Annotated in this window: 115 protein-coding genes and 7 pseudogenes (2 of these 122 only partly in view); 46 read left to right on the top strand and 76 right to left on the bottom strand. The window is 42.4% G+C overall.

Translation table 11 applies throughout. The features are described 5' to 3' along the window. The 20 genes and pseudogenes from rpsE to AC4CUZ_RS05640 all read right to left on the bottom strand — a co-directional run. On the bottom strand, positions 1–174 hold the 5' portion of the coding sequence (gene rpsE / locus AC4CUZ_RS05735; protein WP_004691304.1) for a 30S ribosomal protein S5. The gene continues 324 nt to the left of window position 1, outside the view; the window shows 174 of its 498 coding nt (coding positions 1–174); the start codon lies at positions 172–174; its stop codon lies beyond the left edge, outside the window. 2 nt (positions 175–176) lie between these two features. Further along, complete coding sequence (rplR, locus tag AC4CUZ_RS05730) at positions 177–527, bottom strand: 50S ribosomal protein L18 (RefSeq protein ID WP_004650473.1); 351 nt, start codon at positions 525–527, stop codon at positions 177–179. 14 nt (positions 528–541) lie between these two features. After that, on the bottom strand, positions 542–1,075 hold the full coding sequence (gene rplF / locus AC4CUZ_RS05725) for a 50S ribosomal protein L6 (protein WP_004691306.1): 534 nt from the start codon (positions 1,073–1,075) through the stop codon (positions 542–544). 13 nt (positions 1,076–1,088) lie between these two features. Next, the gene (gene rpsH / locus AC4CUZ_RS05720) at positions 1,089–1,484 is read right to left on the bottom strand and encodes a 30S ribosomal protein S8 (RefSeq protein WP_004691308.1); all 396 of its coding nucleotides are present in this window, start codon (positions 1,482–1,484) and stop codon (positions 1,089–1,091) included. A gap of 12 nt (positions 1,485–1,496) precedes the next feature. Further along, complete coding sequence (gene rpsN / locus AC4CUZ_RS05715; protein ID WP_004691309.1) at positions 1,497–1,802, bottom strand: 30S ribosomal protein S14; 306 nt, start codon at positions 1,800–1,802, stop codon at positions 1,497–1,499. A gap of 9 nt (positions 1,803–1,811) precedes the next feature. Beyond that, entirely contained in the window at positions 1,812–2,348 is a 537-nt protein-coding gene (gene rplE, locus AC4CUZ_RS05710; protein ID WP_004691311.1) for a 50S ribosomal protein L5, read from the bottom strand. Between the two features lie 15 nt (positions 2,349–2,363). Further along, a complete protein-coding gene (gene rplX, locus AC4CUZ_RS05705; RefSeq protein WP_004691313.1) occupies positions 2,364–2,681 on the bottom strand; it encodes a 50S ribosomal protein L24 in 318 nt (105 codons plus the stop codon). A 9-nt stretch (positions 2,682–2,690) separates the two neighbouring features. Beyond that, a complete protein-coding gene (gene rplN / locus AC4CUZ_RS05700) occupies positions 2,691–3,059 on the bottom strand; it encodes a 50S ribosomal protein L14 (RefSeq protein ID WP_004657680.1) in 369 nt (122 codons plus the stop codon). Between the two features lie 92 nt (positions 3,060–3,151). Next, entirely contained in the window at positions 3,152–3,409 is a 258-nt protein-coding gene (rpsQ, locus tag AC4CUZ_RS05695; RefSeq protein ID WP_004691314.1) for a 30S ribosomal protein S17, read from the bottom strand. Beyond that, a complete protein-coding gene (gene rpmC / locus AC4CUZ_RS05690; protein ID WP_004650482.1) occupies positions 3,406–3,603 on the bottom strand; it encodes a 50S ribosomal protein L29 in 198 nt (65 codons plus the stop codon). The genes rpsQ and rpmC overlap by 4 nt, the downstream gene beginning before the upstream one ends. Further along, a complete protein-coding gene (rplP, locus tag AC4CUZ_RS05685) occupies positions 3,603–4,016 on the bottom strand; it encodes a 50S ribosomal protein L16 (RefSeq protein WP_004691317.1) in 414 nt (137 codons plus the stop codon). The genes rpmC and rplP overlap by 1 nt, the downstream gene beginning before the upstream one ends. Further along, a pseudogene (gene rpsC / locus AC4CUZ_RS05680) lies at positions 3,956–4,772 on the bottom strand (30S ribosomal protein S3). Before rpsC ends, rplP begins: the two are co-directional and overlap by 61 nt. A gap of 1 nt (position 4,773) precedes the next feature. After that, positions 4,774–5,103, bottom strand: coding sequence for a 50S ribosomal protein L22 (gene rplV / locus AC4CUZ_RS05675; RefSeq protein WP_004691320.1), 330 nt, complete (start codon positions 5,101–5,103; stop codon positions 4,774–4,776). 9 nt (positions 5,104–5,112) lie between these two features. Further along, the gene (gene rpsS, locus AC4CUZ_RS05670) at positions 5,113–5,388 is read right to left on the bottom strand and encodes a 30S ribosomal protein S19 (protein ID WP_004281508.1); all 276 of its coding nucleotides are present in this window, start codon (positions 5,386–5,388) and stop codon (positions 5,113–5,115) included. A 19-nt stretch (positions 5,389–5,407) separates the two neighbouring features. Next, positions 5,408–6,232 carry a 50S ribosomal protein L2 gene (rplB, locus tag AC4CUZ_RS05665; RefSeq protein ID WP_004691322.1) on the bottom strand — a complete coding sequence of 275 codons (825 nt, stop codon included), beginning with the start codon at positions 6,230–6,232 and terminating at the stop codon, positions 5,408–5,410. Between the two features lie 11 nt (positions 6,233–6,243). Then, positions 6,244–6,564 carry a 50S ribosomal protein L23 gene (rplW, locus tag AC4CUZ_RS05660; RefSeq protein WP_004691323.1) on the bottom strand — a complete coding sequence of 107 codons (321 nt, stop codon included), beginning with the start codon at positions 6,562–6,564 and terminating at the stop codon, positions 6,244–6,246. Then, a complete protein-coding gene (gene rplD / locus AC4CUZ_RS05655) occupies positions 6,561–7,163 on the bottom strand; it encodes a 50S ribosomal protein L4 (RefSeq protein WP_004691326.1) in 603 nt (200 codons plus the stop codon). The genes rplW and rplD overlap by 4 nt, the downstream gene beginning before the upstream one ends. An 11-nt stretch (positions 7,164–7,174) precedes the next feature. After that, entirely contained in the window at positions 7,175–7,813 is a 639-nt protein-coding gene (gene rplC / locus AC4CUZ_RS05650; RefSeq protein ID WP_004691328.1) for a 50S ribosomal protein L3, read from the bottom strand. 60 nt (positions 7,814–7,873) lie between these two features. Then, complete coding sequence (gene rpsJ / locus AC4CUZ_RS05645; protein WP_000070912.1) at positions 7,874–8,185, bottom strand: 30S ribosomal protein S10; 312 nt, start codon at positions 8,183–8,185, stop codon at positions 7,874–7,876. Positions 8,186–8,449: 264 nt separating this feature from the next. Further along, a complete protein-coding gene (locus AC4CUZ_RS05640; RefSeq protein WP_078390007.1) occupies positions 8,450–9,187 on the bottom strand; it encodes a type 1 glutamine amidotransferase in 738 nt (245 codons plus the stop codon). A gap of 161 nt (positions 9,188–9,348) precedes the next feature. On the opposite strand from AC4CUZ_RS05640, the gene AC4CUZ_RS05635 reads away from it, so the two are divergent. The 6 genes from AC4CUZ_RS05635 (at position 9,349) to AC4CUZ_RS05610 (ending at position 16,097) form a co-directional block, all read left to right on the top strand. Continuing rightward, positions 9,349–10,557, top strand: a complete 1,209-nt coding sequence (locus AC4CUZ_RS05635) for a PLP-dependent transferase (RefSeq protein ID WP_490747363.1) — start codon at positions 9,349–9,351, stop codon at positions 10,555–10,557. Between the two features lie 8 nt (positions 10,558–10,565). Then, positions 10,566–12,149, top strand: coding sequence for a helicase HerA-like domain-containing protein (locus AC4CUZ_RS05630; protein WP_201706816.1), 1,584 nt, complete (start codon positions 10,566–10,568; stop codon positions 12,147–12,149). A gap of 150 nt (positions 12,150–12,299) precedes the next feature. Then, positions 12,300–13,508: an NO-inducible flavohemoprotein gene (hmpA, locus tag AC4CUZ_RS05625; protein ID WP_178895970.1), complete on the top strand. Its 1,209-nt coding sequence runs from the start codon at positions 12,300–12,302 to the stop codon at positions 13,506–13,508. Positions 13,509–13,598: 90 nt separating this feature from the next. Then, complete coding sequence (locus AC4CUZ_RS05620) at positions 13,599–14,048, top strand: RrF2 family transcriptional regulator (protein ID WP_078390010.1); 450 nt, start codon at positions 13,599–13,601, stop codon at positions 14,046–14,048. Positions 14,049–14,151: 103 nt separating this feature from the next. Beyond that, the gene (gene yihA / locus AC4CUZ_RS05615) at positions 14,152–15,012 is read left to right on the top strand and encodes a ribosome biogenesis GTP-binding protein YihA/YsxC (RefSeq protein WP_238893544.1); all 861 of its coding nucleotides are present in this window, start codon (positions 14,152–14,154) and stop codon (positions 15,010–15,012) included. Between the two features lie 140 nt (positions 15,013–15,152). After that, positions 15,153–16,097, top strand: a complete 945-nt coding sequence (locus tag AC4CUZ_RS05610) for a metal-dependent hydrolase (protein ID WP_490747362.1) — start codon at positions 15,153–15,155, stop codon at positions 16,095–16,097. A gap of 54 nt (positions 16,098–16,151) precedes the next feature. On the opposite strand, the gene AC4CUZ_RS05605 is transcribed toward AC4CUZ_RS05610, so the two are convergent. Together AC4CUZ_RS05605 and AC4CUZ_RS05600 are read right to left on the bottom strand one after the other, a co-directional pair. Continuing rightward, entirely contained in the window at positions 16,152–17,411 is a 1,260-nt protein-coding gene (locus tag AC4CUZ_RS05605) for a dicarboxylate/amino acid:cation symporter (protein ID WP_279043855.1), read from the bottom strand. 230 nt (positions 17,412–17,641) lie between these two features. Then, positions 17,642–18,514 carry an acyl-CoA thioesterase gene (locus tag AC4CUZ_RS05600; RefSeq protein ID WP_395442551.1) on the bottom strand — a complete coding sequence of 291 codons (873 nt, stop codon included), beginning with the start codon at positions 18,512–18,514 and terminating at the stop codon, positions 17,642–17,644. 291 nt (positions 18,515–18,805) lie between these two features. Between AC4CUZ_RS05600 and plsB the strand changes: the two genes are divergently transcribed. Both plsB and AC4CUZ_RS05590 read left to right on the top strand, forming a co-directional pair. Then, a complete protein-coding gene (plsB, locus tag AC4CUZ_RS05595; RefSeq protein WP_490747361.1) occupies positions 18,806–21,379 on the top strand; it encodes a glycerol-3-phosphate 1-O-acyltransferase PlsB in 2,574 nt (857 codons plus the stop codon). A gap of 320 nt (positions 21,380–21,699) precedes the next feature. Continuing rightward, positions 21,700–22,068 carry a hypothetical protein gene (locus tag AC4CUZ_RS05590; RefSeq protein WP_490747360.1) on the top strand — a complete coding sequence of 123 codons (369 nt, stop codon included), beginning with the start codon at positions 21,700–21,702 and terminating at the stop codon, positions 22,066–22,068. Positions 22,069–22,079: 11 nt separating this feature from the next. Here AC4CUZ_RS05590 and AC4CUZ_RS05585 read toward each other — a convergent pair whose 3' ends face one another. From AC4CUZ_RS05585 to AC4CUZ_RS05575, 3 genes are all read right to left on the bottom strand, one after another. Further along, positions 22,080–23,012 (bottom strand): IS5 family transposase, encoded by a 933-nt coding sequence (locus AC4CUZ_RS05585; protein ID WP_081405714.1) that lies wholly within the window; start codon positions 23,010–23,012, stop codon positions 22,080–22,082. Positions 23,013–23,019: 7 nt separating this feature from the next. Continuing rightward, entirely contained in the window at positions 23,020–23,502 is a 483-nt protein-coding gene (locus tag AC4CUZ_RS05580) for a hypothetical protein (protein WP_490747359.1), read from the bottom strand. 240 nt (positions 23,503–23,742) lie between these two features. Then, positions 23,743–24,558, bottom strand: coding sequence for an NAD-dependent epimerase/dehydratase family protein (locus AC4CUZ_RS05575; protein WP_490747358.1), 816 nt, complete (start codon positions 24,556–24,558; stop codon positions 23,743–23,745). A 33-nt stretch (positions 24,559–24,591) separates the two neighbouring features. Here AC4CUZ_RS05575 and recG point away from each other — a divergent pair, with 33 nt between their 5' ends. Both recG and AC4CUZ_RS05565 read left to right on the top strand, forming a co-directional pair. Next, positions 24,592–26,637: an ATP-dependent DNA helicase RecG gene (recG, locus tag AC4CUZ_RS05570; protein ID WP_201706821.1), complete on the top strand. Its 2,046-nt coding sequence runs from the start codon at positions 24,592–24,594 to the stop codon at positions 26,635–26,637. Further along, positions 26,624–27,271, top strand: coding sequence for a ComF family protein (locus AC4CUZ_RS05565; protein ID WP_490747357.1), 648 nt, complete (start codon positions 26,624–26,626; stop codon positions 27,269–27,271). Before recG ends, AC4CUZ_RS05565 begins: the two co-directional genes overlap by 14 nt. Here AC4CUZ_RS05565 and AC4CUZ_RS05560 read toward each other — a convergent pair whose 3' ends face one another. Both AC4CUZ_RS05560 and AC4CUZ_RS05555 read right to left on the bottom strand, forming a co-directional pair. Beyond that, positions 27,272–27,676, bottom strand: a complete 405-nt coding sequence (locus tag AC4CUZ_RS05560; protein ID WP_490747356.1) for an NUDIX hydrolase — start codon at positions 27,674–27,676, stop codon at positions 27,272–27,274. It lies immediately after the preceding gene. Then, complete coding sequence (locus AC4CUZ_RS05555; protein ID WP_004691359.1) at positions 27,673–28,272, bottom strand: LOG family protein; 600 nt, start codon at positions 28,270–28,272, stop codon at positions 27,673–27,675. Before AC4CUZ_RS05555 ends, AC4CUZ_RS05560 begins: the two co-directional genes overlap by 4 nt. A gap of 152 nt (positions 28,273–28,424) precedes the next feature. On the opposite strand from AC4CUZ_RS05555, the gene AC4CUZ_RS05550 reads away from it, so the two are divergent. Then, on the top strand, positions 28,425–29,438 hold the full coding sequence (locus tag AC4CUZ_RS05550; protein WP_004691361.1) for a CorA family divalent cation transporter: 1,014 nt from the start codon (positions 28,425–28,427) through the stop codon (positions 29,436–29,438). Positions 29,439–29,520: 82 nt separating this feature from the next. Here AC4CUZ_RS05550 and AC4CUZ_RS05545 read toward each other — a convergent pair whose 3' ends face one another. The 8 genes from AC4CUZ_RS05545 to dxs form a co-directional block, all read right to left on the bottom strand. Beyond that, positions 29,521–29,808, bottom strand: a complete 288-nt coding sequence (locus AC4CUZ_RS05545; RefSeq protein WP_490747355.1) for an STAS domain-containing protein — start codon at positions 29,806–29,808, stop codon at positions 29,521–29,523. Positions 29,809–29,819: 11 nt separating this feature from the next. Next, a complete protein-coding gene (locus AC4CUZ_RS05540) occupies positions 29,820–30,455 on the bottom strand; it encodes an MlaC/ttg2D family ABC transporter substrate-binding protein (RefSeq protein ID WP_087527364.1) in 636 nt (211 codons plus the stop codon). Positions 30,456–30,475: 20 nt separating this feature from the next. Further along, positions 30,476–31,150: an outer membrane lipid asymmetry maintenance protein MlaD gene (gene mlaD, locus AC4CUZ_RS05535; protein ID WP_004691366.1), complete on the bottom strand. Its 675-nt coding sequence runs from the start codon at positions 31,148–31,150 to the stop codon at positions 30,476–30,478. Then, entirely contained in the window at positions 31,150–31,929 is a 780-nt protein-coding gene (mlaE, locus tag AC4CUZ_RS05530; RefSeq protein WP_004691368.1) for a lipid asymmetry maintenance ABC transporter permease subunit MlaE, read from the bottom strand. The genes mlaD and mlaE overlap by 1 nt, the downstream gene beginning before the upstream one ends. Then, complete coding sequence (locus AC4CUZ_RS05525; protein WP_114836553.1) at positions 31,926–32,744, bottom strand: ABC transporter ATP-binding protein; 819 nt, start codon at positions 32,742–32,744, stop codon at positions 31,926–31,928. Before AC4CUZ_RS05525 ends, mlaE begins: the two co-directional genes overlap by 4 nt. Positions 32,745–33,146: 402 nt before the next feature. Continuing rightward, positions 33,147–35,075: a DEAD/DEAH box helicase gene (locus tag AC4CUZ_RS05520; protein WP_335998430.1), complete on the bottom strand. Its 1,929-nt coding sequence runs from the start codon at positions 35,073–35,075 to the stop codon at positions 33,147–33,149. 750 nt (positions 35,076–35,825) lie between these two features. Continuing rightward, complete coding sequence (locus tag AC4CUZ_RS05515; RefSeq protein ID WP_004691373.1) at positions 35,826–36,656, bottom strand: inositol monophosphatase family protein; 831 nt, start codon at positions 36,654–36,656, stop codon at positions 35,826–35,828. Between the two features lie 116 nt (positions 36,657–36,772). Further along, positions 36,773–38,674: a 1-deoxy-D-xylulose-5-phosphate synthase gene (dxs, locus tag AC4CUZ_RS05510; protein WP_005401300.1), complete on the bottom strand. Its 1,902-nt coding sequence runs from the start codon at positions 38,672–38,674 to the stop codon at positions 36,773–36,775. A 305-nt stretch (positions 38,675–38,979) separates the two neighbouring features. Between dxs and ribA the strand changes: the two genes are divergently transcribed. Next, positions 38,980–39,582, top strand: coding sequence for a GTP cyclohydrolase II (ribA, locus tag AC4CUZ_RS05505; RefSeq protein WP_004691377.1), 603 nt, complete (start codon positions 38,980–38,982; stop codon positions 39,580–39,582). 59 nt (positions 39,583–39,641) lie between these two features. On the opposite strand, the gene hemN is transcribed toward ribA, so the two are convergent. Beyond that, entirely contained in the window at positions 39,642–41,006 is a 1,365-nt protein-coding gene (hemN, locus tag AC4CUZ_RS05500) for an oxygen-independent coproporphyrinogen III oxidase (RefSeq protein WP_005401301.1), read from the bottom strand. A gap of 267 nt (positions 41,007–41,273) precedes the next feature. On the opposite strand from hemN, the gene hemF reads away from it, so the two are divergent. From hemF to aroE, 3 genes are all read left to right on the top strand, one after another. Continuing rightward, positions 41,274–42,215, top strand: coding sequence for an oxygen-dependent coproporphyrinogen oxidase (gene hemF / locus AC4CUZ_RS05495; RefSeq protein WP_039890544.1), 942 nt, complete (start codon positions 41,274–41,276; stop codon positions 42,213–42,215). 285 nt (positions 42,216–42,500) lie between these two features. After that, positions 42,501–42,707, top strand: a complete 207-nt coding sequence (locus AC4CUZ_RS05490; RefSeq protein WP_010327619.1) for a hypothetical protein — start codon at positions 42,501–42,503, stop codon at positions 42,705–42,707. Positions 42,708–42,807: 100 nt separating this feature from the next. Next, entirely contained in the window at positions 42,808–43,596 is a 789-nt protein-coding gene (aroE, locus tag AC4CUZ_RS05485) for a shikimate dehydrogenase (RefSeq protein WP_005401303.1), read from the top strand. 43 nt (positions 43,597–43,639) lie between these two features. Here aroE and AC4CUZ_RS05480 read toward each other — a convergent pair whose 3' ends face one another. After that, the gene (locus AC4CUZ_RS05480; RefSeq protein ID WP_078389969.1) at positions 43,640–46,057 is read right to left on the bottom strand and encodes a hypothetical protein; all 2,418 of its coding nucleotides are present in this window, start codon (positions 46,055–46,057) and stop codon (positions 43,640–43,642) included. Positions 46,058–46,288: 231 nt separating this feature from the next. Here AC4CUZ_RS05480 and AC4CUZ_RS05475 point away from each other — a divergent pair, with 231 nt between their 5' ends. After that, on the top strand, positions 46,289–48,112 hold the full coding sequence (locus AC4CUZ_RS05475; RefSeq protein WP_005401305.1) for an acyl-CoA dehydrogenase C-terminal domain-containing protein: 1,824 nt from the start codon (positions 46,289–46,291) through the stop codon (positions 48,110–48,112). 210 nt (positions 48,113–48,322) lie between these two features. Next, positions 48,323–49,084: a substrate-binding domain-containing protein gene (locus tag AC4CUZ_RS05470; RefSeq protein ID WP_005401306.1), complete on the top strand. Its 762-nt coding sequence runs from the start codon at positions 48,323–48,325 to the stop codon at positions 49,082–49,084. 123 nt (positions 49,085–49,207) lie between these two features. On the opposite strand, the gene hchA is transcribed toward AC4CUZ_RS05470, so the two are convergent. Then, entirely contained in the window at positions 49,208–50,077 is an 870-nt protein-coding gene (gene hchA / locus AC4CUZ_RS05465; protein WP_005401307.1) for a glyoxalase III HchA, read from the bottom strand. Between the two features lie 424 nt (positions 50,078–50,501). On the opposite strand from hchA, the gene AC4CUZ_RS05460 reads away from it, so the two are divergent. Further along, positions 50,502–51,359, top strand: coding sequence for a hypothetical protein (locus tag AC4CUZ_RS05460; RefSeq protein WP_490747354.1), 858 nt, complete (start codon positions 50,502–50,504; stop codon positions 51,357–51,359). 78 nt (positions 51,360–51,437) lie between these two features. Here the strand turns inward: AC4CUZ_RS05460 and hemW are convergent, their stop codons facing one another. Then, positions 51,438–52,592 (bottom strand): radical SAM family heme chaperone HemW, encoded by a 1,155-nt coding sequence (gene hemW, locus AC4CUZ_RS05455; RefSeq protein WP_005401309.1) that lies wholly within the window; start codon positions 52,590–52,592, stop codon positions 51,438–51,440. A gap of 124 nt (positions 52,593–52,716) precedes the next feature. Here hemW and AC4CUZ_RS05450 point away from each other — a divergent pair, with 124 nt between their 5' ends. After that, on the top strand, positions 52,717–53,178 hold the full coding sequence (locus AC4CUZ_RS05450; RefSeq protein WP_005401310.1) for a DMT family transporter: 462 nt from the start codon (positions 52,717–52,719) through the stop codon (positions 53,176–53,178). A 101-nt stretch (positions 53,179–53,279) separates the two neighbouring features. After that, entirely contained in the window at positions 53,280–54,581 is a 1,302-nt protein-coding gene (locus tag AC4CUZ_RS05445) for an MATE family efflux transporter (RefSeq protein ID WP_155115835.1), read from the top strand. Positions 54,582–54,636: 55 nt separating this feature from the next. Here the strand turns inward: AC4CUZ_RS05445 and AC4CUZ_RS05440 are convergent, their stop codons facing one another. Beyond that, positions 54,637–54,846, bottom strand: a complete 210-nt coding sequence (locus tag AC4CUZ_RS05440) for a DUF1737 domain-containing protein (protein WP_005401312.1) — start codon at positions 54,844–54,846, stop codon at positions 54,637–54,639. A gap of 193 nt (positions 54,847–55,039) precedes the next feature. Here AC4CUZ_RS05440 and AC4CUZ_RS05435 point away from each other — a divergent pair, with 193 nt between their 5' ends. Continuing rightward, positions 55,040–56,338: an ABC1 kinase family protein gene (locus AC4CUZ_RS05435; RefSeq protein ID WP_005401313.1), complete on the top strand. Its 1,299-nt coding sequence runs from the start codon at positions 55,040–55,042 to the stop codon at positions 56,336–56,338. A 129-nt stretch (positions 56,339–56,467) separates the two neighbouring features. Beyond that, the gene (locus tag AC4CUZ_RS05430; protein ID WP_005401314.1) at positions 56,468–56,722 is read left to right on the top strand and encodes a type B 50S ribosomal protein L31; all 255 of its coding nucleotides are present in this window, start codon (positions 56,468–56,470) and stop codon (positions 56,720–56,722) included. A gap of 121 nt (positions 56,723–56,843) precedes the next feature. Here AC4CUZ_RS05430 and crcB read toward each other — a convergent pair whose 3' ends face one another. Then, positions 56,844–57,221, bottom strand: a complete 378-nt coding sequence (gene crcB, locus AC4CUZ_RS05425; protein WP_005401315.1) for a fluoride efflux transporter CrcB — start codon at positions 57,219–57,221, stop codon at positions 56,844–56,846. Between the two features lie 389 nt (positions 57,222–57,610). On the opposite strand from crcB, the gene AC4CUZ_RS05420 reads away from it, so the two are divergent. Beyond that, complete coding sequence (locus AC4CUZ_RS05420) at positions 57,611–57,943, top strand: HopJ type III effector protein (protein ID WP_004691410.1); 333 nt, start codon at positions 57,611–57,613, stop codon at positions 57,941–57,943. A 218-nt stretch (positions 57,944–58,161) separates the two neighbouring features. Here the strand turns inward: AC4CUZ_RS05420 and AC4CUZ_RS05415 are convergent, their stop codons facing one another. After that, on the bottom strand, positions 58,162–58,722 hold the full coding sequence (locus tag AC4CUZ_RS05415; RefSeq protein ID WP_005401316.1) for a hypothetical protein: 561 nt from the start codon (positions 58,720–58,722) through the stop codon (positions 58,162–58,164). Positions 58,723–58,897: 175 nt separating this feature from the next. Here AC4CUZ_RS05415 and AC4CUZ_RS05410 point away from each other — a divergent pair, with 175 nt between their 5' ends. Further along, positions 58,898–59,539: a class I SAM-dependent methyltransferase gene (locus AC4CUZ_RS05410; RefSeq protein ID WP_005401317.1), complete on the top strand. Its 642-nt coding sequence runs from the start codon at positions 58,898–58,900 to the stop codon at positions 59,537–59,539. Between the two features lie 65 nt (positions 59,540–59,604). Here AC4CUZ_RS05410 and AC4CUZ_RS05405 read toward each other — a convergent pair whose 3' ends face one another. Continuing rightward, positions 59,605–60,078 carry a Holliday junction resolvase-like protein gene (locus AC4CUZ_RS05405; RefSeq protein ID WP_490747353.1) on the bottom strand — a complete coding sequence of 158 codons (474 nt, stop codon included), beginning with the start codon at positions 60,076–60,078 and terminating at the stop codon, positions 59,605–59,607. A gap of 123 nt (positions 60,079–60,201) precedes the next feature. On the opposite strand from AC4CUZ_RS05405, the gene AC4CUZ_RS05400 reads away from it, so the two are divergent. From AC4CUZ_RS05400 to AC4CUZ_RS05380, 5 genes are all read left to right on the top strand, one after another. Further along, entirely contained in the window at positions 60,202–60,846 is a 645-nt protein-coding gene (locus AC4CUZ_RS05400; RefSeq protein ID WP_004977991.1) for a ParA family protein, read from the top strand. Between the two features lie 137 nt (positions 60,847–60,983). Next, entirely contained in the window at positions 60,984–62,105 is a 1,122-nt protein-coding gene (locus AC4CUZ_RS05395; RefSeq protein WP_490748049.1) for an AI-2E family transporter, read from the top strand. A 145-nt stretch (positions 62,106–62,250) separates the two neighbouring features. Next, positions 62,251–62,802 (top strand): superoxide dismutase family protein, encoded by a 552-nt coding sequence (gene sodC, locus AC4CUZ_RS05390; RefSeq protein WP_005401320.1) that lies wholly within the window; start codon positions 62,251–62,253, stop codon positions 62,800–62,802. Between the two features lie 217 nt (positions 62,803–63,019). Continuing rightward, on the top strand, positions 63,020–65,170 hold the full coding sequence (gene yccS / locus AC4CUZ_RS05385; protein WP_490747352.1) for a YccS family putative transporter: 2,151 nt from the start codon (positions 63,020–63,022) through the stop codon (positions 65,168–65,170). Between the two features lie 114 nt (positions 65,171–65,284). Then, complete coding sequence (locus AC4CUZ_RS05380; protein WP_004977999.1) at positions 65,285–65,584, top strand: DUF3817 domain-containing protein; 300 nt, start codon at positions 65,285–65,287, stop codon at positions 65,582–65,584. A 117-nt stretch (positions 65,585–65,701) separates the two neighbouring features. Here the strand turns inward: AC4CUZ_RS05380 and craA are convergent, their stop codons facing one another. The 4 genes and pseudogenes from craA to AC4CUZ_RS05360 form a co-directional block, all read right to left on the bottom strand. Then, positions 65,702–66,931: a chloramphenicol efflux MFS transporter CraA gene (gene craA / locus AC4CUZ_RS05375; RefSeq protein ID WP_010327630.1), complete on the bottom strand. Its 1,230-nt coding sequence runs from the start codon at positions 66,929–66,931 to the stop codon at positions 65,702–65,704. A 248-nt stretch (positions 66,932–67,179) separates the two neighbouring features. After that, complete coding sequence (locus tag AC4CUZ_RS05370) at positions 67,180–67,542, bottom strand: pirin-like C-terminal cupin domain-containing protein (protein ID WP_005401324.1); 363 nt, start codon at positions 67,540–67,542, stop codon at positions 67,180–67,182. A gap of 211 nt (positions 67,543–67,753) precedes the next feature. Then, on the bottom strand, positions 67,754–68,455 hold the full coding sequence (locus AC4CUZ_RS05365) for an IS1 family transposase (protein ID WP_005005861.1): 702 nt from the start codon (positions 68,453–68,455) through the stop codon (positions 67,754–67,756). A 60-nt stretch (positions 68,456–68,515) separates the two neighbouring features. Then, positions 68,516–68,641 (bottom strand): annotated as a pseudogene (locus AC4CUZ_RS05360) (AbiH family protein); the annotation flags it as partial. A 106-nt stretch (positions 68,642–68,747) separates the two neighbouring features. Here AC4CUZ_RS05360 and AC4CUZ_RS05355 point away from each other — a divergent pair. Beyond that, a complete protein-coding gene (locus AC4CUZ_RS05355; protein WP_004691346.1) occupies positions 68,748–69,710 on the top strand; it encodes an IS30-like element IS18 family transposase in 963 nt (320 codons plus the stop codon). 102 nt (positions 69,711–69,812) lie between these two features. Here AC4CUZ_RS05355 and AC4CUZ_RS05350 read toward each other — a convergent pair whose 3' ends face one another. Beyond that, positions 69,813–70,184 carry a hypothetical protein gene (locus AC4CUZ_RS05350; RefSeq protein ID WP_004978014.1) on the bottom strand — a complete coding sequence of 124 codons (372 nt, stop codon included), beginning with the start codon at positions 70,182–70,184 and terminating at the stop codon, positions 69,813–69,815. A gap of 142 nt (positions 70,185–70,326) precedes the next feature. After that, positions 70,327–71,736 (bottom strand): FAD-binding oxidoreductase, encoded by a 1,410-nt coding sequence (locus AC4CUZ_RS05345; protein WP_004978025.1) that lies wholly within the window; start codon positions 71,734–71,736, stop codon positions 70,327–70,329. A gap of 364 nt (positions 71,737–72,100) precedes the next feature. Between AC4CUZ_RS05345 and serA the strand changes: the two genes are divergently transcribed. The 3 genes from serA to AC4CUZ_RS05330 all read left to right on the top strand — a co-directional run bounded on the left by serA (position 72,101) and on the right by AC4CUZ_RS05330 (position 75,395). Next, positions 72,101–73,333, top strand: coding sequence for a phosphoglycerate dehydrogenase (gene serA / locus AC4CUZ_RS05340; RefSeq protein ID WP_004691438.1), 1,233 nt, complete (start codon positions 72,101–72,103; stop codon positions 73,331–73,333). Between the two features lie 138 nt (positions 73,334–73,471). Further along, on the top strand, positions 73,472–74,347 hold the full coding sequence (locus AC4CUZ_RS05335; protein WP_005401326.1) for an EamA family transporter: 876 nt from the start codon (positions 73,472–73,474) through the stop codon (positions 74,345–74,347). A 175-nt stretch (positions 74,348–74,522) separates the two neighbouring features. Next, positions 74,523–75,395, top strand: coding sequence for an EamA family transporter (locus AC4CUZ_RS05330; RefSeq protein WP_490748048.1), 873 nt, complete (start codon positions 74,523–74,525; stop codon positions 75,393–75,395). Positions 75,396–75,437: 42 nt separating this feature from the next. Here the strand turns inward: AC4CUZ_RS05330 and AC4CUZ_RS05325 are convergent, their stop codons facing one another. The 3 genes from AC4CUZ_RS05325 to truB form a co-directional block, all read right to left on the bottom strand. Next, positions 75,438–75,896, bottom strand: a complete 459-nt coding sequence (locus AC4CUZ_RS05325; protein ID WP_126035120.1) for a hemerythrin domain-containing protein — start codon at positions 75,894–75,896, stop codon at positions 75,438–75,440. Between the two features lie 158 nt (positions 75,897–76,054). Further along, positions 76,055–76,822, bottom strand: coding sequence for a sulfite exporter TauE/SafE family protein (locus tag AC4CUZ_RS05320; protein ID WP_062032328.1), 768 nt, complete (start codon positions 76,820–76,822; stop codon positions 76,055–76,057). Between the two features lie 35 nt (positions 76,823–76,857). Then, positions 76,858–77,763: a tRNA pseudouridine(55) synthase TruB gene (truB, locus tag AC4CUZ_RS05315; protein WP_201701724.1), complete on the bottom strand. Its 906-nt coding sequence runs from the start codon at positions 77,761–77,763 to the stop codon at positions 76,858–76,860. 154 nt (positions 77,764–77,917) lie between these two features. Here truB and AC4CUZ_RS05310 point away from each other — a divergent pair, with 154 nt between their 5' ends. The 3 genes from AC4CUZ_RS05310 to AC4CUZ_RS05300 all read left to right on the top strand — a co-directional run bounded on the left by AC4CUZ_RS05310 (position 77,918) and on the right by AC4CUZ_RS05300 (position 81,114). Then, a complete protein-coding gene (locus AC4CUZ_RS05310) occupies positions 77,918–78,949 on the top strand; it encodes a lipase secretion chaperone (protein ID WP_490747351.1) in 1,032 nt (343 codons plus the stop codon). A 54-nt stretch (positions 78,950–79,003) separates the two neighbouring features. Next, positions 79,004–79,969, top strand: coding sequence for an esterase/lipase family protein (locus AC4CUZ_RS05305; RefSeq protein ID WP_490748047.1), 966 nt, complete (start codon positions 79,004–79,006; stop codon positions 79,967–79,969). A 173-nt stretch (positions 79,970–80,142) separates the two neighbouring features. After that, positions 80,143–81,114, top strand: a complete 972-nt coding sequence (locus tag AC4CUZ_RS05300) for an esterase/lipase family protein (RefSeq protein ID WP_490747350.1) — start codon at positions 80,143–80,145, stop codon at positions 81,112–81,114. A gap of 58 nt (positions 81,115–81,172) precedes the next feature. Here AC4CUZ_RS05300 and rplS read toward each other — a convergent pair whose 3' ends face one another. The 4 genes from rplS to rpsP form a co-directional block, all read right to left on the bottom strand. Further along, positions 81,173–81,547 (bottom strand): 50S ribosomal protein L19, encoded by a 375-nt coding sequence (rplS, locus tag AC4CUZ_RS05295; RefSeq protein WP_004691454.1) that lies wholly within the window; start codon positions 81,545–81,547, stop codon positions 81,173–81,175. Positions 81,548–81,687: 140 nt separating this feature from the next. Further along, positions 81,688–82,428, bottom strand: coding sequence for a tRNA (guanosine(37)-N1)-methyltransferase TrmD (gene trmD, locus AC4CUZ_RS05290; protein WP_490747349.1), 741 nt, complete (start codon positions 82,426–82,428; stop codon positions 81,688–81,690). A gap of 27 nt (positions 82,429–82,455) precedes the next feature. Next, on the bottom strand, positions 82,456–83,004 hold the full coding sequence (gene rimM / locus AC4CUZ_RS05285) for a ribosome maturation factor RimM (protein WP_010327636.1): 549 nt from the start codon (positions 83,002–83,004) through the stop codon (positions 82,456–82,458). A 28-nt stretch (positions 83,005–83,032) separates the two neighbouring features. Further along, positions 83,033–83,290 carry a 30S ribosomal protein S16 gene (gene rpsP / locus AC4CUZ_RS05280; protein ID WP_004718284.1) on the bottom strand — a complete coding sequence of 86 codons (258 nt, stop codon included), beginning with the start codon at positions 83,288–83,290 and terminating at the stop codon, positions 83,033–83,035. A 462-nt stretch (positions 83,291–83,752) separates the two neighbouring features. Between rpsP and AC4CUZ_RS05275 the strand changes: the two genes are divergently transcribed. Continuing rightward, positions 83,753–84,685: an IS5-like element ISAjo1 family transposase gene (locus AC4CUZ_RS05275; protein ID WP_005401337.1), complete on the top strand. Its 933-nt coding sequence runs from the start codon at positions 83,753–83,755 to the stop codon at positions 84,683–84,685. A gap of 214 nt (positions 84,686–84,899) precedes the next feature. On the opposite strand, the gene ispH is transcribed toward AC4CUZ_RS05275, so the two are convergent. Then, complete coding sequence (gene ispH / locus AC4CUZ_RS05270; RefSeq protein WP_004978047.1) at positions 84,900–85,850, bottom strand: 4-hydroxy-3-methylbut-2-enyl diphosphate reductase; 951 nt, start codon at positions 85,848–85,850, stop codon at positions 84,900–84,902. A gap of 134 nt (positions 85,851–85,984) precedes the next feature. On the opposite strand from ispH, the gene gmk reads away from it, so the two are divergent. The 7 genes from gmk to bfr all read left to right on the top strand — a co-directional run bounded on the left by gmk (position 85,985) and on the right by bfr (position 92,209). Further along, positions 85,985–86,608 carry a guanylate kinase gene (gene gmk, locus AC4CUZ_RS05265; RefSeq protein WP_005401338.1) on the top strand — a complete coding sequence of 208 codons (624 nt, stop codon included), beginning with the start codon at positions 85,985–85,987 and terminating at the stop codon, positions 86,606–86,608. 77 nt (positions 86,609–86,685) lie between these two features. Beyond that, entirely contained in the window at positions 86,686–86,967 is a 282-nt protein-coding gene (gene rpoZ, locus AC4CUZ_RS05260) for a DNA-directed RNA polymerase subunit omega (RefSeq protein ID WP_004978050.1), read from the top strand. Between the two features lie 223 nt (positions 86,968–87,190). Next, positions 87,191–89,290, top strand: a complete 2,100-nt coding sequence (locus tag AC4CUZ_RS05255) for a RelA/SpoT family protein (protein WP_005401339.1) — start codon at positions 87,191–87,193, stop codon at positions 89,288–89,290. Positions 89,291–89,359: 69 nt separating this feature from the next. Next, a complete protein-coding gene (locus AC4CUZ_RS05250) occupies positions 89,360–89,743 on the top strand; it encodes a RidA family protein (RefSeq protein ID WP_004691470.1) in 384 nt (127 codons plus the stop codon). A gap of 106 nt (positions 89,744–89,849) precedes the next feature. Beyond that, positions 89,850–91,154, top strand: a complete 1,305-nt coding sequence (locus tag AC4CUZ_RS05245; RefSeq protein WP_062032364.1) for an IS4 family transposase — start codon at positions 89,850–89,852, stop codon at positions 91,152–91,154. Positions 91,155–91,298: 144 nt separating this feature from the next. Beyond that, on the top strand, positions 91,299–91,493 hold the full coding sequence (locus AC4CUZ_RS05240; protein WP_010327639.1) for a bacterioferritin-associated ferredoxin: 195 nt from the start codon (positions 91,299–91,301) through the stop codon (positions 91,491–91,493). A gap of 251 nt (positions 91,494–91,744) precedes the next feature. Continuing rightward, positions 91,745–92,209 (top strand): heteropolymeric bacterioferritin subunit Bfr, encoded by a 465-nt coding sequence (gene bfr / locus AC4CUZ_RS05235; RefSeq protein WP_004691472.1) that lies wholly within the window; start codon positions 91,745–91,747, stop codon positions 92,207–92,209. A gap of 156 nt (positions 92,210–92,365) precedes the next feature. On the opposite strand, the gene AC4CUZ_RS05230 is transcribed toward bfr, so the two are convergent. From AC4CUZ_RS05230 to AC4CUZ_RS05165, 14 genes and pseudogenes are all read right to left on the bottom strand, one after another. Beyond that, positions 92,366–93,298 (bottom strand): IS5-like element ISAha2 family transposase, encoded by a 933-nt coding sequence (locus AC4CUZ_RS05230; protein WP_004758956.1) that lies wholly within the window; start codon positions 93,296–93,298, stop codon positions 92,366–92,368. Positions 93,299–93,331: 33 nt separating this feature from the next. Then, entirely contained in the window at positions 93,332–93,517 is a 186-nt protein-coding gene (locus AC4CUZ_RS05225; RefSeq protein ID WP_010327641.1) for a hypothetical protein, read from the bottom strand. Positions 93,518–93,834: 317 nt separating this feature from the next. After that, positions 93,835–94,182 (bottom strand): annotated as a pseudogene (locus tag AC4CUZ_RS05220) (hypothetical protein); the annotation flags it as partial. Between the two features lie 471 nt (positions 94,183–94,653). Beyond that, a protein-coding gene (locus AC4CUZ_RS05215; protein WP_088631513.1) for an IS4-like element ISAba1 family transposase occupies positions 94,654–95,744 on the bottom strand; the annotation gives its coding sequence in 2 pieces (ribosomal slippage) (positions 94,654–95,204 and positions 95,204–95,744; 1,092 coding nt in all). Positions 95,745–95,986: 242 nt separating this feature from the next. Continuing rightward, complete coding sequence (locus AC4CUZ_RS05210) at positions 95,987–96,547, bottom strand: TPM domain-containing protein (RefSeq protein ID WP_005401342.1); 561 nt, start codon at positions 96,545–96,547, stop codon at positions 95,987–95,989. Continuing rightward, positions 96,541–97,614 carry a TPM domain-containing protein gene (locus tag AC4CUZ_RS05205; protein ID WP_005401343.1) on the bottom strand — a complete coding sequence of 358 codons (1,074 nt, stop codon included), beginning with the start codon at positions 97,612–97,614 and terminating at the stop codon, positions 96,541–96,543. Before AC4CUZ_RS05205 ends, AC4CUZ_RS05210 begins: the two co-directional genes overlap by 7 nt. A gap of 46 nt (positions 97,615–97,660) precedes the next feature. Then, positions 97,661–98,251 (bottom strand): LemA family protein, encoded by a 591-nt coding sequence (locus AC4CUZ_RS05200; protein WP_005401344.1) that lies wholly within the window; start codon positions 98,249–98,251, stop codon positions 97,661–97,663. Positions 98,252–98,399: 148 nt separating this feature from the next. Beyond that, positions 98,400–99,278, bottom strand: a pseudogene (locus tag AC4CUZ_RS05195) (metal-dependent hydrolase). Positions 99,279–99,500: 222 nt separating this feature from the next. After that, the gene (locus tag AC4CUZ_RS05190; protein WP_005401346.1) at positions 99,501–100,922 is read right to left on the bottom strand and encodes an FAD-dependent oxidoreductase; all 1,422 of its coding nucleotides are present in this window, start codon (positions 100,920–100,922) and stop codon (positions 99,501–99,503) included. Positions 100,923–100,994: 72 nt separating this feature from the next. Beyond that, entirely contained in the window at positions 100,995–105,470 is a 4,476-nt protein-coding gene (gene gltB / locus AC4CUZ_RS05185; RefSeq protein WP_171054262.1) for a glutamate synthase large subunit, read from the bottom strand. 447 nt (positions 105,471–105,917) lie between these two features. After that, a complete protein-coding gene (locus tag AC4CUZ_RS05180) occupies positions 105,918–106,757 on the bottom strand; it encodes a hypothetical protein (RefSeq protein WP_005401348.1) in 840 nt (279 codons plus the stop codon). A 7-nt stretch (positions 106,758–106,764) separates the two neighbouring features. After that, complete coding sequence (gene aroB / locus AC4CUZ_RS05175; protein ID WP_005401349.1) at positions 106,765–107,850, bottom strand: 3-dehydroquinate synthase; 1,086 nt, start codon at positions 107,848–107,850, stop codon at positions 106,765–106,767. A gap of 30 nt (positions 107,851–107,880) precedes the next feature. After that, positions 107,881–108,414 carry a shikimate kinase AroK gene (gene aroK / locus AC4CUZ_RS05170; protein WP_005401350.1) on the bottom strand — a complete coding sequence of 178 codons (534 nt, stop codon included), beginning with the start codon at positions 108,412–108,414 and terminating at the stop codon, positions 107,881–107,883. Between the two features lie 37 nt (positions 108,415–108,451). Next, a pseudogene (locus AC4CUZ_RS05165) lies at positions 108,452–109,729 on the bottom strand (type IV pilus secretin PilQ); the annotation flags it as partial. Between the two features lie 56 nt (positions 109,730–109,785). Between AC4CUZ_RS05165 and AC4CUZ_RS05160 the strand changes: the two are divergent. Further along, complete coding sequence (locus AC4CUZ_RS05160) at positions 109,786–110,736, top strand: IS481 family transposase (protein ID WP_004694879.1); 951 nt, start codon at positions 109,786–109,788, stop codon at positions 110,734–110,736. A gap of 10 nt (positions 110,737–110,746) precedes the next feature. Here AC4CUZ_RS05160 and AC4CUZ_RS05155 read toward each other — a convergent pair. The 5 genes and pseudogenes from AC4CUZ_RS05155 to AC4CUZ_RS05135 form a co-directional block, all read right to left on the bottom strand. Beyond that, positions 110,747–111,493 (bottom strand): annotated as a pseudogene (locus AC4CUZ_RS05155) (AMIN domain-containing protein); the annotation flags it as partial. Positions 111,494–111,557: 64 nt separating this feature from the next. Beyond that, on the bottom strand, positions 111,558–112,085 hold the full coding sequence (locus AC4CUZ_RS05150; RefSeq protein ID WP_005401352.1) for a pilus assembly protein PilP: 528 nt from the start codon (positions 112,083–112,085) through the stop codon (positions 111,558–111,560). Next, entirely contained in the window at positions 112,085–112,822 is a 738-nt protein-coding gene (locus tag AC4CUZ_RS05145) for a type IV pilus inner membrane component PilO (protein WP_005401353.1), read from the bottom strand. The genes AC4CUZ_RS05150 and AC4CUZ_RS05145 overlap by 1 nt, the downstream gene beginning before the upstream one ends. Next, positions 112,819–113,475 (bottom strand): PilN domain-containing protein, encoded by a 657-nt coding sequence (locus tag AC4CUZ_RS05140; protein WP_005401354.1) that lies wholly within the window; start codon positions 113,473–113,475, stop codon positions 112,819–112,821. The genes AC4CUZ_RS05145 and AC4CUZ_RS05140 overlap by 4 nt, the downstream gene beginning before the upstream one ends. Beyond that, positions 113,475–114,533, bottom strand: a pseudogene (locus AC4CUZ_RS05135) (pilus assembly protein PilM). Before AC4CUZ_RS05135 ends, AC4CUZ_RS05140 begins: the two are co-directional and overlap by 1 nt. A gap of 166 nt (positions 114,534–114,699) precedes the next feature. Here AC4CUZ_RS05135 and ponA point away from each other — a divergent pair. Then, positions 114,700–115,343, top strand: partial view of a penicillin-binding protein PBP1a gene (gene ponA / locus AC4CUZ_RS05130; protein WP_005401356.1) — the 5' end (the start) only. The gene runs 1,885 nt beyond the window's last position; only the first 644 of its 2,529 coding nucleotides appear in the window; its start codon is at positions 114,700–114,702; its stop codon lies off the right edge, out of view.

The raw sequence follows: 115,343 nt of genomic DNA, 5'->3' as shown, positions 1-115,343 counted from the left end.
AGCAGCTGGAACTTCACGTGCTTTACCACGACCAAAACCTACACGACCATTACCATCACCAACCACAGTCAATGCTGTGAAAGAGAAGATACGACCACCCTTAACAACTTTGGCTACACGATCAACGGCAACCAGCTTTTCAACAAGACCTTCGTTTTGTTCAACTTTAGCCATGATTAGAACTCCAAGCCGTTTTCACGAGCAGCATCAGCCAAGGCTTTGATACGACCATGATATTTGAAACCAGAACGGTCAAATGCAACTTTAGTAACACCAGCTGCTTTAGCGCGTTCTGCGATTAAAGCACCTACTTTAGTAGCTGCTTCAACGTTACCAGTTGTGCCAGCACGTAAAGTAGCATCTAAAGTTGAAGCTTGCGCTAAAACTTTGCCACCATCTGCTGAAATAACTTGAGCGTAGATGTGACGCGGAGTGCGGTTTACACACAAACGAGTCGCACCCAACGCACGGATGTGCAAGCGTGTGCTTTTCGCACGACGCAAACGGGATTGTTTCTTTTCGTTCATAAGAACCTCGCGCCTTATTTCTTCTTAGCTTCTTTACGAAGTACAACTTCGTCAGAATAACGAACACCTTTACCTTTATAAGGCTCTGGTGGACGGTAACCACGGATATCTGCAGCAACCTGACCTAAACGTGCTTTATCAGCAGATTTAAGAACAATTTCAGTTGCGGTAGGAGTTTCAGCAGTTACACCTTCAGGAAGCGTATAGTCGATCGGGTGAGAGAAACCAAGGTTAAGGTTAACAATATTACCTTTAACCGCAGCTTTATAACCAACACCGATAAGTTGTAACTTACGTTCGAAGCCTTCGCTCACACCTTTTACAAGGTTGTTAAGCACAGCGCGAGCAGTACCAGCTTGCATCCAAGCGTCTTTCGACTCAGCTTTTGGAGCAATCGCTAAAATACCGTCTTCCTGTTTAAGCTCGACCAGCGCATGCAGGGTGAAAGACAAAGTACCTTTGCTACCTTTCACTTCGACCTGCCGGCCGTTCTGAGTAACTGTTACACCGTTAGGTACAGTTACTGGGGCTTTAGCCACACGAGACATGAGGAATCACCTATTAAGAAACAAAAGCAATAACTTCACCACCGATACCTGCAGCACGTGCAGCGCGATCAGTCATGATGCCTTTGCTTGTAGAAACAATTGCAATACCTAAACCTTGCTTAACGCTCGGAAGTGCATCTTTACCGCGATACTGACGTAGACCTGGACGGCTTACGCGTTTCACAGTTTCGATAACTGGTTTGCCTTCGAAATACTTTAAAGTCAAAGTAAGAGTTGCTTTGCCTTCAGCATCAGCAACTTCTACGTTTGAAATGTAACCTTCTTGTTGAAGAACGTTTGCAATAGCAACCTTCAACTTAGAGTTAGGCATAGAAACGGTTTGTTTCTTTGCCATTTGCGCGTTACGAACACGAGTTAACATGTCGGCAACGGTATCTTGCATACTCATCTATAGCGCTCCTTACCAGCTTGCCTTAACAACGCCCGGTACATCACCTTGCATTACTGTATCGCGTAATTTGTTACGGCTTAAACCGAACTTACGGAAGTAACCATGAGGACGACCAGTTAAACCACAACGGTTACGTAAACGTACTGGAGACGCATTACGTGGTAATGCTTGGAATTTCATCATCGCTTCGAAACGCTCTTCGTCGCTAGCATTTACGTTTGCAATAACAGCTTTTAATTCAGCACGTTTTGCAGCGTATTTAGCAACAGTAGCTTCGCGTTTCAATTCGCGATTAATCATACTTTTCTTAGCCATATCGACCTCTTATTTGAACGGGAAGCCGAATGCACGCATAAGCGCACGGCCTTCGTCATCGGTGCGAGCAGTCGTAGTGATGGTAATATCCATACCACGAATACGATCAATCTTATCAAAATCGATTTCAGGGAACATGATTTGTTCCTTAAGACCCATTGAGTAGTTGCCGCGACCGTCAAATGATTTCGCAGAGAAACCACGGAAGTCACGGATACGAGGGATCGCAATCGAGATTAGACGGTCTAAGAATTCGTACATACGTTCGCCGCGTAAAGTAACTTTACAACCAATCGGCCAACCATCACGGATTTTGAAACCAGCGATTGATTTGCGAGCTAACGTAAGAACTGGTTTTTGACCAGCGATAGCTTGCATATCAGCAAGAGCACCATCAAGGAGTTTTTTGTCAGCAGCAGCTGCGCCAACACCCATGTTGATCGTGATTTTAGTAATGCGAGGAATATCCATCACATTTTTAACGGCTAAAGTCTCTTGTAATTGAGCCTTAAGTTCGTCGTTGTAACGCGTTTTAAGTCTGGCCATTGCCTTTTCAACCTATTACTTCGCTACCGCCACTGATTCACCATTTGACTTGTAAACGCGAGTTTTCACGCCTTCAGTCACTTGGTAACCAACACGGTCAGCCTTTTGGGTTGTAGCATTAAAAATTGCCACGTTAGAGATATGAAGCGAAGCTTCTTGTGTAACTACAGCGCCTTCAGCACCTGTTGCACGGTTCGGCTTTTGATGCTTCTTAACCAAGTTAAGGCCTTCAACCATAACACGGTCATTTGAAACAGACAGAACAGTACCCTGTTTGCCTTTTTCTTTACCTGCGATCACAATAACTTGATCGCCTTTTTTAATCTTAGCCATGATTGCCTCTTATAGAACTTCAGGAGCCAGTGAAATAATTTTCATGAACTGTTCAGTACGAAGTTCACGAGTCACTGGTCCGAAAATACGAGTTGCAATCGGCGCTTTGTTGTTGTTCAAAATAACAGCAGCGTTATCGTCGAAACGAATCACTGAACCGTCTGGACGACGGATACCGAATTTTGTACGAACCACAACAGCATTCATCACGTCACCTTTTTTAACACGTGCACGTGGAATAGCTTCTTTTACAGTAACTTTAATAATGTCGCCAACAGAAGCATAACGACGGTGTGAACCACCAAGTACTTTAATACATTGTACGCGGCGAGCACCACTATTGTCTGCTACGTCTAGCATACTTTCGGTTTGAATCATTGCCCTACTCCAAAACCGAGCATCACCGGTCACAATTTCGAAAGGCTCAAAGAGTACTCGAAATTAACCGATGATGCAACAGATACGTCTAATTACTCAGCAGCAGCTTCAACAACTTCAACTAGAGTCCAAGACTTAGTTTTAGAAATTGGGCGGCTTTCTTTGATAGTCACAACGTCGCCAGTTTTAGCTGTGTTGTTCTCATCGTGAGCATGTAATTTAGTTGAACGGCGGATTGATTTGCCATACAACGGGTGTTGAACGCGGCGTTCGATAAGTACAACAATAGACTTGTCCATTTTGTCGCTTACTACTTTGCCGGTTAACGTGCGAACTGTTTGTTCACTCATTGTCCGTTCCCCTGTTTTTCGGTAAGGAGTGTCTTAATACGAGCAATTGTCTTACGAGTAAGTGCAACTTCGTGCGATTTACCCAATTGACCAGTTGCTTTTGCCATACGAAGACGGAATTGGTTAAGCTGTTGCTCATCAAGCAAAGCTGTCAACTCTTCTACCGACTTTTCACGTAGATCTTTAGTTTTCATTACATTACCGTCCGAGTCACGATAGTGGTTTTAAACGGAAGTTTAGCAGCTGCAAGCGTAAACGCTTCGCGAGCCAATTCTTCGTTAACACCATCAATTTCGTACAAGACTTTACCTGGTTTGATTTGGCAAACCCAGTATTCCACAGAACCTTTACCTTTACCCATACGCACTTCAAGAGGCTTAGAAGTAATTGGCTTATCTGGGAAAACACGGATAAAGATCTTACCACCACGTTTAATACGACGGCTGATTGTACGACGCGCTGCTTCAATTTGACGAGCAGTCATTTGACCACGCTCAACAGATTTAAGTGCGATTGTACCAAAAGATACCGAGCTACCGCGGTGAGCTAGACCAGTGTTACGGCCTTTCTGCACTTTACGGAATTTAGTACGTTTAGGTTGTAACATGGATTATTCTCCTTTTTCAGCAGAACGATCATTGCGACGACCACGACGCTCTTGACCTTCACCACGACCACGACCGCGTTTAGCTGGACGTTCTTCAGCTGGAGCTGGGTTCATGACTTGTTTCATGCCACCCAAGATCTCACCACGGAAGATCCAAACTTTAACACCAATCGTACCGTAAGTCGTTTCAGCACGCATAGTTGAATAATCGATGTCTGCACGAAGTGTATGCAAAGGTACGCGACCTTCACGATACCACTCAGTACGAGCAATCTCAGCACCACCTAAACGGCCTGACACTTCAACTTTGATACCTTTAGCACCAGCACGCATTGTGTTTTGAACCGCACGCTTCATAGCACGACGGAACATTACACGTTTTTCTAATTGAGAAGCGATAGCTTCAGCAACTAAACGAGCGTCTAAGTCTGGGCGATCGATTTCATTGATACTTACTTGCGCTGGAATACCCATAATTTGAGTAAGTTCACGCTGTAGTTTCTCAATGTCTTCGCCTTTTTTACCGATCACGATACCAGGACGTGCAGTGCTAATAGTTACTTTAGCAGCGCCCGTAGGACGTTCGATAAGAATATTGCTGATCATTGCATTCTTAAGTTTTTTAGTTAAAAACTCACGAACTTGAAGATCTTTAAGCAAGTATTCAGCGTATTGTTTCGGACTCGCATACCAGTTGGCGTTATGACGTTTTACAACACCAAGGCGGATACCGATTGGATGAACCTTCTGACCCATATCAAACCCCTACCTTAACGGTAATGTGACAAGTACGCTTAGTAATACGATCTGCACGGCCTTTAGCACGTGGCATAATACGTTTAAGGCTAGTGCCTTCATCAACGTAAATCGTAGTAACCTTAAGGTCGTCTACATCTAAACTGTTATTATGTTCAGCGTTTGCAATTGCAGATTCCAATGCTTTTTTAACCAAAACTGCAGCTTTTTTGTTGCTGAAGTTGAGAATATTAAGCGCGTGAGCAACAGATTTGCCACGGATTAGGTCTGCAACCAAACGAGTTTTTTGTGCCGAGATAGCGGCACCGCGTAATTTAGCAGTAACTTCCATCATAGCACCTTAACGTTTAGATTTCTTGTCAACACCGTGACCACGATAGGTACGAGTTGGCGCGAATTCACCAAGTTTGTGACCAACCATATGTTCAGATACGATCACTGGAACATGGTTACGGCCATTATGTACAGAAATTGTTAAACCAACAAAATCTGGGAGGATCATCGAACGACGCGACCAAGTTTTGATCGGCTTACGGTTATTAGCCGCGATAGCCGCTTCAACCTTAGCGAACAAGTGCGCATCGACGAATGGGCCTTTTTTCAGAGAACGAGGCATTGTCAGATTCCTTTACTTGTTACTTAACGCGACGGTCGCGAATAATCATCTTAGTCGTACGCTTATTGGTACGTGTCTTGTACCCTTTAGCTTTTTGACCCCATGGGCTTACAGGTTGAATACCTTTGCTACGACCTTCACCACCACCGTGCGGGTGATCTACTGGGTTCATCGCCATACCACGAACGGTAGGACGAACGCCACGCCAGCGTGCTGCACCTGCTTTACCAAGTGAACGAAGGTTGCTTTCTTGGTTAGAAACTTCACCAAGAACTGCACGGCACTCAACGTGAATTTTACGCATTTCACCAGAACGTAAACGAACGATAGCGTAAGAACCGTCACGACCCAACAACTGAACTGAAGTACCAGCAGAACGAGCTAATTGCGCGCCTTTACCGATTTTAAGTTCGATGTTGTGAAGAGTAGAACCGATAGGCATGTTGCGAAGCGGTAAACAGTTACCTGGACGAATTGGAGCATCGTTACCAGATTGAACTTTATCGCCAGCGCGAAGGCCTTTAGGCGCGATGATGTAGCGACGCTCACCATCAGCATACAATACTAGTGCAATGTGTGCTGTACGGTTAGGATCGTATTCAATACGCTCTACAGTTGCAGGAATACCATCTTTGTTACGTTTAAAGTCAACTAGACGGTAGTGCTGCTTGTGACCGCCACCAACGTGACGAGTCGTGATGTGACCGTTGTTATTACGACCACCAGTACGTTTTTTAGCTTCAACCAACGGAGCATAAGGCGCACCTTTGTGAAGATGGTCGTGAACGACTTTCTCTACAAAGCGACGTCCAGGAGACGTTGGCTTACATTTTTGAATTGGCATAATTCTCGTCCTTATTCCGCTGCGCTTTCAGCGGTATCGCCCAAGTCAGCCATTTCAACATCTTGGCCAGCTTTCAGGGTGACGTATGCTTTTTTAACATCAGAACGACGTCCTAATGTTTTACCAAAGCGTTTAGTCTTACCTTTAGTGATCGTTGTGTTAACTTTAACAACCTGAACACCAAACAATTGCTCAACAGCTTTTTTAATTTCAAGTTTGTTTGCGTCAAGTGCAACTTTGAAAACTTGAACACCAGCAGTTTCGCCTAAAACTTGTGCTTTTTCTGAGAATACAGGTCCTTGTAGGACTTGATAGATACGTTCGTTGTTCATCCGAGTTCTACCTCAATTTTCTTAGCAGCAGCTACAGACATAACAACTTTATCGAACGCAATCAAGCTAACAGGATCGATAGCAGCAGCATCAACCACATCAACGTGTGGAATGTTGCGCGCTGCAAGGTATAGATTCTCATCTACAGATTCTGTAACGATCAATGCACGAGTAGCATTCAAGTCGTTAAGTTTTGCAAGCAACTCTTTAGTTTTTGGAGCAGCAACAGCAAACTCTTCAACCAATACAAGACGATCTTGGCGAACAAGTTCAGCTAAGATACATTGCATTGCACCGCGATACATTTTGCGGTTAACTTTTTGAGACCAATCTTGTGGGCGAGCAGCAAAAGTTTTACCACCACCTACCCAGATTGGGCTACGAATAGAACCAGCACGAGCGCGACCAGTACCTTTTTGACGGAATGGCTTTTTGCCACCGCCAGAAACGTCTGCACGTGATTTCTGAGCTTTTGAACCTTGACGGCCACCAGCTAAATAAGCTGTAACAACCTGGTGTACAAGAGCTTCATTGAATTCACGACCGAACGCAACTTCTGATAATTCAACAGCAGAGCCGGAAACAGTATTTAAATTCACGTTATTTCCCCTCAGGCCTTGATCGTAGGACGAACAGTTACGTCACCACCAGTAGCGCCAGGAATCGCACCTTTCACTACTAAAACTGAACGTTCTGCGTCGATAGATACAATTTCTAGACCCTGTACAGTTACGCGCTCAGCACCTAAATGGCCAGCCATTTTTTTGCCTTTGAACACGCGACCAGGAGTCTGGTTTTGACCTGTAGAACCCAGAACACGGTGAGATAGTGAGTTACCGTGAGTAGCATCTTGCGTACGGAAGTTCCAACGCTTAACACCACCTTGGAAACCTTTACCTTTCGACTGACCAGTTACGTCAACAACTTGACCAACTGTGAACATGTCTACACCGATAGTTCCACCAACTTCACGACCTTCAAGATCAGCTTCTGTTGCACGGAATTCTTGAACTAGACGACCAGCAGCAACACCCGCTTTCGCGAAGTGACCTTTCTGAGCGTTAGTTACGCGAGATTCGCGACGTTCACCAGTAGTGATTTGAATCGCTTGATAACCATCAGTTTCAAGCGTTTTGATTTGAGTGATGCGGTTAGGATCAACCTCAATCACTGTAACAGGCACAGAAACACCAGCATCTGTAAAGATACGTGTCATACCGCACTTGCGACCGACTAAACCAATAGCCATGTGCATAAACCTCTAAAAAAGCGGCCTAATTAACTTAGAGCGTTAATCAACCCGAAAGCCTTAACCCAATGCGATCTGAACATCAACACCAGCTGCAAGATCTAACTTCATCAATGCATCTACAGTTTTGTCTGTAGGTTGAACGATGTCGATCAAACGTTTATAAGTGCGGATCTCGTATTGGTCACGCGCATCTTTGTTAACGTGTGGTGATGTTAAAACGTTAAAACGTTCAATGCGTGTAGGCATTGGAATTGGACCACAAACTTGTGCGCCAGTACGTTTTGCTGTTTCTACGATTTCTTGAGCTGATTGATCAATTAAACGGTGATCAAAAGACTTCAAACGGATACGAATTCTCTGGTTAGACATACCAGTAAACTCCAAGCCAAATATATAAAGAATCACTCCTGACGCATCTCACCCCACTAAAAGGTAAGTGTCAAGAGCAGTGAAATATCACTAAGGTCATGATCGATGCCACGACTGTCACGATGTTAACTACTTTATTCGCAGTTAACCCCCTTTCATTAAAGGGTCGCTCATTATAGCCATTGTTTAATGCATAAGCAAATCCATTTTTGATTTTTTACAATATATTCAATTTGTTTGGATTATCAGTAGCTTAAAAAAGCATCAATAGACTGTTTGCCGCAACACATAATCAATTGCACTATTAAGAATTTGATTTCCCTCAATAAAATTTAATTTAGGCGATTTTTTCAATTCGGTTTCAGTTGCCACGTATTGCCCCGAAAACTTATTCAGCTCGTCATCATTTTCTAAAAAAAGTGCTAAGGTTTCTGGCACGATCTCTGGGTGAAATTGAAAACCCAATACATTCTTTCCAATTTGGTACATTTGATTGCGACAGACTGTATTTTCAGCCAAATGTACAGCACCTTTTGGAATTTCAAAGGTCTCGCTATGCCATTGCATCACATTAAACTGTTCAGGCAACTCAAAGCATTCTGTTGGGACGTGCTGGATTTTGCGTACTGTCGCCCAACCCAACTCCTGTTGTTCATTGCGACTGACCGCGGCACCGAGCGCATTGGCAATCAATTGCCCACCCAAGCATAAACCAATCGCGGGTTTTCCTGCGGCCAAGTAACGTCTTAACCAACGCTTCTCGATCTTTAACCATGGAAAATTCACTTCATCATTCACACTCATGGTACCACCCATAATAATCAGTAAGTCGACATCCTCAACACTCGGTAAAGCTTCTATCTCTAAGGCTTGATCTATAGGTAAAGCAAAAAACTCTGTTGCACTAATTACAGCACCTTGTTGTTTTAAATATGTATAGCAACTGCCGAACCCTTCACCAGCAATATGCTGAAAATAATGTACTTTTAAATGCGACGTCATGCGCTTATGCCTTCTTTTTACTATCCTTATAGATGATTTAGCAAAATTGAAGCCAACTTTTTATTTTGCTTACCTTTATTCACATTTGTTCAATTTTCTCGCCTATTTAGAAACTTTCTCTTAAGCTAAAAACAATTTAGCGCTTTATGATGAGTCGATTCGTGAAAAAAAACCCGCAAACAGCCCTAGTTCATGCACCAAGACAAGCGCCTCAGTACATTTCAACAGTCCAACCTCCCCTGTATCGTGCATCGACGATTATTTTTAAAGATACAGATGCACTGTTTAATCGCCATTGGACCGATGACTATGACTATAGTTATGGCACCCATGGCACCCCCAGCACATTTACACTGGGCGATAACATTGCACAAATTGAGGGTGGAACCTACTGCTTATTGGCAGCAAGTGGTTTATCTGCCATCAACCTAGTGAACTCATGTTTTTTAAGTCATGGTGATGAAGTTTGGGTGGCAGATAATATTTACGGGCCAAACATGGAGCATCTTCGTAATCTAGAAAAACGCTACGGCATTGATGTTCGTGTTTATAACCCTATTGATGTGTCCTCTTTCCAACCAACGGAAAAAGCAAAACTGATTTGGCTAGAAGCCGCAGGCTCGGTCACACTGGAGTTTCCAGATTTGGTCGGACTGGTGAAAAAGGCACAAACGCATCATGTGCTCACTGCTTTAGACAATACGTGGGGCGCAGGTCTTGCCTTTAATGCTTTTGATTTTAGTGATGAGCACTTAAGTGTAGATGTGACGGTACATGCTTTGACCAAGTACCCAAGTGGTGGCGGAGATATTTTAATGGGCTCAGTCGTGACACGCGAGCGAGCTTTACATCATCAACTCTTTCGCACGCATGCCATTCAAGGCATTAGCGTCTCTGGGGATGATGTTGCTCAAGTCCAACGCAGTCTAGCGTCAATGCGCATTCGGTATTCCGCACAGTCTGAAAGTGCGCTACAGCTACTGGCATGGCTAGAACAACAACCTGAATTTGTGCAGGTCTTACACCCTGCTGACTCGAGTGCTGCGGGTCATTCATATTGGAAAGACATTTGTGTCGATCAACACAGTGCAGGTTTAGTCAGTGTCATTTTCAAACCTGAGTTTGATCTGCAAGATATTCGTCAGTTTTGTGATGCCCTATCACTCTTCAAACTCGGCTTTAGTTGGGGCGGTCCTGTGAGTTTGGTGATGCTGTATGACCTCAAAGACATGCGTGCACTTGAGCATACACATTTACAACAAGGTTTATTGGTTCGCTTTTGTATAGGACTAGAACATCCTGCCGATTTAATTCAAGATATAGAAAACGCACTAAAACAACTGAATAACCATCACAAAAAAATTGAATAGGAAGAAGTATGAGCACCCCGATCATCATTGCCAAGAAAACCACGAATACCCAACAAGATGTTGTTCTACACTCGAAGTTTGCCAACCGTCATGGCTTAATTGCAGGGGCAACAGGGACAGGTAAAACCGTAACCCTGAAGGTGTTGGCTGAAAGTTTTTCCAGACTCGGGGTGCCCGTATTTTTAGCCGATGCCAAAGGTGATGTTTCCAGCTTAGCGCAGGCAGGCGCATCCAACCCAAAATTTGATGAACGGATTAAAAGTTTAGGCATCGACAGCATTCCCTTTGCTGCATCACCCGTGGTGTTTTGGGATTTATTTGCTGAACAAGGTCATCCTATTCGTACCACGATTACCGAAATTGGTCCGCTGTTGCTGGCACGTATGCTGAATTTAAATGACACCCAAGAAGGGGTACTTTCTGCGGTATTTCGTATTGCAGATGATCAAGGCATGTTACTGATCGACTTTAAAGACTTAAAAGCCATGATTGGTTATGTCAGTGAACATGCCGCAGAGTTTAAAGCCGAATATGGCAACCTATCTCCTGCCAGCCTTGGCGCGATTCAACGGAATTTATTAGCACTGGCCGATCAAGGTGGTGATCAATTCTTCGGGGAGCCCAGTTTAAATATTCTCGACTTTATTCAGACCGACAGTAATGGTCATGGCTATATCAATATCTTAGCCGCAGACAAGCTCATGAATACCCCAAAGCTCTATGCCACTTTTCTGCTCTGGATGCTCTCTGAACTCTTTGAACAGCTACCTGAGGTTGGCGATATGGATAAGCCCAAGCTGGTGTTCTTCTTTGATGAAGCGCATTTGCTATTTGACAATGCCAGTGCAGCGCTGCAAGAAAAAATTGAACAAGTGGTGCGCCTGATCCGCTCCAAGGGGGTGGGTATTTACTTTGTCACGCAAAATCCACTGGATTTGCCTGAAAGCGTATTAGGGCAGCTCGGCAATCGCGTACAACATGCCTTACGTGCCTTTACCCCGAAAGATCAAAAAGCAGTTAAAACAGCTGCAGACACCTTCCGTGCCAATCCTGAATTTAAAGTTGAGCAAGCCATCACCGAGCTAGCTGTGGGTGAAGCTTTGATTAGTTGCCTAGATGAACAAGGCACGCCGCAAGTCGTAGAGCGTGCATGGGTGATGCCACCCTACTCGTCTTTCAGTCCCATTAGCCCAGAGCAACGTCAAGCCTTGATTTCACAAAGTATCGTGGCAGGCATTTATGAAAAACGCCTAGACCGTGAAAGTGCTTTTGAACTTCTACAAAATAAAGTGGTTGAACGCCAACAACAAGCGGTACAGATAGAGCAAGAGAAACAACAAGCCAAAGAACAGGAGCTGCTCGCAAAACAGCAGGCCAAAGAAGCTGAAACACTGGCTAAGCAACAAGCACGTGAGCAAGAGCGTATCGCAAAAGAACAGCAGAAAGAAGCTGAACGTGAAGCGAAACAGCGTGAGAAGCTAATTCAAGACACGGTCGGAACCTTTGCTAAAAGTGCCGCACGTAGCCTTGGGGGCAGTACAGGACAAAAAATCGTCCGTGGTTTACTCGGCTCTTTGTTTGGGCGTAAGTGATCTACTTTTTAAATCTAAAAATCAAAATTTATGGGATATTATTATATTCCATAAAAAAATTAAGCTTTTCTTTAAAAGATGTATTTACATTGCATCTTTAAAGGTATATTTTAAATACATCTTATAAATGATAGCCAAGAGAGATCAAACATGACTCCGCAGCAAATTGAACTTGTAAAAGCAACTGTTCCTGTCCTTCGTGAAAATGGTGTCGCACTCACGGGTTATTTTTATAACCGCATGTTAGGCAACAATCCTAATTTAAAAGAAACCTTTAATATGGGGCATCAACGCAGTGGTGCTCAAGCCCAAGCTTTGGCGGGTGCTGTGTTGGCCTATGCAGAAAACATTGAAGATCCTTCAGTATTACTCCCTGTGGTTGAGCTGATTGCCCACAAACATGTCAGCTTGAATATTCAAGCACCTGACTACAACATTGTTGGGGAAAACCTCCTCCATTCGATTAGTGAAGTTTTAAGTATTTCAATGGAAGATCCATTGATTGATGCTTGGGCTACAGCGTATGGTCAATTGGCTGATTTATTCATTAGCACTGAAAAAGCGATTTATGAGCAACATCAACAAACCAAAGGGAGCTGGTTAGGCTGGCGCAACTTTAAAATCGCGAAAAAAGTGGTTGAAAGCGATGAAATAACTTCTTTCTATCTTGCCCCTGTGGACGGTGGTGATTTACCAAAATATGAAGCAGGTCAGTACATTTCAGTACGTGTATTTGTTGAGGAACTTGGTCTAAAACAACCTCGCCAATACACCCTTTCAACCAGCCCTCAAGCTGACTATTTACGTATCTCGGTCAAACGCGAAGATGAAAAAGGCGATTTGGCAGGCGGCTGGGTGTCAAATACCCTGCATGGTTTAGCCGAAGGTGCTGAAATTGAAGTGTCTGCACCAACAGGTAACTTCTACCTGATTGACCCAAACAAACGTAATGTCTTTATTAGTGGTGGTGTAGGCCTCACGCCAATGGTGGCGATGCTAAATCAGTTGGTGACTTTAGATATGCCAGAACCTGTGACTTTTGTACACGCCTGCCGCAGCAAACAAGTGCATGCCATGAAACAACATATTCATGACTTAAAAGCCAAATACCCACGCTTAAGCACCTTTACTGCATATGAGTTCCCACATCAAAGTGATGTTTTGGGTCAAGATTATGATGCGAAGGGTCGCCTTGATTTGAGTACCATTGATAGCGCAATTTTACCTGTTCAAGCAGACTACTACTTATGCGGCCCAATGCCATTTATGGCAGAACAACAAAAAGCCCTGATTGCCCGTGGTGTTCCTGCTGAAAATATTCACAGTGAAGCTTTTGGCACAGGTGGTGTTCACCACTAACCCATGCCATCAGCATAAAATAGAGAGGGTTAGTCAGGTTATGCTAGACTAGCCCTTTGTTTTTTTTGCTTATCAACGATCAGTACCCTCATGCAGCTCAATAAATTTACCGATTATGCTTTGCGAATTCTGATGTATGTTTCACAGCCGAAAGCGCTGCCGCATACCATTGCAGAACTGGCGCAAGCACTACAAGTGTCTGAAAACCACTTGATGAAAATCGTACACTTTATGGCGAAACAGCAGTGGATTATTACTGCACGCGGTCGTGGCGGTGGGATTCGACTCAATCCAGAAACCCTACATTTAAGACTGGGCGAGATTGTACGGATCTTGCAAGCGGATCAGAACATTGTGGAATGTAACACCCCGCCTTGCGTACTCCGTTCGAATTGCGGACTCAAAGGGATCTTAGATCAAGCGTTGGATCAGTTCTATCACAGCTTAGACCAATATACCTTAGCGGATGTACTAGGTACTGAGGCTCAGAATAAGTTCACGACCCATTCGCCGATTAATCTGATCAATCTTGCTGATTAAGGTCTTTTATAGACAAGATTGCGGACTTTACGCTGCAAAGGTCGATTGCCTGCTCGACTTCCATTATAATGGCTGATTGTAGATCATAAATTGAAGTTGAGTTATGCACCACAGCCGAGGAAAATCCAAAAACAGTAAAATTGCTGCTGCCCCAAAGCAAAAAATTAGCTATGAAAAAAAGGTAGATTCTGCAGTTACTGAATATGCTGTGCGCGCTCTCAACTGGCTGCGTAAAGCAGAGTTTTTAATGAGTGCTCCGAAGCTCAATCTGTGTGTGGAAGATACAGGCTATGAAATTGCCTTTGCGGGTCGTTCAAATGCAGGTAAGTCCAGTGCGATCAATGCCTTAACCAACCAAAAGCAATTGGCTCGTGCCTCGAAAAGACCGGGTCGTACGCAGATGATTAACTTTTTCAGTCTGGGTAATCCTGACCAACGTCTCGTCGACTTACCTGGTTATGGTTATGCAGCCGTGCCTGAAGCAATGAAAATCGTGTGGCAAAAAGAGTTAGAAAATTACCTGATTCAGCGTAAAAGCTTACAAGGCTTAGTCTTGTTGATGGATATTCGTCATCCGCTACAGCACTTTGACGTGATGATGTTGGAATGGGCGTATTCACGTAAATTGTTTGTGCATGTACTGCTAACCAAGTCCGATAAACTCAACCGTGGCCCTGCCTCTAAGGCATTGCAAGAAGTTAAAGCCCAATTGAAAAAGATGAAACTGGATTTCTCAATTCAATTGTTCTCTTCTCTCAATAAACAAGGCCTAGAAGAACTGGCAAGTGTGATGGGCGGACGACTGAATTTTACTTTAGATCAAGCTCAACATTTTGACTTAAGCAGCATTCCAGATGCGACAGCCGATGAGCTGGATACAGACGAATTCGATGAAGATCCTGAAGCTTCTATGGATCTTGATGCTGAAGACGATGTGGAAACCAAACCACAGTCTGAGGCTTAAGTTTTAAACGCCAACCCATAAAAGCATCATCTATTGCTGTATCTGTGTCCCCTATTGCCAATCGCAATCGGGGACTTTTTTTTATACTGACTTTATTCAGCTCGTGAAAAAGTTCAACACATATAAAAATAGGTCAGCATATGAAATTATGGTCTCGATTGAAAAAAAACAAAATTCGTTCCTCTATTGCCTACACCATTAAGCCCCGCAAAGTTAAGTTTGAGTGGCAAGACAGTCCGATTGATTGGATTCCCAACCAATCTTTTGCCAGCTATTTCATCAATGAAATTAATATGATTCTGCCCGCAGGTGAGTTCTGGTTCTGCCGCCTTTATAACAAAGTCTTACCGCAAATTAGCGATGAAAAACTGAAGCAGGATGTACAAGCCTTTATTCGCCAAGAAGCCATGCATGCGCAGGCACACAACTCAGCCAATAAAGAGTATCTCAGCCAAAGAAAGATTGATGTCTCCCGTAATCTAGAGTTGATGGATTTCTTATTTGGAAAATTACTGGCCGATAAACCACTAGATCTCACTGTACCTAAAGCACTTGAGCACCAGTGGGATCTGTTTCGACTCGATACTATTGCCACGGTGGAACACATGACCTGTGTCCTTGGAAAATATGCACTGGACAACACCGAATGGGAGAAAATGGGCGCTGACCCTGCGATGTTAGACTTGATCAAATGGCACGGCGCAGAAGAAATTGAACACCGTACCGTCGCATTTGATTTGTACCGACATTTAGGCGGGGGTTATATTGCGCGCTATTATTTGAGTCTGGTGGTGATTGCTGCCGTTCTGGGCTTATGGGTCGATGGTGCAGCTCATATTATGAAACAAGATGACCGCTTTAAGTCGATTCAACCCAGTCTGTTTAAACCTTGGATTTGGCGTGAGTGGCTGTCTATTTCTAAACGGAATCATCAAGTTTTACCAAGTCCGTTATGGCTCATCTCACAGCAATTTGGCTATTTAGTGCCGTGGTATGACCCTGTACACGAAGCCAAAACAGAAGATGCGATTGCCTACTTAGACCAATCCCCAGCGGCTAAACGTGCCATGCTCAAAGTCGCTTAAATCCTAAAATAAAAAAAGCAGCTTAATAGCTGCTTTTTTATTTTAGAGCAAAACTTAAGACGGATTCGATAAATTGGGCAAAGGTGCATCCAGATCCTGGGTATGTCGATCCACCACCACACTAATCATCATGTCACCTTGTACATTCACCACAGTACGCACGGTATCCAGTAAGCGATCAATCGGTAATAAAATCGCAATCGCTTCAGCAGGAAGCCCGACAGACTGCAATACCATAATCATAGTGACCATGCCTGCACTCGGAATCCCTGGAGCACCTAAAGAAGCAATCATCGCCGTCAGACACACCACCAGCTGCTGACTCAAGGTCAAATCGAGTCCCATCAAGTTGGCAATAAACAAAGCCGCCGCTGCCTCATACAGCGCAGTACCATCCATATTGAGCTGCGTCCCCAACGGAATCACAAAGCCTGCCGTTTGCGGACGTACACCAAGATTTTCTTGCGCACACTTGAGGGATAAAGGCATAGTTGCCGAGCTTGAACTGGTGGCAAAAGCCGTAATCAATGCCACACGCGTGCCTTTAAAAAAGGTCATCGGGTTCATCTTGCCAAAAATCCACAGTAATAGCGGCAAAACCACCAGACCATGAAAAATGGTAGTGCCCGTTACCACAGCCGCAAACTCTGCCAAACGACTCAATACAGAAATGTCTTCAGTGGCAATCAACTTAGCAAGTAAGGCAAAAATTCCTAGCGGGGCTAGCTTCATCACCCAACCAATCATCAACATCATGATGTCAAAGAACTGTTGACTCAGCTTACGTACGGTACGGAATTTTTCGCCGCCCTTGACGAGTGCCACACCTATGAACAACGCAAAAACCACTACCGCTAAAACATTGCCTTCGGCAAAGGCTTTGAAGGGATTAATCAGCGTATTTTGAATAAAGTTGGTGAAGAACGAAGATGGGGTGAGCGTATCTGGAGTTTGATGAGCGGCCATGGCGTCTTGGAACATGGCGATATCGACACCTTTGCCGACTTCAAATAAATGCGCGCAGCTTAAACCCAATATCAAGGCCAAAGTCGTGGTGGTGACACAGCATGCCACCGTAATTTTCCAAACACGGGAGAGCTGTCCGCCCGCTTGCAAGTTGGATACTCCCACCACAATTGAGCTAAAAATGAGGGGAATCAATAGCATTTTTAACAGACCAATAAAAATACTGCTGACCACCCCGATTCCATACAAACTCATCTCTAAAAAAACGGTACCCGGGAAAAGATTGAGAACAAATCCGAAGATGACCCCAAAGATCGCTGCAATTAGAATTTGCGTGTTTAAGCTCATAGCTTCATGCTTTTCAAAGATTTCTTTGGGAAACTATGCCATGTGAACAGGTGAGAATCGAGCATTTTTTTGTCACAAGTACTGCACATTTCCCCATATACCTCTCCCCAAAAGATGAGACCATTACAATTCAAGCTCAACTTCTAGCTCTGCTCTGACCACCTTTCAGTCATAAAGTCGGTCATAAAAAAAGCTGAGTCATATCACTCAGCTTTTTCTGTACTTAGGCTTTATTGGGCTTCGATTTCACGGAGCCGAATCAAACCTTCTTGAGTGGTACTACACACCAACTCACCGTTTTGCCACATTCGTCCAAAGTTTAAACCACGTGAACTGGCACTGACTGTGGCGTCCATGTCATACAGCATCCAGTCATCTACACGAAAGGGTTTATGGAAATACATAGCATGGTCGATACTCGCACACTGCAAACTTGGCGAAAGATAACTTAAACCATGTGGGCGCAGTGCCGTGGTCATTAAAGTGAAATCTGAATAGAATGCTGCAATTGACTGATGCAACGAAATTTCATCCACTTCTGCTGCAATGCGGTCATGCGTGCGAATATAGTGCGCATACACAGGTGCTTCAGGCTGCGGTTGATACGGGTTCTGTGGATTGATGGGACGAATTTCCACATGACGATCCCGCATGAAACTTGCACGCACATTTTCAGGCACAAATTCCACCATCATTTTTTTCAGTTCAGCCTCAGACTTTAAAGACTCTGGTGCTGGATACTCAGGCTCACCGATTTGGTAATTCAGCCCTTCTTCATTGTCAGCAAAAGACACCATGCACATAAAGATGGTTTTACCATGCTGAATAGCACGCACTTGGCGACTGACAAAACTACGGCCATCACGAATTCGATCAACTTCATAGATAATCGGCGCGTTCACATCGCCACCAAATAAAAAGTATGCATGTAAAGAATGAGCTGGACGATCCGTCGTATATGACGCCGCACGTAGGGCCTGACCTAAGACTTGTCCGCCAAAAACACGCTTCCCAACCAAATTACGGCTTTGTCCACGAAAGATATTTTCCTCAATTTTTTCGAGGCTCAGTAATTCAACCAACTCTTGGGTTAAGGCATTCATAAGCAACCTACTTAATGGTGAGAGACCAGATTTTTCTGTAAAGTGATGAGGTGTGATATCGATATTAAAATCTATTTTGCCATAAATTCAGACTAAAACCCTATAGATTACTTGACTGAGTTGTCATAAGTTTTTTTCGTTATTTCCCACTAAAAATACGATTTTTAACGATAAAATTCACCATATAAAACAAATTTGTCAGGAAATGACATACGGTTTATGTTTACAATTACACAAAATAAATACCCCTTCAGACAAACTGCGGGATTGGTCATTTAAGCAGGAGTGTATATGTCCAAAAGTGGCTTTGGTCAAATGTATAGAAAGCTTTCAAGTAAGCTTCTTGACCTCATAGTAACCCCACATGTATTGGGTGAGGTTCCAACAGAACCGACAGCAACAGATGCTGACCCAGCAGCTTCAGGCCATCCCAAAAAAATTGTCTGTTATGTGCTTCAAAATCACTCACGCAGTAATGCGCTGTTGGTGGATGGTGAAACACGTCGTTTAAAGCTTGCTCCTGCACTCGATCCTTTGGTCGTGGGGACACATCAAGAAAAAGCATCGATCGTGTTTTTACAGCATAACGATGAAAATAATTTACTTAACCCTTCACCACACACCTTTCCACCGCGCTTATTACGTCTCGTTGAAGCTTTAGAACAACAACCCGATTTAGACGTGGAACTGGTACCTGTGACGGTACTGTGGGGACGTTCACCAGATAAAGAAGACTCTTGGTTTAAATTGTTATTTACCGACACTTGGGCAACTCCAAGTACGGTGAAACAGCTGATGAATATCGGTTTACATGGTCGTCAGTCATTTTTAGAGTTTCATGAAAGTCAGTCTTTACGTGCTTTGGTTGACTTTGCAAAAACCACCTATCCGAATTTATCCCCTGCGACCTACATTCTAAATACCTTAAATAATCAGCTCGATGCACACCGTGAAGCGGTACTCGGTCCCGATCTTTCGGACCGTCGCAACGTGATGCATTCATTGATTAAAGCCAATGATGTACAAGATGCGATTCGCCGCGAAAGTATCCGCGGCAAAATTAGCATGTTGGATGCTGAACGTCGTGCCATTGGTTATGTCAATGAAATCGTATCGGACTACTCACATTCAACCATCCGTTTTGCGGAAATGGCGCTGGCACGATTATGGACGCAGCTCTATGACGGGGTTGAGGTTCATAACTTCAATACGGTCCGTGAGCTGGCTAAAGACTACGAAATTGTGTATACCCCATGTCACCGTAGCCATATCGACTATTTACTGCTGTCTTATGTGGTGTATAACCGTGGTTTGATGGTGCCTTATATTGCTGCGGGCGATAACCTGAATATGCCATTTGTTGGGCAAATTTTACGTGGTGGCGGTGCATTCTTTATTCGCCGTACTTTCCGCGGTAACGCGCTCTACACTTCGGTCTTTAAAGAATACCTATATAGCATTTTGTCGCGTAACACGCCTTTGGAATACTTCATCGAAGGTGGTCGTTCACGTACAGGTCGTCTGCTACCACCAAAGACAGGTATGTTAGCCATGACGGTGCACAGTCACTTGCGTGGGCGTGCCAAACCGATTGTCTTTGTTCCGACCTATATTGGCTATGAACGATTGATGGAAGGTGCAACCTACGTCGGCGAGATGAACGGTAAACCAAAAGAAGCCGAGTCTGTCTTTGGGATTCTGCAAACCTTACGCAAAATTGAACGTATTTTCGGAAAAGTCCATCTCAACTTTGGCGAGCCTGTTTTCCTCGATGACATGCTGAAAAAGCATGGCGCTGAGAATGTACAAATTGCTAAAAATGATGATCCAATTCCGCAAGAAGTCTCTGATGCAGTCAACAGTTCAGCACATGCAATTTTAGAAAATATTAACCGTGCGGCTGTGGTGAATCCTGTTTCACTCTTGTCTTTGGTTCTGCTGGCCACTGAAAAGCATACCCTTGATGAAGAAATCTGTATTAAACAGCTCGATACCTATCGCAAATTGTTGACGACACTTCCTTATGATGAGCGCCTCTTGGTCACGCCATTATCGGGTAAAGAAATCATTGCTTATGGCCTAAAGCTGAAACTGATCAAACGTGTCAATCACGTACTGGGTGACATTATTGCGATTGCGGACAATCAAGCAGTACTGCTGACCTACTTCCGTAATAACATTTTGCATGCCTTTGTCTTGCCATCACTCGTTGCCGCTTTGGTTGAACATAATGGAACCATTGGCCGTGGTGATTTAATCAATGTAATTCGCACGCTGTATCCATTCTTAAAAGCAGAACTGTTCTTAAAATGGGAAGATGCTGAACTCAAAGATCAAATCTGTGCCTATGTAGATGGTTTGATTCAAGCCAAACTGATTTCTGAAGATGCCGAAGGCCACTTGATTTCTCCTGCTCCAAACAGCGAAAATCATAACCAGTTAGTGGTATTGGCAGCACCAGTTATGCAGAGTCTTGAGCGGTACTACATGACACTTGCGCTGATTACACAACGTGGTTCTGGGAACATTTCAGCACGTCAAGTTGAAGAACTCAGTCATTTGGTGGGTCAGCGTTTGTCTGTCCTATATGAGTTCAATTCACCTGAATTCTTTGATAAAGCCTTGTTCCAGAGCTTTATTAAAGTGCTCACGCAACAGGGTTATATCAGCACCAACTCAGACAACGCGATTGTGTTTGATGAGAACTTTCAAAACGTTGCGCAATATGCCAACTTGGTACTAGATGATGTCACGCTACAAATGTTGCAACACATCACTACTTTCAGCGATGAAGAGCTAAAAGATGTACTAGACCGAGTCGCTGCTGAACAGGCGAAGAAGCGTTTGAAACGTAAGAAGAAGTAATTTTTTAAGTGCATAGGTATCTACAAAAGGTAGGTATCTATGCTGTTCAACAAAAAAATACTAAATAAAAAATTTAAGCCAATATAGGTTAAATAGATAAATAGTTAAGGAATACTTTTTATAAATTTGGACTTTACCTAATTCTATTTATGATCCATATATCCATGAATTAGCAAGAAATATAAACTTTAAAATTAAATACTGAACAACAAGCTAGTACAACCAATCATTAATGATCCAGTAGAATATAAATTAGTTTCAAATATTACGCTAATTACAGTAGTTCCACTGCTTTTCTTAATTTACTAAAGTATAAAATAATGAAATATATAGTTCTTTTAAGTATGTTATTGGCATCATTATCACTCATTGGTTGTAAAGAAAAACGTGTACGTTATTTTAAATATGAAATTGTAAGCAATGAAAGTATTTGTTCATTGAAACCTAAGGAATTTTTTGATTCTAAAGAGTTTTCAATGTTCGATACATTTTTTAGAGATATGGCTGGAAACCCTAATGATGAATTATCAGAAACTATTTATAAAGAAAGTTTAAAAAATCTATCTAATACAAATAGTAAATATATTTTTTGCTTTTCAAAAAGTAGTTTGAAATCAGATTTTTTAGAAACATATATTCAAGTTGAACGGCTTTGTTGCACAAAGATTGGAAATGCAAAGCACCCCTAATTGAGCTAAATTTAAGGCGTAACTTGGGTAAGTGGTCGACCTAATTCCGTAAATCTGTTAAGGACTGCTACACGTGCATGGATTTCATTCACTTGGCTATCAAAACTCCTTGCACTGAGTTTATCGCCTAATAATTTGATGCAATGCATCTTAGTTTCAACCAAACTTCGACGATGATAGCCTGACCATTTTTTCCATAGTGTCCTGCCTAAACGTTTAATTGTTCGAAGTAATTCATTTCGCTCTAGCGAGCTACTCTTTGTATCTTTCCATGGTTTCGCATTTTTTCTAGGTGGAATCACCGCATGCCCTTGCCGATCTGCAATGACCTGACGGCATTGCTTGGTGTCATAAGCTCCATCGGTATAAACAGAGTCAATCCGCTCATCTTGTGGAATCTGATTAAGTAAATCACCAAGCACCTGTGAATCACTGACATTATTGGTTGTAAGCTGAACTGCTCGTATTTGTAGGGTTTTAGCATCTATACCAATATGAAGTTTACGCCATTGGCGACGATATTCAGGTCCATGTTTCTTGCGTTTCCATTCGCCCTCACCTAGAAACTTCATGCCTGTAGAGTCCATGAGTAGATGCAGCCCATCGCTACTTTTTTGGTAGCTGATTACAATATCAATATGCTTTTGTCTTCTACAAAGCGTGGTGTAATCTGGAGCTATCCAATTTAATCCGCAAAGTTTAATCAGACTTTGCACAAAGCCAGTGACCATACGTAAAGACAGACGAAATAAGGATTTAATCATTAAGCAGCATTGGATGGCTGCGTCGGAGTAGGTTTGATTTCGCCCTTGTTTGCCTTTTGATGGCGCATACCATTGCGTAGCAGGATCAAACCAAATGGCAATATTTCCGCGACTCATGAGTGCTCGGTTATATGCGGGCCAATTGGTTGTGCGGTAGATTTTGTGTGTAGGCTTCTTCATTTGAAAATTATATCGCTGAAAAACCCTTTACAGATAGGTTTGTGCAACAAAGCCAAAATAAAGATGTACCAATTTTAAATAAATTATTTGAAATTAGTATTTTACTATTACTTATATTTACATATAATGGATAATTATTCTTATTGTATTCATTCCATAGCACTTCATTTTTTTCTTTAAGTTTTTCACAGTTGTCTAAAAGATTGATTCTATACACTCCAAAAAGTTTTTCGTTTTCTCCAATATATTTCCTTTTATCAAAAGAGTATTCATACTTGATGTATCGATAAGCAGCTCTATCGATGCCCCTCCTCCAAGGTTCACTTGAACAATAAGTATATGTTTCTATAATCTTAAAATTATTAACTTTAACCCAATTACTATGAGTCATTAAAAAAAATTTATTTTTTAATAGTGGCGATGATGTTATAAAAATAATAAGTATCAATGTCGATAAAATAAACATTAGATAAAATTTATAATTTCTCATCTTTTTCCTATCATCATTTTTTTGAATTTTGAGTAGTACATAATTTAGGGGATTATCAATACTTTTAAAATTAACATAATACACCTTATACTAAATTCTTTAATTTTTTTATAAGCATCAACATCTTAGTCAAATCGATTCTAGGGTTCAGCGTACTTGAACAGGTTTTTCATGATTCTTCACGTCCTATAGCCATTTTCTTAGCTACGTTTCACATTTTTCATTAGTGAGAGTAGAAAATTATTTTGACTCACACTCTGCTAACAACGCCAAATAATCATCAAAACAATGTGGATGCTGTAATTCAAAATTCATCTGCTGCATCCGCGTAGCATAAATTTGCTTGCCTGATGGCACATCACTTTCCAAAACCAAAACTGGCAGTCCTAACTGTTGTTGAAACCATTGCATGATTTCATGTAAAGGCAACGGCTGGCTATTGCTACAAATGTAAGATTTTTCTGTATGTTCCACGTGAAGCAAGTGCGCTAGAAAAGCAGCCAAATCATCAACATGAATTCGGTTCGACCAATGCAGTTTTGGATAAGACTTTGTAGTTTCTGCAAGTTTAATCATACGAGTAACTGAGGTTCCATAAATGCCTGTTGGACGAACAATCACACATTCAGATGGATAAGCCTGTTGCCACGCGGCTTCCATATTCAATAGCACCTGCCCTTGCACATCGCTCGGCTGGGGACACGTGTCATCATCAACGCGCTCACCTGCACTTTCACCATAAACACGTGTGGAAGAAACCACGATCACTTTTTTTAAAGGATGACTTTTTAAGGCATGTAGCATGGGTGCAATCGAGTCTACAAAAGTTCGCTGATACGCCTCCACCGTAGTGCCCTCAGGCGAGAGTAAGATATATACGGCATCAATCGGTGCGACTTGAGACAAATCCAACTGATGAATATCTTGAATCAAATGCTCAGCCCAATCATCTGATTTCGGACTTCGGCTAATTGTGGTAATTTGGTGGCCTTGCTGAAATAACTGTTTAGCAACACGCTGAGATGTTTTACCATAACCTATAAATAAAATATGCATTTAGCACCAAATCACAGACAAAGTTGAGGGGACATGGCTGCAGTCCATCAGTTGCAGGGGGTCGGAGCTGCCTCTGCTGCATTACTTGAAAAGTTGAATCTCTTCACTACAGATGATCTGCTGTTTCATCTGCCACGAGACTATGAAGATCGTAGCACGATCATCCCCATGAACCAATTGACTGTGGGGCGTAGCTATTTACTCGAAGGCACGATTCAAGGTGTAGACTTTCCGCCGGGTAAACGTAAATCGATGGCGATTGGACTGCAAGACGACTTTGGCAAAGTGACTTTACGCTTTTACCATATCTATAAAGGCTTAACGGATCGCGCAAAGGTTGGCAACCGTCTGCGTATTTTTGGTGAAGTCCGTGTGGGTGCGCGTGGTCTGGAAATGTATCACCCCGAAATTCAACTCATTACAGAACATACGCCACTTCCACAAACCCAACTGACTGCGATTTACCCCAGCACAGAAGGTCTGACGCAACCTAAGTTTCGTGAATACATCAAACAGGCTTTAGCCAAGCACAGTGATGATTTACCTGAACTGCTGCCCGCAAAATTTACCAATGGCTATGCACTTAAACAGGCGTTGGATTACATCCATCATCCTCCTGTAGATGCCAATATGCTGCAACTGAGCCAAGGCTCACACCCTGCCCAGCAACGTTTGATTTTTGAAGAGTTGGTTGCGCATCAGGTCAGTCTATTAAGCCGTCGCGCCTATATCCAACAAATTGAAGCACCACGTATTTCTGCCAGTCGTCAGTTTGCCAAACAACTGCTCAGCAGCTTGCCTTTTGAAATGACCAATGCACAAAAGCGCGTCTCCAAAGAAATTGTACAAGACTTAAAACTTAATAAACCGATGTTACGTTTGGTTCAAGGCGATGTCGGTGCAGGCAAAACCTTGGTCGCTGGAGTCGCAGCCTGCCATGCCTTAGAGGAAGGTTGGCAAGTGGCGTTAATGGCACCGACTGAAATTTTGGCGGAACAACATTATCTCAATTTTAAAAAATGGTTTGAACCTTTGGGACTCAGTGTATCTTGGCTTTCAGGTAAACAAAAAGGCAAAGCACGTGCCACAGCCGAACAAGCAATTGTCGATGGCACAGCGCATCTGGTGGTGGGTACACACGCCCTGTTTCAAGACAATGTCCGCTTTGCCAAACTTGGATTAGTAATTATTGATGAGCAGCACCGCTTCGGGGTCGATCAGCGCTTAGCCCTACGCAATAAAGGCGCGCAGAATATGACCCCACATCAATTGGTCATGACCGCAACGCCGATTCCACGAACTTTAGCCATGTCTGCCTATGGAGACTTAGACACGTCCGTGATTGATGAACTTCCACCCGGACGAACGCCGATTCAAACCGTGACCATTCCACTTGACCGTCGTGAAGAAGTCCTACAGCGTATTGCCAGCAACTGCCTCGAAGGCAAACAAGCCTACTGGGTCTGCACCTTAGTTGAAGAGTCTGAAACCTTAGATGCTCAAGCTGCTGAAGCGACCTATTTAGAAATTAAAGAACGTTTCCCCGAACTCAACATTGGCCTCGTACATGGCAAAATGAAAGCCGACGAAAAACAAGCAGTGATGCAACAGTTTAAAGCCAATGAATTACAACTCTTGATTGCGACCACAGTGATTGAAGTGGGAGTCGATGTACCGAATGCCTCGATCATGGTGATTGAAAATGCGGAACGTTTAGGACTCTCTCAATTACACCAATTACGTGGCCGTGTTGGTCGAGGTGCCAAGGCTAGCTTTTGCGCTCTGTTATATAAAAGCCCGCTGTCTCAAAATGGACAAGAACGCTTACGCGTCATGCGGGAAACCAATGATGGCTTTTTAATTGCCGAAAAAGATTTGGAAATTCGTGGCCCTGGTGAATTGCTCGGTACCAAACAAACGGGTGATATGGGCTTTCGTGTGGCGAAACTAGAACGCGATGATCATTTGCTCAATCAGGCACATTATGTCGCAGCTCAGATTTTAAAAGACTATCCACAAAATGCTGAAGCCTTACTGAAACGCTGGCTGCCTGAAGCACCACGCTATGCCTATGTTTAGTCATCTGCTACATACTGCCAAACAGTTGCTACACAGAGCACAGCCCTGTCAGTTGTGTGGCATTGTACGCGCAGATCTACATTCGGTCTGTTTGGATTGCTGGCAACAACTCCCACTGCATCCACAGACCATTGAAAAACAAGAGCTGAGTATTCATGTGGCGGGACATTATCAATATCCTTTAGATCATCTTATTCAGCAGTTCAAATATGAACAACAACTGCATTGGCAGCCTCTACTGTCTGGCATTCTTCAGCAAATTCGCTTCCCTAAAGTGCAAGCAATTGTTCCAATGCCGATTTCGAGCCAGCGTTTAGCCGAACGTGGCTATAACCAATCAATGATCCTCGCCAAAGACTTAGCCAAGCAGCTAAATGTGCCCATTTGGCAACCTGTGATACGACTGCATCAACATTCACAAAAAGGACTCAGTCGACTGGAACGCTTAGATCAAATTCATCAACAGTTTAAAATCGATCCACAGCAACGTCAGTACGTAAAACTCTACCGACGTGTTTTGATTTTGGATGATGTCGTGACCACAGGCAGCTCGATTCAGGCACTGACTTTACAGCTAGAACAATTGGGTTGTCATAAAGTCAGCGCCGCGTGTATTGCCTATGCGCTTGAATAATTAAACGACTTCAATCATCAAATGTTCACGTACCCATGGCATGACCACCTCAGTGGTCAGCGGTGCAAGTGTAGTCTGTTGGTCATTCAAACTGACCCATTTCATTTCTGCAATTTCAGCCGCAATTTGTGGCGCTTGCTGAAGCTGAACATGGTAAACATAGCTCACCAATTTAAAATCAGGTTCATTGGCGGTGGCTGTTTCAAAACGACCAACAAACTGTTCAATCGTCGCATCACTTCCAATTTCCTCCCGAATCTCACGCAGCATGGTTTGCTCAGGTTCTTCATTGGGCTCAAGTTTACCGCCCACTTGCATGAAACATGCGGTGTTCTGCTTACGCACCAACAAAAGCTGCTGCTGTTCATTCACAATAATAGCCGCAGCGACCGTAATCACCTTCATGCTTTGACATCCAACAACTCAGGATCAACCATGCCCCACTTCGGTTCAGGTGCTTGGAACTGATCCATCTGCTTTAAAATGGCTTTCACCGAATCCGACACAATCAGACTGTCGGTAAAGCGTGCATGGGTAAAGCCTTTGTCGGTGGTCATCTTCAGAAATTTAAGTAAATCATCATAAAAGCCATTTACATTTAAAAAGGCATTCGGCTTGAGATGAATACCGAGCTGCGCCCACGTCCATTGTTCAAAGATTTCTTCTAAAGTCCCTGCACCGCCTGGCATTGCAATAAATCCATCCGATAAGGCTGACATTTTCAGTTTACGCTCTTGCATGTCTTTGACGACATGTAACTCGGTCAGGCCTTGATGTGCCAACTCACGATCCACCAACACGTGTGGAATCACGCCAATCACTTGACCGCCTGCCTCTAAAGCACTGTCTGCCACAATACCCATTAAGCCCGAACGGCCACCACCATAGACTAAGGTTTTGCCTTGTTCTGCAATGGCGTGTCCAACCTGACGTGCTGTTTCGGAAAAGATTTGATCTGAACCTAATGCGGAACCACAAAAGATCGCAATTGAATTTGTCATTTTTTACTCTGATATTTAATTGTCATGCAACTTCACTAAAATGAATGGATATTTTTTAGCAATTTAACCATTCGATCAGTGTTTTTATTGCAATCCTTGTCTAAAATACACCCATCCACTTCAACCATTACTGCGCAAAGGAGAAAGACGGCATGCTTGAAGCCTTTTACGCCACAGAGCGCGGTAGCTTAGAAGACATCACCATTAATGGCGATTTCGATCTTCAGCCCGATTTGGTCTGGCTTGACCTTATTGCTCCCTCCCAAGAAGAACAACAGTGGATTTTAGATGCATATGAACAAAATTTACCTACGCTAAAATCACTCGAAGACATTTCATCTTCAGCTCGATTCTACCGTGATGACGACGGTATTTTGCATATCAGTACGTATTTTTTAACGAAAAATAAAAACTATCAAGTCGATGGTGAGCCTGAAGAAAGCAGCGGGGCCCTTGCCACGGTACAAACTGTCGCTTTCATTTTGCATAAAGAACGGCTCTTTACCCTTCGTGGGGAAAAATTGGTGGCGTTCCGTGCCTTTCGTGCGCGTGCGCGCCGCAATGACTACGAAATCGACTATAAAGATCCAACGTGGATCTTACTCGGTTTACTCGAGGCCAAGCTGGACGAGCTTGCGGATATCTTAGAAGATATCCACAAGGACTTGGAAAAGTATTCCACAGAAGTGCTGAATAACCGTCACCGTGAGATGATTCTCGACTTAGATGACATGATTACCCGTCTGGCCCACTTGGAAGATATGCTTGGAAAAGCACAGCTGTGTTTGATTGACTTACGCCGTGTACTGACCTTTTTATCACGCCCGCGTGCTTTAGGTAGTCATATTTATGATGCGGATATTCGAGAGCTCAGTGAAGACGTTCGCTCACTGGTTGAGCATGATGCCTTCTTGTTCCAAAAAGTGCGATTCTTACTGGACACCACCTCAGGCTTCATTAACACCGAGCAGAATGACACGATTCGTCGCTTCTCTATCTTACCCAGTATGCTCGCTCCACCAATGCTGATTGCCAGTATTTACGGCATGAACACCGATGTGTTGCCTTTTGCCAAAGGCGGCACCAGTTTTATTGTGGTAAGCCTAATCTTAATGGCGTTCCTGATTGGCCCGCTCATTTACTTCCGCTGGAAGAAATGGATTTGAGTACACTTTAAAACACGGCTTTTCCTCATAGATTTAAGAAACGCAACATATAAAAAAAGCACCTTAGGGTGCTTTTTTTTACTTAAGGGATTAACTTTAAGTCATCCTGTAAATGACAGGCTTGAATTACCTTCATCATTTTTTCAGGTACAGCTTTAAAATGTAAACTATGTGCATCGGGTGTTTGACGCAACCAATGCACCAATACTGCTAATGCCAATGTACTACCATGCTCAAGCTGGGCCAGATTCACCACCACAGGATAAGACTGTGACTGAATCACCTTCAGACCTTGTTGATAGTAGCTTTCAGCATTGTCATATGTAATCTGACCTGAAAGCTGCATTTCCTGATTGCTAAAGTTAATCACCTTTCACCTACTTATTTTTTCTTTTCAACCGCTGCTTCTGCATCAGGTTGGAAGTTTGCAATCGCTTTATCTAGGTCGCCGCCATTACGTTTAACTGTTGCCGCGAACTGATTACGGAACTGTAAACCAAGGTCGATACCCGACACATTGATATTACGGATTTTCCATTGGTTGCCTTTATCCGCTAACTGGAAAGACACTGGGATTTTTTCGCCTTTGTTATTAAAGTCGATCGTCACCACAGGGTTTTTGCTGTTCGTTTCTTTATACGGACGGATGGTATATGTCTGATTGCTGAATTTCGCGAATGCAGAACCGTAATTTTCAATCAGTGTTTCACGGAAATTATTTTCAAACTTCGCGCGTTGTGCAGCTGTACTGTATTGATTGGTTGCATAAGTCCCCATCACAATACGTGAAAATGCTTGTGAATCCACATATGGGTCTAAGTTTTGACGAACAATCGTTTTCACCGCAGCTGGGTTGTTTTGAAGTTTGGCATGATCCGCTTTTAAACGCGCAATCAAACCATCTGCCACTTTTTTAACAAAAGCAGGTGGTGCTTCACTTGGTGCTGCAAAAGCAGTACCCGCAAACATTGTAGTTAAAATGCTAGCTGTCAGTGTTTGTTTCAATAAAGTATTCACTACAATTGGTCCTCTTCAAATCATTCAACAAATGACACGTTGGCATCTGCTGTTTCAGCAGTTTCAGGTTGCTCAGTTGTTGCTGAAGCATCTTTCGATTTACCTGCACCGCCCGTAATAAATTTAGTAATTAAGTCTTCTAGGTCCATTGTGCCTTGGGTATTGCCAATGCTTTCACCACGTTTCACGTAGTTCAAACCACCCCCTGGAACAATTTTCAAGTACTTCTCCCCTAGCAGACCATTGGTTGCCACCATAATATAAGCATCTTCATCAATGCTGGTGATGGACTTCATGTTCGCAATAAGTTGCTTTTCCATTTCTTTTTGTTGCGCAGCATCCGCAGCGGTATAGTCGCTACTGTAACGAAGCTCTTCAAGTGCATTCTTTTCAACTTCTTTGAGTTGTGCTGCATTAAAGGTCGTTAATTTACCATCCAAAGAAAAAGAAACGGTCGCTAAACGTGTCACAGGGTCTAAGCTTATTTGATCGACTTGACCAATTTTTACCCCACTCATCGTCACTTTAGCACGTGGTTTTAAACCATTTACGTTATCGAAGGTTGCACTCATTTCATAGCGATCACTGAGATTCGATCCCACCAAGCCACTCACACGCATCGCGATAAAAAACAACGCGATACCGAATAAAATGACAAATATGCCGACTGCCAGCTCACTTGCACGTGATTTCATTAAACACCTCCAAACATGACCGCAGTCAACACAAAATCAAAACCTAAAACACAGAGCGATGAATACACCACAGTGCGTGTGGTTGATGTCGCAATACCTTCAGATGTCGGTTCACAGGCATAGCCTTGATACACCGCAATCCATGTACAAATTAAAGCAAAAACAAAACTTTTAATGATGGTGCCATTCAGGACATCTTTATAGAACTCTACGCTACTTTGAATGCCACTCCAGTAAGAGCCTTCATCTGCACCCAAGAAGTCTACCCCTACCATTTTACCACCCATAATCCCCACCGCAGCGAAAATGACAGACAACATCGGTAAACTGAAAATACCGGCCCAAAGTCGCGGTGAGATTACTCGTTTAAGTGGATCAACCCCGATCATTTCCATACTGGACAGCTGCTCTGTGGCTTTCATTAAGCCAATCTCAGCCGTTAATGCAGAACCTGCACGACCTGCAAACAGCAATGCTGCAACTACAGGTGCTAACTCACGAAGTAAGGTTAACGCAACTGCTGTACCCAGCATCGCTTCACTACCAAAGGTCACCAAGATGCTATACATCTGTAAGCCCAGTACCGCGCCAATAAATAGCCCTGACACCACAATAATAAGCAGTGATAACACCCCAACACGGTACATTTGGTAAACAAATAACCGAACACCTAAAGCAGTGGGCATCGAAAATAAAATTTGTAATAACATCAGGCTGGCAACACCAATGCCGCGAACCCGTTCAATCACGCGTCGACCTAAGAGTGCTATCGCATTCATGCTTGCACCTCAGTATTTAGATATGCCTTATGGCTAAATTGATAATCGACAGGCCCTTCAACTGCACCTGTTAAAAACTGTTTAACAAACGGAGAAGCATTCGCCTGCAATTGTTCAGGCGTGCCTTCACCTTGCACTTTACCTTCAGCAACAACATAGATATAGTCTGCGATCGATAAGGTTTCAGCCACGTCATGTGAAACAATAATTGTTGTTAAATCAAGAGCTTCTCGCAATGATCGAATCAGACGTGTCAGTACACCTTTCACAATTGGATCTTGTCCTGCAAATGGCTCATCGTACATGATCAGCTCAGGATCTAGCGCAATTGCACGTGCCAAAGCCACACGACGGTTCATCCCGCCTGAGAGCTCAGAAGGCATCATCTGTTCTGCGCCACGTAAACCGACAGATTCTAGTTTTAAAGATATAATTTCTGACAGTAAATGCTCAGGCAGCTTGGTATGTGCTCTTATCGGAAAGGCCACATTTTCATAAACCGACATATCGGTAAACAATGCGCCACTTTGAAAAAGCATACCCATACGCGCACGCGCAGCGAATAACTCTTTGCGTGACATTTTCGCAATATTTTGCCCATCAAAAAGCACTTCACCTTGGTCAGGCGTCAATTGACCGCCAATTAAACGTAGTAAAGTGGTTTTACCTGTACCCGATGGTCCCATAATGCCCGTAATTTGACCTTGTCGAATTTTTAAATTGACCTGATCATAAATGACACGTTCCCCTCGCTTAAAGCTCAGGTTTTTGACCTCAATGAGGGCTTGAGCAGTCAGAGGCGCTTGATTATTCATAGCTGTGCGTTTTCCTGCATTTTTTCAGCATGCATACTATAAAGGATTAAAAAACGATATGTTAGCGTATTCCGTGTCTAATTTTGTGCACGAATTGATTTCAGTTGGTTGTATTTATATTTATTTGAACGGCGAAAACAAACTACATAAGATGAAATACTTCATCCATAACGACTATAGACAAAGAAAAGAATGTTGCAAATCAGCAAAAAGAGTCCGAGATAATGTGCCATATTGACCTCTTTCACGTCAGAGAGTGTGACGATTGATTCAACCTCATTATTGTGCATCATTATTATCAATACAATTAAAATATGACTCAGTATACATTTTAATTTATTTTTTTACAGCCGTAGACAAAAAAAAACCAGTGTTTCCACTGGTTTTTTTATTCATTCAGAATTAGTCGTTAAACTTACGACGTGGGCGGTCAAAACCACCTTCAGTACGTGGACGATCTGAATTAAATTCACGCTTCGGACGGTCTTCGCCACCAAAAGTACGCTTAGGACGGTCTTCACCACCGAAAGTGCGTTTTGGACGGTCATCACCAAAAGAGCGTTGTGGACGGTCGCCAAAACCACCTTCACGACGTGGCGCTGGACGATCACCAAAATCACGTTTTGGACGGTCACCAAAAGAACCTTCACGACGTGGTTTATAGTCTACACGGTTACCGCGGTTGTCATCATTCGCGTCAAAACGTGGCTTATCGTTGAAACCGCCTTCGCGACGTGGACGATCAGAGTTGAATTCACGCTTTGGACGGTCATCAAAAGAACGTTGCGGACGATCACCGAAACCGCCTTCACGACGTGGCGCTGGACGATCACCAAAATCACGTTTTGGACGGTCATCAAAAGAACGTTGCGGACGATCACCGAAACCGCCTTCACGACGTGGACGATCATTATTAAACTCACGACGTGGACGATCTTCACCACCAAATGATGGACGATCACCACGAGGTTTGTCATCGTAGCTACGACGTGGACGGTCATCACCACCTTCACGACGTTTAAAGTTAGACTCACCTTCGAAACGAGCACGACCGCCGCCATCGCGACCACCGAAACCACCGCGACCACGACCGCCGCCATCACGACCACGACCGCCGCCATCACGACCACGACCGCCGCCATCACGACTACCGCGTGCAGGAGGTGGAGATGGCTCAAGACCTTCAATTTCAGATACATTCAAACGTGCATCTAAGAAATCTTCTAAAGCACGGATTTTACCGCGTTCACGGTAAGTTGCTAAAGTGATTGCTTTACCAGTACGACCCGCACGACCTGTACGACCAATACGGTGTACATAGTCTTCGTTCTTCATTGGAAGACCGAAGTTGATTACGTGTGAAATGGTTGGTACGTCAAGACCACGTGCAGCAACGTCGGTTGCAACTAAAATTTTTGCACGACCTTCACGGATGCTACGTAAACGACGGTTACGCACAGTTTGTGGCATAGCACCATGAAGTGCTACAACTGATAAACCTGCTTCAGCAAGTTCTTCAGCCAACATATCGGTGTCTTCTTGAGTAGAAGCAAATACAACAGCTTGATCTACGTCTTCAGCACTTAACCAATGCGTTAGTAATTTTTTCTTGTGCTCAAAGCCATCAGTCCAGTGTAAAGTCTGAGTGATGTCAGTATTCGTAGAGTGACCAGTTTCGATTGCAATCCGTTGTGGATCATTCATCATGCGTTCAGCAAGTGTAATGATACGACCAGCAAATGTTGCAGAGAACATTAAAGTCTGTTTACGGTTTGCAGCAAGATCGCTAATTGCTTCTAAGTCTTCAGAGAAACCTAGATCTAGCATACGATCTGCTTCGTCAACAATAAGCGCATCAACTTGGTCTAATTTAATTTGACGACGGTTTACAAGGTCAAGTAAACGACCTGGTGTTGCAACAACAACTTGCGCACCTTTTAACTGTTGGATTTGCTTACCAAACGGCATACCACCCATGATCGCTGCAATACGCGCACCTTTCATGTGACGGACAAACCCAATCGCGTCTTGGCTTACTTGCTGCGCCAACTCACGAGTTGGGCAAAGAACCAAGATATTCGGTTGAGTAATTGCTTTCATACGTTCTTTGAACGGAACGAAAGTCTCTTGGGCTGCAAGTGCGTTTAACGTTGGAAGTAAGAACGCTGCAGTTTTACCTGAACCTGTTTGGCTAGATACTAAAAGGTCTTTACCTTCTAAAGCTGCAGGAATCGATTGTTCCTGTACAGGCGTAGGAGAAGTAAAACCTAAGCTTTGTAAAGCTTGTTGTAACGATTCATGTAAAGGAAAATCAGCAAAAGTTTTGCTCATAGAGTATTTCACCCGAAAAATGGGTGCTCCATTAAATATATGGTCTGATGGACATCGGCAAAAAGCGGCACAGCAATAATCGCTGAAAATATAGAATCAGCGGCGATCCGAGAACGACGATGCGTATAACGCACATTTGATTACAGCCGCAACCTGAAGGAATCGCTTAAGCGATTGGGTGGGGCGCGAAATAATGTCCTCTCTTTGGACCGGACGCGCATACACAATGATAGAAGAGAATGTTCAGGTAATGAACGAAATTTAGTGCGTGGGCGGAGTATAGCAGGATATTTTTAAAAGTCACCTCTTTTCGTGAAATTGATACAATATTTTCCTCAAAGATTGAATAAATGCAGGTTTTCACTTTAATTTTTTTGACCATCTAGAAAAATATTGAATAGTATTCTTTGCTCTTTCCTCAACTATCAGCCATATGACGCAATTAATTGTACTAGCTCTTGCTCTAATGCTGCCGTGATTTGACATGCTATCTGACCTGTCATAAACATTAGACACAACAAGCTTAAATAGGTATCTATACACTGGTTAATTTTAACCCGCTTTATTTCTGTATAGCGTGATCTTCATTAAGAGGTAATCAGAATCTGGCACAGCCTATGTTTTACAATCTATAGAGGTTAAAGCCAGAAAGTAAATCACCACAAAGACCTTTATTTTTTTCATCCATATCAAAGAAAAAGCCCTCTTCTGAGGGCTTTTTCAATGTCTTAAAACACAATCTACATGCTATTACTTAGCAGCTTCACCCCAAGCAGGTACAACTGCTTTCATCAGAGGTTTCAACATTTTCATAGAACATGCCAGTACTTGGCCATTTTCCATAGATTCGCTACCACCACGTGCATCAACTACTGTACCGCCCGCTTCTTTCACGATCAACTCACCAGCTGCGATATCCCAAGGCTTTAAGCCAAGTTCGAAGTACGCATCGAAACGACCTGCTGCAACATATGCCAAATCTAATGCTGCAGAACCTGTACGACGGTATTGCGCGCCAGCTTCAGTCACATTTAACAATGAATCAAAATGATTTTTTGCATAAGAAATCACTTCACCATTACGTTTTGCACGGTAAGCATGACCCACAGACATGAATGTATTTTCAAGACTGTCTTTCACGTTTACGCGAATACGGCGTTGGTTCATCATGGCACCACGACCACGACTTGCAGAGAACAACTCATCTTTCACAGGGTCGTAAATCACGCCGTGTTGAGTAATGCCTTTATGTTGAACTGCAATAGAGATACAGAAGTGAGGAACACCGTTAATGAAGTTTAGAGTGCCATCAAGTGGGTCGATGATCCAACACCAATCTGCGTCGTGACCTTTACCTTCTTGAAAACCAAACTCTTCACCAAGGAAGCTGTGATTTTTATAGCTTTTACGTAGGGTATCGATAGCCAATTGTTCCAAATAACGGTCTACACGCGTTACAGGACCATCAATTCCTTTTTCTTCGACTTGTAGATCGAGCTTATGACGATTTTGATGCGCTTTTAAAAGCTCTTGACCGACTAATTGAGCCGCACGCGCAGCCATCACCACCATAGGTTCCATTGAACACCCACTACAATTTGAAGATATTGATAAAGAATAATGCATAAAAGCCCGCGCATCTTATCAAAGATCGGGGCTTTTAGGGAAAAAATGTTTCTAAAATTTAAAAACGGTGCTTAAACCATATGTACAAGTTTTGACCATGCTTGGCGCACCGAGCTTTCAATGCCTTCTGCATCTAATCCTGCCTGATGCAACATTTGCGCATGAGTCGCTTGATGCATAAATGTATCCGCTAAACCAAGATTTAACATCGGTTTCACGATTTGAGCCTGTGCCAAATATTCATTGACTGCACTGCCCGCACCCGCCATTACCGCATGTTCTTCAACCGTAACAAATAAAGCCGTTGATGGTGCTAAAGTCGCTATCATCTTTTCATCAAGCGGTTTAACAAAGCGCATATTCACCACACGAACCGCTAAATCTTGTTCAGCCAATTTATGTGCTGCCTCTACTGCGGCCTGAACACGACTACCAAAGGCAAGAATGCTAATAACGTCGTCTTGGGCATCATTAAAGCTCGCTACAATTTCAGCCTGACCAATTTCCATCGGGGTCATCTGTTGTTGAATCTCAACACCCAAACCATTGCCACGCGGGTAACGCACTGCGGCAGGACCATTGTATAAATAAGCAGTATGCAACATTTGACGACATTCATTTTCGTCTTTAGGCGCCATAATCACCAGGTTCGGTACGGTGCGCATAAAGGCATAGTCATAGGCCCCAGCATGAGTCGGGCCATCTTCACCTACTAAACCTGCACGATCGATACCAAAGGTAACATCTAGATTTTGCAAAGCCACATCATGAATCAATTGATCATAGCCGCGCTGCAAGAAAGTCGAGTAAATGGCCACCACAGGTTTTAAGCCTTCACACGCCATGCCCGCCGCCAAAGTCACGGCATGCTGTTCTGCAATCGCGACATCAAAAAAGCGCTGTGGATACTGTTTAGCAAAACCCACCATACCTGAGCCTTCGCACATGGCTGGGGTAATCGCCAGTAAACGCTCATCTTGTGCGGCTTCATCACATAACCATTGACCAAAGACATCTGAATATTTGGGCGCTGTTTGTGGAGTAGACTTGGCATTTATTTTTGTTATCGCGTGATATTTGATTTGGTCAGCTTCAGCAGGGGCGAAGCCTTTCCCTTTTTTGGTATAGATATGAATTAAACGTGGCCCTTTACGTTTTTTCAACGCGGTAAAGACTTGTGTCAACTGCTCGACATCGTGCCCATCAAAAGGCCCAAAGTAATCAAAACCAATCGCTTTGAATACGTTGTCGGCCGCATCTGTCGCTGCACTGTGTAAACGTGAGTTATAGGTCCATTCAGGGTGTGGCTGTACATAGGCTTCGCCATCTGCTGAAATATTAATGGACTGACCACTTTCCCAAATCGAAGCCAAATGTTTAGCAAAACCACCTGTGCTGCATGAAATCGACATATCATTGTCATTCAACACCACCATCAGGTCCGCATCATGCGCGACTGCATCGTTCATAGCTTCAAAGGCCATACCCGCTGTCATCGCCCCATCACCAATGATCGCGACCACTTCACATGGATTGTTTTGATAACGACGTGCCAGCGCCATACCTAGCCCTGCTGAAATCGCAGTCGAAGAATGTCCGACTCCAAAGGTATCAAACACCGATTCATCACGCGCAGGAAAGGCAGCCAAACCATCTTTAGCACGAATAGTCGTGAGCTGTTCACGGCGGCCCGTCAAGGCTTTATGCGGATAAGCTTGATGACCGACATCCCAAATTAAGCGGTCATTCGGTGTGTTAAAGCAATAATGTAATGCCACGGTGAGCTCGACTACACCGAGGTTTGCACCAAAGTGTCCCCCACTTTGTCCTGCGGCATACAGAATAAATTGACGTAGCTCGTCTGCCACTTGTGCTAATTGACTTTGCTCAAGCGAGCGAAGTTGTTGAGGATGATCAATCGTATCCAACAACGGTGTTACAGGGCGATGAGCTGGTATTTCTGTATACAACATAATATGGCAAAGCCTTCTAAAGCCTGGCAAATCTAGCTAGGTCAAATGGGTAATTCGATCATATCGTCGAATGCTATCACCTTCAATCAGCCATATTTCTAGCGATGCAGTTTTGAGCAGTGCTCTCACTGGGTGTTCGTTTAGTGCAGGTGATTATCCTGAATAATCTTACTATTTATCAACTATTATCGTTCGCTTTATACAAAAAAGAAAATCTTCTGCATAAATTCGTGGATGCAATTCTACCAATGTCGATGCATTACGCTATACTTTAGCCAATTTCTGAACTATTTACAGGTTTAGCTGTGCCTATTGAATTTGTTGCCACATCCCGTTTACCGACTGCTTTTGGTGAGTTTAACATCACCGTATTTCAAGATCCTAAGACCGGTGAAGAACATGTTGCACTCTCAAAAGGTTTGGATCAGCCGATCATTGAACCCGTTTTAGTCCGTGTTCATTCCGAATGTCTCACGGGCGATGCCTTTGCTTCCTTGAAATGTGACTGTGGCCCACAATTGCAAGCCACGCAAAAACTGATTAATGAAGCTGGGCAAGGCGTGATTCTGTATTTGCGCCAAGAAGGTCGTGGCATTGGGCTTACCAATAAAATTCGTGCTTATGCGCTACAAGATCAAGGGCATGACACGGTCGATGCCAACCTAATGCTCAACCTACCTGCCGATGCACGTCGTTATGACATGGTCAGCATTATGTTGGATCATTTAAATATTCAACAAGTCCGTTTGATTACCAACAATCCATTGAAGATTGCAGCACTGCAAGAGCAAGGGATCAATGTGGTGGATCGTGTACCATTGACGGTCGGTTTAAATCCTTTCAATGAAGAATATTTAAAAACCAAACATGAACGCATGGCACACTTGTACAAGAAAGATGATTTTTAAAATTTAATCATTTGCTCTAAGCCTACTTGAAAAAGCCGGTTTAGAGCGCTTCAATCAGATTAGATGGTCATGGAGAAAATACGACTCTCAGGTCGACGGCGTTTTAAATGCAAATCGAACGCCATACAAATGTTGCGTAAAAAGGCTTTGCCCTGCTCAGTCACCCGTATACTGTGTGGTCTAATCTCTAATAAACCATCGTCCCGCATTTCTTCCAGTTGTCCCAAGACCTCAGCCAATTCAGGAAACTGCATACTTGGATCCGCCCACGACGTCTGAAAGCTACACATCAAATTTAAAATGTGACGACGAATCATCAGATCTTCGGCACTTAAAATATGCCCGCGATAGACCGGAAGTTCATTGTTTTCCAGTCGCGCATAATAATCTTCGAGTTTTTTTTCATTTTGCGCAAAGCTATACCAGCTGTCGCTGATCGATGAAATCCCTAAACCAATCATCACTTGAGTTTTCGATGCGGTGTAACCCATAAAATTGCGATGCAGAATGCCTGCCTGAAATGATTGATACATGGCATCACTTTCTAAAGCAAAATGATCCATACCAATTTCATGATAACCTTGTGCAAGTAACTTATTTTTTCCTTCCTCATAGCACTGCCGTTTTATTTCATCTTTCGGCACATCATGATCTTTAAAACCACGTTGCCCATTGCCTTTGATCCAAGGCACATGCGCATAACTATAAAAAGCCAGACGATCTGGGCGTAAACGATTGGTTTGATCAATGGTGTTGAGCACATCATCAAGGTTTTGAAAAGGCAGACCAAAGACCAAATCATGTGAAATTGAGCTATAGCCTATTTCACGTGCCCACTGCGTCACTTGCTCGACATGTTCAAAAGGCTGTATCCGATGAATGGCTTTTTGTACGGTTTCATTATAATCCTGCACTCCATAACTAACACGGCGAAAGCCCAAGTCATACAAGGCTTGCAAATGCTCCCGTGTAGTATTATTGGGATGCCCTTCAAAGCTAAACTCATACTGCTCGGCAATCTCTGCCTGTGCGAGAATGCCTTCAATCAGTTGAGTTAAATGTGCTGGAGAAAAGAAAGTGGGCGTTCCTCCACCCAAATGAATTTCTTTAATGCGCGGCTTTTCTTCAAGCCATTCACAATAAAGAGACCATTCCTTTAAAACGGCCTGAATATAGGGCTGCTCCATCTCATGCTTTTTGGTCACGCGTTTGTGGCAACCACAAAAAGTACAGAGACTTTCGCAAAAAGGCAGATGAATATACAGACTTATGCCTTCAGTCGAATTCGATTCAGCAAACGATGTTTTTAGCGTCTGTTTCCATTGCTCTAAGGCAAACTGCGCCTCTTCCCAATACGGCACCGTTGGATAACTGGTATAACGTGGACCAGGAACATTGTATTTTTGAATCAATGAATCGCGCATATTTACCATCAGCTTTTCCGCATTCAGAAGATGCAGCCTATTCTGCATCGCCAAACTCGGGTCTGTACTGTGGTTATTCTGCTGAGCTTAGAATCAGAATTCAACCTAGCAAATTGGTCAGGTTATTTTTCACATGGCAGCATTTCATTTTTAAATTGCTTCACGACGTCGAATGCTGCGGTAGGACTCTTCGGAAAATATTCTTAATCTTTTTGCTGTTTTATGTTTTGATGTAGGCAGTTTTCATCTTTTCCCATGAGGCTTTTCATGCAGCACCCAACGTCTGCGGATATCCAACGCGTTCGCGAATTTCTCCTCGACTTACAGACTCGTATTTGTGCCGCACTTGAACAACAAGAACGTGCTGGTGGCGGGACTGCGCAGTTTGAAATAGATGATTGGGAGCGTCCTGAAGGCGGTGGGGGGCGTTCACGCGTACTGCAAAATGGCACGGTGATCGAAAAAGGTGGAGTGATGTTCTCACACATCAACATTTCTAAACTCCCTGCTTCAGCGACTGAACGCCATCCGCAAATTGCAGGCGCCAAAGCACAGGCCATGGGTGTTTCTTTGGTGATTCATCCAAAAAATCCAAATGTCCCGACTTCACATGCCAATGTGCGCTTATTCGTGGCTGAAAAAGAAGGTCAAGATCCAATTTGGTGGTTTGGAGGGGGCTTCGATCTCACTCCATTTTACCCAAATGATGAAGATGTGCTGTCATGGCATCAGACAGCGCATGACTTATGTGCGCCCTTTGGCGCTGAAGTCTATGCCGAACATAAACAATGGTGTGATGACTATTTCTATTTAAAACACCGTGACGAACAACGTGGTGTCGGTGGATTGTTCTTTGATGATCTCAATCAATGGGACTTTGAAACCTGTTTTCAATATATTCAAGCTGTCGGCAATGGCTACCTAGAAGCTATTCTTCCGATCTTCCAACGTAACCAAGACAAGCCATATAGCGAAGCACAGCGCGACTTTCAAATCTATCGTCGTGGTCGTTATGTCGAATATAACTTGGTCTATGACCGCGGCACACTTTTTGGTTTACAAACAGGGGGGCGGATTGAATCGATTTTAGTGAGCTTGCCAAATTTGGCCGGTTGGTCATATCGACCTGTATGGGAGGCCGATTCCGCTGAGAAAAAACTGACCGACTTTTACCTGAAACCCCAAGATTGGCTCAAGCTACTCAAATAGACACACAGTCTTACAATTCTATGTCTCCACGCATGCCCTTTTCACTAGATTAGGGCAGCTTATACATTAAATTTTATATATTTCCCGATCAATTCCCCGTAGAATGACCACTACACAAAGCGTCATTTCTTTGCATTTATTAAAGCATTGTCACAGGTTTAAAACAGCAATTGGGTTCTTTTAAGTTCGCAAAAACCGTAAGCTAAATTAAGTCATTTTCAATGTATTCATTTTAATGACATCAATATTTAGTATCCTCCTTTGCTGTTTTCTGAGGTCCCAAACATGTTCGCAAAAAGAGTTAGCTCAACTACCATGGTTCTTTTCTGCTTTGCTATTGTGTTGCTAAGCTCGATCAGTACCACTATTTTTTCTGAAAGTGCGTTTAATGACAATGCATCCATCAGCATCACCGTATTTGCAGGTATTGGCTTAACCCTGACCGCAGCAAAATTATTGTTTGATGCGATTCACAGCATCTGTAATCCATAAGCCGCCTTTCTTTTCTCTGTTGATAAAAAACCACTGAACGCTTTAGCCTGCGTGTAATTTACCGTATATTGAACAGCATTTTCCACATGGATTTGGTGCGATGAACAAACAATTCGCTGTCATTGGCAACCCGATTGAGCAGTCTCGCTCACCTGAACTTCACCATGCGTTTGCACAAAAAATGGGGCTCGACCTCAACTATAGTAAACGTCTTGCGCCACTCGATGGCTTCCTCGCCAACATCCAAGAATTCTTCTCACAGGGTGGCATTGGTCTTAATGTCACTGTCCCGTTTAAAGAACAAGCCTTTGCCGCCTGCACAGTCCTCACTGAACGCGCTAAAATCGCAAAAGCTGTGAATACGCTGTGGATGGTCGATGGTCAATTACATGGTGACAACACCGATGGACAAGGGCTAGTTGATGCCATTCATGCTTTGGACTGGAACTTAGACCAGACTGATGTGCTAATCATCGGTGCAGGTGGTGCAACTCGCGGCGTTATTTATCCACTAGTACAAGCAGGGGTAAAAAAAATTGTGATTGCCAATCGTACCCTTGCCCGTGCAGAGCAACTGGTGAGTGACTTAAAAACAGCTGTACCGCAAGCCGAATTGCAAGCCATCGGCTTAGATGCGCTCGAAGGTCAGTTTGATCTGGTAATTAACGCAACTTCTGCCAGCCTAAGTGGCGATGCTTTAATTCTGCCTGAAGCTTTGCAATTTCAATATGCCTATGAAATGGCCTATGGCAAACCCTCTACCTTTTTAGATCAAGCCAAGGCTCGCGGCGTACCCACCTCGGAAGGCTATGGTATGCTCGTGGGTCAGGCGATTGAATCTTTTTCCATTTGGAATGGTGTAAAACCGAACCTGAAAGATTTTTTATAAGCACAAATAAAAAAGAACCTCCGCAGAGGTTCTTTTTTTCAGATTAGTTCATGTGTTTTTGTACGGCTTTATAGGTCTCGTAATAGGTCGAGTCGCTAAAGAAGTCGTCATGTTCAAGCTTCAAACCTTGCAACGATTTTTCTGTCAATTGACCTTTTAAGTCATCTGCAAATGCTTTAGCAAAGACGTGTGCAGACTGAGTCAAATATGCAGTTTGCTCTTGGTCAATCTCATAGGTATCGGTGAATTTGTCTTGATAGACCTGAGCAAAAACCGCTTGCTTGGTTTTGTATTTCTTCGCCAAATCCTTCCATTGCTGATTTTCTTGTACATCTTCCAGTGCATCATTAACGATATTGGCGATACTTTCTCCCAGCTCATCAAAGTCTTGTTCGTGCTGTAAAGCATGTTTTTGACGTAGCTGAGTCAGACGCTTAAGTGCTGCACCCTTCGGCTCTGCAACATCCATGAACTCATAGGCATACACTTCTGAAATTTCATTGATGGTCGCTGAGCTATAGTAACGAATATACTCTGGACGTTGTGCGGCAAACATCAAAGCAAATACCGCTTGATACGCTTTAACTTCAGAATGATGACGTGCATAGCTTTGCTGCGCTGCCTGCTGGTAATAATCTGAAATAGCCTTAGGTAATTCTGTTGTACTTGATGATGCGCTCTCTACACTTGATGAATCTGCACCTAACGGGCCCAGCATGCCTTTCACTACATTTTCCAGCAGTGAACCTTTAGATACTTCCTCAATCGATTTGGCATTTCTTAAAGCTTGACGGTCAATGGCGGTCGCACTGCCATAATTAAACACCTGATTGGTGCTCTTAATTTGTAGCTTACCAATTTGCTCATCGCTAATCACAATGTTGTAATCCATGTTTTGCGCACGACCTTTTTGGTCGAGTCCAACATCCATCACAAACGGTGAACGCTCGCTACCCAGCTGTGCCATGATCGGTGTAATTTCAGCCTGATGTTTTTGCCAAAGTTGTTTAAAGCTTTGTGCGTCTACCAGTTGCTCTGTTTGATACGCGCTAAAGAGTGGTTTCAACTCTTCCAAAACATTGGTCGCTGCTTGTCCAAAAGTCTCTTCATCTATAGATTCATTGGTTACTTTAGGTGCAAGTACATCAATATCTTGATAATCACGGCATGCGGTCACTTTACCAATAGGAATGTTCTTGCTGTTGATGAGCGCATCGCAAGCTTCTTCAGATAGCGTATTTGGTGCTGCAGAAGCAGTCACTTCAGTTGCTGTCTCATCAGCATCTTCTGTCGCGGCCTGCGCATAAGCCACATCTGCTGCTGCATCAACCGTAGCATCGGCAGCGGCATCTACAACAATGTCTTGTTCATCGCTCTGCCCATAACCACTCAAGTTCTGCATTTTTTGGTTCACCAAATGACTGACACGTTCGAGTGAATCATAGGCTGGGTCTTCACTTGCGCTACTTGCAGCAATCTCTGCTTCTTTCGCCGCCTGCATTGCATCTTCCGCTGCGCTTGGTGTTTTTGCAGCATCCTCAATCAGACGCTCAGCATCAAAAGCTTGTATCTGCTGGGTATAGTGCAGTTTATTGACGTATTCAAACAAGCCCAATTGTACTTGTGCTGTTTCTAAGTCACCCATATAGCGAATTTTTTTGCTTAGGCCTGCTTCTTTTTCTGACTTGCTTAAATCAACACTATGCACTTGATTTGGCTCTGCCAAAGCATATGGCAGTGCATTCATTTGCTTTAAATATTCTGCAAACTTTTTAAAATCAATATGACCGAATGCGTCTTTATGCTTAGAAAAGTCAATATAGGCAAAGCGATCCTGACTTTCACGGTTTACCATAAACGGCATAAAGGCAAAGTAGTTGGTGTAAAATTTATAGTCATTAAAATCAACCACCATCGGCAACTGTGCTTGCACTTGTAAGGTTGGTTTTTGATAACTTAACTGCAAAGTCAATGCTGCCAATTTTTGACGGAAATGCACAGAGCCCTGATAACTAAACTGTAAGTCATTGAGTAAATTTACCAAAGATTCTGCGATTTGAACCTTAGCAGAACGTGATTCACCACTGCCATACAGCGATGCATACGGATTTTGTTCACGTGCAAGTGCATCATATAAGGCTTGTTTTTCTTTGGCCGTAAAAGAAATTTTTTGATTTTTTAATAGTTGATCTAATTGTTTTTTCAACTCTGGATCTAAGTTCGTCCCATTTGACTGAGTATTCGACTTAGAATTTAGCTTGGACTCATTAAAATTAAAGTCAGATTGAATAGAGAACTGACCTTTAAAATCATAGCTGGCATTTTCAAACATGGCATTAAGGCCTTGCGTGGCTTGTTGCCCGAGCTGCTGATCTGAAGAGGCATTGGATTTAATGACATGCTGAGTACACCCACTGATACTCAAACCCAATAAACAAAGTGTTATATATTTTAAGCGCATAATACTTGCTGAAAACCTGAGTTAATTATAGTTTATTAAAAAAGTACATGATCAAAAGACCATCGAGTCAGTGTAACAGAACTGTCTTTTTAGATTGATGATTTTATCTACAAATTCGCCTTTCTGACATTTTCTCAAGTCGGATCTATCAATGTATTTTGATACGATGTATGAATAATGAAATGATCGATTTAAATAATCCAATACTATTTCTAAATTAGGATTACACACATGCCTGCATATAAAGCTCCCTTACATGATATTCGCTTCTTAATGAATGAAGTGCTGGACTATCCTGCACATTATCAAACCCTATCGAATGGTGAAGCTGCCGACGCTGATACGGTAGATATGATCTTAGAAGGCGCAGCAGATTTTTGTGAAAATATTTTATCTCCCTTAAACCAATCGGGCGATGAAGAAGGTTGTACCTTCGACAATGGTGAAGTGAAAACACCAAAAGGCTTCAAAGACGCTTACGACCAGTTTGTCCAAGGTGGCTGGCAAGGTTTGTCTTTCCCTGAAGAATTTGGCGGTCAGAACCTGCCTCAATCTTTAAATCTGATTAAATCGGAAATGATGGGCACCGCAAACTGGTCTTTCCAAATGTACCCAGGTTTAAGCATCGGCTGTATGAACACCATTTTACAGTTTGGTACAGACGAACAAAAAAATCTGTATATGCCGAACTTAGTGGCAGGTACATGGTCAGGTACCATGTGTTTAACTGAACCTCAGTGTGGCACCGACTTAGGCCAAGTAAAGACCAAAGCAGAATTAAATGCCGATGGCACTTATAACATCTCAGGCACCAAAATCTTCATCTCTGCAGGTGAGCAAGATTTAACTGAAAACATCATTCACATCGTACTTGCTCGTCTTCCAGATGCACCTACAGGCACCAAAGGCATTTCACTGTTCATTGTGCCTAAATTCTTGGTCAATGCAGACAGTAGCCTTGGTGAACGTAACCCTGTGACTTGTGGTTCAATTGAACATAAGATGGGGATTCGCGCTTCTGCAACCGCAGTGCTGAACTTTGACAATGCTGTCGGTTACTTGATTGGTGAGCCAAACAAAGGCTTACATGCCATGTTTACCTTTATGAACACCGCACGTATCGGTACAGCAATTCAAGGTATTGCACATGCTGAGCTTTCTTTCCAAGGTGCACTTCCATATGCCAAAGAACGTATGTCGATGCGTGCACTTTCTGGCAAGAAAGACCCTGAAAAAGTCGCTGATGCCATTATTCATCACGCTGACGTTCGCCGTATGTTGCTGACACAAAAAGCGATTGCTGAAGGCGGTCGCTCAATGATTTATTACGCAGCGCAAATTGCCGACAAAATGGCAGATGCGCTTGAACGTGGCGATACTGCTGCATTTGAAGCACATGATGATCACTTAGGATTCTATACCCCAATTTTAAAAGGCTTCTTAACTGAATTAGGCTTGGAAGCTGCAAACCATGGTATGCAAGTCTATGGCGGTCATGGCTACATTAAAGAATGGGGCATGGAGCAAATTGCACGTGATGCACGTATTGCGACATTATATGAAGGCACAACAGGTGTTCAAGCACTGGACTTAATTGGTCGTAAAGTACTTCTGACCTCTAAAGGTAAAGTGATTCGCGACTACACCACTGAAATTTTAAAATTCTGTGGCCAACAGGCACGTAACAAATACATGCGTCGTTTTGCATGGGACTTAACCAAAGTATGTGCACAGTGGAATGCCTTAACTGTTCGCATTATGCTTGCAGCTCGTAAAGACCGTGACGTGGTATCTTCAGCTTCTGTCGATTTCTTGATGTTCTCTGGCTATGTGATGATGGCGTATTTCTGGGCACAACAAGCGGCTGTGGCTTCAGAAAAACTGGCTTCTGGTGATGGCAAAGAATCTGCTGAATTCTATAAAGCGAAAATTAAAGTCGCTGACTTCTACTTCGACCGTTTATTGCCACGGACCCAAGGTCATGCCGAAGCAATGGTCAATCCTTCAAAAACCATGACTTCTTTAGCACCTGAACACTTTAGCTTTGACTACTAATTAATAGTGTCAAAATGATAAAAAGAGCGCCTAGGCGCTCTTTTTATTTCTTGGTCGACCTTACAATTCAACTGTCCTGCAACTTCGCAGTTGCTATTGTTTTCTGTCCACATGTTTAAAAAATCATTTAACAAAAAAAATAATATAAAGATTCAAATACATCAGAAAAAAAATATGATCAGCGTTCAAATATCAATAAAGGAAATAACAATGTTAAAAATGTATAAGCTGAGCTACTATATCTTTCCGCTCATGCTGGGCTTTTTATCAATGGACACTATTGCGGCAATCAATGTTTATGGTCCAGGTGGGCCAGCACCAGCGATGCATGAAGCAGCGAAACAATTTAAAAATAAGACAGGGATAGATGTCCATGTAACCGCTGGTCCTACTTCACAATGGGCCGACAAAGCCAAATTCGATGCCGACGTCATCTATAGCGGTTCGGAAGCCATGATGTCAGATTTCGAAAGCGTATTTGCCAACAAAATCGTAAAGGACTCAATTGAGCCACTCTACTTACGCCCTGCCGCCATTTTAGTCAGAAAAGGTAATCCCAAACATATTCAAGGGTTTAAAGACCTAAGCAAACCAAACACTAAAGTTTTGGTCACACATGGCGCAGGCCAAGTGGGCATGTGGGAAGATATTGCGGGTAGAACCGGTAATATTCAGCTCACAAAATCATTCCGTAAAAATATCGCCATGTATGCACCCAATACAGGCGCAGCGAAAAAAGCATGGGAAGCGGACAGCAGCTATGATGCATGGTTAGTGTTTAATATTTGGGGGGTCAGTAATCCAGACATTGGGCAAATTATTCCGATCGAACCTGAACTGGTGATTTACCGTGATGCAGGTATCGCCCTGACACAACACAGTCTAAAAAATCCTGAAGCGAAAAGTTTTATTACGTTTTTAAGTTCTGCTCAAGGCAGTGCGATTTTTAAACAGTTTGGTTGGAACAAATGAGTGCTTAATTTTAATCTTTTTTCCACATAAAAGATCAGTTTCCAATCTTAAATACTAGAACTTTTAACAAGTAAATTGGACATAAAAAAGAGCGCCACGGCGCTCTTGATTGAAAAAATATAACTACTGAACCTCGGCCAAAAGCGCCTGTGCTGCCATTTTACCCAAAGTGTTTGAGGCCAAAGGACTATCTCCTGTAATTAACTTACGGTCTTGAATACACTGTCCCGACATCTCTTTATTGACCACTTCGACACTCAACTTTTCTAAGCGATCTGCCAGCAACCATGGTAATTCCCCCGGCATATAACCAATGTCTAAGTTTGCCCCTTGGTCGAGTGCGTCGGGGAACACACACATTTTATAGCCTTTAAAAATATAGTTTTCAGGGGTTTCATTAACCGCGGCAGCCAATAAGCCTGCTGGCCCATGACACAGCGAAATGACAAATTTATCTTTTGCCACCGCCCACTTCAGTAAGGTTTTTAAGTCTTCACTGTCAGGTAGACCAATTAAAGCACCATGCCCACCGGGAATAAGGACAGCCAAATAGGGAGAGTCATCACCTAAACTATTTTTCAGTACATCTGCCAGTTTTAAAGGTTTCTTAAATTGGGCTAAGTATTTTTGGAATGTTGCAGGCACAACAGCATCTTCATGGGGCATCGCCCACATTTCAAGTTTAACTGGATTGCCGGATAACGTCGCAATATCAATGTCAAAGCCCGCGCGGTCTAAATGATACATAGGCAGTAAAGTTTCTACTGGGTGGTTGCCTGTGGAGAAGAACTTGCCATTTTTCATCAGTAGATAACGCTCATCGCTTGCGACCATCAAAACTTTTTTATGCCCAATATAGGGTGTTGGATAGTCAGTTCCATCGAAGTCGGTTTTACTGGCGGTATATTGGGAAAGTGAATAAGGTGATGGAAAAAACGCATTATCTTCAGCTAAATCAGGGCTTGGATTACGGTCTTGGCTGGTCTGTGCCATGCTGATTCTCCTTTATTATTGCTTGGTTATTTTCAGTTTTACGAAACCTAGAGTTCTGTACCACAGCTCATTTATTCAGCATAACAAAGTTTCAACGTGGCTCTGTTTTAAGATGTAAATATAAGCTTGCCTATATGACAAGATAAACATTTGGACAATAAAAAACCCCGACATCCTGTCGGGGTTTTTCGTATTAAGTGCTGAGGTACGACAGGAGTCATACCTTCGTCCTTGAGCTAATCTTTATTGTTATTCTATTGGAGCATCCTGCTCTCTATGGTTCTATATTAAAAAACTTACATGCAGGCGTATAGGCGCAAAAAGCGGGAATTGATGTAAGCTAATTCGTACAAATTAAATAGAATTCATCTTATTATAAATTTTAAGACTTCCATAAAAATCTAAAAATACTCAGGATTAATCAATGATCACTTATGGTATCTACGGATATGAAATTACAAAAACTGCTGAATTAAAGGGTTTCAAACTGATCCCACGCTCTCAAAACCATAGAGAAGTTAAAAAATTAGCCGCAGATCGAGATCATTATCATTTAACGGGATTTCTTGAAATAGATGAAAATCAAATTTTAAATCAACACACTTTAATTTTTGATTTACAGGGTATCTTATCTTTTATTGATCAAAAGAATGTGATTATTACCCATCCCTTACGCCCGCATGAAACCGATCAAACATTAGATCAAGACTATCCCTTAAAAATTACTTTTATTGGACGATTAAATGGTATTGGGTCTTTGATTTTAAGAGATACAGTTAGCCCTGAATCTAGAAAAGATTGTATACAAAAAGCTCTCAATAATTTGAAAGAGTCTGACCAAAACCAAGGAGTTTTTCGTAGTGCTTTTTTTAAATCTATAGAGCCGTTTAGAGGCAGTGAGAGCTTCATTGATGTAAATTATTATCTGCTTTTTTCTGCATTAGAATCATTAAGTCGATATCATCTTGATGATTATGATTCAAAGAATGTCTCCACTCCTATTGCAAAATTTCTTAAGCCATATAACTTTGATATATCTCAAGACAATGTCAAAAATTTAACACAATCCGTTTCCACATATACCCATTTACGCAATGCTTTATTTCATAATGGAAAATTGGAATGTGAGCCAAATATAAATGGAACATATATAAAACTCGAAATGTCAGAATATTATGCTAATTTCAGTATGCTAGTCCCACTGGTGATGTTGAAATATATCGGCTTTGATGATGGTTATACTAATTGGAATTCTTGGCTTGATCGAATGCCATTTAAGTAATCATCCAAGTTAAAAAATTGGCTTGAGATCTTCACTCAAGCCATGATGGCAACTCACACAAGCATGGCTTTATAAAACTTAGATAAATTCTTCCAACACTGAGTTTAAAAATACATGCCCTTGCTCGGTACATGCTAAGCGCATGGCATCATCCACCATTAATTTTCGACTGCGTAGTGAGTCTAACGTTTCAGCCAAACTATCCAGATTCAAACCTGTACGCTGCGCATAATATTCAGCTGCAACCCCATCATTTAAACGCAAAGCATTCATCATAAATTCAAATGGAAGTTCGTCGGCTTCAATTCGCTTAAACTGTACATGCTCCGCAGGGACTTTCGCCAAATAGTCTTTGGGTAAACGAGTTTTTTGGAACCGATAAACCCCATCTGGCTGGGTCACTTTGGCATGTGCACCAGCCCCAATTGCTAAATAGTCGCCAAACTGCCAATAATTCAAATTATGCGCGGAAGGCTGCTCTTTACGCCATGCCGAAACTTCATAATTGATAAAACCCTGCGCTTTTAAATAAGCTTCACCTTGGGCTTGAATCTCTTCAAGCACATCGTCCACAGGTAAGACAGGCTTGGTTCTAAAGAACACGGTATTCGGTTCAATCGTGAGTTGATACCATGAAATATGGGTTGCACCATTGTCCACGGCCAGCTTTAAATCCAGTAAAGCTTGTTCTAAAGTTTGCTCAGGTAAACCATGCATCAGGTCGACATTAATGCGTTTAAAGCCTGCATCACGCGCAAGGTCAATCGCAGAAATCGCATCGGTATTGCTGTGAATTCGTCCCAATTTGGTTAAATGTTCAGTATTAAAACTTTGAACCCCTATCGATAACCGATTGATACCAACCGCCAAATAATCGGCAAAAGGATCATGTTCGACTGTACCTGGATTGGCTTCTAAGGTAATTTCACAATCCACCTCAAAAGGCAGTAGTGCTTTTAACTGGGCAAATAACCATTGATACCCTTGCGCTGAAATCAAAGACGGCGTTCCGCCGCCAATAAACACACTATGAATATGACGCCCTTGAGCAAACTCGAGTTGAGTTTTAAAGTCTTCCACCAAAGCATGTAAATATTCTTGCTCTAGATCTAAAGACAGTTTGCCATCTGGCACCGCATGCGAGTTAAAGTCGCAATAGGGACACTTACGCACACACCACGGCATGTGAATATATAAAGACAACGGAATATTTGCAGGATGTAAATCAGTCAAGGAAGAGACTCTAAAGCACAGCGGTAATCTTGCATATTTTAACATGACTGCATCAAGACACTTATGAAATCTGTGTCTATTTGGATTAGACTGATAAAAAGACAAGAAGAATGAATGGTTTAAAATGATGAAAATATCGAGCCACTTGCTGTTTATGCTACCACTGGCCTTTGGTATTGGCATTGCTATGACTTTTCAAACGGCGCTGAATACACAGCTCAGAGAATATTTTTACTCTCCACTACAAGCCGCATTGTTATCCTTCTTCATTGGAACCTGCGTTTTAGCACTTTTGGTTGTACTCCAACCTGTGGACAAACCGCAGTTACATGATTTTTCCAATATTCCATGGTACTTATGGCTCGGTGGTTGCTTAGGGGTTTATGCCATCAGTATAAGCATCTATACTGCGCCTAAATTAGGCTTTCTCACGTTTTCAGGTTTGGTTATTTTTGGACAAATCCTGACCTCGATGATTTTTGACCACTATGGTCTACTTGGTACCGAAAAAACCCCTGTCAATTGGCAGCGTTTACTTGGTGGCGTCGTAATTTTTATTGGTGTGCTTCTCACTTTACAACGCTGAATTTATTTAGACCAAGCACATGATGAATATGAGTAATTTTTGTGTCGACTACAAGTAAAATCACGTCCCATCGTTTCGAATTAAAAAAGTTATTGGTGTTAATGCTGCCCATCCTGATCACGCAGTTTTCTCAAGCGGGTCTCGGGTTGATTGATACCATCATGGCGGGACATTTATCTCCTACTGATTTAGCCTCGATTGCCGTCGGTGTCGGTTTATGGATACCAGTGATGTTGCTGTTCAGTGGCATCATGATTGCGACAACACCATTGGTGGCTGAAGCCAATGGTGCACGTACCCCTGAAAAAATCGCCACCATTGCCCGCCAATCCCTTTGGGTGGCCTTTATTTTGGGGAGCATTGCGGGTTTAATTTTACAAAGCATGCCGCTCTTACTGCCACTCATGGGTGTACCTGCAAACTTACTGCCGAAAGCCAGCCTATTTTTACATGCCATTGGCTTTGGCATGCCTGCGGTGACTATGTATGCAGCACTGCGTGGATACTCTGAGGCACTCGGCCATCCACGTCCTGTGACCGTCATTAGCTTAGCGGCCTTGGTTCTTTTGGTTCCACTGAACTTTGTCTTTATGTATGGTTTCGGCCCGATTCCAGCACTCGGTTCAGCAGGCTGTGGATTTGCCACTGCAATTTTACAGTGGATCATGTTTTTCACCTTAGCCGCTTATATTTTTAAAGCCTCGGCATATCAAAAAACTCAAGTGTTTAGCACTTGGGAGAAGATGGATCGCTACTGGATCGAGCGTATTTTAAAACTTGGTCTACCCATTGGCTTAGCTATTTTCTTCGAAGTCAGTATTTTTAGTACCGCTGCAATTATTCTCAGTCCATTGGGTGAAACCATTGTGGCGGCGCATCAAATTGCGATGTCGGTCACCTCTCAGTTGTTTATGATTCCGATGTCCCTTGCCATCGCCTTAACCATTCGTGTTGGGACCTACTATGGCGAAAAAAACTGGGAGGCTATGCGAAAGGTTCAAAAACTCGGACTGGCGACAGGTACAGTTTTGGCACTGATGACCATGCTGCTGATTGCACTGTTTCGTCCTGAAATTGTGGCGATTTATACCTCGGATCATGAAGTATCAGAAGTTGCGATGTATTTACTGCTGTTCGCACTCGCCTACCAGCTGATGGATGCTTGGCAAATTAGTGCCGCAGGCTGTTTACGCGGCATGCAAGATACCAAAGGCCCAATGTGGATCACAATGGTCGCCTATTGGATCGTGGCTTTCCCAGTCAGTATCTATTTGGCACGCTACACCAACATAGGTGCAGCAGGTGTTTGGATTGGACTGATTGTCGGTTTAAGCGTGGCGTGTGCCCTGCTCTTGCTCAGACTTTATAACAACAATAAACGCCTCAGTCAGGACTATCCATAAGTCATGCATGGCACTGAATAGGAAGGAGGCCGTTTCTTCTCCTATTCCAGCTATTTTACTGCTGTGCCAAAGCGTCTTTCAGACCTTGTGGCACTTCACTTTCATCCTCAACGTCTTTAACCACCACTTGCCCAACGATCACCTCACTACCATTAAAGGTCATGGTAGGTGAACCATACAGACTATAGCCTTCATTGAGTGCTTGGGTGACGCGCGCACAAAAATGCACATCATCCTTGCCTGTAAAATAACGATAAACTTTCATTTATTTCATACTCAAAATTTTTTGCACAGTGTAACGCGATTTTTAAATACAAAAGCATCCTGTGTGCAATTCACTCAACTGACCACTATTATTTAAATAGAAACATCAGCTTAACAATTTAAAGTAGGCAGTTTTGCATTTGTCGCCTATGATCAAATCTGAGATGTAATGAAGATGCCCCGAGGAATATCGCATGGCAAATACGACTCGTACGCCCGGTCGTCGCTTTATGAAACTTGCCAGCATGACGGCAAGTATCGCAACCAAGACTGTGACCAATTCAATTAAAAACTTCAATGCCGATGAAGATAAAAAAAATGCGGCGCGCAGTCAGCTTTTTCAGGACATTGGACTTCAAATTGCAGACACCTTAGGTGAAATGAAAGGTGCCGTGATGAAAGTCGGGCAAATTGCATCTCAATACAAAGATATTTTCCCGCCTGAAGTGGCACGTGCGATTAGTAAATTACAACGTCAAGCGCCTGCGATGCCTTTTCAAGAGATCAAAGCTCAAGTTGAAAAAGAACTCGGCAAGCCGCTCAATCAAATTTTTACAGCCTTTGAAGAACAACCCTTTGCCGCGGCCTCCATTGGCCAAGTGCATAAAGCCACTTTACCGAGTGGTGAGCAAGTTGTGGTTAAAGTTCAATATCCGGGTGTAGAAGAAGCCTGTGAAAGTGACTTAAAACAAGTACGTTTAGCGCTTCGCTTGATGGGTGTGCTCAAAATTGACCGTAAGCTGCAAGATCAACTCTTTATAGAAATTCAGGACAGTTTAGACAACGAACTAAACTATCAAATAGAAGCGCAAAACTTAGAGGTCGCACGTACCTTTCATCAAGCTTTAGACCCTAAAATTATTATTCCTCAAGTCTATAAAGACTATTCAAGCCGCCATATTTTAACCTTAAGCTTAGAGCACGGCGAAAGCATTGAAACTGCCAGTACATGGTCACAAGACACACGCAATGAACTGGGGCGTCGTTTATTTCGTGCCATTGGCCGTGAGATTTTCTTCTTAAAGCGCTTCCACTGCGACCCACATCCGGGCAACTTTGCTTTCCGAGAAGATGGTAGCGTGATCGTATATGACTATGGCGGTGTAAAAACCCTATCGACTGAAATCGTGATGCATTTTAAGCAGCTGATTCAAGCAGCGCGCGACAGTGATATCTTGGCCATGGAACAGCAACTGACTGCTTTGCACTCTATGTCTGAGCAAGGCAAGTTCCCTGCCGAACTGTATGAAGCATGGTTAGAAGTGCTCATGCGTCCACTGACCACTTTGTATGACTTTGCCGAAAACTCAGCGCATCATGATGGTATTGAACTGGTCAAACCATCGCTAAAATACTGGGATGTGTTTAAACCCTCACCCGATACACTAATGGTCAATCGCACAGTCTCAGGACATTATTGGAACCTGATTCATCTCAAAGTGCACGACAATCTCAATGATCTATTTGAAGAGTTGGTGCCACCTCCTGCCTAAATAAGAACTGCAGGCACGATAAAATCACTACAACTCAATAAACCCAGTTACATAAAGTCACTGGGTTTGTTTTGACTTATTTATTGTTATATTATAACATTTCAAAATAACACATTTAAGGAGAAGTCTATGCGTGCCAATATTCATCCAGAGTATCGTGAAGTTCTGTTCCACGACACCAATGCCGACGCGTTTTTCGTGATCGGCAGTACCTTACAAAGTCATCAAACTCGTGAGTATGAAGGCAAGGCTTATCCTTACGTCAGTTTGGATATTTCAAGTGCGTCACATCCGTTTTATACCGGTGAGCAACGTCAAACCAGTAATGAAGGTCGTGTTGCAAGCTTCAATAAACGTTTCGCGCGTTTCAAACGCTCACAATAATTTCATTTTTCTTTAAGCTATACGCGTTATAGTAAAGATATCAAGAAGCCTAAGACCTCCTCCAGCTTAGGCTTCTTTTTTATGCGTTCTTTTCTGGTTCTGATTTTGACCAGCTTTTTTCTTAATGTTTAAGCACACTATCCAACAGATAAAATCCGATCCCAAGCACAATGACACCCACCACTAAACTCGACAGTGCATAACTCAAAGCCAGCACTGTTTGTCCCTGTCTAAATAACTGAAAAGTTTCGAGGCCAAAACTCGAAAATGTCGTAAAACCGCCCAATATGCCCACCATCAAAAATAAACGCGCTTCTTGTTGTAGTACTGGAAACTTCTGGCTAAAAGCAAAGAAAATACCCGCAGCAAAACAACCGACGATGTTGATCCACCATGTCGGCCATGGAAAACTCATACTGGGTTTAAACAACCATAATCCGGCACCGTAGCGTAAACAGGCTCCTATTCCCCCCCCCATTGCCACCAAGATCCAATTCATTGACCTATCCTATTCTTTACAAAATGCGGTATGGATAAGTCCGAAGTTATCCACAGTTCATCAACTATAATGCTATTAAACCTGAATCAATCCTCGCACTTCAAGGTTTTTTAACATCGGTTGTTGATCCTTACATATCTTCTTGTCTCACTCTCATAGTGAGCATCAGCATTCAAACTCACACATGCTTTACATGGGATATTGAAAACCCACCATCGCCGAATATCTTTACTTCACCCTAGTGTGCTCTATGACCAAGACAACATAGATTCCCAAAATCACTAGCATCCGTTCTTCATGCAAAACAGACGGTTTTATCTCAGGTAAAAACTCCCAATCGTGCAGTTTTTGGGTATGATGTGGACATAAATTTAGTCGGAAATAGACGCATGGCACAGGTATTATTGGCTCAGCTTGCAGCGGGCGAAGCAAAATTTTCAGATGTATTGGCTTTTATTGAAGCAGCCTATACACATACACCAACTGCATTTAAAAATGGTTTGCAGCACAATGCGGCAACTGAAAACCAAGGCAGCGCAAAAGTGTTTTCGTTTGCACAACTTCAAGGTCTCGATCAAACGCAAACTTTAAGCCTATTTGCAGAACACTATGCTTCTGTTTTAGCCACACCTGATGCAACAGATCATCAAAATATTCGTCAGTTCATGTTGAATGGATGGGACGGTATTGAATTTGACGGTACGGCATTAACTGCAAAATAAAGATAAAAAACCACGTTCAAGTTACTTGAGCGTGGTTTTAAACAAATACAAGATTAATTTTATTATCAGATATTTATAAACACTATTAACATTGATACACCTATAAGCATCCACAGATTTGACCAATAGGTTTCACGTGGAGCAAGACGTCATATGGGTGTTAATCAACTATAAAACATTAAAACAGCACGATGAAGTAACCCAGCGCTACTTTCACATTACCCCTTTACCCGTTCAATCCATTGGATTGAGTTGACCCGAAATACTTCACACGCACCATCGCCCGTATCAGTCGGGGTTAAGGATGAGGTCCAGACCATATCTTTGTCTTTAATTTCAACCAACTCACCTTTTAAACGAACCAAATCACCACGTTTCACGTGTTTAATTTGTTTAGCAATTTCTGGGTTGGCTGGAATAATGTGCATATTCGACACCATTTGCATAGCTTGCTCGGCAGGCACAGGCAAACGATCGATTTTCCAGTTGAGATAACGGTCGTATTGATTCACCGTAATATGGCGTGCAATTTCAGGTTCAGCAAATAAGCCCCAACTCACGGCGTAGTCAATCGGAGAGAATTTGGCTTGTGCATCATCCGAATACATTTTAGAACCTAAAATTCGAAAATCACCTTTAAACGGTTTCAATACCGAAATCGATTGATCTTTAGAGGTCGGCGCTAAACCTTTGGCAATGTTGTAATCCACAGTGGCACTTGCACTGATGGGCAACAGCAAACTGCTGAGTAAACCGAGCAGGATAAATTTAGATTTCATTGCAAACCTCATTCCCATCGACCTAGGAAAATTCGAACCAATTTCATCTTAGTCCAGTTTCCTGAAAAGAAGCTTATGAACTTAGTAACATTGTGAACGAATTATGCAGTCTACTTTTAGCCACAGCACTTTTCAGTTAGGCTAGAGCTGAAGAACAGAGCCCCAAAAAACAATCATGCTTTATAAATACTATCAACAGCACATCTTTCCGCATGTCCTGAATCAGGTCATGCAAGTACCAAGCTTAATGGACAAGCGCCGCGAACTGCTTTTGCCAATTCAGGGAGGGGTATTGGAAATTGGTTTTGGTACAGGACTGAATCTACCCTTTTATCAAAATGTCGATACTGTCTTTGCCCTTGAACCCAGTCCTGAAATTTATCATTTGGCTTTAGAGCGGGTACAAACAGCAGCATTTGAAGTGCATCATGTACAAGCCCGTGCGGAAAAGCTGCCTTTTGCTGACCAGACCCTTGAGCATGTGGTCAGTACATGGACTCTGTGTAGTATTGCTGAGCTAGAACTGGCTTTGGCGGAAATATTACGCGTGCTCAAACCGGGTGGCACCTTACATGTAGTCGAACATGTATTAAATACAAATAACCTTTATATTCAACGTCTACAACACTTACTCACACCTGTGCAAAAGCGTTTAGCCGATGGTTGCCATCTCAATCGAAACATTGAACAGGCCTTAAAAGCAGCAGGTTTTAATTTGATAGAACAACACTACTTTTATGCCGAAGGTATTCCTAAACTCGGACAATTGATGTTTTTTGCACGTGCTCAAAAGCCACACTCAAGCGATGGGTCATGATAGTCATGTAGAAGGTATCTGTTCTATATCAAGCAAGATACTTTCATGGGTAGACATTATCAAGCTTATTCGATCGTATCGAAGTCGATGCGGACCGTTTCAAAACGAACCCGCCCTGCTTGAATCGCTTGCGCAATGGCAACTTGTCCTTTGGTTAACCTCGCCCCACCGCTTTTAATATCAATGAGAACAATTTCAATATCCTCTGGTCGCCCTTCACCATCTCGTAGGTCGGTATAACCATCAAAGACCACATAGTCGACAGGATCACCCAAAAACTTGGCATCACTGGGTAAGTATTCAAACTGCGGCATAATCGGTGCCAGTTGCTCCGCCATTTTACCTTTGAGCACTGCACGACTGGTATTGACACTGCGCTTTTGTGCTTGAGCCAAAGCCTGCTGATGCTCTAGTTCTAATTCGGCAATGTAGCGCTCATATTCTGCTTTGATGCGTCCATTTCGGCTGTGACTTAAAATAAGGGTGTTCAATACCACACCAATTGCTGCACCGATCAACATTGCCATCCATATGGACATGGTTCTTTCCTAATTTTGTGCTACAGGTAGCAAGATTTAAACTTACAACTTTGGTTTGGTGTCATATGCGACACACAAAAGAATGATATGCTAGGGGTGAGCAGAATAAAATCATTTAAGGTCATGAAAACGATATTAATCGCCAACCAAAAAGGTGGCTGTGGCAAAACGATAACCGCAATCAATTTAGCTTCGGCACTCGCACAAAAAGGTTATAAAGTGGCTTTGGCCGATGCCGATAATCAAAAATCTGCTCGTCAGTGGTTAAAACAGCGTCCAGAGCAAGTGGCGCATATTCAAAGTTTAGATTGGCGCCATGAGAAATCGATTGGTGAAGTGCCTAAAAATATTGAATATTTAATTATCGATGCACCAGGTGCACTGTCTGGTGAGCATGCCGAACAACTGGTCAGTGAGGCGCACGCGATTGTGACCCCACTGCAACCCTCGTTTTTTGATATTGACAGTACCCGTCGTTTTTTAAAGCATTTACAAGACATTAAACGCATTCGTAAAGGCAAAGTGCAAATTTTGCTTTTGGCCAATCGTGTCAAAGCCAACAGCGCCAGTGCCAAAGACATCCAAGATTTTTTTGCGAAAATTGAACAGCAACCTGTAGCGTGGATTTCAGAACGTACTGCATATGGTCAGTTGGCAATGCAAGGTTTAAGCGTATTTGATAAAACACAAAAGAATTACCTCTCCATTCAAAGCCAATGGCAACCGCTACTCAACGCCATTGTCGATGATCCAAGTGCTTGGTTCTAAAATATTTTGCTATAGATAAAACGGGGCTATTCCCTATTTATAGTCGGTTATTCACGAGAACTTACCAAGGGTACGTTCTCGTGCGCATTTTTTTCAGTTAATATGACTTTGACCTTAGAGATATAGCAGTGAATACCGTGCAACGATACGCACCAGCCTTACAAAAAGTATTGTTATTTGGACTGATTTTTATTCTGTTCTATTTGAGCTTTCAAGTCCTGAAATACTTTATTGTACCTGTGCTTTGGGCTGCGATTATTGCCTACATCACATGGCCTTTATATCACTCAGTGCAGAAACTCTGTGGACCACGTCCAACCTTAAGTGCCACTATCATGATCAGTATGGTGGTGTTAGTTGTCGGTATCCCGCTGACCTTTGCCATCTTTATGCTGCAGCATGAAGGTCGTAATCTATTTTATGAACTGCAAAGACAAGTGTTCTCAGGTCATTTAGATGTTCCGCAATTTATTCGGGACTTGCCCATTATTGGCAAAGAAGTCACCCGTACTTTAAAAGAAATCAACACCGATCCGAACAGTATTGTACAAAATGTCTCGGGCTGGTTTCAAAGCCACTTAAATTATGGTCGTTTGGTGCTGAGTGAAATCAGTAAGAATATTTTTAAACTCTGTTTTGCGGTGATGTCGTTATTCTTCTTCTATCGTGACGGACAAACCATTTTAAATCAGGTCAGTAAAGCGCTAGAAATGGTGATTGGCCCACGTATCCACCACTATTTAGACACCATTTCCGAAACCACGCGTGCTGTGGTCTATGGAGTTGGCCTGACTGCAATTGCGCAAGCACTCTTGGCAGGCCTGAGCTATTTTGTTGCTGGTGTCCCAAACCCAATGGTACTGACCATTGTAACCTTTATCTTTGCACTCATTCCTTTTGGCCCACCTGTGGCATATAGCGCCGTGTCTTTATGGTTATTCTCTCAAGGGCAGACTATTGAAGCGATTGGAGTGATGGTGTGGGGGGGTTGTGTGGTCAGCACAGCAGACAATGTGATTCGCCCATTGGTGATCTCAGGTGCAACGCAAATTCCATTCTTACTGATCATGTTTGGTGTATTGGGTGGTTTAGCCAGCTTTGGTATGGTCGGCTTATTTGTCGGCCCCGTGATTCTAGCGGTACTGTTAGCCATTTGGCGAGAATGGCTACATGAACAAGTCCATGACCCCCTAATGATGCCGAAAGCGACATTGGCTTATGATCCACCTGAAGAGCCTTTAGATACGCCCAAAAAATAAGTTCAGTGAAATGACTTGAGCGCATGCTTTCCTCTAAAGTATGCGTTTTTTTATGTCAGATACAAAAACGCTGTACGGACAACATTGAACCGAAGCCCTGCCTTTGTTTGAATGGTTCTGAATTTTAAGGAAAAAAGGATCCAACATGTTGTCTTCTGCTTTCAAACTAAGCGCACTTGTGACTTTAATCGGTTTAGGGACTGTGGCATGCACCACTACTCCCACTGAAACCAATACGATGGTTAAAGATGTCGATGTACACGCCGTTTCAACTGCAGGTGTGGGACAAAAAATTGGCACCATTCGTTTTATTGATAGCCCTGTTGGTTTGGCGATTCAAACCAATTTGACTCAACTTCCACCCGGCCCACACGGTTTTCATATCCATGAAAAAGGTTCGTGTGATGTAGCTGAAAAAGAAGGAAAACCTGTGGCTGCTTTAGCCGCTGGGGGACACTTTAACCCAGAAAAAGCGCCAAACCACGGCACACCACTCAATGGCCATATGGGTGATTTACCAATCTTGAATGTCGACTCAGCAGGTAATGCAAAAGTCAATTTACTCGCTCCTCGCTTAAGTTTAGCCGACGTTGAAGGCTTAGCCGTAATGGTACATGCAGGTGGTGATAACTATTCAGATACCCCTAAACCACTTGGCGGTGGCGGTGACCGTATCGCCTGTGGCGTGATTAAGTAACTCTATCGCCCCGTGCACTGTGAATAAAGTAGTGTTCTGACCTCGTATCTGTGGATAAGTTTCGACTTATACACACAATGCAGCGGAGTCATGTTCCGCTGCATTTTTATTGTCATAGGTGAATTTCTGATGTGATGGACCACAGCATTAAATTGACAGTGCCCTGAAAAAAGTGCAGGCTAAAACTAAAATAAAACTAAGCCTAGACTATTACATCGTGAACAATCTTCGTCAGTGGTTTCAGTCCTTTCAGTCCAATGCAATTTTTATGTATTGCTTGCAAATTTTGATTGTGCTGAGTGGTACAACCTTAGGTTTATATTTCTTAGGACTGCAACAGCTCATCGTTCCGACCACATTAGGTGCAATTGCAACAGCCCTGACCGACTTCGACGATCGGCTCAGTATTCGTCTCAGAAACCTTGCCTATGTCTGTGTCTTGTTCTTTAGCGTCAGTAGCATCTTAGATTTTTTGCATCCTTATAAATTCTTCTTCATCTTATATTTATCACTGTCTAGTGCTTGTTTTATTTTACTGGGGGCACTGGGGCAACGCTATGCAGCGATGAGCTTTGGCACCATTCTACTTTCCCTATACAGCATGTTTGGCCTAGGTGAATATTCGGTTTGGTACTTTCAACCCAGTTGTTTTGTCTTGGGAGCATTGTGGTATGGCTGTACCGCCATTGTGTTTTATATTCTTAAACCCACCTTGGCCGTTCAGGACAACTTAGCCCGCTGTTTTAATCAAGTCGCCGATTTGCTCAACGCAAAAGCACGTCTATTCGACCCAGACAATCGAGACAATGTAGAAGCGCTGCTCTATGATTTATCCTTACAAAACAGTACTGTGGTACAAAGTTTTAACCACACCAAAAGCTCACTACTGACGCGACTAAAAGCATCTCGCGCCAACCAAAATATAATTTATTGGCTCAACCTCTATTTTCTCGTTCAAGACATTCATGAACAAGCCAGCTCTAATTATTTGCACTATGAGCAGTTACATCAAAACTTTAGCCGAACTGATCTCATTTTTCGTATTCAAAAAAATATTCGACTGCAAGCCCTTGCCTGTCAGGCTTTGGCACGGTGTATTTTGAACAATCAAACCTATGTATCAGATCCAACGACCACTCAGGCGTTACTGAATTTACACAGTTCCATGCAGGACTGGATTCGAGATCATCCACACAATATTGAAGTCAAAAATCTACAACTGATTTTAAATAATTTGGACAGTGTGCATGAACGTTTTCAGTACCTCAACGAACTACAATCGCGCCAAGAACAGCGTTATCAACAGCATATTGATAACCTCAATTTATATGATGATGATATCCATGATTGGCATGATCTGTGGCTCAAACTCAGTCAACATCTCACCCCCCAATCCGCACTGTTTCGCCATGCGGTGCGTATCGCCTTTGTCTTTACTGTAGGTTATGGCATCTCACTGCTACCCTTTGCGCAACATGGCTATTGGATTTTGCTCACCAGTTTATTTGTTTGCCAAATGCGTTATTTCGCCACCAAAAGCCGCTTAAAAATGCGAACCTTGGGCACTATTTTGGGCGTTGTCTTAGGGGTTCCACTGCTGTATTTCGTCCCAAGTATTGAAGGACAACTGCTACTAACCATTATTTTTGGCGTGTGCTTTTTCTATCTCAGTTCCAAGAAATATGCCATGGCGACCCTTATGGCAACACTCATGGTGCTGCTGATTTTTAATTTAAAAGGTGCAGGTTATGCCATTATTTTACCGCGAATTATAGACACCCTCATTGGTTGTGCCATTGCTTGGTTCGCAGTGAGTTTTATTTGGCCGGATTGGGACTTCCGCAATATTTCCAACACCATTAAAAAAGCATCCGATGCAACCCTCAACTATTTCAATGCCATCTGTGAGCAATATCAACACGGTAAAAATAATAGTCTGGCTTACCGCAGTGCGCGTCGTACTGCGCATAATGCCCAAACCGAACTGGCGAACATGATCTCCAGTCTCAGTACCGAGCCCAATCCCAACCCAGAACTGGTACATCATGCTTTTCGCTACTTGGTATATAGCCACAGTCAACTCAGTTATATTTCTGCTTTGGGAAGTCACCGAGATTTGGTGCAGGATACGCAAGTGTTGGAACTGATGCTGTGGTGTCAAAATACGCTGAATCATGTACTGCTCCATCAGCAGGCATTAGCTGAACTCGACATCCAGCAAAAACTGGCAGAGATTAAAAGCCTAAATGCGCAAGAAACAATGAGTCCGAATTTACACTTGGTCCTCAAACAAATCAGTCTACTACTGGAAACTCTGCCCGAATTGCTGAAGTTAAAAACTGAACTGCTGGCCCGAGACATTAAATAAAACGGACGATACAACGAAGATCTTTAAAAGCGTCATGATGTACGGGTGTATTGTGGTTCATTTTTATCTGGTTCTTGCGTACACTCGAGCTTCATTCTCATAGATTTTTTGACCATGAACATTCAGACATTACGTGTTGTAGGATTTTTAGAAGGGATTTCTTTTTTACTGTTGTTATTCGTTGCGATGCCAATGAAATACATCTTTGATAACCCGATCCTAGTCAAATACGTGGGTATGGGGCATGGCGTATTATTTATCTTGTTTCTCATCGTGCTGTTTGTGGTCTGTGAAAAACAAAAATGGTCTTTGAAGATGTTTATTTTAGGTTTGATCGCTTCAATCTTACCTTTTGGGCCTTTTGTGTTTGATGCCAAAATTAAAAAATTGGAACCAGAGCAAGCTGAAGCCTAAGTTTAAAAAAACTGGCTTTAAAAAGGATTTTTTAAAGCAGTAATAAAAAAGCGCCCATTCAAATGAATGCGCGCTTTTTTTATAATGTGAACTTAGCTGAATTCAGCGAATAAAATCTTAGTAAACACCACTCTCAAGACGTTTTTGCATCACTTTTTTCACGGTCGCACGTGGAAAGCTAAACCACAACGCAATTAAACTGAGGCAGACCAAACTGTAGGCCCAAAGACCAAATGCCACATAAGCCATACGCACCAGTTCAATCACGAAGAAAAACGTAAACATCATCAGTACCGAAACGGCTGCGGCAACCGTCCCTTTGGACACCTCCGATGACATCAACGCAAAGCGATATAACACCGAAAAACTGATACCTTCGCCAAAGCTCACCAAAGTCATCCCCACAATCAGTAACGGCAAGAAATAGCTTTGGAAAATGGTGCCGAGCACCACCAACAGCGTACCGACGAACATTAAAGGCAAACCGAGTAACACAGTTTTACCGAGTGCCATTTTGTCGATGACTTTAATCAATACAATGTTGCCCAGAATGAGACCGCCCAAGACGGGGAACTGTGCCAAGCCATATTGCATACTGCTCAAGCCAAGTTCTTCTACCAAGATCACAGGCGACAGCGCAATCCACAGCATCAAAGGCATCGCGACCATCGGTAGGCCAAAGGTGAGCGCCAAAAAGGTCTTATTTTTATAGACCGTTTTATAGTCATCCCAAATATAGCGCAGCGGCTTTTTAGAATGACGCTGTTGTGTCGCAGGCATTTTGGCTTTTAAACCAAACCAACTTAAAAAAGCCAAAAAGGCGATGCCAATAAAGCCCCAATGCCATGACACATGGTCAATCATAAACGCGCCCACTACAGGGCCAAGCAGCGGTGCCAGCAGAGAAATATTGGCCATGAGTGCCATGACTTTAATGGCATCACGCTCTTCAAAACTTTCCTGTACTGCGGCATAACCCACAGCAGAAATCATCGATAGTCCCACGCCTTGTAAAAAGCGGAGCGCCAAAAAAGACTCAATATTTTGAGTGAGTAAAATCGCGAGGCAAGTCAGCACAAAAAATGCCACACCTGCAAGCAACACTTTTTTACGGCCTAAACGGTCTGAGAGTGGTCCAAGCAGCCACGCGACACAAGCACCGCCCAGTAAGTAAAAGGACATAGAGGATGGTGCCCACGCACTGCTTACTCCAAAGTCTTGGGTAATCGCGAGCATAGCAGGCTGGACTAAATCGTTACCGATATAGACCGAAAATTCGAATAAAACCAATGTCAAAGGAAACATCAATGTGGCACGGCTTAACTTTAAAGTTTGTACGTTTTGCATTGTTATCTACATATAAAATGCGTACAAGCCTGAGCAAAGTCAGTTAGAGGGAGAGACGACTAAGCCCAATGGCAAGCACTGTAAAATTGAATAAAAAATGTATGGGTGCGAGAAATGCACACTGGTTTTACGCTGTATTCACAAAGCGTTTTTAGAAAAGGTGTTATTAAAATAGACTGAGCGGTGACACTGACAAAGCTCAGTTAAGCTATTTTAGCAGTGTTGCATCTGTTTGTATTGTTACTTTTTTAAGTTTCATCTGTCGCATTTGGTTTTGTATTAGGCGCAATAAAATGCCCTTGTTTTAAGTCCTCATACGCCTGTAAAACTTCGTTGAAGGTGTTCATGACAAAATAACCGCGTCCATAAATCGGTTCATTTAAAGGCTGCCCACTGAGTAATAAAAAAGCGCTGTCTTGTACCGCTTGTATTTCGAGATGCTCACCATGATTAGACATGACTGCCATCTGCTGTGCTTCTATCATTTCTCCGCTATTGAGCTGAAGACGACCACTACGGATATACAGCAGTGTCGTCTCACCTTCCGATACAGGTAAAACTGTTTTCGTACCCGCTGTAAGCTGAACATCCAACACGGGGCTTTGTTGCACAAAGATTTCATAACTATATGATTTTAAAAGTTTTGATTATTTTTTGATCCAAAATTAAATTTATTTAAATCAGATGCTTACATATTTATGCAACAAAGCCTTTTCAGTCTTATAGATTACTTTTGTTTTATCAAAAAAATAGCTTTCTTTCTCATATAAAGCACCAAACAGATCATCAAAATTCGGTGGTGTTTTAAAAAGTATGCTGACATTAAATGAAGCCATTATTGATGTAAAAGAAGGTTAAGTCGAAGGCTTTAAAATGGTTTTCAAGCTTTTTGGAGAAATTGCAACTTCTTCTAAAACCACGCCTTATTCGATGCCTTATTTTGCAATTATTACCTTCAATTCCTACAGTAAACAACTTACCAATACTTTGCTTGCAGTTTTTAAAAGCAGTGATGAAACTGTCCCAATGATCACTTGCAATTCGGGTGTAGTGAATACCTAATTGTTTAAGCTTTGTCTTCAACCTTTGGACTGTAGCTAAATCTCTCTTACCCCAAACATAAGCAACAATCTCACCTGTTTCTCGATGGTAGGCGTAAATAAGCCATTGTTTATTATTTTTATTTCCAACAAAAGTCCAGAATTCATCTACTTCGAGAGATTCATAATGACTTTGTTTAGGCTGAATTTGATAGGCCGATTCAGTTAAAGTCCGTAAGACTTTACCGATACTAATGCGCTCAACTTCAGCGATATCTCGTATACCGCTGCCTCTGACCATTAACTGTAATATTTTACGAGTAATGCCAGAATTACATCCTAGATAGCTCAGAGCATGGTCACCAATAAACTGACGTTTGCAGTCTTTGCATTGGTAGTTTTGTTTCCCATCTACTTTGATGCCATTTTTCTTTATACTGTCACTGAGGCAGGTTGGACATTTGATTTCTAGAGTTATTTGCATTTCTCTATTTTATCAAAATTCAACCTGCTTTTTTTTAGCATACTTTTTGATACACCACCCAAAATTCATGTCACCTTTTAACACATCCCAATTTTCTATTGCTTCCATTGCGACCATAAAATGGTCGTACTTCGTCGGCAAATAGTGCGACAAATCAAAACCGTTCCCAACAATCAAAATATTCATTTCGCAGATTCAAATCCCAAGTGCAACACATTTGTAGTTAGTTGAAAAAGTTAGGTGTATTCATAGAATCATTAGACTTTTTCAACTCGTAATTGGAAAGCACACAATGAAGAAATACACCCAACTTTCTCAAGATGAAAGATACGAAATTTATGCTACTTTGAAAAGTAAAAGTTCAATCGCTACCCTTGCTCGGGAATTAGGACGTTCACGATCAACCATCTACCGTGAATTAAAAAGAAATACTGGGCAACGTGGATATAGAGCTCAACAGGCAGCTAAATTTGCAAGTCAAAGACGGTACCGTCCTTCATCATCAATGACAGCATTTGCCTTCGCTTATATTGATTATTTGATTGGTTTGGACTGGTCACCCGAACAAATTTCAGGTGCTTTAACACAACGCGGTTGGCTGGATGTACCTTCACATGAGTGGATTTACCAGTACATTTATCAAGATAAATCAAAAGGCGGTAAACTTCATCTACATTTAAGGCATCAGAAGAAATATCGAAAACGCGGTTACAAAAACACGGATCGTAGGGGTCAAATCATTGATAAAACAAGTATTCACTGCCGACACCAGGTCATTGATCAACGACAACGTTTAGGAGATTTCGAAGGTGACACGGTGATTGGTAAACATCATAAAGGTGCTTTATTGACTCTCGTTGATCGAAAGAGCCTGTATGTACATATTGTTCATTTAGGGCCAACAAGAGCATCCTCTCAAACGATTACTTGTGCATTAGATCGTTTACAAATGAGCCATGCTTATAGTGTGACATTTGATAATGGCAAAGAATTTTCCGAACACAAAAGAATTACTGATGCTGGCATAGAGACGTATTTTGCTGATCCTTACAAGTCTATTCAGCGAGCTAGAAATGAAAATACGAATGGTTTAATCCGTCAATATCTGCCAAAATCATCATCGTTTGATGGCGTGTCAAACGAACAAATAGAGCAGATAGAATTTGCACTCAACCATCGTCCTAGAAAAACACTAGGTTGGTATACACCGAGTGAAGTTATGGCTGGTTTTTATACTGTTGCACTTGCCGCTTGAATCCGCCTTTTTATAAAACCCCAAAAAGCAAAAAAACGCATCAACCGATACGCTTTTTATGAGGCAAAATTGTCTAAAGTTCAACCATAAATCAAAGATTTATTATGAACACTTCGCTGTTTGGAAGTTCTTGGTATTTTTACCGCGCGCACATTGGTAAGAGGTTTTCGTCGCAGTTTTTTCCCAGTCGCCATCGACCAACTTAAAGTTATACACGGTACGCACCGACTTTACCGAATCATCTAACAACCCTGTTTCAGTCACTTTGACTTCTGCCGCGGTCGGTGACTCCACTGTATTAAAGTATTGACGGATTTCAACCGTAGCCAACTCATTACGCAAATCTGGACGCTCTTTAAGTACCTGAGCCAACGGCGTATCTGACGAACCGACTTTATTCACTAACTCTTTGGTCGTCGCACAACCTGACAAAAGTCCCACACATACGGCTGAAGCTAAAATAAGACGCAACATAAATCCCACCCAAAATTTATTATTTATCAATCTATCATGCCTTTTTTAAGCCTATTACACTATTTAGTAAATGTAATTCAGTCCCTTCAACCATAAAAAAAAGCGCATCACGATGGATGCGCTTTTAAAACTCAATTCAAACTTAAAGGTCGAATAATTTACCAGGGTTCATAATGCCATTTGGATCGAAAACTTGCTTCAATGCCTTCATATATTCAATTTCTTCTGCTGAACGGGTGTAGTCAAGGTATGGCTTTTTGGTCATACCAACACCGTGCTCCGCAGAAATTGAGCCGTCGTATTTTTTCACAGTTTCGAAGACATATTTATTCACCACCTGACATTTGGCAAAGAACTCATCTTTGCTTAAGTCAGCAGGTTTTAAAATATTTAAGTGTAAATTACCGTCACCAATATGACCGAACCAGCAGATTTCAAAGTCTGGGTAGTTACTTGCCACAATCGCATCAATTTCTTTAATAAATGCAGGAACGTGGGTAATCAAAACTGAAATGTCGTTTTTGTATGGTGTAAATGGAGCAATCGACTCAGAAATGTCTTCACGTAAACGCCATAAGCTTTCCACTTGATCGAGGCTTTGGCTCAACACGCCATCCAGTACCCAACCTTGTTCCATGCAGTGCTCAAAAATTTCCATCGCCTTGTCCATAATTGGCTCAAATGGCGCTTCAAATTCTAACAATACATAGAATGGACATTCAGTTTCAAATGGACGTTGTACATGACCATGTGCCAACACTTTTTGCATTGCCAGTTCACCAAAGAACTCAAATGCAGTCAGGTCAATTTTTGCTTGGAAAGCATGCAGTACAGGCATTACAGCATCAAAGTCAGGTACGCCCAATACCATTACTTGAAGGTCTTGCGGTTGGCGTTCCAATTTGATTTCAGCTTCAGTCACTAAGCCTAGTGTCCCTTCACCACCAATGAATAAATGTTGCAGTGCATAACCAGTCGCGTTTTTGATCATGCCTTTGTTTAGACGAAGCACATCACCCTTACCCGTGACTACGGTTAAACCGAGTACCCAGTTACGCGTCATGCCATATTTAATGACTTTAATACCGCCTGCATTGGTGCCAATGTTTCCACCAATTTGACTCGAACCCGCAGAAGCAAAATCGACGGGGTAATACATGCCTTGCTCTTCAGCATAGTTTTGTAGCTGTTCAGTCACCACGCCTGCTTGGACGCGAACCATACGATCTGCTGGGAAGAATTCCAAGATTTGGTTCATCTTGTCCATGCTCACCACAATTTCACCGTTGGCAGCGACTGCACCGGCAGATAAGCCAGTACGACCACCTGATGGTGTAATCGCAACATTAAACTCATTTGCAAGTTTCACAACCGCTTGCACTTGTTCCGTGCTCGATGGAAAAACGATGACTGACGGGTTTGGATCAAAATGTTTGGTATGATCGCGTCCCCAATTTTCAAGGCTATCCGCATCGGTTTTAATGCGGTTTTCACCCACAATTGCTGTCAATTGGGTCAATAACTCTGGGGTTAAAGCGACTGGAGCATTCATCGTTTTCAGACCTTGCAAGAAGTAAACAAGTTGTTTGTGGCGCTAGGGTTCTCTGCATGAAAAGCGCTTCATTTCAGTCTTTCCATGCCCTAAGGCTCAGGCAGTTCGTGAGGATTTAAGCAGCAGTGTGCAACTGGCTTATTTTCACGGAGTCATATTATAAGGCATTTTTTCTGTTTCCCGCAGAAAAAGCTGTTTTATTCAGGATACCTTTGAAATGATTAGTTTAATTAGACCAAAAGGACTTTTTTACGCACCATAGAGGCTAAAAATACCCAGCAGAGTCCGCATAAAGGAAATGTATATCGGGCGCGGTACGTGCTATTATATCGCCACTAAATTTGGCCTTTGTAGCGGAGCCGTAATGAGCCAACATCTTTCACTTCCTAAAGATAAAATTCGTTTCTTGTTGTTAGAAGGCGTTCACCAAAACGCAATCGACACACTAAATGCTGCCGGATACACCAACATCGATTATCGTAAAACTGCGCTTGAAGGTGAAGCGTTGAAAGAAGCGATTAAAGATGCACATTTCATTGGTATTCGTTCCCGTACACAACTCACTGAAGAAGTGTTTGAAGCAGCGAATAAATTAATCGCTGTTGGTTGTTTCTGTATTGGTACCAACCAAGTGAACTTAAATGCTGCGATGGTTCGTGGTATTCCAGTATTTAACGCACCATACTCAAATACACGTTCAGTGGCTGAACTTGTACTTGCTGAAGCTATTCTTCTTCTTCGCCGTGTACCTGAAAAATCGACAGATACACATGCAGGCGGTTGGAACAAATCAGCTGTTGGTTCGTTCGAAACTCGTGGCAAAACTTTAGGAATTGTCGGTTACGGTTCAATTGGTTCACAACTTTCTGTCCTTGCTGAAAGCTTAGGTATGAAAGTGATCTACTTCGACACAGTAACGAAATTACCTTTAGGTAATGCACGTCAAGTCGGTAGCTTAAACGAACTTTTAGCCAATGCTGATGTTGTTTCTTTGCATGTACCTGATGTTCCATCTACACGTAACTTCATGACCAAAGAAAAATTTGCACAAATGAAAGAAGGTGCAATCTTCATCAATGCTGCACGTGGTACATGTGTCGTGATTGAAGACTTAGCAGATGCCTTGAAATCAGGTCATGTTGCTGGTGCTGCGGTTGACGTGTTCCCGAAAGAACCAAAAGCCAATGGTGAAGAATTTATTTCTCCACTACGTAACATTCCAAACGTGATCTTAACTCCTCACGTGGGTGGTTCAACCATGGAAGCGCAAGCGAACATTGGTTTAGAAGTGGCTGAGAAATTCGTTTCTTATTCAGATAAAGGCATGACTTTATCTGCGGTGAACTTCCCAGAAATCGCGTTACCGTTAACTGAAGGCAAACACCGTTTACTTCACATCCACAAAAACGTGCCAGGCGTGTTGTCAAAAATCAACAACTTGTTTGCTGAACATGGCATCAACATCTCAGGTCAGTCTCTCATGACCAAAGGTGATGTTGGTTACTTGGTGATGGATGTAGACGCAACAGCATCTCAAGAAGCTTTAGATACTCTACAAGACGTTGAAGGCACAATCCGCGTTCGCGTATTGTTCTAATTCGACTCTATTTAAAAACCACAGCTGCCAAGCTGTGGTTTTTTTATTTTTGAATACTTGTTAAAGTTTTATGTGCGACCCAAGCACATTCTCCGCTACTTTTCGCAAGTATTCACTTCCCTATCTAGTATTCTAATAATGCCAAATCTAAAAAGTACTCCCCACCTCCAAGCAACCTTTTTATTGCTGATTGCAATGCTCAGCTTGCAAAGTAGTGGTTCACTGGCCAAAGTGCTGTTCGATCAATTTCCCATTTTAACCGTTTCCGCCATGCGCTTGCTGTTGGGATCAATCATTTTGGCCGTGCTGTTTAAAATTTGGCAGGTTGACTTTAAGCAAGTCAAATATAAAGCCATTCTCAGCTATGGTTTTGCTTTGGCAGGCATGAACTTATTGTTTTATTTATCTATTGCTCGCCTGCCGCTTGGCATTGCAGTGTCGTTTGAGTTTATTGGCCCGCTCAGTGTTGCTCTGTTTTATGCCAAACAACGTTTTGACTTTGTTTGGGTCGGGCTGGCTATTTTAGGTTTGGTTTTACTGTTTCCTTTCGACCAAGCAGCTCAACCTTTAGACCCTCTTGGGATCGCATTTGCACTAGGTGCAGGTGCATGTTGGGCCTTGTATATCGTAGCGGGACAGCGACCATCGGGTGTTTCGGGAAATCATACCGTGTGCTTAGGTATGTTTGTCGGCATGCTGATATTAATGCCGCTTGCCCTTTTCAGTGGTTTACCCACAAATGTGTTTGAACCCTCAAACCTGATTTATTTCGTGGCTTTAGCAGTTTTAGCCAGCGCTTTGCCTTTTAGCTTGGAAATGATTGCGCTACGCAATTTAACCGCTCTAAGTTTTGGAACGCTCATGAGCCTTGAGCCTGCCATTGCAGCACTATCTGGTTTTGTCTTTCTAGGCGAGCAACTATTGTGGTCACAGTGGCTTGCACTTAGCGTGATTATCATGGCATCTATTGGTTGTACCTATACAGCTCAGAAAAACCGCCAAGCTACAGTTTAAACGATGTAATCCAGCGTTTGAATTTAGCTTTTAAATCCAACGGCTGTATCGATTACTTTTAAATTCATGTCGTTGCATTTAAAAAATCAGCTTATTCAGCATCCAACTTGGGTGCTGAATCGTTATACTAATCACCTTCTTAAAAAACAGGTCGCTATGACCTAATGTGTGCATGATGCCTAATTCTCAACTGATGGCAGTGATGTTCATGGTCTTGTCCATGCTGTCCTATCAAATCAGTGCTTCTTTTGCCAAGCAGTTGATTGCTGTGCTGGATCCCCTCACCGTGGTGACCCTTAGACTGTGCTTTGCCGCAATTTTAATTGTGCTGATGTTCCGCTCATGGAGCATCATCAAACGCCTACCGCATTTAAAATGGAAAGATTTACTCAGTTATACAGCAGCCTTATGCCTCATGAATATTTTATTCTACGCTTCACTGGGTAGATTGCCACAAGGTATTGCCGTCGGTTTAGAGTTTTTAGGCCCTTTAACTTTAGCGCTACTCTCGATCAAACAACGTCGTGATTATATTTGGGTCGGATTGGCGATTTTAGGTATTGCACTGATGGTGCCGTGGCATCAAGCCAATGCAACCAACTTCTCTTTCTTAGGAGCCGCATTTGCGGTTTCAGCGGGTGCTTGCTGGGCGCTGTATATTTATTTTGGGCAAAAAGTCGTCCGTCAAAATATCGGCATGCATGCCCTCAGTATTGCTATTGTGATCTCAGCCTTGGTGCTTCTGCCGATTAGTGCCACGCATAATCCTACAGCGCTAATGCAAACGGAATACTGGCCGAAAGCCTTATTGATTGCACTACTCGCCACAACCATTCCTTATGCTCTAGACCTGATGGCTTTGAAACGTTTAAGTAAACTCAGCTATGGGACGCTTTCAAGTTTGTCGCCGGCTTTAGCAGCCTTGGCAGGTTGGTTACTACTGAAAGAACAAATTAGTATGTGGCAAACGTTGGCGCTAGTTTGCATTATGATTGCCTCCGTTGGTGTTACCTTTAGAGCCAAACCGCAAAGTGATGACGTGCTTTAAAGCACAAAAGATGGCACTCGCCATCTTTTGTTTAAAATGGACTTAAACCAAACTGTCTTTTTCAATTTTTTTGTACTTTTTGTATTCCTGCTGATACTGCTTGGCGAGCGCAGTCTTTTGAGCATCGAGTAAGATTTTTCCTGCTTGCTGAAAAAAACCATGCTCCTCTTCTTGTAAGTGATGATGTACCGTTTCCGATAATTTTTTTGCAATTGCCAACCAGCCCGGATTTGAGAACTCCGTCTCCGTCAACTGTTCCAATAACTCATCCATTTTATGGTGTTCTGCCAAAGCATGGCGGGTAATGTTGAGGCCCGAATCGGTCATCATTAACGGGATATAAAAATAACGGTCTTCTGCCACAGCATGGGCAAATAATTCATTTTTAAGGCATTCAAATAGCTCACGGCGCTCAGGCGTATCCCCTGAAGTTTGGAGTAGTCGTTCAGCCAAATTTCGTTGTATAACGTGACTTTCTCTTAAGGCTTCAAATATATTCATTCTATGCTCCAGTTCCATTCAACTTAAAACATCATTTTTTATTGAAAAGCTTCTTGGCACAGCATTGAGTGCACTGTATTGATCATAAATGCAATAAACGAGAAATGAGGTCACAGACTGCGCGTTTTTTGTAATGAAGTTTTAAAGGTATCGCACCATTACATCAAAAACATTTGATAGCTCAATCTGAGAATTAAAATAGTTACCAAAATAAGAAATAAAATGCGGATAAAACCACTGCCGTATTTCAGCGCCATTTTTACCCCACAAATAGACCCGATCATATTTGCGACGGCCATCGTGCCTCCTACAGCGAAGAGCACATGCCCCGAGGGAATGAAAAAGCTTAGCGCCGCAAGATTGGTCATCACATTGCCAATTTTAGCCAATGCCGCCGCATGCAAAAAATCAACGCGTAAATAGCGAATAAAATAGAAAATAAAAAAACTGCCCGTACCTGGGCCAAACAAACCATCGTAAAAGCCAATGGCTAAACTCCCGATTCCCGCCAACAGCAAAATTTTAGGCGTCACACGCTGTGCCATATGCACTTGCCCAAATTGCTTCTTCATGAGGGTATAGACCGCCATCACAATCAACATGACCAAGACAAAGGGTTGAAGGACTTCTTTTGGAATCATGGCCACACTGGCTGCGCCCCCAAATGAACTGATGGTGGCACACACTGCAACCACAGCCAAAAGTTTCCATTCAAAGCGCACTTTTCGGGCAAAGGAAACGGCGGAAGTAGCTGTACCCACAACTGCCGCTAATTTGTTGGTACCAAATAAAGTGGCAGGTGCCATCGACGGAAATGCATTCATCAAAGCGGGAATTTGGATCAGTCCACCACCACCAACGGCGGCGTCAATTGCGCCTGCACAAAAGGCAAAAAAGATCAGACTGATAATAATGTCGATGTCCACGCCTTATCCTTTTTTTACCGAGTGATATATTTCGATTATAGATTTAAAACCCGCTTTGGAACCAATCTTTTCTTATCGGTAATTTCAGCCAAGCCTAAGCATTTTTCCCCATCGAAAACCAAGACCTCTGCTTCCGCTATATGCTCAATATTACTTTCCATACCGCGACTAAAGTATTCACTGCGTCCTTCTGGAACTTGTACTTTAGGAAAATGATCTACAGGTGCATATACAGGTAACAACAGTGCTTCGCGCTCTTGTTCAGACAAACTTTCCAAATACTCAATGGTATAACTTGGAATCAGATCAAAATGACCTGTTTTAATGCGGTGTAAATAAGTTAAATGACCATAAGTACCCAATGCCTTCGCAATATCTTCGCCTAAAACACGAATATATGTGCCTTTGGAGCAGGTAATATCAAGGGTGATACTGTCTGCTGTGAATGAAAGTAGCTCAATCGCAGAGATGGTAACCGGACGGGCTTCACGCTCAATTTCAATCCCTTTACGGGCTAACTCATATAAAGGACGGCCATCTTTCTTCAAAGCGGAATACATCGGCGGCACTTGCTGAATATCACCCACAAACTGAGCCAAAACGGCTTCAATCAAATCTTCGGTTAACTCAGGTACAGCCTGCTCTAACAACTGCTCGCCTTCTACATCACCTGTGGTGGTACTTTGACCCAGCTGAATGGTGGTTTGATAGCGCTTCACCGAGTCCAACAAAAAGTGCGAAAACTTGGTCGCTTCGCCCAAACAAATCGGCAGCAGTCCCGATGCCAATGGATCAAGTGCTCCTGTATGCCCCGCCTTTTGCGCACGGTATAACCAACGCACTTTTTGCAATGCCGCATTTGAACTGATCCCCAATGGCTTATTCAATAAAAATACACCATTCACGGCACGGCGCTGGATTTTTGAAGCAGATGATTTCATAACATAGACACGTCTTAAAGCTGCCGCAATACTATCAACCGCTTGTCTAGTTTTACAACTTTTCTGTTGTTTATTTACCCTTTTGTTTCAGAATAAATCGAGTTCAGTCATATGAACCAAATAAAAAATACAATAGGGATGTTAGGCATAGGATATGCAAAAAAAGAAATTATGGCTCATTTTCGCCGTGATCATCGTTGTCATTCTTGGTTTTCTCATTTGGCTCGCACCCAATGCAACTGTTAGCTCCAAACAAGGGCCGATTAGCTCTAGTGCTCAAAATACTACAGGCTTATTACCCACAGCGTCAGACTTGCCAAACGCATCGGGGCTGCCTTTTGTCAGTAACAGCCAACAGGACACCGAAGTCAACTGCCAACTGGTGCTCGACCAAGGTAATCGCTTAGTTGTCAATGAACAGACTCGTAATTGTTTTGAATATTTTATTACCCAATATGGTGAAAAAAATATTGACCAGATCAAGCAAGATTTTAAAGCCTATATCCAGCAAGGTTATCAAGAACCTGCGCTTAAGCAAATTTTAGATCTTTGGACTCGTTATTTAGATTATCGTGTGCAATTGGGTAGTCTGAAGGAGCCAAACCTAAATAAAGAAGATCCCGAGTACTATCGTAAAATTTTTACTTTGATGAAAAACCTACGCAGCCAGTTCTTTTCTGACTATGAAATCGAAGGTCTCTTTGGCGCTGAAAATACCTACCATGAATATACCTTAGACCGCATGAGCATCATGGCAGATCAGTCCCTGACCGAAGTACAAAAAGCGCAGAAACTGAAAGAGTTGTTTGCTCAACTGCCTGAAGATTGGAAAGAAAACCTAGAACAACTCTCCAAACTCGAAGATCTGCGTAAACTGACCTCAGATATTAAAGCGCGCGGCGGCTCTGCCGAAGAAATTCGCCAAATGCGCCAGAATCTTGTCGGTGCCGAAGCGACCGTACGCCTAGAAAAACTCGACCAAGATCGAAACAATTGGAAATCTCGGGTCAATACTTACTTAGAACAACGCGACAACATTCTCAACAGCAACATGAGTCAAGACGCGCAGCAGCAAGCTATTCAAAAACTACGTGATCAACAGTTTAATAATTCACAAGAACAACTTCGACTAGGAGCCTTTGAAACCACGCATGACACGGGAGGAAAACTTCCGTTCGCAGATTAAAGCTATACCGTGTTTGACTTTTTCAGGATGAAAAAAATGTTTATAACGAAAAGAATGATACAAACAATGTCACTCGTGGGTCTGGTTACCAGCCTTGGACTCAGCGCAACCACAGCCACAGCTGGTTTACAGACGGTGACTGCAAGCGTAAAAAGTAATTATGCTCAAACCAAATATCCATTGCTATTTACCCATGGCATGTTTGGGTTCAGCCGAGTGGGCGTTGCCGAACTTGGACTAGATTACTGGTATCAAATTTTACCCGACTTGGCTCGAAATGGTGCGACCACCTTTGCAGCACAAATTTCCCCTTTAGAATCAACTGAAGTACGGGGTGAACAGTTACTACAACAAGTTGAAGAGGTCATCGCCCTGACTGGCAAGCCCAAAGTTAATTTGATTGGGCATAGCCATGGTGGACCAACCATTCGCTATGTAGAAGCAGTTAAACCGCAATATGTGGCCTCACTGACAGGTGTGGGGGCAACATTTAGAGGTTCAAAAGTGGCAGACCAGCTTCTTGCCAATCAAGGTGGAACACAACTGCTCAGCCTAGCAGCAGATTATATTGTTGGCCCTATGCTAGCTTATGGGCAAAACAACCCTGCGTTAAAAAGTAATTTAACGGCATCGCTCACCTCGATTAGCGAGCAAGGTTCCCGTGTTTTTAATCAGAAATATCCAACAACAGCACTGGCTTCAGACTGTAACAAGAGCGGTGCAACATCCAGCAATGGCGTATATTACTATTCGTGGACTGGCACGTCTCAAGTCACGAACATTCTCGATGTCGCAGATAGTGCGATCTCACTGTTAGGGCCATTGGCCTATGGACATTTAGACAATGATGGTTTAGTGGCACGCTGTAGTACACACTTCGGTAAAGTCATCCGTGATAACTATGACTGGAACCATTTAGATGAGGTCAACCAAGTTATGGGACTACGTGGACTATTTAGCGCAGACCCTGTTGATGTCTATCGCCAACATGCCAATCGCTTAAAAATGCAAGGACTCTAGTTCTATTTTTCCCTTCGAATCTTTAACGTTTCGGAGGGATGCCTCCTAGAATTATCCAGTTACAAACTGTATTTAATTTAATCGGATTTCTCTACGCTCCTCCTCCCTCACCTTTATACTCATTTTTGACAACTTAAATTGTCGTCATAAAAACTAAAAAACGAGGATGATCAATGAAATATGGATTATTGATAGCTGGACTGCTGTCGACCTGCGCACTTGCTATTACACAAACGCAAGCAGCTGCTTCACAAATTAAATCAAACTACGTTGCCTCTAATTATGCAAAGACCAAATACCCTTTGGTTTTTGCACATGGTATGGGTGGCTGGATTCGAGCAGGAACCGATGAACTTGGTGTGGATTATTGGTATCAAATCTTGCCAGATTTAGCCCGTAACGGTGCAAACGCATGGGCAACACGCGTTTCTCCATTCAACACATCTGAAGTTCGTGGTGAACAACTGCTGCAACAAGTTGGTGAAATCTTAGCGATTACAGGAGCACCCAAAGTCAATTTGCTTGGGCATAGTCACGGCGGGCATAGTATTGCTTATGTCTCAAATGTTATGCCCAATAAAATCGCGTCTGCAACAGCCATTTCTAGTCCTTTAAAAGGCTCTCCTGTGGCGGATTTGATTATTTCCGCGCAAGGTACACCGCTAGAACAACCACTGGTGGGCTTAATCAACTTTGGGTCCAAGGCTATTGTTTGGGCACAACAGCAAAACCCAAACTCACTTCCACATGATGCACTCGGTGCGGGTAAAAGTTTAAGTCAAGCTGGGGCTAAAGCTTTTGCACAAAAATATCCACTGGGTATGCCAAAAACAAGCTGTGGTGAAGGTTTAGCGAAAGAAAATGGAATTTATTTTTACTCTTTCTCTGGCAACTCAACGTTGACGAACGTACTTGATCCAGACTCATTACTGGCGGCGACAGGCTTACTCATGCAAGCGCCCAATGATAACGATGGCTTAGTTTCACGTTGTAGTGCCAAGTATGGTAAGACCGTGCGCGATAACTATAATTGGAACCATTTAGATGTGATTAACCAGTTCTTTGGATTACGTTCTATTTTTGCTCCAGACCCTGTTGATGTTTACCGACAACACGCCAACCGATTGAAGCTTCAAGGACTCTAAAATTTAGGCATAAAAAATGCGCCATTGGGCGCATTTTTTACTCGTATAAAACTTAAAATTAAGCTTTAACTTTACGAGCTGGTAACTTTTCACGAATACGTGCAGCTTTACCAGACAATTCACGTAGGTAGTAAAGTTTAGCACGACGAACGTCACCACGACGTTTCACTTCGATTTTAGCAACGATTGGAGAGTGAGTTTGGAAAACACGCTCAACACCAACACCGCTAGAAATTTTACGTACTGTGAACGCAGAGTTCAAGCCACGGTTTTTCTTCGCGATTACAACACCTTCAAATGCCTGAAGACGCTCACGGTCACCCTCTTTTACTTTAACCTGAACGATAACTGTATCGCCTGGTGCAAAAGCTGGGATGTCTTGTTTAAGCTGTGCATTTTCAACAGCTTGTACTAAAGGATGCTTACCGCTCATGGGGTATCTCCAATATGTGCGGGTCAGAAGAGGTCTGATATCCGCTGGGTATAGAGGCTAAATCGCATAGACCCGATTATCTTTCTCTTTATGCTTGACCACTTCAATGCACAAAGAGCCTATTAAAAGAATACTCTGAATTAAGTATTCAAATCTGTTAGCCATTTCTTTTGCTGCTTCGTCAACTCTACATTGTCCACCAACTCAGGTCGGCGTTGTTGTGTTCGTAGATAACGCTGCAAAAACCGCCATTTCTCAATATTGGCATGATGTCCCGACTTTAAGACTTCAGGGACATCCAAACCTTCAAAATGGTCTGGCTTGGTATATTGTGGGCAGTCCAAAAGACCATCCACGAATGAGTCTTGCACATGAGACTGTTCATCAGACATTGCACCCGGAAGTCTCCGAATAATACTGTCTAATAAAACCATCGCAGGAAGTTCTCCACCCGATAAAACGTAATCCCCTATGGACCATTCCTGATCAACATATTTTTGGATCAAACGTTCATCGACCCCTTCATAACGACCACACAGCACAATCAATCCATCATAGTCGACAAATTGTTGTACTGCAGGCTCATTTAAGGTTTTTCCTTGCGGTGACATATACACCACAGGAACATGAACTGCACCTGCTTGCATGGCAAGCTCTTTGGCATGTTGAATTGCTTTTGCCAGAGGCTCAGCCATCATCACCATACCTGGACCACCACCAAATGGACGTTCATCCACTCGTTTGTAGTTGCCCTCAGCATAATCACGAGGATTAATACAAGTTACTTGTACTAAATCACTTTTTGCTGCACGCCCGCTAATACCGTAGGCTGTAATCGCTTCAAACATTTCAGGAAAAAGCGTAATGACTGCAAAAAACATCGCAGACCCCCGTATTTCCAAAAATAATTAGTAATCTACGCCCCAATTAACGTAGATACGACCAGCTTCGAGATCAACGCGTTGCACCACATCTTTATGCCATGGAATCATACGTTCTTCAGTATCAATACTGTCTGGTGTTGCGTGAACCACCATCACATCATTGGCACCTGTCTCAAACATTTCATGGATTTTTCCGAGATTTACTTCTTGTTCTTCATCATCCAAACCTAACACTGTTAAGCCTTTCAAATCTGACCAGTAAAACTCATCCATTCCTGCTTTAGGAAGTTGCGCTTTTGAAATCCAAACATTTGCGCCAACTAGGTTATCTGCTGCAGTGCGATCAATGACGCCTTTGAGCGAAACAACTAAGCCTTTGCCATGCGGTTTCCAACGTTTTACATCTATTGTTTGCCAACCTGCTTTGGTTTCAATGTACCAAGGCAGATAGTCAAAGATGTTGCTCATCGGTTCTGTATTGGAATAGATCCAGAGCCACCCATTTAATCCATATGCTGAACGTAACTGTCCAATCTGAATACGATCTTCGGGAACATTCTGTGTTGGTGTCATGGGCTACCTACTACTTAATTAGCAAAAATTATGCAGTAGCTGCAGCTTTCTTAGCTTGAGCAGCTAAAGAAGCAACACGTTCAGATGGTTGAGCACCTTGAGCAACCCAGTGTGCAAAACGATCAGCATCTAAACGAAGTTTTTCTGCTTTACCTTGAGCTGTTGGGTTGAAGAAACCAATACGTTCGATGAAACGACCGTCACGTGCATTACGGCTATCAGTTACAATAACTTGATAGAACGGACGTTTTTTAGCACCACCGCGTGCAAGACGAATAACTACCATGATACAACCTTATAGTTTTTACGGATTATCCCTGCCCCGACCACCGGAACATTTCAAACCCCTTTCATAGAGGGCAATATTTTACGTTATCTTTACTGCGAAAGGAAGATCAAAATTTGTTTATCCACAATTTTGAATTTGGATTTTATCTGCCGTCCCAGTTGGAGGTGGCTGAAGGAGTACAGGCAGAACCGCTATTAATGTCTGTTCCTTTGTGATGTGTGCTGAAATAATAGGACACTTCCACTTGGGAGATTCTAGGCAGCCAACTTGTAAAAGTCCTCTGCCATTTAATTTGGTGTCTTAAAATCTAATCCTTTCTGAATTCTCTGCTGATTATAAAATAGCTCTATCTATGTATTTTGTAATATCTGCTTTAGCTTCTTCTCTAGTTTTATAGTTGCGATGGGCTTTGTTGCACAAAGCTATTCTTAAAGGCTTCTTCAGCAATATAATTTCCAAATGAAGAATCCTGCATCTAAAATTTATCGCACAACGAATTGGTCCTCTTATAACCAAGCTCTAATCAAGCGAGGAAATATTTCAACTTGGTTCGATCCTCAGACTAAATGGTATGCTCAGCCACAGGCTAAGCATGGAAGAAATCAAACTTATTCTGATACAGCAATTCAGTGCTGTTTGATGATCAAATCTATCTTTCGACTTTCTTTGCGTATGGTCACAGGCTTTGTGCAAAGCCTAATTCAACTCAGTGGGTTAAGTTGGACAGCACCAGATTATTCCACACTTTGCAGACGACAAAAGCAGATTGATATTGCGATCAGCTATCAAAAAAGTCATGAAGGATTACATCTATTGATAGACTCAACTGGCCTTAAGTTTTTAGGCGAAGGTGAATGGAAACGTAAGAAACATCAGCCTGAATATCGTCGGCAATGGCGTAAATTACATATTGGTATAGATGCTAGAACCTTGCAAATACGAGCTGTACAGCTGACAACAAATAATGTCAGTGATTCGCAAGTCCTTGGAGATTTACTTGATCAAATCCCATTGGATGAGCAGATTGATTCAGTCTATACAGACGGGGCTTATGACACCAAACAATGCCGTCAGGTCATTGCAGATCGGCAAGCGTATGCAGTGATTCCACCCAGAAAAAATACAAAGCCTTGGAAAGATAACAAAGTTCATTCGCGAGAGCGAAATGAATTACTTCGAACAGTTAAACGTTTCGGCAGGACACTATGGAAAAAATGGTCAGGCTATCATCGGCGAAGTTTGGTCGAAACCAAGATGCATTGCATCAAATTATTGGGGGATAAACTCAGTACGAGAAACTTTCAAAGTCAAGTCAATGAAATGCATGCACGTGTGGCAGTATTAAATAAATTTACGGAGTTAGGTCGACCTCTCACCCAAGTTGTCACTTGAATTTGAGTAGAACAGGGTAAATTTAACTTTTAAATCTTTATGCAACAAAGCCATGTTGTACTAGGAAATTCTGATGCTGCTGGCAACTCTATCCCAGTCACAGTTAAATCCGTCACCCCATCCTCTATCAGTTATCAATAACTAAATGCCCCCTTTTTTTAAAGAAGGGGCATTTTCAACTACATATAAAAACTTATTAAATGAAATTAACACTTTAGGCTTGAGTTACTGCAATACGTAACTCTTTTGGCAAACTAAAGGTAATATTTTCTTCCGTTCCGGCCAGCTCTTGTGGTGGTGTTGCACCCCAGTCTTGTAATCGTTGAATCACTTGCTTAATTAAAATTTCAGGTGCAGATGCACCCGCTGTGACGCCAACTTTAGCAATATTTTCAAACCATGCCTGTTGAAGTTCATCTGCATTATCGACCAAATAAGCCGCTTTACCCATTCGCTCGGCCAATTCTCGTAAACGATTTGAATTCGATGAGTTTGGTGAACCGACCACCAACACCACATCACATTGGGTTGCTAAATCACGCACCGCATCTTGACGATTTTGAGTCGCATAACAAATGTCATCTTTACGCGGCCCTTGAATCTCAGGAAATTTCGCCCGTAAAGCATCAATCACTTTTGCAGTATCATCGATCGATAAAGTTGTTTGAGTCACAAAAGCCACTCGCTCAGGATGATGCACTTGAAGCTCAGCCACGTCTTGTTCATCTTCAACCAAATAAATCGCACCACCATTTTTCAGGTCATATTGCCCCATGGTACCTTCAACTTCAGGGTGGCCTTCATGACCAATTAAGATAGCCTCAACTCCCTCACGAGCATATTTAGTAACTTCAATATGAACCTTGGTCACCAATGGACAGGTTGCATCAAAAACTTTTAAACCACGACGCTCGGCTTCGATCTGTACCGCTTTAGAAACCCCATGCGCACTAAAAATTACAATATTGTCATCGGGTACTTCATCTAGCTCATCGACAAAAATTGCACCCCGTTGACGTAAATCGTCCACGACAAATTTATTGTGTACCACTTCATGTCTTACATAAATGGGGGGATTAAAACACTCAAGTGCACGATTTACGATGGCAATCGCACGGTCAACACCTGCACAAAAACCACGTGGATTGGCCAATACAATTTCCATATGTTCCTCGATACCACTTTTCAATCAGCGGAAACTAATAAAATAAATGCAAACAAAGTGACGCCTTGCTATTTCGTTTAAACCTTGTCTGCTCTAAAATAGAGAAGATATTTTATCATATCAGGAAAAATATCATGTCGGGTCTCTTGTTTGTCGTTTCTGCAGCTTCAGGAACAGGCAAAACATCCCTCGTAAAAGCCCTCCTCGATCGTGTAACGAATCTTCACGTTTCTGTTTCTCATACTACACGTGGGCAACGTCCCGGCGAACTTGATGGTGTACATTACCATTTTACCGAAAAAGACTCATTTTTGGCCTTGGTTGAACAAGGTGGTTTTATTGAATACGCTGAAGTCTTTGGCAATTACTATGGTACAGCTCAAGCTACTGTGAAAGAACAACTCGCGAAAGGTCATGATGTTCTATTAGAAATTGACTGGCAAGGCGCACAGCAAGTTCGCAAGCTTTTTCCTGACTCTAAACAAATTTTCATTTTACCACCAAGCCAGTTTGATCTGCGTCAGCGTCTGTCTAACCGTGGCACAGACTCGGTTGAAGTGATTGAGCGGCGTTTAGGCTGTGCAGTTGAAGACATGCAACAATATGTTAACTTCGACTATGTCATTATCAACGATGACTTTAATAAAGCTTTGCACGATCTTGAGTCTGTGATTATTGCCAATCGTTTAGTCATTACTCAGCAAGCAAGTCGTCATCAGAAAATGATTTCTGAGCTGATCACCCCAGTTGAAAAGTGATTAAAACTTGAGTCTACAGACAAAGCACTTTATACTGCACAGTCTGTTTAATTTTAGCCTTTGTAACGAGAACTCTTATGGCACGCGTAACCGTTGAAGATTGTTTAGACCATGTAGACAACCGCTTTGAGCTTGTACTAGTGGCAAGCAAACGCGCGCGTCAATTGGCACGTCAAGGCATTGAACCTACTGTTGAGTGGGACAATGACAAACCGACTGTTGTTGCATTACGTGAAATCGCAATCGGTCATGTTTCTAAAGATATTTTGAAACAACGTGAGCAAGACTACCAAACTTCGAGTCTTGATCTTGCACTTTCTGCAAACAATTTGAATTTAGATGGTTTTTCTTTCCAATAAGAAAAATTTATCGCTTAAAAGCCTAGTTTTTAACTAGGCTTTTTTATTGGATAACTTTTATATTTGTGCAATACACGTTATAACTAGAAGATAGGATTCATCGTGGTTTAGGTGTATCTTTTTTGCTTTTCTCTCAATGAAAAATTTGACAACTCATGCAATATGTTTTTCATTAGAGGATCAGTAAAATTTTCTTGTAATTGCTACGTCTTAAAGGTGTTTTATGCCAGGCCCAATGGTCAGCCAAGCTAAACAACAGCTCAAAACTATTATCGATGCTTACTTAACTGAAAGCGACGTCGAACGAGTGCTTGCGGCCTGTGATTATGCGGATATTGCCCATGATGGTATTACCCGTAAAAGTGGCGAACCCTATATTTTGCACCCGATTGCGGTAAGCTGCATTTTAGCGCATATGCGTCTAGATCCCGAAACCCTGATGGCGGCACTTTTACATGATGTGATTGAAGACACAGACTTTAGCAAAGAAGATATTGCAGAAAAATTTGGAAAAACCGTTTCCGAACTGGTCGATGGCGTCACCAAACTTAGTCAATCCAGCGATAAAGAATATAATAAAGCCGCTTCTTTCCGAAAAATTCTGCAAGCCACATTACAAGACCCACGTGTCATTATTATTAAACTGGCTGACCGCTATCACAACATGACTACCTTGGATGCACTACGTCCCGATAAGCGTGCGCGTATTGCTCAAGAAACCTTTGATATTTTTGTCCCAATGGCACGTATTGTTGGTATGAATGAGATGGGCGATAACCTCGAACATCTGTGTTATCAAAACCTTGATCTCGACATGTATAACAATGTCCAAGAAGCCCTCCTGCAAACCAAACCCAAACGCTGTGAATATCAAAGCAAATGGGAAAATAATCTTACTGAGCTATTAAAAACCCATCAAATCTCAGGTCGAATTAAAAAGAAAAATAATAATATCGAACTGTTACGTCACTTTGTAAAAAATGACATTGATCTACATGAACTTACGCATAGTCATGCCTTTGAAATTATTCTAAATAGTATTGCTGACTGTGACCGCTTAGCCGATGTGTTGCGAGAGAGTTTTCAAGTTTTACACTTTGCAGACCATATTCGTAAACCACTCCCAGGTGGTAACCAATCGCTACTACTACGTTTAAAAGGTGAAAACACAACCTTATCAGTCACCATTCAAACCGAACTGATGCGCAAAGCTGCGCGTTTTGGTGTAGTCCTAGGCGATAGTGCTCCGCAAGCTTGCCGCTCTGCGATTCAAGCCTCGATGCAGAACTTGAATGTCTTGATCGATGGAGCCTGTGCTAAAACCACTTTTAGCGAACTGCTCGATTATTTACACCAAGAGAAAATTTGGGTGTATACCCCACAAGGTCATCTACACGAGTTACCACAAGGTGCAACGGTAGTCGATTTTGCCTACTCTGCTAGCTTATTTTTAGGTAACCATGCGGTAGGTGCGAAAATCAATGGGGAAACTAAACCACTTTCTACGCCATTGCACAGTGGTCAGGTGATTGAAATTATTACTGATGTCTTGGCCACCCCAAACCCAGATTGGCTCAGCTTTGTCAACACGCAAAAAGCCCGTCGTGCCTTACAAAATATACTGCGTGAGCAAGACATCGAAGAACAACGCCTTGTTGGACAACAAGCTTTAAATCGCGCTTTAAAGCTATTCAATGTATCCATTAAAGATTTAACCGAATCAGATTGGTTAGAACTTTTACAATGGCGACATATTGAAAGTAAAGACCAACTCTTTGAACAAATTGCCGTGGGCGATTTACTGCCGCAATTGGTTGCGAATCATTTGTTTGCGCATGACCAAAGTGCACAGGAATCTGACAGACTCATTCAAGGTACTGAGGGTGTCGATGTTAAATACGCACATTGCTGTAACCCTGTGTTGGGTGACCCAATTCAAGGACATTTATCACGCCGCGGTCTTATTGTGCATCGTGCACGTTGTCATAACCTCCTACATGAACAACATCTGCACCCTGAAAATATCATGCCGTTGCAGTGGACTAACGAGAATGAAGAAGAAATTAGTTTTACTGCATATTTATTGATTAACATGGCCATGGATGACGAACAAATTTCTGACCTAATTTATCAATGCCGTAAAGAAAAAATCGGGGTCGAAATGGTGTGTAATCAAGATGATAAGACTTATGTCAATGTTGTGGTGCACAACCGTAAGCAAATTGCAAAAATCATTCGTGATCTACGTATGCATTTTGGCTTCCCACGTATCAGTCGATTGGCTCAACCTGTTAGTATTGCGGAAACATCGATTGCGAGTTAATTGTTTAAATCCACACATTTTAATGCCAATCTAGGCTATGATTGATGGTGAATATAATAGGAGAACACGATGTCCCGCCAAGTAATTCATACTGAAAATGCCCCTGCTGCGATCGGCACTTATTCGCAAGCAATCTTAGTCGGCAATACACTTTACCTTTCTGGTCAGATCGGTTTAGACCCATACAGTATGGAGTTGGTTGAAGGCATTGAAGCACAAATTCGTCGTGTGTTTGATAATTTAAAAGCTGTCTGTGAAGCTGCTGGTGGAACACTGGCTGATATCGCGAAGTTGAATATTTTCTTAACCGATCTTTCAAACTTCCAGTTGGTCAATCAAATTATGGGCGAGTATTTCGCACAACCTTACCCTGCACGCGCTGCACTCGGTGTGGCTAGCCTACCTAAAAATGCATTGGTTGAGATGGATGGCATTGTGATTATTAATCAATAAGTTATATTTTTTTAAGAAAAAGCCACCGATTGAGTTAATGCCAGTCAGTTAAGCAAAAAAAGTTAAAATGCTGTAAAAAGAGCGTATGTAAATACGCTCTTTTTTTATGAATTTATCTCAGAATCTAGATTTAACATTAAAACAAACCTTACCTTCACTTTCACAATTCAGTGAATTGATTGATTTAAACTGGATTGAGGATTGCTTAGACCAAACAGGTAAAGCATCAATTCGAAAAAGAAAACTGCCTGCTGAACATGTTGTTTGGCTGGTAATCGGACTTGCTCTATTTCGAAATCAACCGATTTGGTATGTGGTTCAACAATTGCAACTTGTTTTCGGTACGGCAGAATACTGTGTACCGAGTGCATCCGTACAAGCAAGACAACGCTTAGGCTTAGAACCCATGAGTGCTTTATTTTCGACATTAAGTCAGGCATGGTTTAAAGACTCACAACAACAATATAGCAACTTTCACGGTCTATGCGTTTGTGCTGTAGATGGTGTGGTTTGGTCTATGCCTCATACAGAAGAAAACTTTAAGCACTTTGGTTCATCCAAAGGCAAAACAGCAGCTGCACCTTACCCACAAGTTAGAGCGACTTGCCTGGTGAATACCAATACCCATGAAATGATTGATGCCCAAATGGGCAGTATGGATCAAGGTGAATTAACCTTAGCCAGTCAATTAAAAGCACCAGTTCGCAGTATTACCCTATTTGATCGTGCTTACTTCTCTGCTGATTTTTTAGTGAGCTGGCAATCTCAGGCAGAAGAGAGTCATTGGTTGATGCGAGCAAAGGACAACCTGCGTTATGAAGTGATTCATCATAATGCGGCCCATGACTTTCAGATCAAAATGCCTGTTTCAGCAAGAGCAAAAAAGATAAATCCGTCATTGGGTGACTATTGGGAAGCACGTTTAATTGAAGTTGAATATGCAGGAAAAATAAGACGTTACATTACATCATTAACAGATTCTAAAGTTTATCCATTCAAAGACCTTGCAATGCTTTATATCCAGCGTTGGGAAATAGAAATGTGTTATCGGGAAATTAAAAGTGATTTACAGGATGCAAGGATTTTAAGAAGCAAACAACCTGATTTGGTCTATCAAGAATTGTGGGGGGTATTTATTGCATATAATATCTTAAGAAGACAGATGAGGTTTATCGCTGAACATGCAAAGGTGAGTCCTTTAAGGATCAGTTTCCATGTTGCATCTATGAGTATTATCAATATCTTAAGGCACACACCTTTAGAATCAGCAGGAAACCTACCCAAACATTTAGCGCAATTATTTGAACAATCTAAAATATTTGTATTACCTGAAAAAAGGCAAAGGCAATGTCCGCGAGTAGTGAAAATTAAAGCACAAAAATATCCAAGAAAATGCCAGTCAATTTCTTAACTGACTGGCATTAACCGATTGAGTGGCTTTTTTTTATCCAAAATTCCAATAAAGACAAATGAGATTTCAAATGATTTTTATTGACAAACGATAACAATTATCAATAATATCACTTATCTTATTTCATTCATGTGGCTTGCTGAAATGTACGTGTGCTTATGCCGTGGTATTACAGATCAAGATATTAAAGACGCTGTTGAAAATGGTGCGGGCAGTTATCGCGAAGTTCGCGAGATGCTGGATCTCGGGACATGCTGTGGTCGCTGTGCACCAGAAGCACGCTCAATCATCAGCGCAGAAGTCTCTGCGATTGCCTCACGCTTAGCTATTGCTGCCTAGATATTTTATTCGTTTTTAGAATAACCATAATTATAAACGTACTCTTTATGAGTAGCTCCTCCCCCGCTTATGACTCTAAGCGGGTTTTCTTTTTAAATGCCTAAAAATCCAATTTCCACCTCGTATGCTTTTGATTGCGATTTTCATTTGCTGTTCTATAAATTACTCGCCAAAATCCACTTTGTTGTTTAAGATATTTCTCATAAGTTATTGATATTATTTTTAAGCCGCAGTTTGAATGGAGCTTTCTCATGAAAGGCAATCGTGATGTAATTAATCAGTTAAATCAGGTGCTTTATCATCATTTAACTGCCATTAACCAAAATTTCCTGCACTCTCGTATGTTTAATGATTGGGGAATTGAGCAACTCGGTTCAGCTGAATATAAAGAGTCAATCCGTCAAATGAAGCATGCTGACAAAATTATTGAGCGCATTCTTTTTTTAGAAGGTCTACCAAACTTACAACACTTGGGTAAACTCTATATCGGCCAACATACTGTTGAAGTTCTAAACTGTGATGTCCGTAAAGTTAAAGAGAACATTGAATCCATTCAAGCCGCTGTTAAGCTTGCCGAAGAACAACTGGACTACGTTACTCGAGATCTTGTTCAAGAGATTTTAGAAAAAGAAGAAGAGTGGTTAGATTGGACAACTACACAACTCGATTTGGTTGAAACCGTCGGTGTAGAAAATTATATACAGAGTCAAATTTAAGACTTTTCTACTGTTTAAAAAAAACCTGCATATGCAGGTTTTTTACTGTTTATGCTTATTTCCAAAGATAAAATAATCATTAATTTTGAGTACAGTTCTCAGGGGCTTTGTTGCACAAAGATTTAAAAGATAACACTCTGCTCATTTGAACAGAATTCAAATGACAACTTGGGTATGAGGACGACCTAATTCTGTAAATTTGTTCAATACGGCTATGCGTGCATGAATCTCATTCACCTGACTAGAAAAACTCCTTGCTGTTAATTTATCACCTAATAGTTTGATGCAATGCATCTTGGTTTCAACTAAACTTCGACGATGATAACCAGACCATTTTTTCCAAAGCGTTCTTCCTAAACGTTTAACTGTTTTCAGTAACTCATTCCGCTCTAAAGATCTCAATTTCTGATCTTTCCATGGTTTTGCATTTTTTCTTGGCGGAATGAGCGCATGTGCATCTCGATCTAGAATGACTTGTCTGCAGTGCTTCGTGTCATAAGCACCATCGGTATAGACCGAATCAATTCGTTCATCTAAGGGAATTTGAGCAAGTAAATCACCGAGTACTTGCGAATCGCTCACATTATTTGTAGTAAGCTGTACTGCACGTATTTGCAAGGTTTCAGCATCGATGCCAATATGAAGCTTACGCCATTGGCGACGATATTCAGGTCCATGTTTCTTACGTTTCCACTCACCTTCACCTAGAAACTTTAAGCCAGTTGAGTCGACGAGTAGATGTAGCCCATCACTACTTTTTTGATAGCTAATCGCAATATCAATATGTTTTTGTCTTCGACAAAGCGTACTGTAATCTGGTGCGGTCCAATTTAATCCACAAAGTTTAATCAGACTTTGAACAAAACCTGTGACCATGCGTAAAGAGAGTCTAAATAAAGATTTGATCATTAAACAGCATTGAATAGCCGTATCGGAGTAAGTTTGATTTCGACCTTGCTTGTTTTGTGGTTGTGCATACCACTGAGTGTTTGGATCAAACCAAATGGAAATGTTGCCCCGATTAATGAGAGCGCGATTATAGGAAGACCAGTTGGTTGTACGATAAGTTTTAGGAGTAGGTTTATTCATTTTGAAATTATAGGACTGAATAAACCTTATAGGCTAGGTTTGTGCAACAAAGCCATTTGGATCTAATTCAGGTTGGTTTTGCAATTGAGTGATTGCCTCAACATCCATATCTAGCACTATTGCGAGCGGAGACTGACTAAGGGAAAGCAGTTTAGCAGCCCTAAGTACTGACTTTCCCAATACAGCTGCTGGTACTACCTGCTGTTCCAATAACGTCATAGCATCACCTCAAGCTCTAATTTTACTGATCAAGCCTTAAATCTAACAATATCATACAAATTACTAGATAAAACGATCACCTATTACTGTTCGTAGCATACCAGTTATTCTTACTTGTTAGACGACCAGAAATAGTCACATAAGCTAATTTTTGCCAACACCTGATGATTCATACTTACACCACGCCCTGCTGCTTCCAAGGCAAGTTTTTGATGAACAATGATGGAACACGAACAATAAATCGACCACTATATTAACCAAGGGGGGCAGTTTTTAAATGCCGTTAGGGGGGCATTTTTACACTGCCGCTAACACAGCTATCTTCCTAATTTTTTAAAATAGGTTTCACATTTTGAAGCGGGGCCAAAATTATATTTTAAAGCGGTATTGGCTCTAGCTGTTGCATATTCAATACCTTGAATTTCACGCTGCTGAGCAAAAACTTGAATCGCAGGATGTAACTGTTCTGAGCAACTGGCATCGTTGCTAAAGTATTTTAAAGTCTTGGTATTGGAAAAATATATTGCAGCAAACAATCGCCCATCTTTAAACACAATCGCGGATGAAGCATCTAAAGTGCTTCCAGACCGACCTTCATAATACAGCGCCTCATCTGTTTTCAGTAAATATGGCGCTGAGTAATTGTCAAAATTAGATTGAAATTTGGTGGTGTTTCAAAAAGTATACTGATTATATTTTAACCACAATTGAAATCTCATAAAGCATTAAAAATATAGTGAATTTAATTTACTTATTTTCAATTTCTCTATTGACAGAATTAACTAGCATACTTTTTGAAACACCACCTGAAATTTTAGATAATCATGCTTTAACAATGTTTGAAGTTCTGTTTGGATTTTTGGATTCAAAACAATTTGAGGAATTGATGAAATATCTGAATATTGAATGAAGTCTAGTTCTTGAGCATGAGTAAAACCGGAGATTGAAAAAAGTAGAAAAAGATAATAGTGATTCTTCATATCAAATTTATTATTTTTATGTCCATATTGACTTACTTATGGATTGTTCATTTTATATGGACACTTATGGAGTATCAATAAGAGTGAAACCCTTTTGAGCGTTCATAACATTCTCCACAAATGTTTTGTTAATTTTTTCTCTGTACACGACAAATTTCACAGAACCCTTATCCTATCAGGGTTCTGCCTTCTTAAAATTGCCAAAATTTCCTTAAACTCTTCTTTTTTCCCAAAACCAATTAAACGCTGAATCGCCATTTGAACATAGTCTAAACCATAGCGAAATAAACTCATTGAGAGTCGTCCATGCTTCTTTATTTTTATCACTTTTTTTTGATCATGTTGCCATTCACCCGTTAAGTAACACCAACAGAAGCTTATAGCTAACACCGCAATCAATTTTTTCACTCGTCTAGGGTCTGTCAAGCGCGTATTTTCAAGATTAAACCCGCGTCCTTTGAGACAACTGAATAAGGTTTCAATTTCCCAGCGTAATGCATAATCCTGAATAGCATTGGCATTAAACTGAGGAGAAACGACGAGTAAAAGCTCTCCATTTTCTAACTGTAGTGCACTTATATATAGTTTCACCCGACCAACCAAAATCCGTCGTTTACGACATTCAATTTGACCAACTTTAAGATGGCGAAATAAATCACTAATTTTATGATTCTTTCCTAAATGATTGGTGACAATGAAGTTTTTTTAACACGAATGCAGAAGTTGATGTCTTGTTCAATTAACCATGTAAACCACTGCTCACCGATAAACTCTCTGTCTGCGAACACATTCACAATACGGTCTTTACCAAAAATGGCTATAAAGCGTTGAATCAAAGCAATACGCTCTTTCGTATCTGAATTTCCACGTTTATTAAGCAATGTCCAAAGGATAGGTATCGCTATTCCACGATAAACGATTGCGAGCATCAGGATATTAATATTTCGTTTTCCCCATTTCCAATTGGTTCTATCTAAAGTCAGTTGCACTTGGTCGAATGAAAACATATTGAAAATCAACTGAGAAATTTGACGATAATCAAAATACTGACCTGCAAAGAAGCGCTGCATACGTCGATAAAATGATTGTGGTAAGCACTTGATGGGCAAGGCTTTAGATGCAGAAGAAAGATTACATGTTTGCTTTAAAATAATCACAAGCATGATGAGCGCAAAGCACTTTAAATGTGACTTGTTCCATTTTAGATATTTGTTTAAGATAAGATATAACTCATTGAGATGTGTCATAGTATTCGTCGTTAGAAAACAATTATTATGACATTATTTCAATGAGTTATCTATTTTTGTCGTGTACAGAGTAATTTTTTATAAGCTTTTTAAGCTACTTTGTAATTAGCATGTATTATGCCAACTTTTATTATATTTATTTTTAAATAAAAAACAGCACTTTATTTCACTATTTAAAAATTTATTTTTGAGCATTGTGTTTTTATGTAAAAAACTGACAAATATTGTCAGTTTCCCTCTTTCTAGTTCAACATAATTGGCGAATTGCTCAATTCATCAGCTTTATCCTCTATTTTATTGGCATAGAAATGATCCAAAATAGTCCCAACTTCAGTAACGGCATCGACTAAAGCCTGCCGATACTGTTGCTGTGCCATTTTTGCAATAATACTTTGGCAGACCTCGTCCCACACCTGCTGTGTAGTAGCTAACTGTATTCCACGGTCAATGACAATCTCGACTTTACGCTCACACAAGTTTAAGTACAGTAAAATCCCGCTATTCAACTCGGTATCCCACACACCGAGCTCAGCAAACAGTTGTTTCGCACGTCCACGAGTATCTAAATAATAGGCTTCTCGAGCAGGCATGTGCCCTTCGATCACCACTTGGATTTCACCAATGTGCCCATGTTCAGCAGCAGATACCGCTTGCGCAATCGCATGTTGATCTTGCTGATTAAAAAAGCGTTTACTAGCTGGCATATGTAATAAATGCTTTAACCAACGCTTAAAACTCGGTTGTACAACTTCATCTAGCTTTGGTTTAGTAACGATGTCCGTCGTTTCAGTTGTTGTTACCATGACCCTGATGCTCCTCCACCGCCGAAGCCGCCGCCCCCGCCACTATATCCACCTCCACCAAAACCGCCGCCGCCACGACCTCCGCGCCCACCTCCACCGCCAGAAGAGAGAAAGAGCTGAAATATCGTTTGGGCTAAGGCCGTGATGAGTAAAAAGAAAATCCCACCACCAATTAGCAAACTGGTGACTAAACCAGCTCCATTGACCAAGCCTGCCACGATGCCTGCAACTGCAGCCGTCGAGGCACTTAAACGCTTCCCCACCACAAATGAGCCAATTGCGCCAGCAATTAAGATAAATAAAGCAGTACTAAAGGTTTTACTTTTGGCTTCCTGCTCTCGAATGGCTTGGTCTTGGCGTTCTTGTAATTCCTGCGCTGCTTGGGCTGCAACTTCAGGGTCAAGATTTAAAATACGTTCAATTTCAGTAAGCCCTGCATTGATCCCTTGAGCATACTGAGCTTGTTTAAAATACGGTGTGATTTGTTGATTAATAATGCGATTCGCAATAATGTCAGGAATGACGCCTTCCAAACCATAACCCGTAAGAATTTGCATACGTCGGTCATTAACGGCAATTGCAATCAGCAAACCGTTGTCCTGCTTTGCTGAACCGAGCTGCCATTGGTCTGCAATACGCATTGCAAAACCAAAAATATCCTCTTGACCTGTGGTCGGGACAATCACTACGCCTATTTGGGCTTTTCCTGTGTCATGCAAGGCACGAATTTTTTGGCCAATAGCTTCCTTATCTTCAGCACTTAAAATATGTGCTTGATCGATCACGGGTTCATTTAAGGTCGGTAACGCCCATATCAATTCACCTTCTGCCATATCATTGGCAATGGGTGGTTGTGGCACGGCATCAGTATTGGTAGAGCTTACCTTATTAGAACTCGCTGCTTGCTGACCTTGAATCATCTTTCCAGCAACGATTGTTTCCGCAGCACCATCTGTTGCTGTAGCAACTTCCGCCCATGTTAAAGAACTTAGACACAGCAGTCCTGATAAAATGAATGCAAGCATCCATTTATAGGAAAACCGTAAGAACTGCTGCCGTCCTATCATTCATTCACCCTATAGCTACGATTGCGTGAGATCACTGAGGTTTCAACTAGTTAAATGATACCGTTGGTGCTTTTTGCGCACTTTGCTCCGCACTAAAGTTCGGTTTGGTGTCCATCCCAATCACCTTCGCAGTCATGACTTGTGGGAACTGACGTGCATAGGAGTTAAAGTCTTGTACTGTACTAATGTAGCGATTACGCGCTACCGCAATACGGTTTTCGGTACCTTCGAGTTGAACCTGTAAATCACGGAATTGCTCATTGGCTTTTAAGTCTGGATAGTTTTCTGAGACCGCAATTAAACGCGACAATGCACCTGTCATTTGCGCCTGAGCTTCTTGATATTTTTGGAATAATGCAGGGTCTTCTAATACTTCTTTATCGACTTTTAAACCTGCCACATTGGCACGAGCCTGTGTGACCTCAGTTAGGACTTGCTCTTCATGCTTAGCATACCCCTTCACTACATTCACCAAGTTCGGCACCAAATCTGCACGGCGCTGATATTGGTTTTGTACTTCCGACCAAGCAGCTGTAACTGCCTCATCTTTGACCTGTAAGGTATTATAACCACAGCCCGATAGCGTTAACGTGCTCACAAGGGCAACAACGACAGCAGTTTTTTTCATAAAATTCATTCAGCTATCCTCTTTCTTTTGTATTTATTGCAATAACCTGATTGTAAACACATTTGATTATCCTTTTGTTACTTTTAGTTAAAGTAGCTAAAAATGAAAGAACCGAGCGATATTCACTCGGTTTTGATTATTTATTTTTATACTTAAACTAAATAGCCGCGTGCAATTCCTGCTGAAAACCTTCGAGTTGATAGTTGTCTGCCAAACGGGTTTTCCAGTATTTCAACAGTTGGGTGTAATCAATATCTGAGGGATGAAAGTTGCTTTTGTAATAAGACAGATATTCAGGCAGCAATTGCACAAACATCTTCGCCAGTAAATACAACCCAAAGAGATTCCCACCCAATTTCGGTATACTCTTTTTGTGGTCTTGTAAAAATAATCGACTGGCTGAGTAAAAAGTTAAACTGGCGAAACCTGTCGTTACACTGCGCATAATTAAACGGCGAATCTTGTCATCACCATACACATCTTGATAAACATCGAAGGCAACCGCACGATGCTCAATTTCTTCAATGGCATGCCACACCCAGAGTTTAACCGCATCATCATCCAAGGTGCTCAATACCTCAGGATGCCTTAAGATATAGCCGCCTAGCAGTGCCGTAAAATGCTCAAAAGCACAGGTGATTGCGAGCTGAATTTTAGGATGCAGGTTTTTCACATCATCATCTTTACGCGCCAACCATGCCTGAAAACGGTCGAGATTATAATCATCACGGCGCCATGCAGCATTAAATGCCGTGTGTGCTTGAGAATGCATCGCCTCTTGACCAATAAATGCCGCAATCTGCACTTGCAGATTTTCATCCTTCACTTGGTCACGTACATTACGCACGCTATGCACAAAGAACTGCTCACCTATGGGAAAAGTCGAAGACAATGCCGTCAGCAAATGTGACATGACCGGTGAATTGGCAAAATAATGCCTGCGAATGGCTTTGGGGTTGAATTGCAAACGTCAAATCGTAATACCCTGAGCTTTTGGACGATGTTGATATAGTTTTTCTGTCGTCACTTGAGTCATGTCTATTTCCTAACATTTAACCGAGCGATCTTCAGTATCTGAATTTAGAGACCGTTCACATATGGCAAAAGTGCTTAGTACGTTTGCAAATTCGTCCATTTTTATCGGACTCTCCACCAGATCTTTTTCGATTTATCCCGATCCACCTCTTTCATATCATCTCAAGCAAACAGTGATCATAAAAAACCCGCCGAAGCGGGTTTTTGTGTTGAACGATTTAGATTAAATGTCTAAATAATCCAAAATACCTTCAGCTGCTTGACGGCCTTCCCAAATCGCTGTGACAACAAGGTCTGAACCACGAACCATATCACCACCCGCAAAGATTTTCGGATTTGAGGTTTGGAATTTATAGGTTTGCTGTTCAGCCGCAACTACACGACCTGAACCATCAAGGTTAATATTCACATTTGTAAACCAATCCGCAGGGCTGGTACGGAAACCAAATGCCAATAAAACTGCATCTGCAGGTAAAATTTCTTCTGAACCCGGAATTGGTTCTGGGCTGCGACGACCACGGCTATCAGGCTCGCCAAGTTGAGTCGTAACCACTTTTACGCCTGTGACTTTACCATTTTCACCTACAATTTCAATTGGTTGGCGATTAAACAAGAAGTTCACTCCTTCTTCTTTGGCATTTTGCACTTCACGACGTGAACCTGGCATATTTTCTTCATCACGACGGTATGCACAGCTCACCACTTCTGCACCCTGACGAATCGAAGTACGGTTACAGTCCATTGCAGTGTCACCACCACCTAGGACAATCACCTTTTTACCTTCAACACTGATGTACTCGCTTGGGTCTTTTTCCCAACCTTGAGTACGGTTGACATTGGCAATCAAGAAATCCAAGGCATCATAGACACCATTTAGATCTTCACCTGCGAAGCCACCTTTCATGTAGGTATAAGTACCCATACCCATGAACACCGCATCGTATTCAGTAAGCAATTGATCGATGGTGACATCTGTACCAATTTCAGTATTTAAACGGAATTCCACGCCCATGCCCGTGAAGATTTCACGGCGACGCTTCATCACATCTTTTTCCATTTTAAATTCTGGAATACCAAAAGTCAGTAGACCACCAATTTCAGGGCGTTTGTCGAATACTACAGGTTTAACCCCACTACGCACCAAAATATCAGCACAGCCTAGACCAGCAGGGCCTGCACCAATGATCGCGACTTTTTTATCTGTCCACTTTACTGAAGACATATCTGGACGCCAGCCCAGTGCAAACGCAGTGTCATTGATATATTTTTCAGCGTTACCAATCGTCACTGCACCAAAACCATCGTTTAAGGTACAAGCCCCTTCACATAAACGGTCTTGCGGACAAACACGACCACACACTTCTGGTAGCGTGTTGGTTTGGTGACACAGTTCTGCTGCTTGGAAAATACGGCCTTCAGCAATCAACTTTAACCAGTTTGGAATATAGTTATGTACTGGACATTTCCATTCACAATATGGGTTACCACACCCTAAACAACGGTGGGTCTGATTTGCTGCCACTTCCGCTGTAAAAGGTTTATAAATTTCCACAAACTCTGCTTTGCGGACCTGAATCTCTTTTTTCTCTGGATCTTGGCGTGCTACATCCAGAAATTGAAAGTCATTGTTTAGGCGCTCTGCCATGTCTCTCTCCGTGGGTAGGTGCAGCCCGTTTATCTATCGTCTGCACCTGCCTATGTATCAGCAGTAGTGGAATTATTGTGGATCAGCTTGAGTGGTTTTCAACAAAGTCTGTAAGTTGGCAGCTTTCGGTTTCACCAACCAGAATTTACGACTGTAGAAATCAAACTCGTTACGGATCTTGTACGCCCAAGCACTACCAGTCTCAGCAATGTGTTCATCTAAGATACGGCTTAAGAACTCTTTATGTTCTTCCATCGATTCAGTCGAAATACGATTCAGCTCAATCAGTTCGTGGTTGTAATGATCAACGAAGTCATTATCAAGGTCAAGAACGTAAGCAAAACCACCTGTCATCCCTGCACCGAAGTTGTGCCCCACTTTACCAAGTACAGTCACGATACCACCTGTCATATATTCACAACAGTGATCGCCTGCACCTTCAATTACAGCGAAAGCACCCGAGTTACGTACTGCAAAACGCTCACCTGCTGTACCTGCTGCGAACAATTTACCACCCGTTGCACCATATAAACAGGTGTTACCAATGATTGCCGTTTCTTGGGTTTGGAAAGGTGAACCTTTTGGTGGGAAGATCGACACACGACCACCTGCCATGCCTTTACCCACGTAGTCGTTCGCATCACCTTCTAATCGAATGTGCAAACCACCCGCATTCCAAACACCGAGGGATTGACCCGCAGTACCCACCAAGTTCATCTTCACTGGGTGCGCTTCCATGCTGAGGTTGCCATAACGACGCGCAATCTCACCTGAAATACGTGCACCAATTGAACGGTCACAGTTACCAATGGTGAAGTGATATTCACCTGTGGTCCCAGCTTCAATTGCTGGTAGCATTTCAGCAACCATTTTCTCAGCAAGCAAGCCTTTATCAAACGGTGCGTTACCTTCAACTTCACAGTACTGCGCCTTACCTTGCGCAGAAGGATGTGACTCCAGTAATGCGCTCAAATCAAGGTGCGCATGTTTCTCCGTTTCACCTGGAAGCATTTCAAGCAAATCTGTACGACCAATCAAGTCTTTGAGGCTTGAAACACCCAACGCTGCCAGCCACTCACGTGTTTCTTCAGCAATGAAGGTGAAGAAGTTGATGAGCATTTGTGGCTCGCCAATATAATGTTCTTGGCGTAAATGATCTTGTTGAGTCGCAACACCCGTTGCACAGTTATTCAGGTGACAAATACGCAGGTATTTACAACCTAAAGCAATCATTGGTGTAGAACCAAAGCCAAAGCTTTCTGCACCTAAAATGGCTGCTTTCACCACATCTAGACCTGTTTTCAAACCGCCGTCGGTTTGAACACGAACTTTACCACGTAAGTCATTGACACGAAGTGCTTGATGCGCTTCAGAAAGACCCAACTCCCAAGGCGAACCTGCATGGTGAATTGAAGACAATGGAGAGGCTGCTGTACCACCGTCATAACCTGAAATAGTAATGAAGTCAGCATAGGCTTTTGCCACACCTGCTGCAATGGTACCTACACCCGGCTCAGACACCAGTTTTACTGAAACCATCGCTTGAGGATTGACTTGTTTTAAGTCAAAGATCAATTGTGATAAATCTTCAATCGAGTAAATGTCATGGTGCGGTGGTGGAGAAATGAGGGTCACTCCCGGCACAGAATAACGTAAACGTGCAATTAATCCATTCACTTTACCACCTGGTAATTGACCACCTTCACCCGGTTTAGCCCCTTGCGCCACTTTAATCTGCAAGACTTCAGCAGAGGTTAAATACGCAGGTGTTACACCAAAACGACCTGATGCAATCTGTTTGATTTTCGAGTTACGAATGGTGCCATAACGCGCTGGATCTTCACCGCCCTCACCCGAGTTTGAACGACCACCAATGGTGTTCATCGCAATCGCAATCGCCTCATGCGCTTCAGGAGACAATGCTCCTAAAGACATGCCTGCAGAGTCAAAGCGCGGTAAAATCGCTTCTACAGACTCCACTTGATCTAGAGCAATCGAGTTATCTGTTTTTAACTTTAATAAGTCGCGAATTGTTGCCACTGGACGGTTATTCACCAGCTCAGCATATTCTTTAAAGTCTGCATATTGACCAGAACGCACTGATTTATGCAAAGCATTGATTACGTCTGGGTTGAACGCATGGTATTCCTTATCAAAGACAAATTTCAGCAAACCACCTTGATCGATTGGTTTACGTGTTTTCCATGCGGTATCGGCCAATTTCTTTTGGTCATTTTCAAGGTCAATAAAGGTTGCACCTTTGATACGGCTCGGTACACCCGTGAAGCATTTTGAAACCACTTCTTCAGACAGACCCACCGCTTCAAACAACTGACCACCACGGTAAGAGGCAACCGTAGAAATCCCCATTTTTGAAAGGACTTTTAACAAGCCTTTTTCAATGCCTTTACGGAAATTCACTTGTGCTTGAATTGGGTCACCTAATAGCTCGCCTTTTGCAACCAAGTCATTGATCACATCATAAGCAAGGTAAGGATAAATTGCTGTCGCACCAAAACCGAGAATAACCGCAAATTGGTGCGGGTCACGTGCCAGTGCTGTTTCAACAATAATGTTGGCATCGGTACGTAAACCGACATTAATTAGATAATGGTGCACAGCACCAGTTGCCATCAATGCATTGGCAGGCAAGAAACCTTGACGAATTTTCTTATCAGACAACACCAATAAGGTTTTGCCGTCACGAATCGCTTGCGCTGCTTCTTCACAGATACGCGCAATTGCAGCTTCTAGACCTTCATCTTCCGCATAATTTAAATCGATATCTGCAATCTCATAACCCTTACGACCCAGCGTACGGATTTGATGCATTTTCGAATTTGACAACACTGGGCTTGAAATGATCAAACGATCCGCATGCTCAGGGCTTTGTTCAAAAACGTTTTGCTCACGACCTAAACACGTTTCCAATGACATCACAATCGATTCACGTAATGGGTCGATTGGTGGGTTGGTGACCTGAGCAAACTGTTGACGGAAGTAATCCGACACATGACGTACTTGGCGAGACAAAACTGCCATTGGCGTATCATCACCCATTGAACCCACTGCTTCCTGACCACTTTCAGCGATTGGACGAAGCAATTGATCACGTTCTTCAAAGGTCACCATAAACATTTTTTGTGATGCTTTAAGGTCGTCGCCTTTTAAGCCTTGATCACATAAATATTCTTCAAGCTCTGGACTACCTTGTACACGAACTGAGTTTTCACGTAACCATTCACGGTAAGGACGCATTTTTTTCAAATGCGTGCTGACATCTTTAGTGTCGAGCATTTTACCTGTGAAGGTATCAATCACTAGGATTTGACCTGGACCGACACGACCTTTAGAAATTACATCTTCAGGCTCGTAGCCCCATACACCAATTTCAGACGCCAGTGTGATGTAACCATTTTTGGTAATCACCCAACGTGCTGGACGTAAACCGTTACGGTCCAACATACAAATCGCATGACGACCATCTTGAATCACGAGACCAGCAGGACCATCCCACGCTTCCATATGCTTCGAGTTAAACTCATAGAATGCACGTAAATCAGCATCTAAAGTTTCCACGTTCTGCCATGCTGGAGGAACCAACATACGCAGTGCACGGAACAAGTCCATACCGCCGCCCACAAGAATTTCAAGCATGTTATCTAAGCTTGAAGAATCCGAGCCAGTACGGTTCACGATTGGATTGAGCTCAGTTAAACCAGGCAATAATGGGTTTTCAAACTTTGGCGTACGCGCCATCGCCCAGTTACGGTTCGCAGTAATGGTATTAATTTCACCATTGTGTGCAAGATAACGGAATGGCTGAGCCAAAGGCCAACGCGGCAATGTATTGGTCGAGAAACGTTGGTGGAACACCACAATATGTGACTCAAGACGTGGGTCTGCCAAGTCTGTGTAGAAGTCAGCAATCGCTTCAGGCATCATCAAGCCTTTATAGCTAATCACTGTTGAACATAATGTGGTTACATAAAATGAAGGGTCATTAGTAAGCTGCTGTTCTGCACGGCGGCGTGCCAAGAAGAGTTTACGGTTAAACTCAACTTCAGACACACCCATTGGGCAGTTCACAATAATTTGCTCAAATGCAGGAAGTGACTGCATCGCAATCGAACCTAAAGCATCGTTATTGGTCGGAATCACACGCCACGCCAATACTCGACAGCCTTCAGATTCAATTTCTTTAGTTAGAATTTGTTTTGCATGTGCTGCAATTGCTGGATCGAGGCTTAAAAACACCGTGCCGACAGCAAAAACTTCACTGAGTGTAATATCACTGAGTTTTTTCGCTTCTTCACGGAAAAACTGTTTTGGCATTGCTAAGAGTAAACCGCAACCATCCCCTGTCTTACCATCTGCAGCAATACCACCGCGGTGGGTCATACAGCTCAGACTGTGCATAGCAGTCTTGACAAGATCATGGCTTGCATCACCCTGCATATGGGCGATTAAACCAAAACCACAGTTATCTTTAAACTCATCCGGTTGGTATAAACCTTGAGCGGGAGCTACAGTATTAGGCGATGGCATGTGCATAGCGTACCCTTCTTTCTACAGGCCCTGTCGGGCGTCTAACAATCTAATTACTTCTTGCCGATTCGTTCAATTGACTCATATTCAGATTCTGATTGAAGTACAGCATTTTTTCTTCACACCCAAGATAGACTGATTTTCGTCTTTATGCATGTCTTAATTGAAAAAATGTATGCAGCAGTCACGCACTTTTATAAGGCACTTGGCCGCTACTATTTCGCTCATAAATCGAATCTTTTTTGCGCCAAAACAGTGACATCAACTCAATTCATGCACCATTAAAGCAAGTTTTATGCCAATTATTTATTTTGTGTGTTAAGCGCTTTAGTTTTATTAGGTTTGTGTTTTTTACGTAAAAAACTAGTTCGAGGATAATCCATTTATTGCACCATATCTGTGCACATATGGAATTTACATTTTTTGATGCGCCATAATGATCCAATTTTAATTAAATGGGTCGGTCACTTCAGGTTCATTTGTTTTATTTTGTGGCGCATTCTCTACGGTCGTTTGTGACTTTTGCACATCAACCACATTTCCATCCGCATCACGACGAGTAACCGTTGTCGATGTGGTCGATTGTTTATTTTGTTCAACTGCTGCACGTGCCGCTTGTTGACGCGCAGCAAGCGTAGCTTCATCAATCACAGGCACAGCGGCTGGTTTCAACTGCACGGCATAGAGCTTATTGCTAAGTCCAAGTTCATCAGAACCGAGATCATTGACATATTCAGCATAGCTTTCAATTTTTTCAACTTTGGGTTGCACCGACTTCGGCAACGTCAGTTTTAAATCCGCCAATGCCTTTTGCGCCTCATTGGCATTTTTATACACACCATAGATCAGCACATATTGCTCAATTTGGTTTTCACCCGTCAGTCTTAAGTAACTAAACGCTTGACGATCAGATTGTCTTTGCAAAAAGCGCTTAATAATCGCCTCTTCTGAAACTCTAAACAACTCAACTGCACTGTTCTTTTTATTTTCCTGAATAAATTTGGTCCCACGGAATTCAGCTTCATGCTGCGCGATTGCTACAACACGTGTCGTCATATCCAAAGGTTTTACTTCATCGAGGAATGAACCTAAATGTGCGGTTGTTGCGACTTTTTCTGGCTGAATTTGTAACTCAACTTCAGATTCAGCTTTTTTTTCAACTTCAACCACAGTCTCTTGATCTGTAATGGCCCAAAAGACTAAGGCGCCAAACAAGCATACCCCTCCGAATGCAAGCCAAATATAATTTTGCTTTGTCTGCCACTGGGTTCGAAGGGTTGTTGCCATAATAAAGTTATGCCTGCTCTTGGTTGGCTAAAATCGCCTGTTTCATCAATTCTACATCAAATGTTTTGGTAATGATGGCCTGTCCTACCGCTTGCATCAAAACCAAACGCAGTTGCCCGTTCAAGACTTTTTTATCATGAGCCATATACGCCAAAAAGTCATCGAGGGGAATCTGCGGACATACTATCGGTAAATTCGCGCGTTGAATGATATTTTTTGTACGCGCCAAATCTTCTGCACTGATCCATCCCATACGCTGCGATAAATCTGCTGCCATCACCATACCTGTTGCCACAGCTTCACCATGGAGCCATTCACCATAGCCTAGATAAGATTCAATCGCATGTCCAAAGGTATGCCCAAGATTCAATAAGGCACGCTCACCTTGCTCTTTTTCATCATTGGCAACAATACGCGCTTTATGGGCACAAGAACGATACACAGCTTCAGCCAGTGCAGCTTCATCACCCTGCACCAAATCATCTATATGTTGTTCCAACCAAGTGAGAAAGTCTGTATCCCCCAAGAGTGCGTACTTAATCACTTCTGCCAAACCTGCGGATAACTCACGTGCTGGCAGCGTTTTAAGTTGAGACATATCCGCCAAGACCACTTGCGGTTGTTGAAATGCCCCGATCATGTTTTTACCCAGCGGATGATTAATCCCTGTTTTACCACCAACACTCGAATCAACCTGTGAAAGAAGTGTCGTTGGCACCTGAATAAAATAGACCCCACGCTGGAAGCATGCTGAAGCAAAGCCCGCCATATCTCCAATCACACCACCACCTAAAGCTAAAACTGTACAATCACGGTTGAAGCCTGACGCTAGCAATGCATCAAAAATCAGGTTGAGGTGCTCAATATTCTTATATTTTTCTCCATCAGGCAAAATACAGGTTGCAACTGTTTTTCCCAACGCTTCAATTGCTGCCACGTAACGCGCTAAATACAAAGGCGCGACCGTTTCATTACTCACAATCATCACTTGGCGACCATGAATATACGGCTCAAGTAAAGCGTTTGGATCTAAATCACTACCAATAAAGATCGGGTAACGGCGTTCGCCAAGTTCAACATATAAGGTTTGCATGGATCAAATCACTTCAAAACTGAATCAAAACTACTTTAAAAGAATCAAGTTTAAGATACGCTGCGCAAGATCACGTGCAGCCCCTTGATTGGTCTCAATAATATAATGGGCAACTTCACGATATAAAGGATCTCGAACGCTGAGCAAGTCAGTTAACTTTTGTTCAGGATTCTCCACTTGAAGCAGTGGACGATTTTTATCACGATAGGTTCGCTGTAGTTGAATCTCTACAGGAGTATAAAGATAAACAACAATACCACGTTGTTTGAGAAATGCGCGATTTGGAGCCTGAGTCACCGCCCCACCACCTGTGGCCAAGACCAAGTTGGGTCGAGAGGTTAACTCATCGATTACAACCGTTTCACGACTACGAAATCCAAGCTCGCCCTCTTTTTCAAAGATCCATGGAATCGTTGCCCCTGTTTTACGCTCAATCTCATGATCGCTATCAAGAAACTCTCGTCCTAACAGTTCAGCTAAATGTCGTCCTACCGTTGTTTTTCCAGCCCCCATAGGCCCTACCAAATAAATATTTGGTAGGGTTTCAAACTCTTTGCTTGGCAAGGAGTCACCTTTTAGATTTGTTCAAATTAAAAATATATTAATGATTTCTTGAAACACTGTCATTAACAATTCGTGGTGTCACAAAAATCAATAACTCAGTTTGCGCACTAGATCTGGTGTTATTTTTAAATAAAGCACCCACTACAGGCAAATCCCCAAAAAATGGAACTTTCTCATATTGATTTTGCTTAATGTCATCAAAAATACCGCCAAGTACGACTGTTTCACCATCATCAACCAAAACATTAGTTTCAAGTTCATTTGTATTAATTAAATACCCTGCTGATGTTAGTGTACCAACTGTATCTTTTTCAATTTTTAGCGCCATTTGAACTTTACCATCAGGGGTGATACTTGGAGTCACCTCTAACTTTAAGTTAGCCGCACGGAATTCGGTTTTTAAGCCTTCCGTCGCACTCCATGTTTGATAAGGAATCTCTGTACCACGCAAGATATAGGCTTTCTGTTTATCACCAGTCAGTACTTTAGGTGCTGATAACACTTCACCATGACCATCCGCTTGAAGTGCGCTTAACTCAAGGTTTAACATATAATCTGAGATCTTCAGTAAACCAAAGTTAAACGTACCAGCCGTGTTTGTTGCTAAATCCACCCCCAAATCAAAACTTGGCTGGAAATCTCCGCCCCATACTGGGCTATTGCCCAGCTTCTTCGCGCTCCACTTAATCCCCAATTCGCGAGAAAAATCTGTTGACGCCGTTACAATACGGGCTTCGACCATCACCTGTTTAACTGCGACATCCAGCAAGTCAATCATGCGACGAATCTTGTCAATATTTTGCTGCCTATCATTAATAATTAAAGTATTGGTACGCGAATCAGAAACCGCACTACCACGAGCACTCAATAAACTTTCCAAAGCTAAGGAGTCTGAACCCGCTGTTCGGTTCGACTCACCTCCTTTACTATCACGAGAGTCCTCCAATAACTTCAGTACATCCGCCGATTTAGCATAACTCAATTGAATATAATCGGTTTGAATAGGTGAAAGCTTAATACTTTGCGCGATGGCTTTCGCCTCTTCTTCCTCAGATTTAATCAGCTCAGCTACAGGTGCAATCCAAATCACATTACCATTGCGTCGCTTATCCAAATTCTTGGTTTTCATTATGATATCAAGTGCCTGATCCCAAGGTACATCTTTAAGGCGCAAGGTAATATTACCTTGTACCGTATCCGAGGCCACCATGTTAATGCCTGTAAAATCAGCTAAGAGCTGTAATACACGGCGTACTTCAATATCTTGGAAATCTAAAGAAATCTTTTTGCCCGTATAAGCACTTGGTGCTTTAGGTGTTTAGTCCCAGATTTTAATGGTGCAATATTCTCAGATAAATGGAAGGAAGCACTATGGGACAAGTTCTACACAGCAGCGCCACAACGACACAGGCAGTGCGTCGAGCAATACAAAATAGTCAAGAGAGCTTAAGAACGCTAGCCAAGCGTTACGGCATCAATCAAAAGACCGTCGCAAAATGGAAGAAACGTACTTCAGTAGATGATCTTACAACCGGCCCAAAGAATTCTCGCTCAAGCGTGTTATCGCCTGAAGATGAGGCGGCAATTGTTGCTTTTCGAAAACGCACTTTGTTGCCGCTAGACGATTGCCTTTATGCATTGCAGCCGAGTATTCCTTATCTGACACGCTCGTCGTTACACCGCTGCTTACAGCGGCATGGTATTTCACGACTGCCTGAGGTACAAGGTGATCGCCCTGTCAGGAAGCGCTTCAAGAGCTACCCCATTGGTTACTTTCATATCGACATCGCTGAGATGCAAACAGCACAGGGTAAGCTTTATCTCTTCGTTGCCATTGATCGCACTTCCAAGTTTGCGTTCACTGAATTGCATACTAAAGCCAGTAAGATGGCAGCCGCGGAGTTCATGCGCAATCTGGTTAAGGCTGTGCCCTATAGAATCCATACGGTGCTAACAGATAACGGCATCCAGTTCACGAACCGCACCTGTGATCGCTACGCCTCTGAGCACATCTTTGATCGGGTTTGTACTGAATGTGGCATTGAACATCGTCTTACCAAGGTTAAGCATCCATGGACCAATGGACAGGTCGAGAGGATGAACCGAACGATTAAAGAAGCTACTGTCAAACGGTTCCATTACGACGATCACACTCAGCTATGCATTCACCTTGCTGATTTTATTGCTGCATACAACTTCGGCCGCAGACTCAAAACACTCAGGGGCCTGACTCCCTACGAATTCATCTGCAAACAGTGGACAGATGAACCTGAACTTTTTAAAATTGATCCGATCCATCAAATGCCGGGACTAAACACCTAGGCTTCATTGGATTTTTATCTTCAGGACGCTTTAAACTAATGGTGAGCTTATCTTCTGCCTGATAAGCCATATATTCAAAACTGCCATTCGATTGGATCGTGATCAGGCCGTTACTGCCATCATTTTGTGCATCAGTGGTCGATACAGGCGTTGCGAAATCATTCACATTGAGACGGCGCGATAAGTGGGCAGGAATTTTATTCCCCAAAACGCGCACCACAATTTTACTGCCTTGTTGTTTCACATCGACAGGGGTATTGCTACCTTTTAAATCAATGACAACTTGGCCTTCGCCGTCTGAACCACGTTGGAATCCAATATTTGAAATACCTTGCTCTGAACGCGCTGCAGCAACAGGTGTTGCTAGCGCTGGGTTCGCTGAGTTAATTTTCAGAATAAAAGTATTACCTTCAACACGTGTAGTAAATGCACCAGCATCAGCCAAATTTACAGTTAAACGTGAACGCTGCGCAGCTGAAGTTACATCTACTGTACTTGCTTCAGCCGTTGCCACCGCAATACTGCCTTGTTTTAAGCTCTGCTGCGCTTTATCAAAATCCAAAACCAAACGTGATGGCTGTTCCAACTGATAGGCTTGCGGCTGTGGTGGCAAACCGTTGAACATGACACGAATTTCTGTTCCCTGTCCCGGAATTTGCATCGGCACAATATTCGTAATACTGACTTGCGCACTTGCAGCCTGCATCACCGCCATTGCAATTGCACCCATTGAAAACTGACGGAACATATGGTTCATCGTATTGCCATCCCCAAATATAAAATCTTTAGCACTATTTTTCATTTTTATTCCTTTTCCTTTTTTAAGGCGCCGGCCCAATTAATACTAGGCTTCTCGGGCGCTCGACATAGCCCTCACGCCCATCCAGAATAATTTCAATCAAATCAATTTGTGTAGCGGTGATATTAATCACACGACCATGATTCATCCCCAAATAACTACCACGCTGCACGCGTTCAATTTCACCATCCGGTGTTTGAATCAACGCCAAAATTTGTCCATTTTGTCCGCGCATGCTTCCTTTCATGTTAAGCGATTCAATCGCATAACTTTCCAAGGGTTGTAATTGGCGCGATAGGTTTAGATAGACACGCTTTCCAGCCATAATCTTCAGTTCAGCCGCTAAAGAGCTTGGCATAAACGGGCTCTTTAATTGGTGCGCAGCATAGTTAAAGGTCGGTACAGGTGGGAAATCTGGCGCTGGCTCAATCGGCAATGGTGGCTGATTGCGAATTTCAGCCATTTGCATATTGACCGCATCAATACGTGAATCACAACCGACAAGGAATAGTCCTACGCAGAGACTAAGTAAGAGGTTTTGATGTTTCATTACTTGGCACCTCCCGCATCGGCTTTCTTATCATTTTTTGTATCTTTTACATCAACATCCGTTGTAGCCGTTGCCCCGACATAACGGTAGGTTTTCGCTTTTACACTATATGAAATTTGCGGAATATCCGTCTTTTTATCATTGTTACTTGATGCTGAGATATCGAAGTCATGCAAGGTAACAATACGCGGTAAAGCTGCAATTCCACTGACAAATGAACCAAAAGAATGATAATCACCCGTCGCTTCAATGGAAATCGGCTGTTCGATAAAGAACTCTTGGCGAATTTCTGGTTCTAAACGAATATTTTTAAACTTTAATCCAGAATTTACGCCGCTCACGTTGATATCTTCAACCAAGCCAGGAATTTCAGTTTCTTTCGGCAGCTGTTCTAACTGCTGATTAAAATTGGCTTCCATTTCTTGCAATTGCACTTGATATTGCTGCAAATTACGTAATTTTGAATCTTTTTCACGAAACTCATTCAGTAAATTTTGTTCTTGTGCATGTGCATTTGAAATCGCATCAAGCTTCGGCTTAATCACGACAAAATAACCCAATGCCCCAATCACTAAAATGATAAAGATCCAACAAGTCAATTTGACTGAAAAGGGCCAACTACCGTAATTGTTTGGATCTAAGGTATTAAACTGTTGAAAAAATTTATCAACCGTCATTTTTTTCTTGGCTACAGCATGGTTTTCTGATGTTAATTCTTCAAATTCATCGCGACTCATTGTGCTGCCCCCGCTGTTGAATTATTAACTGTGCTTGCGGCTTCAGGTGTAGTCGCATCAGGCGCTACTGGCTGTGCAATCTCATCTAAATCTGCCGTGACCACAAAGGTGCCATAGGTTTCTTCAACACGTGGCACGATAGAACTTGGTGCTTTATCTTTTTTCTCTTCAGCAACCAAGAATGAATTCATAAAGGCATTGCGATACCACGCAGATGCTTCGAGATTACGTAAGAATTCCGCAACTGTATTCGGGCTTTCCGCTTTACCTTCAATGGTAAATTTATCACCTGTACGCACAAACTTAGTAATGTACATATTACTCGGTGTAACACGTACCATTTCATCGACCAAACGCACAGCCACAGGACGTTGACCTTGCAAGCCTTGGATCAACTTCATCCGTTCAACAATCGCATTTCGCTGTTCTTGCAAACCTTCCAATGACTTTAATTGGACATCTAAGTTTTGATTGGTACTCACCACCAACTGATTGGCTTGTTCTTGATCTTCAAGTTTTTGACTGTAAAAAAACCACGCCAAAGCAACAGCTAAAACCCCAACTAATGCAGCCCCAACACAATAGGCAATAAATTCTTTTTTTCGTTTCTCTCTTAACGCATCACGCCAAGGGAGTAGGTTTATTTTTGCCATTAATCAAAACTCCTCAATGCCAATCCACATGCCACCATGAGTGATGAAGCATCATTTTCAATTTTTTTAATGTCGATTTGTGGAGAAAAGCCCATCTGTAAAAATGGGTTGGCAATGGTGACCCGATAACCTAATTTTTGTTGTAATAACTTCGCCAGTCCTGGAATATTAGCATTCCCCCCTGCCAATAAAATATGGTCGATCTCATTAAATTGAGAGGACGCAAAGAAGAACTGCATAGAGCGTGCAGCTTGCTCCACTAAAGCTTCAAGAAATGGCTCAAGGACTTCAATATCATAATCATCAGGCAAAGTACGGCTTTTTTTGGCACGCCCTGCTTCCGCAAAAGATAAACCATAACGGTTTTGAATTTCCTGGGTCAGTTGTTTCCCCCCCGAACACCTGCTCACGCGTATAAATGACTTTATTATTTCTCATAACGGACAAGGTGGTCATGGTATGACCAATGTCTAAAATCCCAACGGTATTTACGCCCATTGGAAGCGTATCTGAAAAGACTTTGAATGCATTTTCAATGGCGAAACTTTCAACATCGGCAATCTTAGGCGTTAAACCGCCCAACTCCAATGCTTCGGCACGTGCCTCTACATTTTCAATGCGGGTTGCAACGAGGAGTACATTGACACGATTTGGATTGGTAAACGGTCTGGAAGGACTTCAAAGTCCAAACTCGCCTCATCTAATGGGAATGGAATATATTGCTCAGCATCATCACGAATCTGAATTTCACGTTCGTCATCGTTCATATCGGCATCCATTTCAATGATTTTAGTAATCACCATGGAAGTCGGAACTGCCAGCGCTACGTCTGTCGATTGAACATTGGCCAAATTTACCGCACGCTCAAGGGCATCACCAACTGCTTCTGGATTCAATATATTTTTTTCGACCACACTTCCTTCTGGTAATGGGACTAGTGCATAGCTCTCCACCCAATACCGATTGTTTTTAACAGAAAGTTCCAATACCTTAACAGAAGTCGAACTAATATCTACTCCTATTAACCCCTTACTTGGCTTACGATATAACCTGAGCACAGTATCATTCCTATTATTTTTTTATCCCCCAAAAAAAGTAACCCACTAATTAGTCCGCGTCTATAATTTTATACGGATACAATAACTCATCTAACATTCCGTATGTGTACAGGATATACTGACCGCTAATTAGTTTGCCATTAGCTCTTATTAAAACTTACTTGTTATGAAAAAGCTATCTTGTTCGGGCCGTGTTCATCCATTTTTTTTGATCATTATTATAATGTTGGTCTCAATTCCAATGGGTTTTTATGGCATGTATCTCTATATTGCCCCATCTTTGCCGCAAATGACAACTCTAAAAAAGGCGCCATTACTAAAACCTTTACAAGTTTATAGTGCGGATAACCAACTCATTTCGGAATACGGTGGCAAGCTATCTGTACCCGTAGATTACGATCAGATCCCACGAAGTTTTATTCATGCCTTCTTAGCGGCGGAAGATTCTTCTTTTTTTGAGCATAGTGGTATCAGTTTTAAAGGTTTAGGACGTGCAGTCAGTGAAAGTATTACTGGCTCAAATGTCCAAACGGGTGGCTCGACCATCACCATGCAAGTGGCAAAAAACTATTATCTCAGTCCCGAGCGTACATTAAAACGTAAATTGACTGAGGTTTTTCTAGCCCGAAAAATTGAACAAAATTTGACGAAAGAGGAAATCTTAACCCTCTATGTCAATAAGATTTTCTTAGGTAAAAATGCCTACGGTATCGCAGCGGCAGCTAAAATCTACTACAACAAAAGCTTAGATGAACTCAGCATTGCGCAAATGGCAATGATTGCAGGTCTGCCTAAAGCGCCGTCTAAATA

The sequence above is a fragment of the Acinetobacter sp. 789_lipA genome (assembly GCF_058242845.1).
Note: the sequence above shows the minus strand (reverse complement) of the source record. Positions and strands in the feature narration are given on the sequence as shown.

What these genes read in the sequence shown, in the direction of transcription:
- craA (WP_010327630.1), bottom strand. Translation starts at nt 66,931, where the DNA reads ATGCAAAACGTACAAACTTTAAAGTTAAGCCGTGCCACATTGATGTTT.
- AC4CUZ_RS05630 (WP_201706816.1), top strand. Translation starts at nt 10,566, where the DNA reads ATGAGCACCCCGATCATCATTGCCAAGAAAACCACGAATACCCAACAA.
- aroB (WP_005401349.1), bottom strand. Translation starts at nt 107,850, where the DNA reads ATGCAAACCTTATATGTTGAACTTGGCGAACGCCGTTACCCGATCTTT.
- AC4CUZ_RS05475 (WP_005401305.1), top strand. Translation starts at nt 46,289, where the DNA reads ATGCCTGCATATAAAGCTCCCTTACATGATATTCGCTTCTTAATGAAT.
- AC4CUZ_RS05525 (WP_114836553.1), bottom strand. Translation starts at nt 32,744, where the DNA reads ATGAATAATCAAGCGCCTCTGACTGCTCAAGCCCTCATTGAGGTCAAA.
- rimM (WP_010327636.1), bottom strand. Translation starts at nt 83,004, where the DNA reads ATGACACCAACACAGAATGTTCCCGAAGATCGTATTCAGATTGGACAG.
- AC4CUZ_RS05420 (WP_004691410.1), top strand. Translation starts at nt 57,611, where the DNA reads ATGGCACAGGTATTATTGGCTCAGCTTGCAGCGGGCGAAGCAAAATTT.
- AC4CUZ_RS05140 (WP_005401354.1), bottom strand. Translation starts at nt 113,475, where the DNA reads ATGGCAAAAATAAACCTACTCCCTTGGCGTGATGCGTTAAGAGAGAAA.
- dxs (WP_005401300.1), bottom strand. Translation starts at nt 38,674, where the DNA reads ATGTTGTATACAGAAATACCAGCTCATCGCCCTGTAACACCGTTGTTG.
- rplP (WP_004691317.1), bottom strand. Translation starts at nt 4,016, where the DNA reads ATGTTACAACCTAAACGTACTAAATTCCGTAAAGTGCAGAAAGGCCGT.
- AC4CUZ_RS05205 (WP_005401343.1), bottom strand. Translation starts at nt 97,614, where the DNA reads ATGATAGGACGGCAGCAGTTCTTACGGTTTTCCTATAAATGGATGCTT.
- AC4CUZ_RS05250 (WP_004691470.1), top strand. Translation starts at nt 89,360, where the DNA reads ATGTCCCGCCAAGTAATTCATACTGAAAATGCCCCTGCTGCGATCGGC.
- gltB (WP_171054262.1), bottom strand. Translation starts at nt 105,470, where the DNA reads ATGCCATCGCCTAATACTGTAGCTCCCGCTCAAGGTTTATACCAACCG.
- AC4CUZ_RS05225 (WP_010327641.1), bottom strand. Translation starts at nt 93,517, where the DNA reads ATGACGTTATTGGAACAGCAGGTAGTACCAGCAGCTGTATTGGGAAAG.
- AC4CUZ_RS05355 (WP_004691346.1), top strand. Translation starts at nt 68,748, where the DNA reads ATGAAGAAATACACCCAACTTTCTCAAGATGAAAGATACGAAATTTAT.
- AC4CUZ_RS05365 (WP_005005861.1), bottom strand. Translation starts at nt 68,455, where the DNA reads ATGCAAATAACTCTAGAAATCAAATGTCCAACCTGCCTCAGTGACAGT.
- rpoZ (WP_004978050.1), top strand. Translation starts at nt 86,686, where the DNA reads ATGGCACGCGTAACCGTTGAAGATTGTTTAGACCATGTAGACAACCGC.
- AC4CUZ_RS05560 (WP_490747356.1), bottom strand. Translation starts at nt 27,676, where the DNA reads ATGAAGGTGATTACGGTCGCTGCGGCTATTATTGTGAATGAACAGCAG.
- AC4CUZ_RS05450 (WP_005401310.1), top strand. Translation starts at nt 52,717, where the DNA reads ATGATGAAAATATCGAGCCACTTGCTGTTTATGCTACCACTGGCCTTT.
- AC4CUZ_RS05145 (WP_005401353.1), bottom strand. Translation starts at nt 112,822, where the DNA reads ATGAGTCGCGATGAATTTGAAGAATTAACATCAGAAAACCATGCTGTA.
- plsB (WP_490747361.1), top strand. Translation starts at nt 18,806, where the DNA reads ATGTCCAAAAGTGGCTTTGGTCAAATGTATAGAAAGCTTTCAAGTAAG.
- AC4CUZ_RS05200 (WP_005401344.1), bottom strand. Translation starts at nt 98,251, where the DNA reads ATGAATTTTATGAAAAAAACTGCTGTCGTTGTTGCCCTTGTGAGCACG.
- aroE (WP_005401303.1), top strand. Translation starts at nt 42,808, where the DNA reads ATGAACAAACAATTCGCTGTCATTGGCAACCCGATTGAGCAGTCTCGC.
- AC4CUZ_RS05415 (WP_005401316.1), bottom strand. Translation starts at nt 58,722, where the DNA reads ATGAAATCTAAATTTATCCTGCTCGGTTTACTCAGCAGTTTGCTGTTG.
- rplW (WP_004691323.1), bottom strand. Translation starts at nt 6,564, where the DNA reads ATGAACAACGAACGTATCTATCAAGTCCTACAAGGACCTGTATTCTCA.
- mlaE (WP_004691368.1), bottom strand. Translation starts at nt 31,929, where the DNA reads ATGAATGCGATAGCACTCTTAGGTCGACGCGTGATTGAACGGGTTCGC.
- AC4CUZ_RS05180 (WP_005401348.1), bottom strand. Translation starts at nt 106,757, where the DNA reads ATGGCAACAACCCTTCGAACCCAGTGGCAGACAAAGCAAAATTATATT.
- rplB (WP_004691322.1), bottom strand. Translation starts at nt 6,232, where the DNA reads ATGCCAATTCAAAAATGTAAGCCAACGTCTCCTGGACGTCGCTTTGTA.
- AC4CUZ_RS05445 (WP_155115835.1), top strand. Translation starts at nt 53,280, where the DNA reads ATGCTGCCCATCCTGATCACGCAGTTTTCTCAAGCGGGTCTCGGGTTG.
- gmk (WP_005401338.1), top strand. Translation starts at nt 85,985, where the DNA reads ATGTCGGGTCTCTTGTTTGTCGTTTCTGCAGCTTCAGGAACAGGCAAA.
- AC4CUZ_RS05490 (WP_010327619.1), top strand. Translation starts at nt 42,501, where the DNA reads ATGTTCGCAAAAAGAGTTAGCTCAACTACCATGGTTCTTTTCTGCTTT.
- rpsS (WP_004281508.1), bottom strand. Translation starts at nt 5,388, where the DNA reads ATGCCTCGTTCTCTGAAAAAAGGCCCATTCGTCGATGCGCACTTGTTC.
- rplR (WP_004650473.1), bottom strand. Translation starts at nt 527, where the DNA reads ATGAACGAAAAGAAACAATCCCGTTTGCGTCGTGCGAAAAGCACACGC.
- serA (WP_004691438.1), top strand. Translation starts at nt 72,101, where the DNA reads ATGAGCCAACATCTTTCACTTCCTAAAGATAAAATTCGTTTCTTGTTG.
- AC4CUZ_RS05610 (WP_490747362.1), top strand. Translation starts at nt 15,153, where the DNA reads ATGAAATTATGGTCTCGATTGAAAAAAAACAAAATTCGTTCCTCTATT.
- AC4CUZ_RS05520 (WP_335998430.1), bottom strand. Translation starts at nt 35,075, where the DNA reads ATGAGCAAAACTTTTGCTGATTTTCCTTTACATGAATCGTTACAACAA.
- rplN (WP_004657680.1), bottom strand. Translation starts at nt 3,059, where the DNA reads ATGATTCAAACCGAAAGTATGCTAGACGTAGCAGACAATAGTGGTGCT.
- AC4CUZ_RS05480 (WP_078389969.1), bottom strand. Translation starts at nt 46,057, where the DNA reads ATGCGCTTAAAATATATAACACTTTGTTTATTGGGTTTGAGTATCAGT.
- AC4CUZ_RS05305 (WP_490748047.1), top strand. Translation starts at nt 79,004, where the DNA reads ATGATACAAACAATGTCACTCGTGGGTCTGGTTACCAGCCTTGGACTC.
- AC4CUZ_RS05470 (WP_005401306.1), top strand. Translation starts at nt 48,323, where the DNA reads ATGTTAAAAATGTATAAGCTGAGCTACTATATCTTTCCGCTCATGCTG.
- AC4CUZ_RS05605 (WP_279043855.1), bottom strand. Translation starts at nt 17,411, where the DNA reads ATGAGCTTAAACACGCAAATTCTAATTGCAGCGATCTTTGGGGTCATC.
- AC4CUZ_RS05275 (WP_005401337.1), top strand. Translation starts at nt 83,753, where the DNA reads ATGAAGAATCCTGCATCTAAAATTTATCGCACAACGAATTGGTCCTCT.
- AC4CUZ_RS05350 (WP_004978014.1), bottom strand. Translation starts at nt 70,184, where the DNA reads ATGTTGCGTCTTATTTTAGCTTCAGCCGTATGTGTGGGACTTTTGTCA.
- AC4CUZ_RS05345 (WP_004978025.1), bottom strand. Translation starts at nt 71,736, where the DNA reads ATGAATGCTCCAGTCGCTTTAACCCCAGAGTTATTGACCCAATTGACA.
- AC4CUZ_RS05555 (WP_004691359.1), bottom strand. Translation starts at nt 28,272, where the DNA reads ATGACAAATTCAATTGCGATCTTTTGTGGTTCCGCATTAGGTTCAGAT.
- AC4CUZ_RS05460 (WP_490747354.1), top strand. Translation starts at nt 50,502, where the DNA reads ATGATCACTTATGGTATCTACGGATATGAAATTACAAAAACTGCTGAA.
- rplV (WP_004691320.1), bottom strand. Translation starts at nt 5,103, where the DNA reads ATGGAAGTTACTGCTAAATTACGCGGTGCCGCTATCTCGGCACAAAAA.
- mlaD (WP_004691366.1), bottom strand. Translation starts at nt 31,150, where the DNA reads ATGAAATCACGTGCAAGTGAGCTGGCAGTCGGCATATTTGTCATTTTA.
- bfr (WP_004691472.1), top strand. Translation starts at nt 91,745, where the DNA reads ATGAAAGGCAATCGTGATGTAATTAATCAGTTAAATCAGGTGCTTTAT.
- AC4CUZ_RS05515 (WP_004691373.1), bottom strand. Translation starts at nt 36,656, where the DNA reads ATGGAACCTATGGTGGTGATGGCTGCGCGTGCGGCTCAATTAGTCGGT.
- recG (WP_201706821.1), top strand. Translation starts at nt 24,592, where the DNA reads ATGGCTGCAGTCCATCAGTTGCAGGGGGTCGGAGCTGCCTCTGCTGCA.
- AC4CUZ_RS05620 (WP_078390010.1), top strand. Translation starts at nt 13,599, where the DNA reads ATGCAGCTCAATAAATTTACCGATTATGCTTTGCGAATTCTGATGTAT.
- crcB (WP_005401315.1), bottom strand. Translation starts at nt 57,221, where the DNA reads ATGAATTGGATCTTGGTGGCAATGGGGGGGGGAATAGGAGCCTGTTTA.
- AC4CUZ_RS05310 (WP_490747351.1), top strand. Translation starts at nt 77,918, where the DNA reads ATGCAAAAAAAGAAATTATGGCTCATTTTCGCCGTGATCATCGTTGTC.
- rpmC (WP_004650482.1), bottom strand. Translation starts at nt 3,603, where the DNA reads ATGAAAACTAAAGATCTACGTGAAAAGTCGGTAGAAGAGTTGACAGCT.
- rplC (WP_004691328.1), bottom strand. Translation starts at nt 7,813, where the DNA reads ATGGCTATTGGTTTAGTCGGTCGCAAGTGCGGTATGACACGTATCTTT.
- AC4CUZ_RS05600 (WP_395442551.1), bottom strand. Translation starts at nt 18,514, where the DNA reads ATGAATGCCTTAACCCAAGAGTTGGTTGAATTACTGAGCCTCGAAAAA.
- AC4CUZ_RS05580 (WP_490747359.1), bottom strand. Translation starts at nt 23,502, where the DNA reads ATGAGAAATTATAAATTTTATCTAATGTTTATTTTATCGACATTGATA.
- AC4CUZ_RS05325 (WP_126035120.1), bottom strand. Translation starts at nt 75,896, where the DNA reads ATGAATATATTTGAAGCCTTAAGAGAAAGTCACGTTATACAACGAAAT.
- AC4CUZ_RS05550 (WP_004691361.1), top strand. Translation starts at nt 28,425, where the DNA reads ATGCTTGAAGCCTTTTACGCCACAGAGCGCGGTAGCTTAGAAGACATC.
- AC4CUZ_RS05210 (WP_005401342.1), bottom strand. Translation starts at nt 96,547, where the DNA reads ATGGTAACAACAACTGAAACGACGGACATCGTTACTAAACCAAAGCTA.
- AC4CUZ_RS05585 (WP_081405714.1), bottom strand. Translation starts at nt 23,012, where the DNA reads ATGAAGAAGCCTACACACAAAATCTACCGCACAACCAATTGGCCCGCA.
- AC4CUZ_RS05410 (WP_005401317.1), top strand. Translation starts at nt 58,898, where the DNA reads ATGCTTTATAAATACTATCAACAGCACATCTTTCCGCATGTCCTGAAT.
- AC4CUZ_RS05575 (WP_490747358.1), bottom strand. Translation starts at nt 24,558, where the DNA reads ATGCATATTTTATTTATAGGTTATGGTAAAACATCTCAGCGTGTTGCT.
- trmD (WP_490747349.1), bottom strand. Translation starts at nt 82,428, where the DNA reads ATGTTTTTTGCAGTCATTACGCTTTTTCCTGAAATGTTTGAAGCGATT.
- AC4CUZ_RS05640 (WP_078390007.1), bottom strand. Translation starts at nt 9,187, where the DNA reads ATGACGTCGCATTTAAAAGTACATTATTTTCAGCATATTGCTGGTGAA.
- AC4CUZ_RS05440 (WP_005401312.1), bottom strand. Translation starts at nt 54,846, where the DNA reads ATGAAAGTTTATCGTTATTTTACAGGCAAGGATGATGTGCATTTTTGT.
- AC4CUZ_RS05240 (WP_010327639.1), top strand. Translation starts at nt 91,299, where the DNA reads ATGTACGTGTGCTTATGCCGTGGTATTACAGATCAAGATATTAAAGAC.
- AC4CUZ_RS05380 (WP_004977999.1), top strand. Translation starts at nt 65,285, where the DNA reads ATGAACATTCAGACATTACGTGTTGTAGGATTTTTAGAAGGGATTTCT.
- AC4CUZ_RS05330 (WP_490748048.1), top strand. Translation starts at nt 74,523, where the DNA reads ATGCCTAATTCTCAACTGATGGCAGTGATGTTCATGGTCTTGTCCATG.
- rpsP (WP_004718284.1), bottom strand. Translation starts at nt 83,290, where the DNA reads ATGGTAGTTATTCGTCTTGCACGCGGTGGTGCTAAAAAACGTCCGTTC.
- AC4CUZ_RS05405 (WP_490747353.1), bottom strand. Translation starts at nt 60,078, where the DNA reads ATGTCCATATGGATGGCAATGTTGATCGGTGCAGCAATTGGTGTGGTA.
- sodC (WP_005401320.1), top strand. Translation starts at nt 62,251, where the DNA reads ATGTTGTCTTCTGCTTTCAAACTAAGCGCACTTGTGACTTTAATCGGT.
- AC4CUZ_RS05400 (WP_004977991.1), top strand. Translation starts at nt 60,202, where the DNA reads ATGAAAACGATATTAATCGCCAACCAAAAAGGTGGCTGTGGCAAAACG.
- rplF (WP_004691306.1), bottom strand. Translation starts at nt 1,075, where the DNA reads ATGTCTCGTGTGGCTAAAGCCCCAGTAACTGTACCTAACGGTGTAACA.
- truB (WP_201701724.1), bottom strand. Translation starts at nt 77,763, where the DNA reads ATGAAATCATCTGCTTCAAAAATCCAGCGCCGTGCCGTGAATGGTGTA.
- rplE (WP_004691311.1), bottom strand. Translation starts at nt 2,348, where the DNA reads ATGGCCAGACTTAAAACGCGTTACAACGACGAACTTAAGGCTCAATTA.
- hchA (WP_005401307.1), bottom strand. Translation starts at nt 50,077, where the DNA reads ATGGCACAGACCAGCCAAGACCGTAATCCAAGCCCTGATTTAGCTGAA.
- hemF (WP_039890544.1), top strand. Translation starts at nt 41,274, where the DNA reads ATGCAGCACCCAACGTCTGCGGATATCCAACGCGTTCGCGAATTTCTC.
- AC4CUZ_RS05150 (WP_005401352.1), bottom strand. Translation starts at nt 112,085, where the DNA reads ATGAAACATCAAAACCTCTTACTTAGTCTCTGCGTAGGACTATTCCTT.
- rpsJ (WP_000070912.1), bottom strand. Translation starts at nt 8,185, where the DNA reads ATGTCTAACCAGAGAATTCGTATCCGTTTGAAGTCTTTTGATCACCGT.
- AC4CUZ_RS05300 (WP_490747350.1), top strand. Translation starts at nt 80,143, where the DNA reads ATGAAATATGGATTATTGATAGCTGGACTGCTGTCGACCTGCGCACTT.
- AC4CUZ_RS05435 (WP_005401313.1), top strand. Translation starts at nt 55,040, where the DNA reads ATGGCAAATACGACTCGTACGCCCGGTCGTCGCTTTATGAAACTTGCC.
- AC4CUZ_RS05430 (WP_005401314.1), top strand. Translation starts at nt 56,468, where the DNA reads ATGCGTGCCAATATTCATCCAGAGTATCGTGAAGTTCTGTTCCACGAC.
- AC4CUZ_RS05565 (WP_490747357.1), top strand. Translation starts at nt 26,624, where the DNA reads ATGCCTATGTTTAGTCATCTGCTACATACTGCCAAACAGTTGCTACAC.
- rplS (WP_004691454.1), bottom strand. Translation starts at nt 81,547, where the DNA reads ATGAGCGGTAAGCATCCTTTAGTACAAGCTGTTGAAAATGCACAGCTT.
- ispH (WP_004978047.1), bottom strand. Translation starts at nt 85,850, where the DNA reads ATGGAAATTGTATTGGCCAATCCACGTGGTTTTTGTGCAGGTGTTGAC.
- rpsQ (WP_004691314.1), bottom strand. Translation starts at nt 3,409, where the DNA reads ATGAGTGAACAAACAGTTCGCACGTTAACCGGCAAAGTAGTAAGCGAC.
- AC4CUZ_RS05590 (WP_490747360.1), top strand. Translation starts at nt 21,700, where the DNA reads ATGAAATATATAGTTCTTTTAAGTATGTTATTGGCATCATTATCACTC.
- AC4CUZ_RS05160 (WP_004694879.1), top strand. Translation starts at nt 109,786, where the DNA reads ATGGGACAAGTTCTACACAGCAGCGCCACAACGACACAGGCAGTGCGT.
- hemN (WP_005401301.1), bottom strand. Translation starts at nt 41,006, where the DNA reads ATGCGCGATTCATTGATTCAAAAATACAATGTTCCTGGTCCACGTTAT.
- rplX (WP_004691313.1), bottom strand. Translation starts at nt 2,681, where the DNA reads ATGGCTAAGATTAAAAAAGGCGATCAAGTTATTGTGATCGCAGGTAAA.
- rpsN (WP_004691309.1), bottom strand. Translation starts at nt 1,802, where the DNA reads ATGGCTAAGAAAAGTATGATTAATCGCGAATTGAAACGCGAAGCTACT.
- AC4CUZ_RS05190 (WP_005401346.1), bottom strand. Translation starts at nt 100,922, where the DNA reads ATGGCAGAGCGCCTAAACAATGACTTTCAATTTCTGGATGTAGCACGC.
- AC4CUZ_RS05245 (WP_062032364.1), top strand. Translation starts at nt 89,850, where the DNA reads ATGAATTTATCTCAGAATCTAGATTTAACATTAAAACAAACCTTACCT.
- hmpA (WP_178895970.1), top strand. Translation starts at nt 12,300, where the DNA reads ATGACTCCGCAGCAAATTGAACTTGTAAAAGCAACTGTTCCTGTCCTT.
- rpsH (WP_004691308.1), bottom strand. Translation starts at nt 1,484, where the DNA reads ATGAGTATGCAAGATACCGTTGCCGACATGTTAACTCGTGTTCGTAAC.
- AC4CUZ_RS05255 (WP_005401339.1), top strand. Translation starts at nt 87,191, where the DNA reads ATGCCAGGCCCAATGGTCAGCCAAGCTAAACAACAGCTCAAAACTATT.
- AC4CUZ_RS05335 (WP_005401326.1), top strand. Translation starts at nt 73,472, where the DNA reads ATGCCAAATCTAAAAAGTACTCCCCACCTCCAAGCAACCTTTTTATTG.
- yihA (WP_238893544.1), top strand. Translation starts at nt 14,152, where the DNA reads ATGCACCACAGCCGAGGAAAATCCAAAAACAGTAAAATTGCTGCTGCC.
- AC4CUZ_RS05230 (WP_004758956.1), bottom strand. Translation starts at nt 93,298, where the DNA reads ATGAATAAACCTACTCCTAAAACTTATCGTACAACCAACTGGTCTTCC.